A 115,343-nucleotide genomic window follows, 5' to 3' on the forward strand; every position below is an offset into this window, starting at 1 on the left:
GCGTCGCATCGATACCGAGGCGACTGCCCTTCAGCGTCAGGGTGAACTAGGACTCTGGCCGCCGCTGTTCGGCCAAGAAGCAGCACAGGTCGGTTCTGCCCGCACTTTGCGGCCCGACGATTTTGTTTTTTCTAGCTACCGCGAAAATGCTGTCGCTTACTGCCGAGGCGTGAAACTGCCCGACCTTGTGCGGGTGTGGCGCGGTACTGCCGCATCGGGGTGGGATCCGTTCTCCGTGGGCATGGCAACTCCCGCCGTGATTATTGGCGCGCAGACGCTGCATGCCACCGGCTACGCCGTCGGATGCAAAAAAGATGGTGTCGACAGTGTTGCGGTGGCCTACTTCGGTGATGGTGCCACCAGCGAGGGTGACGTCAGCGAAGCGATGGTCTTCGCGGCCTCGTTTAAGGCTCCCGTGATTTTCTTCTGCCAAAACAACCAATGGGCAATCTCTGAGCCTGTCGGGCTTCAGGCACAGCGGCCGATTGCCGATCGGGCGCCCGGATTCGGAATCCCGAGCATCCGCGTTGATGGAAACGATGTGCTCGCCGTCATGGCTGCAACGCGCAGTGCTCTCGACCGTGCACGCAACGGCGGAGGCCCCACCTTTATCGAAGCCGTGACGTATCGCCGTGGCCCGCACACCACCTCTGACGACCCGAGCCGCTATGTGGACCCTGTGGTTGCTAAAGAGTGGGAAGCACGCGATCCGATCGCGCGCGTCGAAGCGTTTTTGCGCAGCGAAGGGGTGCTGACCGACGAACTGGCGGCATCCATTCAGAGCCGAGCAGATCTGGTGGCGGCAGAGTTCCGTGCAGGATGCCTCGGGCTCGAGAACCCCGAACCGCTCAGCGTTTTCGACAACGTGTATGCCACCGAACACTCGGGACTTGCGCGTCAAAAGAGCCAATACAAGGCGTACCTAGAGGGGTTTGAAAAATGACTGAACTGACTCTGGCAAAAGCACTCGGCTCAGGATTGCGACGAGCACTCAGCGACGACGACAAGGTTGTGCTCCTCGGTGAAGATATCGGAGCCTTGGGTGGCGTTTTTCGTGTCACCGATGGTTTGCAGCGCGATTTCGGCACAGAACGAGTGATGGACACACCGCTTGCTGAAGCAGGAATTATCGGCATGGCAGTCGGGCTCGCGTTCCGTGGTTACCGTCCGGTCTGTGAAATTCAGTTCGACGGCTTCATCTACCCGGGTTTCGATCAGATCGTTGCTCAGGTTGCGAAGCTGCACTATCGCACCGCCGGAAATGTGCGGATGCCGCTGACGATTCGTGTTCCCTATGGCGGAGGTATCGGAGCGGTCGAGCACCACTCTGAGTCTCCCGAAGCGTATTTCGCGCACACCGCTGGACTGCGGGTGGTCACCTGTTCAACGCCGCAGGACGCGCACAGCATGCTGCGTGAGGCGATCGCTTGCGATGACCCGGTTCTGTTTTTTGAGCCCAAACGTCGCTACTGGACTAAGGGCGACGTCGACGAAGACGCTGTCGGTCTACCGATGGGCAAAGCACGCGTCGTTGTTGAGGGCACTGATGTGACTCTCGTGACGTATGGCCCGCTTGTGGCAACCGCATTGGATGCCGCCGTGGCCGCTGCTGACGACGGGATTTCTCTCGAGGTGGTTGATTTGCGTTCGCTCGCCCCGGTTGACTTCGACACGGTTTCGGCAAGCGTGCAGAAGACGGGGCGACTCGTGATCACCCACGAGGCGTCAGAATCGGGCGGTTTGGGGGCTGAAATCGCGGCGACACTGACCGACCGCTGTTTCTACTATCTCGAGGCTGCTCCTGTGCGCATTACGGGCTTCGATGTGCCCTATCCACCGGCGAAATTGGAGGATCATTTCTTGCCTGATCTTGACCGGATTCTTGATGGTGTTGATCGCGCTCTTGGTCGCGCCAATTCGCTCACAGGGTGGAGTGCGTAATGGCTGTTAAGGAATTTGCGCTGCCCGATTTGGGGGAGGGCCTCACCGAGTCTGAGATTGTGGAGTGGCATGTTGCTGTTGGCGACATGGTTACTCTGAACCAGCCGATTGCTGAGGTGGAGACGGCGAAAGCGATTGTTTCGCTGCCGTCGCCAGTCGCGGGAAAGATCTCTGCGCTTCATGCAGAGCCCGGGGCAACTGTCACTGTTGGCACACGGATTGTGACGTTCGAACTCGATGGTGAAGCGGGCGAAACTGACACGCAGGATGATCCAGAGGCGTCTCAGAAGCCAGCGCAGTCCCAGAAGCCAGCGCAGCCGGATATGTCAGCGCCGACGGAGAAGTCAGGCGAAGCCGGCTCATCCGATGCCCCCGAACGCAACTCGGTGCTGGTCGGCTATGGCCCTGCCGTGGAGAGCGGCAAGCGTCCAACTCGAAAGGCTCGCGCGGCTCAGGCGGCTCAGCAGACAGGCCAGTCCGCAGACGCTCCGGCGGCCGATGCACTTGCCCAGACCGTCGAAGCACCCGCGAAGACTGTAAACGCACCAGCCACACCGGCTGAAGCACGCACGAAGACCACGCCGCCGGTGCGTAAGCTTGCGCACGACCTCGGGGTCGACCTCACGCGAGTGCAGGGAACCGGACCTGACGGGCTCATTACTCGTGATGACGTCTCGCAGGCCGCCGATGCGGGAGATCAGAGTTCCGACTCGGCCACGGTGTCACCGTCACGAGAATCAGGGCCGCGAGCTGGCGGGTCGAATGGTCGGCCACGCGAGCAACGCACTCCGATCAAGTCGGTGCGTAAGGCTACTGCTGCAGCGATGGTGTCGAGTGCGTTCACTGCACCTCATGTCACCGAGTTTTTGACGATTGACGTGACCAGAACCATCGAACTCGTTGCGCGACTGAAAGCTAGCGGCACCTCAGCATCCGTGCTTGCAGTGATCGCCAAAGCGCTCTGTATCGGGGTGGCACGCAACCCTTCAGTCAATTCGCGCTGGGATGCCGAAGCTAACGAAATAGTCGAGTTCGGCTACATCAACCTCGGTATTGCCGTCGCGACACCGCGCGGGTTGATGGTGCCGAACCTCAAAGATGCCGACTCGCTCACTCTGGCCGAATTGACGGATGCGATCGGCACCATTGCGCGTGATGCTCGCGCGAGCAAAGCCACTCCGGCATCGCTCAACGGCGGAACGATTTCGATCACCAACGTTGGCGTGTTCGGCATCGATGCGGGTACGCCCATCCTGAATCCGGGAGAAGCCGCCATCTTGGCTATGGGCGCTGTGCGGAAGATGCCGTGGGAGCACCATGGTGAAATTGCGCTGCGCGACGTCATGACGCTCAGCCTGTCGTTCGACCATCGGCTCGTTGATGGTGAGCAGGGGGCTCGCTTCCTGACCGATGTTGGCGCAATTCTCAGCGACCCCGGCGCCGTATTAGGCATGGTGTGACACGAGGGGTGCCCGCGACAGGTAAGAATGGTCTTATGACCGAGAATCTCGACCCTGCTGCGGCCACCACCACCTCGCGAGTATCGCGGCGTTTGCTGTGGGGAGTTTTTGCGCTCGCAGCGTTAGTGATCGCCTCCGACCAACTGAGCAAGTGGTGGGCAGAAACGAACCTTGGTGATGGCACTGTCATTCCCGTTATCGATAACGTTATTTCGTTCCAACTCGTCTACAATCCCGGCGCAGCATTCTCTATCGGTGAAGAATTCACGTGGGTGCTCACGATCATCGCGGCAATCGCGGTTGTCGCGATTATCAGATACGCGTGGCGAGTCGAATCACGCGCTTGGGCCTTTGCGCTCGGGCTCCTGCTCGGTGGCGCAATCACCCACTTGGGCGACCGACTGTTCCGTGAGCCAGGATTCGCTCGCGGTCACGTCGTTGACTTCATCAACTACGGCGGATACTTCATCGGCAACATTGCCGACATTGCGCTCGTCGGTGGTGCCGTCATGATCGTCATCATCTCTCTCATGGGCATAGCCAGCAGGCCCGAACCCGCAGCGGCCAATGCTGCAGATGCTGCGGCTGCGGCTGCGGCTGAATAGAATTCACTAGCGGTCTCAGCGGTCTCAGCGGTCTCAGCGGTCAAGGAAGGTCAGGAATGGCTCATTTCGATGCAATCGTCGTTGGCGCGGGAGTGGCAGGTCTGTCCGCCGCTCGTCTGCTGGCGAATGCTGGCCGTCGTGTTGTGGTGCTTGAGGCTCGTGACCGCGTTGGTGGCAGAGTCTGGACGGATCGCACTGACGGGTTCGTCACCGACCTCGGTGCGTCCTGGATTCACGGCATTACTGACAACCCCGTTGCAGCAGCGGCTGAAGCTTTCAGTATGCCGACTGTGGAGTTTACTGTCGGTGGGTACCAACCAGATGGCCGCCCCATCGCCTACTACGGACCAAGCGGTAAGCGACTCTCGGATGATGAGGCTCGGGCTTTTGCCGATGACGTCCATTCGGTCGACGCCGCGCTCGCGGAGGTCGTCGCCGAGTCGGATGCGGATGACTCATACCGGGACGTGACCGAGGCAGCTCTTGCCCTTCAAGGATGGGATCATGATCGGGCTGAACGCGTTCGCGAGTTCCTCCAGCACCGCAGCGAAGAGCAGTACGGGGCGTGGATCGAGGATCTTGCCGCGCACGGTCTCGATGATGACGTTGTCGACGGCGACGAAGTAGTTTTCCCCGAAGGGTACGATCGCCTATCCACGCACCTCGCTCACGGCCTCGACATCCGCCTTGAGCAGACCGTCACCCGCGTGCGCTGGTCGTCGGAGGGCGTCACCGTTACGACAGACCGCGGCACGCTGACGGCAGACCACGCCGTCGTGACGGTGCCGATCGGGGTGCTCAAGTCGAAGGACTTCACCATCGAACCGCCGCTTCCGGAACCGAACGCTGGCGCGCTTGGCCGGCTCGAGATGAACGCCTTCGAGAAAGTCGTTCTGAGGTTCCCGACGAAGTTCTGGGACGACGGGGTCTATGCGATCCGGCAGCAGGGGCCCGAGGGCCGCTGGTGGCACTCGTGGTACGACCTCACGGCGCTTCATGGCACGCCCACGCTGCTGACCTTCGCCGCGGGCGCAGCGGCCAGAGAGATCCGTCACTGGGAAGACGAACAGATTGTCGACTCGGTTCTCGCGCAACTGCGGCGACTGTACGATGACCGAGTCGAGGAGCCGACCCGTGTTGACATCACCGCCTGGCAAGACGATCCGTTCGCCCGAGGGTCGTACGCATACATGAGACAAGGCTCCACGACCGCGGATCACGACGACCTCGCGACGCCCGTTGGTGGGGTTCTCCATATCGCGGGCGAGGCCACGTGGACGGATGACCCCGCCACGGTCTCCGCTGCCCTGTGCTCCGGTCACCGCGCGGCATCGAACATATTGCACCGTGCGATCCCGATTGTTGAGGTGTGGGCGGAAGCCCCAGTGAGATCCGCAGATCGAGGCTAAGCGTTCAGCGCCGCTAGCGCCATTCGCTCAAGTACCGCTCTAGTCGCTCCGGCACGGCCGCTGTGGGGAGTTGAGTTGATGAGCCCAAAAGTGGCATGGGCGCGCGTGCGCAGTTCGCTCGTCGCAGCATCCGGGTGACGGCGCGCGAGCGTGGCAACCCACAGCTCTACATAGCTGCGCTGGAGGGCACGCACGGTGTGCCGGTCATCATCGGTAAGGCTGTCGAGGTCGCGATCTTGCACCCGGATGACGTTGGCATTCTTGAGCGCAAATTCGACATGAAATTTTATGAGACTTTCGAGCGCGGCCTGTGCCGAGGGTGCCGACTCGATCACGGTCTGTGCTCCCGTGCAGAGGTCGGCGCTGGCATCCACGAGCATCGCGGCAAGCACGGCTTGTTTGCCGTCGAAGTGGCGGTAGACGGCCGGACCGCTGATTCCTGCTGCCGCGCCGAGGTCTTCGAGCGAGACCCGAGTGAATCCGCGTTCGGCGAAGAGGCTCGCGGCGGCGTCGAGGAGGGCGTCGCGCCGGTCAGCTTTCGCCTGACTCCGTGGGGTTGGTGTCGCGGTCATGCTCAGAGTCTAGACAGTTCAGTTAATGCTCGCTAACCTATTTGAGTTAGTATTGACTAACCCAAGTGGCCACAAGCTACGCAGAACGAAGGTGTTCGATGGAGAAAATTTCCACAGCAGCCCAACCGTCTCATCCGACGTTTGTGGCCAACGACGGGTCAATGCGCTCACTCGTGGAGCAATTGCGCGAGCGACTCGCGACGACCGCTCTCGGCGGTTCGGAGAAATCTCGCGAACGTCACGTCTCGCGTGGCAAGCTGTTGCCGCGCGATCGAGTTGATGAGTTGCTCGACGAGGGCAGTCCTTTTATCGAAATCGCCCCTCTCGCGGCTAACGGTATTTACAACGACGATGCCCCGGGCGCTGGCGTTATCGCCGGCATCGGGCTCATCCATTCACGCCCCGTTCTCGTGATCTCCAACGATGCGACCGTCAAAGGCGGCACGTACTTTCCGCTCACCGTTAAGAAGCACTTGCGGGCCCAAGAAATTGCACTCGAGAACAAGCTTCCCTGCGTGTACCTGGTCGACTCGGGTGGCGCCTTCCTGCCGATGCAAGACGAAGTCTTTCCTGACCGCGATCACTTCGGTCGCATCTTCTACAATCAGGCTCGACTGTCGGCAGCGGGCATCCCGCAGATCGCCTCCGTCATGGGCTCCTGCACTGCCGGCGGAGCCTATGTGCCGGCAATGAGCGACGAGACGATCATCGTGCGCAATCAGGGCACCATCTTCTTGGGTGGTCCTCCGCTCGTGAAGGCCGCCATTGGCGAGATTGTGACGGCTGAAGAGCTGGGCGGGGGAGACGTTCACGCCCGAACCTCAGGGGTCACAGATCATCTCGCCGACGACGATCGCCATGCGCTGCAGATTGTGCGCGACATCATCGCGACAATTCCGAAGCCCGCCGCACCGGCCTGGGATGTTGTTGAATCACGCCCGCCATCCGTCAACCCTGACGAACTCTACGGTGTCGTGCCGACCGACGTGCAAAGCCCCTACGAGGTGCGTGAAGTAATTGCCCGTCTGGTAGATGGCAGTGAGTTTCATGAGTTCAAAAAGGAGTACGGCACGACCCTCATCACGGGCTTCGCGACACTGCACGGGCATCCGGTCGGCATCATTGCCAATGCTGGTGTTCTGTTCAGCGAATCGGCGCTCAAGGGCGCGCACTTCATCGAGCTGTGCGACCAGCGAGGCATCCCGCTGCTGTTTCTGCAGAACATTTCGGGATTCATGGTCGGCAAGGAATATGAGGCCGGCGGCATTGCCAAGAACGGCGCCAAGATGGTCACCGCCGTCGCTACGACGCGTGTTCCTAAGTTCACGGTCGTCATCGGTGGATCATTCGGTGCTGGTAACTACTCGATGTGTGGACGCTCCTACTCGCCGCGTTTCTTGTGGATGTGGCCCAACGCCCGCATCTCGGTCATGGGCGGCCCCCAAGCTGCCGCGGTGCTCTCCACGGTTCGCCGCGACCAACTCGGCGAAGACGAGTTCACCGACGACGACAAGGTTGCATTCGAGAAGCCGATCCGCGAGCAGTACGAACGCCAGGGCAGCCCCTACTATTCGACCGCCCGACTGTGGGATGACGGAATTATCGACCCCAAAGACACTAGAGACGTGCTCGGCATGGCTCTCGATATCGCTGCGGCCACCCCGCTGCCTGAGCCGGGCTTCGGCCTCTTCCGGATGTGATGGCTATGTTCTCTGCTGTTCTGGTCGCCAATCGCGGCGAAATTTCCTGTCGCATCACCCGCACCCTGCACTCGATGGGCATCCGCTCCATCGCCGTTTACACCGAGCATGACCGTGACGCGAAACACGTGCGGGTCGCGGATGCTGCCGTGCTGATCGAGAGCTATCTGTCGGTCGATGAGATTGTTGCTGCCGCGCATGCTGTTCCGGGCATGAAGGCTGAGGCGATTCATCCGGGCTATGGCTTCTTGTCGGAAAACGCGCACTTGGCCGAAGCTTGTGCCGCAGCCGGGGTGACCTTCATCGGGCCGGGTGTCGACGCGCTCACCATCATGGGCGACAAGATCGCCTCGAAGAAGCATGTGACCGAGCGTGGTGTCGCGGTAATTCCCGGTGTCGCTGAGCCGGGCATGACCAACGATGATCTTGTGGCTGCGGCCGATGAGGTGGGGTTCCCGCTGCTGATTAAGCCATCTGCGGGTGGTGGCGGCAAGGGCATGACGATTGTGCGCGAGCCCGCCGCAGTAGCCGACGCTCTCGCCTCTGCTCGCCGCGTGGCCAGTGCTGCGTTCGGCGACGACACCCTGTTTCTCGAACGTCTCGTGGAGAAGCCGCGCCACATCGAGGTGCAGGTTCTGGCCGACAGCCACGGCACGACCATCCATCTGGGGGAGCGCGAGTGCTCGTTGCAGCGTCGCCACCAGAAGATCATCGAAGAAGCGCCGTCACCGCTACTTGACGAAGCAACCCGGCAGCGTATTGGTGAGGCGGCGTGTGAGGTTGCGCGCAGCGTCAACTACGTCGGAGCCGGAACAGTTGAGTTCCTTGTCTCCGATAATGCACCAGACGAGTTCTTCTTCATGGAGATGAACACCCGACTGCAAGTGGAGCATCCCGTCACGGAGATGGTCACGGGAATCGACCTGGTGGAGTGGCAAGTGCGCATTGCGGCGGGCGAGAAGCTCACGGTGGAGAAGCCGCAGCTCACCGGTCACTCGGTCGAGGCCCGCATCTACTCAGAAGATCCCGCCAACGACTTCCTACCCTCGGCCGGTCGAATCATCGCACTGTACGAAGCCGACGGCGTTCATTCAAGCAGCGTGCATTCAGACGGAGTGCGTGCAGGCAGCGTGCGCGTCGATAGCTCGCTCGTCGAGGGCGGCACCGTTTCCGCCAACTACGACCCGATGCTCGCGAAGGTCATCTCTTTCGGAGCAACACGTGACGAAGCACTCACGGCCCTCGACCGAGCGCTAGCCGACACCGTGATTCTGGGCGTCACCACGAACATCGAGTTCTTGCGGGCACTTCTGGCGCGCGATGATGTTCGCGCGGGTGCGCTCGATACGTCCCTCATCGAACGGGCGCTGGCCGAGATCGAGTTTGCTACCCCGAGCCCTGCCGTGCTTGCTGCGGCGGCCCTGAGCATCCATTCAGATCATTGGATGTCGGGCTCACCCTGGCAGCAACCCAGCGGTTGGAGAGTCGGAAAGCATCGCCCCGCCCGCTACCATCTCGAGTGTGCAGGCACAGTGCACGAGGTTCTGGTTGCCGGACCACCCAGCGCTGCGGAAGTCACGATCGCGGGCGAGAGCACGTCGGCACGACTAACCTCCATGGGTATTGAGTGGGGCACTGTGAGCGTTGCTGTGACGATCGCGCGCGATGAGTCGGCCGCGGCCGATAGCGCAGTGGTCTGGGTCGCCCAGCAGGGCACCTCATTCTCGCCCAGGGAGCAGAGCCGTGCTGAGTCGCTTGCCACTCACCGCGCGACTCTCGCCCGGGTCGCGGGCGTCGTTGATCCTGAACTTCGTTCGCCCATGCCCGGAACTGTTGTTGCGGTTGCTGTTGCAAACGGCGACACGGTGACTGCCGGTCAAACGGTGCTCACGATTGAAGCCATGAAGATGGAACACCCCGTCGTGGCGACCCTCGATGGGGTTGTCGACATTAGTTTGACGCCTGGCGATCTGGTCACACGCGATCAGATTGTTGCCCGAATCGAATCGCCACAAGCGAGCACTGAAGGAGAAACCCCATGAGCCATGTAGTCACCCACCTCGGTCTCACCGATGACGAGAAGAAGCTGCAAGCTGACGTTCGCCATTTTGCCGACACCGTGGTCGCCCCGGCGGCGTACGAATACGACACGAAGCGTGAACTGCCGTACGAGATCATCGCCCAAATGGGGGAGATGGGGCTCTTTGGTTTGCCGTTCCCGAAAGAGTTCGGTGGGCAAGGAAAAGATTATGTTTCGCTGTGCTTGGCCGTTGAAGAGTTGGCTCGGGTAGATCAGTCAATCGCCGTCACGCTTGAAGCGGGTCTCGGCCTCGGTGCAATGCCGATTTTCAAGCAGGGCACTGACGCGCAAAAGCAGGAGTGGTTGCCGATGCTCGCGCGCGGTGAAGCCCTCGCAGGGTTCGGCCTAACCGAGGCGGAAGCCGGCTCTGATGCTGCAGGCACCAAGACCACGGCGGAGCTTGTCGATGGCGAATGGGTCATCAACGGAACGAAGCAATTCATCACCAACTCGGGAAGCAAAATCACCAAGCTTGTTACCGTTACGGCAGTGACGGGTCGCCGCGAAAACGGTAAGCCTGAGCTGAGCGCCATTCTTGTTCCCAACGACACGCCAGGGTTCACCGTGCACCCGCCGTACGACAAGGTCGGCTGGCACACCTCCGACACGCATCCGCTCTCGTTCGACAATGTGCGCGTTCCCGAAGCGAACCTTTTGGGTGAGCGAGGTCGTGGCTTTGCAAACTTCATCGAAACCCTGGATGAGGGTCGTGTTGCTTTTGCCGCGCTCTGCACGGGTGCAGCTCAGGGCTGCCTCGAAGAGTCGATCCGCTACGCCAACGAGCGCCACGTTTTTGGTCGTTCGATCGGATCGAACCAGCACATCGCGTTCAAGATTGCTCGCATGCAGGCACGAGTTCATTCGGCACGCTTGGCAACCTACGACGCAGCCCGCAAACTGGTTGCCGGAATACCTTTCAAGACGGAGGCGAGCTTGGCAAAACTGATCAGCAGCGAGGCTGCCATGGATAACGCTCGGGATGCCACCCAAATTTTCGGCGGTTATGGTTTCCTCAATGAAAACCCGGTTGCTCGTCATTACCGCGACTCCAAGGTGCTTGAGCTCGGCGAGGGCACAACCGAGGTGCAGCTGATGGTTATCGCCCGCGAGTTGGGATTCGCCACACTATGACCGGCAAACGTATTCAGCAGCGCGGCCTCTGGTTCGACGAATTTGAGGAGGGTGCCGTGTACCTGCACGCGCCCGGTCGCACCGTGACTGAGGCCGACAACGTATTCTTCACCACGCTCACGATGAACACGCAATCCTTACACTTGGATGCTGCCTGGTCGGCGGAGCAACCTTTTGGGCAGCGGTTGGTGAACTCGATGTTCACGCTCTCGACGATGGTTGGGGCATCCGTGGCTCAACTCACGCAGGGCACGATTGTGGCGAACCTGGGCTTCACCGAGGTGAACTTTCCGCATCCGCTGTACCACGGAGACACGATGTACTCCGAGAGTGAAGTGCTGGAGAAGCGGCTCTCGAAGTCGCGTCCCGGCCAGGGAATCATCTCCCTGCGGCACACCGCCAAGAACCAAGAGGGCGTTGTTGTTGCTGTAGCGACCCGTTCGGTGATGGTCTGGACTGAGGAGAACGCACCGTGAGCTTCACGTTAGGCCCGTCGATTCTGTTTGTTCCGGCTGACCGCCCGGATCGCTATGCAAAAGCTTTGGAGCGCGCGGATGCCATCATCATCGACCTTGAGGATGCTGTCGCCAGTGTCGACAAGGCCGAGGCCCGCAAGGCACTCATCGCGAATCCGATGGATCCCGCACGCACGATCGTGCGGATTAACCCCGCCGGAACCCAGGACCACGACAGCGATCTCGAAGCTCTCGAGCAGACGGAGTACCGCACCGTGATGTTGGCGAAGGCGGAGTCGGTAGCCGATTTCGATGCGCTCACCGAGCTCGATGTGATCGCGCTGTGTGAGACTGCCCGGGGAGTGCTCGCGGCAACGAGCATCGCTGCGCTCGATTGCGTGGTTGCACTCATGTGGGGTGCGGAGGATCTCGTTGCTTCGCTCGGCGGCACTTCGTCGCGCGAAGACGATGGGCCGTATCGGGGCGTGGCCCTCCATGCGCGCTCGTCGGTGTTGCTCGCGGCTGGAGCCTATTCGAAGGCCGTGATCGATGCCGTGCACCTCGACATCGCTGACACCGACGGTCTCGGTGCTGAGGCTCGGGATGCTGCAGCGCTCGGGTTCACGGCTACAGCCTGCATTCATCCCTCTCAGGTCGCGGTTGTGCGCGAAAGCTATGCGCCCACGGTCGAACAGATCGCGTCAGCGCGGGCACTTCTCGCCGCAGCGGAATCGCAGCCCGGCGTCTTCAGCTTCGAGGGCCGGATGGTGGATGGGCCGATACTGCGGCATGCAGAGTGCGTGGTGGCGCGGGCGGGGTTGCGCGAGGGTTGACCGCAGTCACAAACTGCCGTCAAAAAAATCTCGAAACTTGAGCGTCAAAATTTGGTGCTGACGATTTGCGCCTGCCGCTACGACTCCGAAAAAAAGTGTGTCATACTCACTAAAATTCGTCGAAGGTCGGGGCATGCAGATAAGTCGCGTAACAGTTAAGAACTACCGGAGCTTGAAAGATGTCACCTTGGACGTCGATGACTATTCGGTTTTAGTTGGTGCAAATGGGGCAGGGAAGTCATCTATTCTCTACGCGCTGGACTGGTTCTTTAACGGGAAACCACTCGTTGCCTCTGATGTGTGTGGTTACAAAGAGGAGCTGACTCCACCCGAGGAATGCGTTGTTGAAGTCTCAGTGACCTTTTCAAGCCTGACCGCGAACGACAGATTGCGTCTCGCGCAGTACGGCCGCGGCGACACCGCGACATTTCGGCGAACATGGGCGCTGAACCAGAAAGACAAGGTGATCGGCAACGCGCTTCAAGGTCCGGGCTTTGCGCAGCTTCGTGGCTATACCAAAGTCGGGGATTTCCGGCGTGCCTACGCAACCCTCCGTGAATCTCTCACTGACCTACCTGATTTAGGTACTTCGCCTTCCAAAGACGCTGTACACGAAGCCTTGGCGGTCTGGGAAAGCGATAGTTCCCGTACTTCGCAACTCGTTGAAATACGCAACGATGACGCGAGTCACATGTTCGGTATAAATGGCCCGAACGTTATCCGAGAGTGCGTTCGATTCGTCCTCGTGCCGGCCGCAACCGATATCTCTAGTCAGGTAGGGGAGTCGGGCAAGGGATCGGCGCTAAATGAACTTATCGGCGCTGTCATGTCAGACGCAGGAGCGCGGGCCCAGACGGAATGGCTGATCGAGAATGAAGCAGCGATCAGCGAGCTCAACTCCCGCGTCAAACGAAGCGTAGAGACATCGACTGGAGTTCAAACGACGCGTATTAATGCGCGGTTGACCTCGCTCGTGCCAAACGCGAGCATCGCACTTACGACCAGAGTTCCGGACTGGACGCCGAAGACCGACGCGAGCGTGACTACAGCTGTGACGATCGATGGAGTCACTAATGATGTGAGCAAGCAAGGGCACGGAATCCAACGCGCGGTCATGATTTCGATGTTTCAAGCTCTTGTCCCAGATGCTGAATTGGCGCGAGGAAGCCACACCCGCGAAGCTGATGAAGACGAAGCTCATGCGAATGAACGACTCGAACTAGAACTTGCGAAACTTCCGAGCCTCATAATCGGTGTCGAAGAGCCGGAAATTTACCAGCATCCGATCAGAGCACGAGCCTTTGCTCGAACTCTAACGGCCTTGAGCGCCCAGCCGGGAGCCCAAGTCATTCTGGCTACCCACAGCCCATATTTCGTTCGGCCTGAGCAATTTTCTTCTTTGCGTCGTTTCACCCTAATCAACGGCCAAACAACAGTCTCGGCGACGAGTGCCAACGAAGTCAGCAGCGCGACCGGAATTCCGGCTGACAAGATCGCAAAGATCGTCGATAAGAGAGTCCCAACCGAATTCTCCGAAGGATTTTTCGCGGACGCGGTTGCGTTGGTGGAAGGAGACACCGATCGAGCTGTCGTGGAAGCGCTCGCATCCAAGCTCAACCTTGCCCTAGATGCACGAGGCATTTCGGTTGTCGAGGTGTCGAGCAAGGAAAGTCTTCGAATCCCTTATGAAATTCTACGCGCGCTTCAAATACCCGTGTTCGTCTATGCTGACGGGGACTTCTTAGGGGCGAAACGTAAGCACCCCTCGGATACAGCGAAGGAGTCGCTCGTTCACGGTAGCCATCGCGCATCAACTGAAATGATTTCGACCTGGCTTCCCGCCTCTACCGCTGTGCAAGGAGTTCTCCCAGTCACGTTCGGTGGTTTAACAGTCGTCGCGAGCCACTACGTACTTTGGCACGATGATCTTGAAGAGGAACTCGCGAATTGGCCAAGCTTTGTCTCGGCTCTCCTCGCAAACGGTGACGGGGATGTTCGTTCGCGAACGAAAAAGGATCTCTTCGCTTACAGGAGTGCGATTATCGATGCAGACAGCGGGGACTTGCCAGCGAACCTCAAGTCGGCGATAGAAGTGCTAGCGAGTTTCTCCTAGTCAACGCTTGACTCGCTGCCGCGCCTGACTGGGGTACCGCAGCGGACTCGTGTGGCTTTGGTGCTGAGATAGATGCGTTCCAAGATCCAACTTATTGAGAACACCCTGCAGACGCTCTGTCACTTCGCGTTGTGAAGGAATCGGTCGCCCTCGCCCAAGTTGCTGGCCCTGTTGCGGGGCTTCACGTGCCAGGTACCACCCAGACTTTCGCTCGTGCCATTCTGACTACCGATACGATTGCGGGCTGTTCCGGGCACTTCGGCAGCAGAGCCTCATCCGTCGCAACACCCAAATAGAACTCGCGCACCAACTTCTCGAACGTGTCGCGACCGCCGATGAGCTCCCACATCGAATCGGCCGGAGCATCGGGGGTCACCGCCGGCTTCGCGATGATGCGAACCTCGGGGCGCTTCACAAATGGCCGCTCAGCCCTTCCGACAGCAGCACCGCCGCTCTACCTCAGCACCACTCCGGGCGGCTCACCGCGTCAGATCATCGACCCCAGGTCTGACCCTGTCGACGGGTAAGCGGCGGTTGTTGACTTGATTTGTCTTGTGGTGAGACCGTTCTTCATGGCGAGAGCGATCGTGTTCGCGAGTTCGGCATAGTCGTGACCGAGGAGGTGGGCACCGATGATGCGGCCGGTGCTCTTGTCGACCAAAATCTTTGTCGCTCCGGTCGTTTCACCAATTCGGTAGTTGGAGAACCATCCGCTCGTGTCGGTGAATCGCACGTCAACGTCGAGTCCGCTTTCCTTGGCCTCCTGCTCCTGCATGCCGACTCTGACGAGCTCGGGAATGGTGAACACCGCAGTGGGGATGGCGCTGTAATCCGGTGTTGCCGAATTCGGCTTCAACATGTTGGATGCCGCGATCTTCGCCTCGAACACCGCTACCGGTGTCAGCGGCATCCCTGGGGTGTCTGCAGCATCGCCAGCCGCATAAACGTCAGGGTTGGTGGTGCTCTGAAGGTGTTCCGAAACTTGGACGCCGCGGGGGCCGAAGGTGACGTCACCGGCTTCGAGGTTCAGGCGATCGAGGTCTGCTGTGCGTCCTGCACCGTGGACAACAAGATCAACCTCCATCGTGGCTTCCTTGCCGCCTTGTTGCGTAGTGACGCGAAATCCTTCGGCGAGCTTCACGACGCTCGCGATTGTCGTTTCGCGGTGCACCGCGACGCCAGCGGTTTCACCGCGCTTCAGCAAGAGTTCGACTAGGTCGGGGTCAAAGCCCTTCAGCGGAATACGGCCGCGGTCGATCACTACCGGGGAACTGCCCGCGCGGGCAGCGATGTGCGCAAACTCGAACGACACGAAGCCACCGCCGATGAACGCAATCCGTCGTGGAAGCTCAGGGAGGTTAAGGAAGTCGGTGCTGTCAATGAGATATTCGTGCCCGGGAAAGTCCAGTTCGCGCGGCACCGCACCGGTAGCGATCAGAATCTTGTTCGCCTGGAAGTTTTTGCCGTCGATTTCGAGGTGGGTGTTGTCAGTAAATGTCGCAATCCCATGGAGGGTGTCAACGCCGCTCGATTGAAGCCCCTTCTCCATATTGTGCGGGACCGGATCGGTGAAGCCGTGCTTGTGTTCCATGAGGTCAGCCCAGTTAATGCTGAGTTGATCCGCGTTGATTCCTTTGTCAGCAAAAAGGCGGGCAGAGTCAACGATCTCCGCAGCGCGCCGAAGGATCTTTTTGGGGTCGCATCCTCGAAGTGCGCAGGTACCGCCATACGGGAGCGCATCCACGATGGCGACGCGCCACCCGCGCGACGCAGTCTTTTTCGCTGCGGCAATGCCCGCCATACCGGCACCGATTACGAGCAGATCATATTGGTCAGTCATTGAGAATCCTTTGGTTAGGGAGAGAACGCTCGCGTAGCGAGTGTCGGCAACATGAGACTCGGCGCCTCAAAGGGCCTGCCCGTGGGCTGTTAGCTGTGCAGCTTCTCTCGCAGCTGTTCAACAGTCGGCGAGCCCGCGAAGCCGTCCGGGGTGAGATATCTGCGGCACGCAAGCCCTACAGGTTCGTCCGCCTGAGCAAAGAGATCCACGCCGTCAACGAGGATGCTTGGTGACCCCCGAAACCCCACGCGCTCAGCTTCTTCGATCGTGTCGACCAAGTGTCGCGACACTGTGATCTCCGGGAACTCTTTTACGAGCTCGTTGATGTGCTGATCGGCAACCTTCCAGTTGGGACAGCCGTCGAAGTATTGCAGTGTGATCTCCATGCATTCACCGTAAACCTTGAAGTGCACTTGAAGGTCAAGCACTAGTCTTGGCAGATGCTTATTGGAGAAGTCGCAGGTCGCCTTGGCGTTCCGCGACACACGATTCGTTTTTACGAGAAGCAGGGACTCCTACCCCAGCCTCAGCGGCAGAAAAACGGGTATCGAGATTACGAGTCCAGCGTCGTCGATAGAGTCACTTTCATCCAAAACAGCCAAGCCGCGGGACTCAGTCTTTCGGAGATCATGGGCGTTCTCTCGCTCCGTGATGCCGGCCAGGCTCCGTGCACACACGTATCGAACTTGCTCGAACACAAACTGAAAGTTATTCACGAGCGCTTGAAAGACCTAACGGCTCTCGAAGCAGAACTTAAGGGACTCATCCAAGACGCTCAAGGTCTGGACCCGGCCCACTGTAACGAGGCAGAAATCTGCACCATCATGACGGGTACCCAGCCACCAACCATTACAGGCGCATCGGGCGTCGAGACGCTACCCTTTCCGCGCTAAGTTCGACGCCGCAGTCGCACCGCGGGCGCAACATGCGGAGTGAACTATGGTGAGCAGTCAGGCGCGTCTACTCCTCAAACGTGTTGACCATGGCGTGCGCGGCACGGTCGAGGTACGCCCAAATTTCGGCGTCGTAAAGCGGCGGCAATTCGAGAGTATCGAGGGCGTTGCGCATGTGGTGTAACCAGCGGTCACGAGCATCCGGGTTCACCTTGAAGGGCATGTGGCGCTGCCGAAGGCGAGGGTGTCCGCGCTCCTGGCTATAGGTGTTTGGCCCGCCCCAATACTGCTCCAGAAAGCCCGTCAGCCGCTGGATAGCGCCCTCAAGGTCAGGCTGCTCCGGATACATCGGCAACAGCACCTCATCGGTTGCCACGCCCACGTAGAACTGGCGCACGAGTTTCTCGAACGTGTTACGACCGCCGATGAGTTCCCACATGGAGTCCTCAGGAGCATCGGGTGTCAGCGCGGGCTTCGCGATCAGACGAATCTTGGGAAGCTTCGTCGGAACAGCCGCACTCGCAGCGTCACTCGCAGTCGCATCAGCCGGCGCTACAGGTGCAGGCTCGGTCACTTTCTCAGACTCAGTCATTCGTTCGGCTTCTCCTCAGGAAGGGTCACAGCAACAGGCCGCGTCTTCGGCGGACGTGCACCGCGCACACTCGCCGCGCCCTCAAACCCACTCAACACGATCGAATTCAATGCGGGAAGCTTGACACCCATCTCATCCAAAGACTTCTTCAGACGACTCCGCAGCTCACGGGCAACATCATCCTTCGTCGCGGATGCCGTCTTCACCACAAGCCTAACCACAACAGCTTCAGCCGAAATGGATTCGATACCCCAAATCTCGGGCTTCTCCAAAATACGGGTAGCCCACTTATGGGTTTGAGAAAGCTCGATAGCGGTCTGCAAGATCCGCTCCTGCACGGCATCCACATCCGCGTCATACGGGACTGCGAGATCAATAATCACGCGCGCCCAGCCCTGCGACATGTTACCGACACGAGTGATTTCACCGTTGCGCACAAACCAGAGCGTTCCATTGACATCCCGAACCTGAGTGGTGCGGATGTCGACAGATTCGACAACACCGACAGCAGGCCCGAGATCAACGATGTCGCCAACGCCCAGCTGATCTTCCGCGACCATGAAGAGACCGTTGAGCACGTCTTTCACGACGTTCTGGGCGCCGAAACCAAGACCGGCACCGGTCGCGGCGGTGATGAGGGCAAAGGCGCCCGTGGCATTCGGCCCGGCAAAGAGACTAAAGAGCAGTAGCAGGACAATGATCACGATGACGACCGTGACGAGGCTGGAAAGTACCCCGCCGAGCGTGCGCGTGCGCTGGACTACCCGAACGGCAGCCAAGGGCGATGTCAGAAGAACTTGAGTGTCGTGAATATTTTCTTTGTGCTTCACCCCGTTGACGATGCGGTCGACGACACGCCTAATGACGAACAGGAGAACGAAGCGCAGCACCCACGCACCAACGACAATCGCAAGGCCCTTGAGCAGGGGCGAGCTCGCGTAAAAGGCGCTGATGGCAGCCCAGAGGCCACCCCACGTGAAATCTTCCATGCAGGGAGCCTAGCGAGCGACTGCTGAACAGTCGCCGCTAGGCTCCGTCATGCCCGCCGTGTGGCGGCTAAATGCTACGAGTTGTCGCGAGCCTGCACGATTAGAGCACGCTCAACACCCGCAAGGTTCTCTACGATGATGCGGCGCAGGGCCGGCACATCAGGGTTTGCCTCGAGCCACGCGTTGGTGGCATCCACGAGTTCCTGCGAGGCCAGAGGCGCCGGGTAGAGGCCGCGGAGAACCGTCTCAGCAATCGAGTAGCTACGGTTCTTCCACACATCGTTGACCGCCGCAAAATACGGCGCCACAAAGGCTTCGAGAACAGCAGGATCATTCACGTGGGTGTAGCCCATGGTTACGTTGCGCACGATAGCGTTCGGCGACTCATCGCTGTCTACGAGCGACGCAAAAGCGGCACGCTTCCCGGCTTCGGTCGGCAACGTAGCCCGCACGCGTGCTGCAGCTTGCTGGCCGTTGGCAGTCTTGTCGTTCGCCAGGGCAGCATCGATCTCAGCCTCGTCGGCAGCGCCATTGAGCACGAGACCTTCAAGCAATTCCCAGCTCAAATCGGTGTCGATCTCAAGACCGTCGAGAGTGGTAGAGCCGCCGAGCAGTGCACGAAGTACGGTGACGTGTTCCTCGGTCGACGCAACGCTCGCAAAGTACTTCACGAACTGGAATTGAGCATCCGAACCCGCCTCAGCACTCTGAGCGAGAGCCCACAGCGCATTGCCGAGCTTCTCAACGGTGGCCGCACGACGCTCAGGAGCAACATATTGACGTGCGACGAGAACCAGCTGCGCCAGAGTCGTGCGAATCGTGGTCGATTCGCTCTCCGAGGCAATGTTGCCGAGAACCAGCGCAACATAGTCACTGGCCGCAGTTTCGGCGTCACGGGCGGCATCCCAAGCAGCACCCCACACAATGGCGCGAGCCAGCGGGTCGCTGATGTCGGAGAGGTGCTTCATCGCAACTTCGAGCGAAGCATCATCGAGACGGATCTTCGCGTACGCGAGGTCGTCATCGTTGATCAGCACAAGACCGGGGCGCTTCGTTCCCACCAACTCGGGAACCTCGGTGCGCTCACCCTCCACATCAATCTCGATGCGGTGGTGACGGACAAGCTTTTCGCCCTCGAGCGAGTAGTAGCCGATCGCCAAACGGTGCGGGCGAATCGTGGGGTAGTCGGCAGAAGCAGTCTGAACGATCGCGAAGCTCTCGACAGTGCCATCCTCGCCCGTGACGATTTCGGGGCGCAGCGTGTTAACACCAGCGGTTTCAAGCCAGAGCTTGCTCCACTCCATGAGCTCACGGCCACTGGTCTTCTCCAACTCAACCAGCAAATCCTTCAGCTCAGTGTTGCCATAGGCGTGCTTCTTGAAGTAAGCCGCGACACCAGCCATGAATGCCTCAAGACCAACCCACGCCACGAGCTGCTTGAGAATTGAGCCGCCCTTCGCGTAGGTGATGCCATCGAAGTTGACGAGCACATCATCCAAGTCGTTGATGGAGGCATACACGGGGTGGGTGGAGGGAAGCTGGTCCTGCTTGTACGCCCAGCTCTTCTCCATCGCCTGGAACGTCGTCCACGCGCCAGTCCACTCGGTAGCTTCTGCGGTCGCGATTGTTGATGCCCACTCAGCGAAAGATTCGTTGAGCCAGAGATCATTCCACCACTTCATGGTGACAAGATCGCCGAACCACATGTGGGAAAGTTCGTGCAGGATCGTCACAACGCGACGTTCCTTGATGGCGTCGGTTACCTTCGAGCGGAACACATAGGTTTCGGTGAACGTGACAGCGCCCGCGTTCTCCATAGCACCCGCATTGAACTCGGGTACGAACATCTGGTCGTACTTTTCGAAGGGGTACGGGTACTGAAAGTGCTTCTCGAAGAACTCGAAGCCCTGCTTGGTCTTCTCAAAGATGTAGTCCGCGTCGAGAAATTCGCTCAGTGACGCACGAGTGAAGATACCGAGCGGGATGACGCGGCCATCGCTTGAGGTGAGCTCATCACGAACCTCGGCATACGGGCCCGCCACAATCGCGGTGATGTAGCTCGACATGATCTGCGTCGCCGGGAAGTTCCAAGTAGCGTTCTCGCCATCCACCACCGGCTCGGGTGTGGGGGAGTTGCTGATGACAGCCCAGCGCGCCGGTGCCGTCACCGTGAACGCGAACGTTGCTTTCAGGTCAGGCTGCTCAAAGACAGCAAACACCCGGCGGGAATCCGGCACCTCGAACTGCGAGTAGAGGTACACCTCATCATCAACGGGGTCAACGAAGCGGTGCAGACCCTCACCAGTGTTGGTGTATTCGGCATCCGCCACAACCTCAAGCACATTGCTCTCAGCAAGATTGTCGAGTTCGATGCGCACACCATCGTTCACGGCGGAGACATCGAGCGCGGTGCCATTGAGCGTCACCGAATGCACGGTGCGAGTGATCGCATCAATGAAAGTGGATGCGCCAGAAGTGGCGCTAAAACGAACAGTCGTGCTGCTCTTAAAGGTTTCGGCTCCCGTAGTGAGGTCGAGGGCAATCTCGTAGCTGTCAACGCTGACAATCGCCTTACGCTCTTGGGCTTCAACTCGGGTGAGGTTCTCTCCGGGCACGTACAACTCCTTCGTTTGGGGGCGGTTTGTGACCGCACCTACCTACCTTATGCCGCGCCCCTCAAATGTAAGCACTAGCGCTCACAGGCGACCGTAGACTGGACGAATGCGCATCCATATCGCCACCGATCATGCCGGCCTTGAGTTCAGTGCCACCCTTCAGCAGCACCTCGCCGATGCGGGTCACGAAGTCATTGACCATGGCCCGGCAGAATACGATGCGCTCGACGATTACCCTGGCTTCTGCATTGCCGCAGCGCGTGCCGTCGCGGCTGACCAGGCGGCCGGTGTCGAAGCACTGGGCGTCGTTTTCGGAGGTTCGGGCAACGGTGAGCAGATTGCCGCAAATAAGGTGACGGGCATCCGTGCAGCCCTCGTCTGGAACGACTCGACCGCAACACTGGCACGACAGCACAACGATGCCAACGTCATCTCGATTGGCGCACGCCAGCACACCGTAGACGAAGCAACCCGCTTCATTGACCTGTTCATCGCTGAACCGTTCTCGGGCGAGGAGCGTCACGTCCGGCGCATCGCGCAGCTCGCCGAGTACGAAACGACCGGTGCCATTGCGGCGCACCCCTTCGAGCCGTAATGCCTGAAGGGCACTCCGTACATCGCATCGCACGACAATTCGCGCTGCATTTCGTCGGCAAGCACGTGGCGGTGTCGTCCCCTCAAGGTCGGTTCGCTGCCGGAGCTGAACGCATTGATGGACTGCGGATGCTCAGCGCCAAAGCCGTGGGCAAACAAATGTTCCTCGAATTTGAGCACGACCGCTGGCTGCGCGTGCACCTTGGGCTTTACGGAGCCTGGGATTTCGCCGGTAACTTCACCGCCGATGCAACCACGGCATCCGCTTCGGGGCGGATGGGGCAAACAAACCAGCACGGCACCGTGGTGGGGGAGCACGAAGACTCCCTCGCGAGCATCGGAGCCCCGCGTCGCACACGGCTGAGGATGGCGGAGCAGGAGAAAGCCAGCGAAGAGATCACTGACTTTCCGCCAGAACCCATAGGGGCCGTGCGCGTGCGCCTGCTCACCACCGACACGTGTGCCGACCTGCGTGGGCCCACTGCGTGCGAAGTGCTCACGCCCGACGAGGTGCAGGTCGCGCTCAACAAGCTCGGCCCCGACCCGCTCGTCGATGATCCAGTCGAAGCTGAGGAGCGATTCGTCGCAACGGTGGGCAAAAAGCAGACCGCGATAGGGCTGCTGCTGATGGATCAGTCGGTCGTCAGCGGCATCGGCAACGTCTACCGTGCCGAGATTTTGTTCCGCGCTCGCCTCGACCCCCACACGCCGGGCAAACTCATCCCCGCGGAGCTGGTGCACGAACTCTGGCGCGACTGGGCAACGCTGCTCGAGATCGGAGTGACCACCGGCCAAATGATGACCATAGAGGGCCTCACCGCCGATGAATACACTGCCGCCCTCGCGAACCGCGCCGATCGTCACTGGGTTTATCACCGCGAAGGCTTGCCGTGCCGGGTTTGTGGTACCAACATCGTGATGGAGCTCGCGTCCGCACGCAAACTGTACTGGTGCCCCAACTGCCAAGCGCCCCTAGGAGGCTGAGATGCGACACACCCCCACGTATGTTGTAACCGACCCACACGAAATTCGTCGACTCATTCGCGAGCACCCGTGGGCCACCATCGTGTCGCCAACCTCTCGCGGCATGGTGGCCTCGCACTACCCGATGATGCTCGAAGAACGGGACGACCAGATTAGTTTGGTCAGCCACTTCGGGCGGCCCGACGATGAACTGCACGAGCTGGGGCAACACGAAGTGCTCGTCATCATTCAGGGCCCTCACGGATACATTTCCTCAAGCTGGTACCCGGAGGGCGACAATATTCCCACCTGGAACCATGCGACCGCTCACCTCTATGGCACCCCCGAAATTCTCAGTGAGGAAGAGAACTTCCGCGTGCTGAGTGAACTCGTTGACCATTTCGAACACCACGTGGAGCATCCCGTGAGCCTCAGTGACGACGAGGCTGGCGCTCGCCACACTGCCAAAGGGACAGTGGGGCTGCGCATCGTCATTGATCGGTTCGATGCCCGGGTGAAAATGAGCCAAAACAAGAAGACAGATGTTCGAGACCGCATTGTGGATGAGTTGAGCTCGAATGGCACGTACGCTAGCCCAGAACTGGCCGCAGAAATGACAAGGGCTACACCGAGTGAAACTGAGTAACGCCCGCATCGTCGGTGACGATGCATCTCGTCGTGTTGACGTGTTCGTCGACGGCGGAAAAATAACCGCGATCGAACCGCACGACGCTGAGCTCACGCACGGCGCTGACGATGTGGTTGACCTCGACAGTCGCTGGATCATGCCTGGGCTTTGGGATCAACACGTGCACTCCAGCATGTGGGCGCAGCAGTCCCAGCGGCTCGATCTCAGCCACACCACGTCAGCCACAGAGGTCGCGGTCACTATCGCCACCTCCGTCCTCGCACACACCGATGGGCTGATTGTCGGTCAAGGATTTCGTGATGCACTGTGGCCCGACCAGCCAACTCGGGCCCTGCTCGATTCCGCAGTCTACGACATTGCTGTCGTCCTCATCAGTGGTGACCTGCACTCCTCCTGGCTCAATAGCCTCGCTCTAGAACGATTCGGTTTCTACGAGCATCCGACAGGGTTTCTGCGCGAAGAAGAGGCATTCGCGGTCGGAAGCGCGCTCAGCCGAGTCGATCCCGAGATTCTCGACGTCTGGATTCGTGACAGTGCACAAGAAGCAGCATCACGAGGAGTTGTCGGCATTGTCGATCTTGAGATGACGTGGGAGTTCGAGAACTGGCGCCGCCGTATGGCGGCGGGTTTCGACCTGTTACGGGTGCGCGTTGGTGTCTACCCCCGATTCTTAGAGCGTGCGATTGCGGAAGGGCTCGCAACAGGCCAGCAGTTGGCCCCGCTGCTCGAGGTGGGCCCGTTCAAGGTCATCACCGACGGCTCGCTCAACACGCGAACCGCCTACTGCATGGAGCCGTACCCTGGCGATGGCGGCAACCGGGGAATGCTGAACATCCCCCCTGATGAGCTCATCGACTGGATACGCACCGCGAGCGATGCCGGGTTCTCACCAGCAGTTCACGCAATTGGTGATGACGCCAACCGGCTCGCACTCGACGCTTTTGAAGCAGTCGGATGCCGGGGCCGAATCGAGCACGCCCAGTTGGTTGCCGAAGAAGACTTTCCCCGATTCGCGGCTCTCGGCGTTGCCGCCAGCGTTCAACCCGAACACGCCATGGACGATCGAGACGTAGCGGATGTCTACTGGGCAGGCCGCACCGACCGCACCATCGCGTTGCGTCGGTTGCTCGACGCTGGCGCTGAACTGCTCATGGGGTCAGATTCACCAGTAGCGCCGCTCGACCCGTGGGCAACGATTGCCGCAGCGGTGAGCCGCAGTCGCGACGGGCGCGAGCCGTGGCATCCGGAGCAGTGCATCACCGTCGAAGAAGCCTTGCGCGCTTCGACACAGTCAACGATCGCTGTTGGCGAAGTTGCTGACATTGTGGTGACACGAAAAAACCCGCTCGACTGCAGTAGTGAAGAACTGCGGTCGATGCGGGTTGATGCGACGATTCTTGATGGTCGCTTTACTCACAACGAACTGTAAGCGCAGCGACCACCAGAAAGGTTACTTAGTGGCGAGGTGGGCGAAGAGGAACCAACGGTCCTTCTCAAGCCCGCGAGCGATTTCGATTGCGACATCTTCGCTGACCTTGTCGAGCTCACCGAGCTCGTCAACGGCGGTACGTACGGTCACGAGGGTGGCATCGATAGCGGCGATCACTTCGGCGATGACGTCGTCTGACTGCTGGAATCCTGCAGTCATGCTGGGGGTAGTTGCCTTAGCTCCGACCGTCTGAGTGCGGGCATCGATCGGGAGCCCGAGGGCAACAACGCGCTCTGCGGCGGTATCTGCCCACTCACGGGCATGATCGACGATTACGTCGAGTAGCTCGTGGACGGCCTGAAAGTTTGCACCGCGTACGTGCCAGTGGGCCTGCTTGCCGTCAATCGACAGGGCAGTGAGGTCGGTGACTACGGGGCCAAGAAACTGGGCAACACCCGAGGTGACGTCAGGGTCTGCTGAGGTCTGTGGAACTGCTTTAATCTCGGTCATTTGTGCTCCTTCGTTGTTCTTCACACACAACGTTACGGCGGTGCAAAAATTTCACAAGGAAGCTGAGGCAACGCTAACCAGCACCGTCGGCAGCGCTACAGCGGTCAAGCGGGGGCTAACCCCACTGTCGTTCTGTGAGCATCCACACTGTCCCTGAGCCTCCGAAACCGCGATTCTGAATGCGGCGAACAAATGCCATGACAATAGGCAAGACTAAAGCGAGAGAGCTATGACTACACAGACCGCAGTTTCACACCGCAATCCCTACTGGGCGCTGTGGCGCAGCACACCCAAAGAGGTGCTTTACCTGATGCTGGGCTTTCCCATTGCGGTCACCGGCTTCAGCATGGTCGTTCCGCTCATTGCAGCCGGGTTCGGAACCCTCATTACTTTCCTGATCGGACTCTTCGTTCTCATCCTCGCGCTCTATGTTGCGCGCGGATTCGGGCTCGTTCACGTGAACCTCCTGGAGTGGACCGGACGCAAGAAACTGGAACGCCCTGACTGGCGAGATGATCAAGCTGCGACAGGTTTCGGCGGCTGGCTTTCTGCCGTACTCGGAAACGGGCACTACTGGCTATATCTTCTCCACACGGCGCTCCTTGGTTTCGTTCTCAGCGTCATCACGTGGGCAATCGCCTTCTCATGGCTCGTCGTTGGGCTCACCGGTGTCTCCGCCTGGTTCATTCGTGGAGAGGTTGGCCCGAACAACTCAGACTGGTCACTTGCAGCATGGTTCTTTGGGCTTTTCGGCATCAACACCACCACTTGGAATCGTGAACTCGCAGACAATCTGGTTGCTTTCGTCATCGGTCTCATCTTCATCGCAACGCTGCCATTCGTTACTCGCGGCCTCGTTATGACGCAGTGGTGGCTAGCGAAAGGCACGCTCTCGGCATTCCGCTCTGACGGGCTCCGCCGTGAGGTCGAATCGCTTGAGGCATCACGAGGAGCAGCGCTATCGGCAGAAGGTCACTCTCTTCGTAGACTTGAGCGCGACATCCACGACGGTCCGCAGCAGCGACTCGTGCGACTTCAGATGGATCTGGCCGCGGCCGAGCGTCAACTTGACACCAACCCCGAGCTCGCACGGCAGATGATTACGGAAGCACAAACTCAGTCAGCCGAGGCCCTCGAAGAGTTGAGGGCACTATCCCGTGGTTTCGCGCCGCCACTGCTCTTAGACCGAGGACTTCTCGCAGCGCTCGAGTCGGTTTCTTCGCGGGCAATAGTGCCAACGACGGTGCAGTCGAGTGTTCCTGACGGTGTAGTGATACCGAGCGAGATTGAGCGCGCCGCCTACTTCGTTGTGTCTGAGCTGGTGACGAATGTCGCTAAGCATTCTCAGGCAACGGCGGCGGAGATCCACCTGACCGTGGAAGACGACGCCGACAAGGCATCCCTTGAGGTTCAGGTGACCGACAACGGTCGCGGCGGTGCTGAGGTTGCCGCCGAGCATGGACTGGCCGGTATCGAAGAACGTGTGCGTGGTGTCGCTGGTCGGCTGGCCATCGATAGTCCTGCTGGTGGGCCCACTTCGGTGACGGCGTTCCTGCCATTGCCCAAGACCGGTGCAGATCGAGCCGCCGTTGCCCTCTAGTCTTGAGCGCATGAGCCCTTTGCGTGTTGCTGTTGCCGACGATTCGGTCTTGCTGCGCGAGGGGCTCGTGCGTGTGCTGGTGGAAGCCGGTTTCGACGTCGTTGGTGCGTTTGGTGACGCTGAAGAGTTGCTCGCCAACCTCGATGAGTGTGCGCCTGATCTGGTAGTGCTCGACGTTCGGATGCCGCCAACCTTCCGCGATGAAGGGGTGCGTGCCGCGATCCGGCTTCGCGAATTGCGACCACACGTCGGTATCCTCCTGTTGTCGCAGTATGTCGAGGTCGTCTATGCCCAAGAGTTGCTCTCTTCGGGACGCGGTGGTGTTGGCTACCTACTGAAGGATCGAGTGGCCTCGCTCGACGAGTTGCGTGACGCAGTGGAGCGGATATCAGCTGGCAGCACTGTTCTTGATCCTGAGGTCGTTGCGCAATTAGTGGGACGGCGACAGGATCCGTTGATGACGTTGACGCCGCGAGAGCATGAGGTGATGACTCTGGTGGCCGAGGGCCGCACGAATGCGGCGATCGCGAAGCAATTGGTGATTGGGGTCGGCGCGGTAGAAAAGAATGTGACCGCGATTTTTCAGAAGCTCAACCTCGAAGATTCGGGCAGCGATCACCGCCGTGTTCTGGCGGTGCTGACCTGGCTGCAACGTTAGTTCTCACCATGGTCTCTGCGGGCATGGCCAACGTCTGGGCGCCGCCCGACCTTGCTGGGTGGGCGTGCTGACTAGCGCAATGAGCTAAATCGAGCGTTGAGGGTTGTGAGATCACGGATGCGCCGCTCAAGCGTGATGCCAAGGAACAACACAATCGCGCCGCCGATAACTGCCCATACCCACCAGTCGGTGAGTTGATAGAACCGCACTAACGCAGGAGCAAAGGTATGTGCTGCGTGAATCAACACAACGATTGTTCCAATGAGCAGCGGTGCCTGCAGCTTCACCCAGGTGCCGACTACGATCGCGAGTACGCAGGCGATTCCGAGGGCGACGACGCGCCAAGATGTGTCCGCGCTTTCGGTGTTGATGAACGTGGCGATGAGGCTAGGAACGAGTGTCACGATGAGCCCAGCGCTGAGCGATCTGAAACTCCGAACATCTGGGTTGTGGAGCATGCGCAATCCACCGTTAGCGAGCAAAGCGATGCCGAGAATCACCGTGACCCATTCAAGGGGCCTGATGAGGTCGCCAAAGTATGCGATCACTCCCACAACAATTGCGAGCCCGAAAGCGAGATAGCTTAAGCGGGCAGTAGGCGGGCGACTTGCTGTGCGTGTGCTGAGAAGCAAAAGTGCCCCGCCTAGGGCGACGAGCACGACGATGCGGATGTTATCGAGCGGTCGGTCGCGATCGCCAGCGTCGAGAAGAACGAACGTTTCGATCGCATAGAGCAACACGATGGCGGTGCCGAGTAGCACTTCGCTTGTTGCCGCCCAGCGAGCGTAGGCGGCATCGCGGGAGAATCCTGTTGAGGCGAGTCCGAAGCTTGCGAGCGCCATTGCTGCGACGGCGCCGAGCAGCCATGAGTCGAGCTCGGGCAGTGCACTGCGGTTTTCGATAACCATGACAATCGTGCGTGACGCGGTGGCGACGACGAGGCCGATACCGGATGCAACGATTGCGATTCCCCAGAAGTCACCGAGTCGTGCACGCGGCTCAACGAAGGATGCAATGAGCAAGAGTGCACCGCAGAGCCCTGAGATTACTAGCGTGCGCAGTCCTGTTCCGCTCGCGGCGTTGAGTGAGAGTGGCAGGATCGCGATGAGCAGTCCGATGAGGGCAATCGCGGGTGCGGACTTGACTCGTGATTCCCGTAACTCAGCTCGTGCGATGAAGATCGAAATTGTGAGCACGATGGCAGCGAGCGGGAGAACGTAGGCTTCGAGAGCATCCACTCGGTATTGGTCGAGACGCAACCATAGCGCCCACGTGGCGAAACCGACGGCAGCCCAGATTATGTGGCGCCGGGGCGACGGGGATCCGAATACTCCGTCACGCGCTATTGATGCGAGCAATAGTGTGATCGCGACGAGAAGCGCAATGAGCCAATGATGTTCATGTGGCTCGAAAATGATGCTTGCCGCGGTGAGGCCGGCGACGGCGAGTGCGCTGAGTTCACTGATGCGGCGAACCTCAGTGTGTTCTCCTCGTACCCGGAGCGCCATGCTCAGCGCGCCCACCACAACGGATGCCGTTGCGGGGGCGAGTTGGATGGCGATGTCGCCGAGTCCAATAGCTCGGCTTGCGCTGTCGAGACCCCACACCGATGCGGGTGCGAGTAGTGCGGCCGCAACGAAGCGTTCGGCGGTGTGCTGCTGCAGGCCACGGCCCACCATGGTGATGCCGAGCATTGTCACAAAGAGCACGGCAGCGATCACACTGACGAGGTGCAGATTGAGCGCGAGTGGTGCGGTAACCAAGGGAGCACCGTTCGCTGACGCATCCCAGAGGATGGTGCCGGCGAGAACTGTACTGCTGGTGCCAATCCACCAGAGCGTGAGCCGCTCGGCAGACTGAAGGGCGGGGTTGCGCTTCCATAGTGAGAGCGTGAGCAGCGCCACGGCAGCGATGACAATAGCAAGCCACGATTCGAGCGGGTTGGGCCCGTCGTTGGTGAGAGCGAACTGCAGCTGTTCACCTATGGCACCTGCCGCGACCAGCAACACAACTGCGGCAGTGCCGAGCAGTGTCGCTCGCACGGCGATCACATCGACGAGGTAGCGTGCCGCAATAAGGAGCCCAACGGTCGTGACGCTGGTGAATGCCCAGGTCTCGTGACTTGACCAGCTAGAGCTGTACGCGAGAATTAGCGGCAGAAGCCCGCCGGCCGCGACGGTCAGGTGGGTTCGGCGTGCGCCGCGACGCTTCCGATCAATCGCGATGATCACGAGTGCCGCAGTCGTCAGCGCAAGCCACGTCAGCACTGCGCTGAGGAGTGTGCCGGTCAGCGGAGCACTCAGCGAGAGTGCAAGACCGGCGCCGGCAAGCACGAGATGAATGCGGGCACGAAGTTGACCGGTAGCGCTCCACGCCACAGCCATAGCGATCGGCACTATCAGGATCGCAATTTGCGGCCAGCCGTTCGCAATGATGTCGAAGGTCGCGTTCCCGAGCGTCGTGCGACGCAGTTCCTGCAGGCCGGCATACTGCAGAGCCACCACCGCGGACTGGCTCAGCGGAACAATTGTGGCAATTGCTACCACAGCCCATACTCCCAGCGAACCCCACAGCGTGGCAGATCGAGCGGCGTGGCCGAGTCGTCGACCACTCAGTTCAGTGAACAGCGCAGCGACCGTCAGTGACGCGACAATGGCGACAACGATGGAGGGGTTGGTAGTTGAGCCAGCACTGCTTCTAGTGCCCTCGACGATCAGGGTCCACAGCGCTGTGCCGAGAAGCACACCACCAGCGGTCGCGAATGCGTTGCGTACGGCTGCGGGCAGCCGAGTGCGGTGTGCAGCAGCGCTGTGGATCGCGGCGATGACGGCGAGGGCGAGCATCCACGCCCCAACGTTGCCATTGATGGAGAACAGACTCTCAACAGTGCCGCCCACGAGCCCGACTGCGAAGGCGAGCATCGCATACGCCAGAGTCACCGTGCGTTCTACGATCGCGCTATAGGCGCCGTGCGCAGCGACGACATGGATGAGCGAGGCAGCAGCAAGGGCCGCCATCGTGGCAACGGTGGCGGCAGTGAATTCTCGATCGGCCATCACCCCGGCGGCGAGCAGTGCGACTGCTGGCGGAAAGACGATGAACCCGACAACATTCACCAGAACGAGGTTGCTCAATCGATGCCAGTATATGAATCCCAGCGATGCGATCGCTAGGGCAGCGCCCCAATACATGCGCCCTTCAGCGTCCCCGACTACGAACAGGTCGTTGGCACGCAGCGCGTAAATATCGAGCACGACAAAGACGACGGCGAGAGCTGAGAGCGCTTCGGCGGTAGCGGAGAGCCCGCGTCGTTTGACCGTCGAGGCACCCACAATGCTGGCGATCGTGATACTCGCGATGATCGCAGAACGCCAGATGAGCCCGAAGGTGAGGAACGCGTAAATGAGAAAGAAGATTGCGCCGACGGAGAGGAGAGAGACGCCGACGATGAGCAGCAATACTTGGATGCCAGAGTGCGACCGGGAGGGCGGCGCATCGGAAACCTGCTGGCCGGAATCAGGAATATCGTCACCGCGACCCCCCACGGGGCTCGAGGTGGATGCGCGGGCATGGGCATGGGCATGAGCATGGGCATGAGCGTTGACCTCTGCTGCAGCTCGGGCGCGCTCGACGGTGGTCTCGAACCGGATCTTTCCGATCAACTCGAGCCGAGCATCCAGAGCATCAGCTACCGAAAGCGAAGCCTGCCGCAGCAGATGCGCGTCAGGGTGGTTGAGATCGAGGTTGCAGTTCGAACAGACCGAGGAACCGGAAAGTTGCACAAAACACGCCGGACACCGTGAGATGTCGGTGAGGTCCTTAGGGCCACGCGGAAAAAGTACGTGACCTACATGTTCAATGAAGGAACGTCGTGCATCGACCATTTACCCTGGACTCCTTTCGGGAGGAGTGCCCAGAGTACCGCTGACTTTTGCTTAGGAAGCGATAAGTCGAGAAAGTGTGGATTGTTGCTGGCTGACTCCCCTAGCCGTCTGAATCTCGGGCCGAGGCTTTTCAAGACGGTTAGTCCATGCTTGACCATCCCACCAGCGCAGCATATGACTGCCGGCGGGGTCTGGGTACCAACCAAAGGGAGGAAGTTGAGTAGCTGTAGTAGACATCGGGGGAGTCCAAGGTGCCCTGCCGCGGTGGGCGATACGGGTGCGACGTGTGATCCAGCCGCGGAGGATCTGTTCGGGGAAACGGCTATCCCCAGTATAGGGGGCACGATTCTCGCACTACAAGAGTCAATTGGCACCTCGCGCGTCTTCGAGAGCTGTGCTGAGCGTGAGTAAGATAGACGTGTGAACATCTTTGGTTTCGTAATCTCTTTGGCGCTCTTTGTCGGCGGAATTTACATGATGGGCGAAGCATTTTATGTTGAGGGCCTTGAGTCGGTTGTCTTTCTTGGCGGAATTCTCGTCACGAGCCTCGGTGTATTTATCCCTGTCCACATCATGAAGCGAATCGACAGCTAGATTCTGATGGCGAGCCTTCTCAGTCGGCTCGCGCCCATTGCGCTGACCCTTCGCGGATCAAAGCGTATGTTTAGCGATCCGCGCAAAACGCTTGACCGGGTAGAGCACCTTCGGCTGCATCCCGCGAAATTTGAGCCGCCGGCATCCATTTCTCGATATGTCGACGTAAGTTCACGTGACGTCGACGGGTGGCTGGTTTTCGACGTCAGCGCGCGAACAGGCGGCAACAATGCCCGTGCAGTGTTTCTTCACGGCGGTTGCTACGTTTTCGAAATTGATCCCCTGCACTGGCGTTTTGTCGCTCAGCTCGTCCGCGAAACGGGAGTCACAATCAGCGTGCCCATCATGCCGCTTGCGCCCCTGGGGCAAGCATCCGTGGTGGTCGATAAAGTCGCGCATCTCGTACAGTCACTGATCGCTGAAGTCGGCGCGAAAAACGTAAGCATCATTGGCGACTCCTCAGGCGGAGGCATGGCGCTCGCGGTGGCCATGGAGCTTCGCGATCGAAAGCACGAGCCCGTGCGTGCGATCGTGTTGTCGGCACCCTGGCTCGACATCAGCGGCACAGATCCGAAGCTCGCCGAGATTGCGCCCTCCGATCCTTGGTTAGCTGTGCCGGGCACTAAAGCTGCCGGGGCGCTCTATCGCGCTGAACTTTCCGAATCGGATTGGCGAGTGAGCCCTATCCATGGGGACCTCACTGGTCTGGGACCAATAACCGTATTCACCGGAACGCGGGACATTGTGCACGCGGATGCGCTGAGGCTGCAGGCGAAAGCGGTTGAGCAGGGGATTCACCTCGACTTCCACGTGGGAGAAGGCATGATTCACAACTATCCGATACTGCCCATTCCCGAAGGAGCAGCGGCACGCGCTGTTATAGCGGAAGCCATATCCTGACAGCGCCATAGGGCTTGAGAATTAGGTGAAGCTGAGTGGAGGGGATACGGAGAATCGAACTCCGGTCATCAGTTTGGAAGACTGAGGCTTTACCATTAAGCTACATCCCCACTCGACACCCGATCGTGCTGTGCGCCGAGAATTACTGTACCTGAAACCTTGCAAAGAACGAAGTCGAGGACGACAGCACATGCTTTCTTGCCAGAATCGCTCTCGAGACGTAACGGATTGCTGGGTATAAGCGTCCCAGAAGATCCGATCTGACCATCTCGTCAACATTCTGTTCGCGCTCAGGCTAGACTTGCCGAGGCCAATTTTGTACCGGCGCGGATTTTTCGCGTCGCGGTCAGATCTATGTACGGCGCCCGGGGCGTAGCTCAGCTTGGTAGAGCGCTCGGTTTGGGACCGAGAGGTCGCAGGTTCGAATCCTGTCGCCCCGACGAAATACACCATCGAATTACAGGAGTCCACAACGTGAAGACAACCGTTGAGAAGTTGAGCCCGACCCGCGTCAAGCTCAACATTTCGGTCACCCCAGACGAGCTCAAGCCGAGCATCGACCACGCGTATAGCCACATCGCTTCGCAGATCAATATTCCCGGCTTCCGCAAGGGCAAGGTTCCACCGCAGCTGGTGGACCAGCGCGTGGGCCGTGAAGAGATCCTCAACCACGCAGTGAGCGACAGCCTCGACGGCTTCTACCGTCAGGCAGTTACTGAAGAAGAGATCCGTGTTCTTGGTCGCCCCGAGGCAGACATTGTCACGTGGCCCGAGGTCAAGGACTTCAGCGGAGACCTCGTTCTCGCTATCGAGGTAGACGTTCGCCCCGAGTTCGACCTTCCCGCCTACGACAAGCTCACCCTCACGGTTGACGCTGTCGAAGCATCCGCGGATGACGTGAAAGACGAACTCGACACCCTGCGTGCCCGTTTCGGCACACTCGTTACCGTCGAACGCCCCGCTAAGAAGGGCGACTTCGCTCAGCTCGACCTCATTGCCAAGATTGGCGAAACCGAAGTTGATTCGGCATCGAGCATTTCGTACGAGCTCGGCTCAGGTGAACTGATCGAAGGCATCGACGAGGCACTCGACTCGCTCAGCGCCGGAGAATCGACCACCTTTGAGTCAGTACTGCTCGGTGGCGACCATGAGGGCGAGACCGCTGTCATCAGCCTGTCGCTGCTCACAGTGAAGGAGCGCGAGCTTCCTGAAGCAGACGACGACTTCGCGCAGATGGCAAGCGAGTTCGACACCATCAAGGAACTCAAGGCCGACCTCAAGGAGCAGGTCAAGCGCTCGAAGGCCTTCGGCCAGGGTGCTCAGGCTCGCGACCAGATCGTTGACGAACTGCTGAAGACTCTTGAGATCCCCGTGCCCGAGAAGCTCGTTGAAGACGAAGTTCACCGTCACCTCGAGAACGAGAATCGCCTCGAAGACGACGAGCACCGCGCCGAAGTAGTCGAAGCCAGCGAGAAGACGTTCCGTTCGCAGATCCTCCTCGACTCGATCGTTGAGAAAGAGGAAATCAAGGTCAGCCAAGAAGAGCTCACCTCCTACCTAGTGCAGGGCGCGCAGCAGTACGGTATGGAGCCAGGCGAATTCATTCAAGTTCTCGACAAGAACGGCCAGATCCCCGCAATGGTTGCCGAAGTTGCTCGTAGCAAGGCCCTCGCGGTCGTGCTCAGCAAGGCAAAGGTCGTTGACTCCAAGGGCAAGTCGGTAGACGTTTCGGCATTCACCGCCGTAGCCAACGCCGACGTTGTCGAGGATGACGCTGCAGTCGAAGACCCAGCCGAAGAATCCTAAAACACAGCTTCACACTCGTGGCCGGCTAGTTTCGACTAGCTGGCCACGAGTCCATTAACGAGTCGTAGCGAGACTGGTTCGCCACTGCCTAGTTGGCGCGCTTGAGAGAGCGCTGACGGACAGACAGCGGTGCCCCTGTGCGATCAGGCGGTAACGGTATCGAGAAAGAGCTTCGCGTAGCGGGCGCCGTCGACGCCGAGAGCGATGTCGATCCGGCGGAACAGCGGGTCTCCAGCACCGTGTTGTTCATGGCCAGCAGTGCGGTGGTCGACAACTGTTTGTCCGCGGGTTAGTGGATCGCTCAGGCTGACACGAACCGGCAGATTTACCGTGCGCAGACCGTCCGGATCGATCGCGGCGCACACGGCACCCGCGTCGCCGATGTCTCCATGGCTATCACCAGCGACTCGAACTTCCCCACCCTTGACGCTGACGATGTGCTGCAGCAGGCGTCCAACCAATTGGGCTCCGGGCTCGGATGCCGCAACGAGTCGAGAAATATCGTCGGGCGGAATTGTGACCGAGTAGAAGACATCCAGTCCGTACATCGTGATTGGCACACCGGCGCTCAGCACAATCTCGGCCGCCTCCGGATCGTGCCACGTGTTGAATTCGGCAACGGCAGTGGCATTGCCGACCGATGCCGAGCCACCCATGAATACGATTCGCTCGACATTGACCAAGACTTCGGGATACATGCGCACCAGAATGGCGATATTGGTCATCGGCGCCAGTGGAACAAGAATCACCGGGGTAGGGCTAGCGAGGATCTCGCGCCGCAGCAGCTCGACGGCGTGCACGGGTACCACGGCGCGCATCGATTCTGGTAGGCCTAGGTCACCGAGGCCGTCTGTGCCGTGCACATGGGCGGCGTGGTTTGCCTCCGCGAGCAGAGGTCGGTGTGCCCCTGCGGCAACCGGAATATCCCCGGCACCCGCGACATCCAACACCGTGAGCGTATTTCGCACGACCTGTTCGAGGCTGGCATTGCCCGCAACACAAGTAACTGCCCGAAGATTTACATTCGGATGGCGCACCGCGAGCATCAAAGCAAGGGCATCATCAATGCCGGTATCAACATCCAGAATCATTTGCTGCATCCCGCAATGCTATTCGGCCTCGGGCGAAAAACCTTGGCTGTCAAGGGTGGAATCAATGAGAAACGTATCAGTGAGAAATGAGCGCGCTAGTCAGCCACGAGTTCCGCCGCATAGCTGCGAATTGATCGCGAGTAGATCGGCAAATAGTCAGCTAGCGCCATGAGTGCCACCGAGACTGCCTGAGTGGAGTCTCCGCGGCTTGCTAGCGCGAGGGCCAGAAAGGCCGCGGATGGCCCCGTCCACTCGTCGTCGGGATGCTCGTGCAATTGCCGCTCAAGCATCGCGATCGATTCATCGATACGGCCGAGGTTGCGCAGCGTACTGGCCAACTGGATGACCGCTTGTGGACGGCGGGTGGCATCCAACCCACTTTCTAACGCTCGACGGTAAAGCGGTTCGGCCTCTGCTTCACGCCCGGCATAATCACGAGCTCCCGCCGCTTCGAAGAGTGCTTCGGCATCGTCGGCGTCGCGCTCCGCGACAAGTTCATCGATCGCGTTAACGACATCGCCGTCAGCCAGTGAGTCTGCGTGCGACCAGATAGCGGCGACTCGATCGCGCCAGTTGTCATTCATTTTGTGAGCCTACAAGCAGCAATAGACGACGCGGTACTTTGCCTAGGGCGAACAAGCCAGATTCGGGCCGTGTACTCGGATAGATTCGTTCTTAAGCGATTACTGAAACGGAGCGCAACAATGGCCCAACCGGCATTGGTCTCAAGTGTTTTTGACCAACTCCTCAAAGATCGCATCATCTGGCTCGGCTCAGAGGTGCGGGACTCGAACGCGAATGAGATCTGCGCAAAGATCTTGCTGCTCGCGGCTGAGGACCCCAAGCGCGACATCTACCTGTACGTCAATTCACCCGGTGGATCGATCACTGCGGGTATGGCGATCTACGACACGATGAAATTCGTGCCCAATGACATCGTCACCGTAGGCATTGGCCTTGCCGCTTCGATGGGGCAGTTCCTGCTCTCGTCGGGAACAAAGGGCAAGCGCTACATCACCCCCAACGCTCGTGTGCTCTTGCACCAGCCATCAGGCGGATTCGGTGGAACGTCAGCCGACATCCAGACTCAAGCTGGCGTCATCCTCGATATGAAGAAGCGCATGGCAGAGCTCACTGCCGAGCAAACCGGCAAGAGCGTTGAGCAGGTTCTCATTGACAACGACCGGGACAACTGGTTCACGGCACGTGAAGCGCTCGAATATGGCTTTGTTGACCACCTGCGCGAATTTGCTTCCGATGTCGTCGGTGGCGGCGGAACCGAAGAAGGCGCTTCCGACGACGACGCCAACAGCAAGAAGGACTGACAATGACGAATTTCAACCTCGGAGCACAAGCGCCCGCCGGCATTGGTCGTCCGGATGCTGATGCTCGCTACATTCTGCCCACATTCGAAGAGCGCACGGCGTACGGCTACAAGCGCCAAGATCCTTACGCGAAGCTTTTCGAAGATCGCATTATCTTCTTGGGTGTTCAGATCGACGACGCCTCCGCAGATGACGTCATGGCTCAGCTTCTCGTGCTCGAGAGCCAAGACCCTGACCGCGATATCGTGATGTACATCAACTCACCCGGTGGCTCGTTCACTGCGATGACGGCGATCTACGACACGATGCAGTACATCCGCCCGCACATCCAGACTGTGGTTCTCGGTCAGGCAGCTTCTGCCGCGGCCGTAATCACCGCGGGAGGCACCAAGGGCAAGCGACTGGCACTGCCGAACGCTCGCATCATGATCCACCAGCCCGCTGGCGGATCAGAAGGTGCAAGTCAGGCTTCGGACATCGAGATCCAGGCTCGTGAGATCCTCCGGATGCGTACGTGGCTAGAAGAGACTCTGTCTCATCACTCGAACCGCACTGCCGAGCAGGTCAATAAGGATATCGAGCGCGACAAGATACTGAGCGCCGCTGAGGCTGTTGAATATGGTCTCATTGACCAGGTGCTGACAAGTCGCAAGACGCTTCCCGCGATTACGAGCTAGCCAGTGCACAACTAGTTTCACCTGGACGCATCAAGCGTCTGGACGCAATTGAGGCGGCCATCCGAAAGTGGATGACCGCCTCAATTGTCGTTACGGGCGCGATTCGCGGGCGCGGTGAGATCTGTGCTTGCTAGCTTTCACTCTTCTTTCGTTTCACCGAGATGAGGAAGATCGCGACTCCGGCAACAATCACAAGGACGATTGCAGATGCGACGAGCACAACCGTCGACGCATCAACCGCGGGGAACTCATTGGTGTTCCCAGCCTCGGACGGCGCGCTTTCGTCGGTAGGCGCAGTCTCGTCGAGCGTGCCTCCGCCGCACGCCGGAGGAGCGTTGAGCCCTTCAGAGATTGTCTGATTGGCCTCAGGTTGCCAGTCGAAGTTGATCTCCCCAGACATAGTGTGTCCGTCTGAGGAGACGAGCTGCCACAGCATTAGGTAGCTGCCGGGCTCGCCGAGTTCGGCGGCAGTTGAGAGCGAATCGTCGCGGATGGTGAAACAGCCGTCGCCAAAGTAATCTCCGGCCTCGTTTGTGACCTGAATGGCGAAACCACCACCGTCTCCCGCAAGGTCAAGCAGGGTGTCGTTCGTGCTCACTGAAAACTCGCTCGGTAGTTCAGTCAGCGTTTCGCCCTCTGTGGGCGAACTCGCCACGAGATAGTTATGCGCGTACGCGGGCGCGGCCACGAGCAGCACGAGTGCTGTGATCGCGGCCGCGCTGAACGCAGCGCCAATGTGGGTAAGTCGACGCATGGGTGAACCTTACTTATTGATTGGGCGACGGAAGGCGAATGCCAGTACGACCGCTCCGAGTCCGGCGATGAGCCCGGCGATACCGAGACCGCGCGCCACAGGATCGCTGCTGTCGCTGGCTTCAGCGTGGTCGCTTTCCGAGGTTTCATCGTCGGCGTGCGCGTCGTCGGTCACCGCTGCATCGTGGTGAACAACTGGTGCGTCGTTAACGAAGAGCACCGGGGCTGGCTTCTCTGCGCCTTCGTCGACTCCGTTCCAGCTGACGACGCTTCCGTCGGTGTAGGTCTGGTCCGCAGCCAGAATCACGCTTCCGGCGTCGGGCACCGGGCCGAGCGAGATGGGGAGCAATAGCAGTGCCCCAGCTCCCAATTCTGACCCAGCCTGGGCAGTCCAGATGATCGAGGTTACGGCTTCGGTGATTTCGCTTTCGCCGACCATGACCGGCTCCGGCAGCTCGCTGCGAACCAGTTCAGTATCCCAGCCGGGCACGGGCACAAAGCGCACGCTCGTGAATGGTGTGTCGGTTGGGAGCTTCAGCTCCACGCGGTTGGTCTTTTCCGTCTCTGACTCATTCGGTACCTTAACGGTGATGAGGGCATACGCGCCGGCTTCAGCCTGCTCTGGGGCGATGGAGACATGAGCCATGGCTGCCAGCGGTGCAGCAAAAGCGAGGGTTGCGCCTGCCGCGAGGGCGAGGGCAGATTTAGTGAAGGTGTTCATGGTGTTCTCTCTAACGGGTCGCGGAATTGCGACAAAAGTAGGGGGATACTGTGCGCGCTAAGCCGCGAAAGTCGCGACGGGTGGGCCGCGATAACGCATCGCTGAGAGAAATCGTGTGGCAAAAGTTGGAACGTCAAGCGCGTGCATCGGAAGCTGATGCTGGCCGCCGCGCACCCTGACGGGAGTCACCGAAGTGAGCAGTCGCGCTAGGAATAGGTGCGCAGTGGCGAGTAAGCCCCAGAACGCAAGCTCTGCGTAGCGGACCATCACAATCGTGACGACGGCGGCAATGAGGTGGGTTAACGACATTGCCGAGTTCGCGGTCTGCGCCGCTGAACTGAAGCCCAGAGTCATGGCTGACATGTCGTGCCGCGCAATACCCTCGGGGGCGAGCATCGCGCTGAATAGCGTGTGGTACATCCCTTGGCTGGCAAGAATCGCGATCGTTAAGCGCACCAACGACACGGTGCGACTGGCCAGCAGTGTGCACACGGAGATCGAAATGACGAGGGAGACCGTTATTCCGAACAACGACGGGGCAACCCCGCCAGCGAGTTGGTGAGAGAGTGCCGCTGCGAAGGTCGCGAAGATCGCCGCCGCACTGCCACGAAGCACACGCATCGTACGTGTATGCACGCTGCTCCTTCTCTCAACTGAGTCGAACTCTTTAACCCTAGTTCGTATCCGGAGGCAGAATCGCTTGGTCAGACACCCGTTGGCTGGTGCCTAGCAGCGACGCGACGAAACGCCGCCCGTAATGGTGACGATGACTAACCGAATATCGGGTTAGGCTCGTTGTCAAGGCATTTACTCAAGGAGAGGAACCGGCATGGCCCGAATTGGGGAAAGCGCGGACCTGCTCAAGTGTTCCTTCTGCGGCAAAAGCCAAAAGCAGGTACAGCAACTAATTGCCGGTCCGGGCGTGTATATCTGCGACGAGTGCGTAGATCTATGCAACGAGATCATTGAAGAACGTCTGGCAGAAGCCGGCGAAGAGGCGTCGAGCGAATTTGATCTGCCCAAGCCCCGCGAAATCTATGCGTTCCTTGGCGAATATGTTATTGGCCAAGAGGCAGCCAAGCGTGCACTCTCTGTCGCCGTCTACAACCACTACAAGCGCGTTCGTGCCCGCAATACCATCACATCGGCAGATGCTCTCATCGACGACGTAGAGATCGCCAAGTCCAATATCTTGCTCATCGGACCCACCGGTTGTGGCAAGACCTATCTCGCGCAAACCCTTGCGAAACGACTTAACGTTCCTTTCGCTGTTGCAGACGCAACCGCTCTCACTGAGGCCGGATACGTCGGCGAAGATGTCGAGAACATCCTACTGAAGCTGATTCAGGCGGCTGATTACGACGTCAAGCGCGCCGAGACCGGCATCATTTACATCGACGAGATAGACAAAATCGCACGCAAGGCGGAGAACCCTTCGATCACTCGTGACGTGTCCGGCGAAGGCGTTCAGCAGGCTCTCCTCAAGATTTTGGAAGGCACAGTCGCGTCTGTTCCGCCTCAGGGTGGTCGCAAGCATCCGCACCAAGAGTTCATCCAAGTCGATACGACCAACGTGCTCTTCATCGTTGCGGGAGCTTTCGCGGGGCTTGAGGAGATCATCTCAAACCGTGCAGGTAAGAAGGGCATCGGCTTTGGGGCTCCGCTGCACAGCAAGGGTGACGACGTTAACCTCTTCGGTGAAGTGCTGCCAGAAGACCTTCACAAGTTTGGGCTCATTCCCGAGTTCATCGGCCGATTGCCTGTAGTGACCACAGTGACGCAGCTCGATCAGGTCGCGCTTATGGACATCCTGACAACTCCCAAGAACGCGTTAGTACGTCAGTATCAGCGGATGTTTGAGATCGATGGCGTTGAGCTCGAATTCGAACACGACGCACTTGAGTCAATTGCTGATCTCGCCGTACTGCGTCAGACCGGCGCCCGAGGCCTGCGTGCGATCCTCGAAGAAGTTCTCGGGCCGATCATGTTCGATGTTCCGTCAGACGAGACCGTCGGCCGCGTGATAGTGACGAGGGCTGCCGTGCTCGAAAATGCCGCTCCGACTATTATTCCGCGCGAGCTGATTCGCGAAGAAAAGTCTGCCTAACCTTCTGCTAACTAATCAGCACTGCCTAGCAGCCGCGGTATGTCAGCCCGCTGGCGACGATCGTTGAGTTGCTTCTGCTGTGCAAGCGATGTTCCTGAGGGCGATCTTGCTGGGCAAATTGAGCCCCAACCTGATTCGGGTAAGGCTGGGAGTGGATCGCCCTCAGGGCATCGTGCTAGGTGACGCATAAATTTCGGGGGAACGTCAGTGTGTCCGGTCCTATTCTGCCCGTAGTTGCAGTGTTTGCGAAAGCGTTTCACCAATTTTTATGGAGCGAGCACAATAATCCGTCGGAACTTGCAAATATCCCGCGCGTAAGTGACAACCGCAGCCCCCATATCGCTGGGCGGACTGCATAGCGCGGCAGCCGTCGTTGGATAGCAACCGCGCTCACACAGGGCTAGTTCAAGCCGCGACGGTTGAGCAGCGGCTGCAATTCGGCGTCTTGGCCGCGGAAGTCGCGGAACGCTTCCAACGGGTTCTTTGAGCCACCAACGCCGAGGAGTAGCGTGCGGAAACGATCACCGTTTTCGCGAGTGAGCCCGCCGTTATTCGTGAACCACTCGACCGTGTCGGCATCCAAAACTTCGCTCCAAATGTAGGAGTAATAGCCGGCGTCATACGCCGAGTTCGCGAAGATATGCTGAAAGTAGGTGCTCGAGTAGCGAGGGGGAACCGCCGGATTATTGAGCCCAACGTCCGCCAGGGCTTGCGCCTCGAAGGCTGCCACATCCGTGACGTCATCGTCGGCACTGATGCGGTGCCACGCCTGATCAATGAGGGCCGCAGCCAAGTACTCACTTGTGAGGAAGCCCTCGTTGAATGCTGCGCTCGCGTGAATCCGTTCGACGATCTCACGCGGCATAGGTTCGCCGGTCTCATAGTGCTTGGCGTAGTTGTCGAGAACCTCGGGCCAGAGCATCCACATCTCGTTCACTTGGCTAGGAAACTCGACAAAGTCGCGGTAGGTGTTGGTCCCCGAGAACTTCGGATAGGTAACGCGCGCAAACAGCCCGTGCAGTGCATGCCCGAATTCGTGGAACAGTGTGTTCACTTCGTCGTACGTCAGAAGAGTAGTTTCGCCGGCGCCGGGCTTCGGCACGTTGAGGTTGTTCGTCACGATCACCGGATGCCCCAGCAGCTCTGACTGCGAAATGAGTGAGTTCATCCACGCCCCGCCACGCTTAGAATCGCGAGTGTACAGGTCGAGTGTGTACAGACCGACAGGGCTACCATCGTCATTCGTTACCTCGAACACTCGAACGTCAGGGTGGTAGGTGGGGAGGTCATAACGCTCGCTGAACGTCACACCATAGAGCTTGGTTGCAGCAAAGAAGACGCCATCACGCAGCACCCGTTCAGCCTCAAAGTAGGGACGCATCTGGGTGGTGTCGACGCTGTACTGTTCGGCGCGAACCTTCTCGGAGTAGTACGCCCAGTCGGCTGCGGTGACTTCCGTTCCGGCTAGCTTTTCAAGCGCTGAATGCTCCGCGCGGGCATTGCGTGCTGCAGCAGGGGCAAGCGTGCCGAGCATGTCTGCGACCCGTTGCGGATTCTGTGCCGTCTCGTCAGCGGTGACCCACGCTGCGTGACTCTCGAAGCCGAGCAGCGCTGCACGTTGGGAGCGCACCCGAGCAATTTCGAGCACCAGAGCGCGGTTATCACACTCCCCGCCCCGAATGCCGCGCGACCGTGATGCAGCCAAGACACGACCGCGAACATCCGCGTTACGCAAAACGGAGAGGTGTGGCTGGTTTGTGGGCAAGATCAGGGTGATCAGATATTTGCCGGTCAGTCCGCGTTCAGCCGCAGCGCTTGCCGCTGCCGAAATCTCCGACGCCTCCAAACCGTCGAGCTCATCGACGCTGTCGACAACAACGGCAAGATCATTCGTGTCAGCAAGAAGGTTCTTTTCGAACTTGGTAGTCAAGCTCGACAGCCGCGAATTGTAGTCGCGCAAGGTTGCTTTCTCGTCATCGCTGAGCCCCGCGCCTGAAAGAGTGAACTCGGTGAAGTAGCGCTCCACAAGGTAGCGCGCTTCGGCATCCAATTCGCTTGAGTCGAGGCCGTCGTGAAGCAGTTGGATGCGCCCATAAAGGTCACTGTTGAGGTTGATGGCGTCGCGGTGAGCCGCAAACTTTGGGGCGATTTCTTCTTCGAGGGTGTCGGTCGCTGCGTTACTGTCTGCAGACGTCTTGTTGAAGAACACAATAGCGGCGCGCTCTAGGATCTGACCGCTGCGTTCTAGCGGAATCATGGTGTTCTCAAAGGTTGGCGAATCACTCTGAGCGGTAATCGCTGCGATCTCCTCAAGCTGCTGCCTCATGCCTTCCTCGAATGCTGGAGCGTAGTGCTCGTCAGCGATATCGGCGAATGCCGGCATGCCAAATGGCAGGGTGCTGGGTTCAAAGAAAGGATTGGTCATGCATCCACCCTATTCTCGTCAGTATGACTCGCGAGCGTTATACCCACGGCCATCACGAAAGTGTCCTCAAATCGCACACGTGGCGAACGATCGCCAACTCTGCCGCGTACCTTGAGCCACACCTTCAGGCGGGCCTTTCGCTACTCGATATCGGTTGCGGCCCAGGCACCATCACGGCGGAGTTCGCCGAACGTCTCTCGCCCGGCAAGGTCGTCGGGCTGGATGCCGCCCCCGCAGCAATCGAAAAGGCGTCGGCCTTCGCCGCAGTCAACCTCAGTTTCATTGTCGGTGACGCCTATGCGCTGCCGTTCGGTGATAACAGTTTCGATCTCGTGCACGCGCACCAGACTCTGCAGCACCTCGCGGATCCGGTAGCGGCTCTCCGGGAAATGAAGCGCGTGGCCAAACCTGGCGGCCTCATTGCAGTTCGCGATGTCGACTATGCGGGGACTATTTGTTTTCCTGAGATCCCGGGGTTGCGGGTGTGGGCTGATGTGTACGACAGCGTGCACCGCAGCAACGGGGAAGAACCAAACGCGGGCCGCCGGCTGAAGGCGTGGGCAATGCCGCACGGTGAGATTCTCGCGAAAGCGTGATCTCACCGGCGGCCTACCGGTCTAGCTTGTGAGCAGTCTTATTGGGCTGCGGCTTCTTCTACGGATACGGTGCCGTCGGCACCTTGGCGCACGATGGTGCCGTCATCAAGTTCGGCGACGGGGCGCGATTCTAGCCACGTGAGCGTCCAACGCCACGCGGTTGTATCGAGGTGGGCGACATCCGCTTCAACGCCCGCGATCGCCTCGCGCATTGCCGCATCGAGGGGTTCGGGCGCGGTGTCACCGACCGACCAGCGTGTGCCGAGCTGCACTACACGTTCTTTTCGTAGAGGATCCACGATGTGCGGTCAGCGACCCGATCATAGAGACGCTTAGCGCTGTCGTTTTCCTTATTGGTGATCCAGCGGAGTTTTCCTCCGCCGTCTTCTGCCGCCCGGGCAGCAATGTCGTCGATGATCGTTCCGGCAACTCCGGCGCCGCGGTGCTCGGGGTCGACGTAGAGGTCATCCATGAACCAGCCCCACGAGGCGGTGAACGTGTCGGGTAAGCGGCGGTAGAGACCGAAAGCGGCAACCCTGCCGCGGTCGGGCGCACCTTCAGGGGCGACGGCAACAACTGCGGAGAGCTGTGCCGAGTCGTCCATGAGCCATTCCCAGACTCCCTGAACGATGGCATCGGTGAACTCGGTTTCGTAGAAGACGCCGTACTTCACGAAGTGATCTTTCCACTCCTCGAAATCGTCTTCTTGGATGTCGCGGACGGTGTATGCAGGCTTCTCTGAACTCGTCATTCGTTCCACAATACGCGGTTTTTGGCCGTTATGCCGAACCTTCAGGCGCCGCCTCAATGAGAACGATGTCGCGAACTTCGATCTCCTCGGCTTCGACAATCGTGAGCTCATGGATGCGACCCACAGCCTTCAGGTCGTCGATTGCGGCACCGATAAGGGCTGGCCCCGCGAGGGTTGCTGAGCTCACCTCGGTCTTCTGGGAAGCCTTAGCATCGGTCTTTGCTCGACGAATGCTGATGAGCGCCTGGCTGACCGCTGAGAACAGTCCGGTGGGGTCAGCGCTAACGCCGAGCTCATCGGCGCTCGGCCAGGTTGCGGTGTGGACTGAGGTGTCGTGAGTCCACCGCCACACCTCTTCTGTAGCGAAGGGGAGGAACGGAGCGAAGAGACGCAGGAATACGTCGATCGCAGTGTGCAGCGCAATGTTGGCGCTGGCCTGCGCTTCTGGGGTGCCGGCACCGTAGGCACGTTCCTTCACGAGTTCGAGGTAGTCGTCGCAGAAGGTCCAGAAGAATTTTTCGGTCACTTCGAGTGCTTTTGCGTGATCAAAGCCTTCGAGAGCACTGGTGGCTTGCGTGACCACCGATGCTAGTTCGGCAAGCATCTCGAGATCGAGCGCCTGCGTTACCGTCGCGCCGGACTCCGCAGAAACACCAGCAGGGGCAGGAAACGAGTACACGAACTTCGACGCATTTAACACTTTGATCGCGAGTCGGCGACCGATCTTGATCTGCTTGGGGTTCTGCGGGTCGAAGGCAGCGTCGGTACCCAGTCGACTGGATGCTGCCCAATAGCGCACAGCGTCCGAACCGTGGTCATCGAGCATTCCCTTGGGGGTTACTACGTTGCCCTTAGACTTCGACATTTTCTTGCGGTCGGGGTCGACGATGAAACCGGAGATCCCAGCATTCCGCCACGGCACAGTGCCGTGTTCGAGTTCGGAGCGCAGCGCGGTCGAAAACAACCAGGTACGGATGATGTCTTGGCCCTGGCTGCGCAGCGAGTACGGGAACACGAGGTCGAAGAGCTCGGGATCGGTCTCCCAGCCGCCGGCAATCTGCGGGGTGAGAGATGACGTGGCCCACGTATCCATGATGTCGAGTTCGCCCTCGAAACCGCCCGGAGCACCACGCTGGTCTTCGCTGTAGCCCGGTGCCGTATCGGATGACGGGTCAATCGGTAGCGAAGCCTCGCTCGGAACGATCGGAGCACCCTTGACTCCGTCGGCATCCAGTTCGTACCACACGGGGATCGGCACACCGAAAAAGCGTTGGCGCGAAATGAGCCAGTCGCCGGTGAGGCCACCAACCCAGTTGTCGTAACGCACCCGCATGTGGTCTGGCGTGAAGTTGATTTGTTTGCCAGCCTCAATGAGGCGGCCACGCAGCTTTTCGTCGCGGGCACCGTTGCTGATGTACCACTGACGAGTCGAAATGATCTCGAGCGGCTTGTCGCCTTTCTCGAAGAACTTCACCTGGTGCTGAATCGGCTTGGGGTCGCCGATCATCTCGCCCGACTCCTTGAGCAAGTCGACCATTGCTGCTTTTGCGCTGAAAACTGTCTTGCCGGCGAGTTCGGCGTAGGCAGCGTGCGCAGCGTCGCTCACAATGACGTCGGGCGGGTCGGCAATGATGCGACCGTCAGCACCAATGATGGTGCGGTTGGGCAGATCGAGTTCGCGCCACCAGACCACGTCGGTGACGTCACCGAATGTACAAATCATAGCGATTCCCGAACCCTTGTCTTGCTGAGCAAGATGGTGGGCAAGGATGGGAACCTCAACACCGAAGATCGGTGTCGTCACCATGGTCCCGAAGAGGTGCTTGTAGCGCTCGTCGTCGGGGTGGGCTACGAGAGCAACACAGGCTGGCAACAGCTCGGGGCGCGTCGTTTCGATGTGGATGTCGTCGCCGTCGACCTTATGGAAGGCGAGACGGTGGTACGCGGCAGGTTGCTCTTTGTCTTCAAGTTCAGCTTGGGCAACGGCGGTGCGGAACGTGATATCCCAGAGAGTCGGAGCGTAGGCCTGATAGGCCTCGCCGCGGTCGAGATTGCGCAGGAACGCACGCTGAGCGGCGCGCTGAGCATCGTCGCCGATGGTGCGATAGGTGAGGTTCCAGTCAACGCTGAGGCCAAGCTGGCGCCAAAGATCTTCAAACTGCTTCTCATCTTCGGCAGTGAGCTCTTCGCATAGTTCCACAAAGTTGCGGCGCGAAATGGGCAGCTGGGCTGCGGCCTTCGTCGACTTGCCTTCACCGCCGTGCTGCGGAGGCTCAAAGCTCTCGTCATACGGGAGCGTGGGATCGCAACGCACTCCGTAATAGTTCTGAACCCGACGTTCGGTGGGGAGACCATTGTCATCCCACCCCATCGGGTAGAAGATGTCTTTTCCGCGCATGCGCTGGAAGCGGGTCACTAAGTCCATGTGCGTGTAGCTGAACACATGACCGATGTGCAGACTGCCGGATGCCGTCGGTGGGGGAGTGTCGACCGAGAATACGCCGCCAGAGCCATCCGCCAGCGCCTTGCGGCGATCGAACCGGTAAGTGCCTTCGTTCTCCCACACAGGAGCCCACTTATCTTCGAGGCCTTCTAGGGCGGGCTTGTCGGGAACGCTCGACGACATAAATACTCCGGTTCGATATATGCGGCACCGAGTCAAAAAGAGGTGCCTGAGTGTGAGATGTAGAAGAATTCTACTCGGCGTTGAGTGCGACGTCGATTGCGCTCTGAACGTAGGGTTCAAGCCGCCCGCGTTGAGGCCCCGCTTGCGCCCACTCTTGCGCCGCGGCGATGACACACGCGATGAGGCTATAGGCCTGAGCCCGAGCAGCATCCGAGTGGACACCGTTGCGTCGCAAATACTCGCCGAGAAGTCGGGCCTGGCTGGTGAAGCGACTCATTGCGGATGCCTGCAACTCAGTGATGCTGCCGATCATGTCGTACTGCGTCAAGACAAAAGGTACGTGTTCTGAGTCCAGCGGGGCAATCGCCGCCAGAACTGCGTTTCGGATGCCGAAAACAGCGGTGGGGGCCGTCGAAGCAACCGAAGATCCGGCGGCAAGGGCAACTTTCAGACGCTCAGTCATCGCATCGAGCTCGACCCAGAACACGTCACCTTTGGCATCAAAATAGTTAAAGAAGGTATTGCGGCTAACACCCGCTCTCGTGGCGATCTGGTCAACCGTCGTGCCGATGTAACCGTTCTCGACGAAGAGTTCGAATGCAGCTTCTTGGAGAAGTTCACGCGAAGCAGCGGGGGGTCGCCCCAGGCCGGGATGTCGAGTGGTCGTCACTGCATCATCCTCTCACTTACCCGGTTGCGTTCGTGATGGTGCCGCGCTTAGTGACCCCGAGCGGTGCACCCGAGGGAGGGCTGCGATAAGCGACCGAGTGTAGGGGGCTTGTGGTGAGGTAAAAATTTCATCAGTTGGGCCAGTCTCCACAATGCGCCCGTCGTTGATCACGGCCACAGTGTCGCTCATGTGGCGGATCACTCCCAAATCGTGGGAGATGAATAGGTAACTGAGCCCGAGGTGTCTTTGTAGGTCATCGAGTAGATCTAACACTCGCGCCTGCGTAGACACATCCAATGCAGACACCGGTTCGTCGCAGAGGAGCGTGAGTGGCTCGGGAGCCAAAGCGCGGGCAATGGCGACGCGCTGTCGCTGGCCACCCGAAAGGTGGAGAGGTCGACGGTTCTTGAGGTTTCGTGGCAGGTCAACGGCATCCAAGAGTTCGTCCACGGACGACAGCTGACTCGTTTCGCTGGCAGTAGAGGCGGTGGCACTAAGAGCATCGATCAGGATTCGTTCAACACTCAAGCGAGGATCGAATGAGCTCAAGGGGTCCTGGTAGATCGCCCCGAGGGTATGTCGCAGAGGGCGGCGCTCGCGGGCATTGAGTGAACCCCATTCGGTGCCGTTGAGCAGAATCTCGCCGCTATCGGCAGTTTCGAGTCCGAGCGCGATGCGAGCAATCGTGGTCTTGCCGGAACCCGATTGCCCGACAAGTCCCAAGGTGGTTCCGGTTTCGAGAGTGAGCGACACACCACTTAGCGCTTGGATCGGTGCGCCAGTGCGAGTCGGAAATTGACGGGACACAGCTCTCAGTTGAAGCGCAGGCGTCATTTGATGCGCAGGCGTCAACCGACGAGCTGACGTCGTAGCATCCGCAGGGGATTCCATCGCGCCATCATCAACAGGCGCGTGAGGCCGCAGCGCGAGATGCCGAATGGCGTTGCTGAGCAATGGCACCCCGCGAGGAACATCCACGGGGATCGATGCCAGCAGCTGTTGAGTTTCGACCGCAGATGGAGCGTTGAGCACGGTCGCAGTGTCGCCGCTTTCGACGATGCGCCCCCGACTCATTACTGCGACTCGATCGGCGACGCGCGAGACAACGGCGAGGTCGTGGGTGATGAGGATGAGGGCGGTGCCGCTATTGGTGAGGGACCGCAACAGAGTCAACACTTTTGCTTGCACTGTCACATCGAGCGCGGTTGTCGGCTCGTCGGCAATAATCAGCGGGGGCCCTGCTGCAAGCGCTGTCGCAATGAGGGCTCGTTGCCGGAGCCCTCCCGAGAGTTCGCCAGAGCGCTGCTGCGCACGCAGCGCGGGGTCGGGAACGCCGACCGCATCGAGCAACTCGAGCACGCGGCGGTGTCGCTGGGCGTGGGTCAGTGTCGTGTGCAGTCGCAACACATCGTCAATCTCTCGGCCGACCGGGCGAAGCGGGTCGAGCGAAACCAGGGCATCCTGAAGCACGAGACCAATGGATGCGCCTCTAATGGCGCGCCAACGCCGTGATCTGGCGGCAGGCAGAGGTTCGTCTTGCAGCGTCACAGTGTCGAAACTCACGTGCGCATTCTGTGGTTCGAGGCCGAGCAGTGATCGGGCGGTAAGGCTCTTGCCTGACCCTGATTCCCCCACAATGGCGAGACATTCGCCAGCGCGCACATCAAAGCTGATGCTGTCAACAGCGGGTGCGGCCGTGCGGTCGAAATGCACGCTCAGGTTCTTCACTCTCAGTAACGGCTGCGCGGTCATCCGAGTGCCCCCTGACGGGTTCGCTCATTGAGCGCACGGCCAAGCACGGTGAACGACGCTGCGGTTGCGACGATGGCGAGCCCCGGGAACACCGTCAGCCACCACGCCACATCGATGTAGGTGCGACCGCTCGACAGCATTGCGCCCCATTCGGCTGCTGGCGGTGCGACGCCGAGCCCCAAGAATCCGAGCGATGAAGCCCACACAATCGCTTGACCGACTCCGAGCGTTCCCAACACGAAAATGGGGGCCAGCGCACCAGGGAGAATGTGTTGCACAACGATTCTGAGTCGTGAATGCCCGAGCACGGTTGCTGCTTCAACGTAGCCCGAGTTGCGCACACTGCGCAGTTGACTCCGGATGATGCGGGCATACCCCGGCGCAGTGGAGAGCCCCACCGCCACTGTCGACGTGACCACTCCGGGCCCCGCAATGGCGATGAAAACGAGCGCGAGCAGTAGGCCGGGCAACGCGAACATCACTTCGACGACTCTCGTGCTCACAAAGTCACCAACGCGGCCCCCGAGCCCGCCGAGCATGCCCAATACGAGAGCGAGACTGAGCCCAACAACCGTGGCAGCAATGCCAATGAGTAGTGAGTTAGCTGCCCCGAACACGACGCGCGTGTACACATCGCGCCCTGATTCGTCGGTGCCGAAGAGGTGCGCTAGTGACGGGGACTGAAAAGCGTCAACCGGAGCTACGGCATCCGGATCAGCCGAAGTCAACAATTGGGGCGAAATCGCGGCGATCAGAATCACCAGCAACGCCGCAATCGCCACAGCGGCCCCGGCGTTGCGGCCCAGTTGCTGCCACCGGTTTGCTGTCGGCCCAGCCGGGTTGCTCCGACTCAGTCGGCCAGCAAGGATCTCAGTCACTGTTTGGCCACCCTGGGGTCGACGATTCGATCGATGGCGTCGGTCGCGACCGTGACGATGATGAAGGTGAGCGCCGACAGCAGGGCTACCGCAGTAACGACAGGGATGTCACGGATGGAGACAGCGCTCAACAGTGTGCGCCCTAACCCTGGTCGCGCAAAAATGGTCTCCACGACCACGGCGCCGCTCAGCAGCGACCCGAATGCCCAACCTGAGAGAGAAATTCCGGGGAGCGCGGCGTGACGCAGCACATGACGGAATCGCACGCCCCACTCACTTTCCCCTCGGGCGCGAGCGGAAACCACGAAGGGTTGCTCGTAGGCGTTTGCGAGCGATTCCCTCATGAGTTGGCCCAAGAATCCGGTCAGGGGGAGAGCGAGTGTGAGCACAGGCAAGATGAGCCCGAGTGGCCCGGGAACGCTGATCGGGGGGAGCCAGTGGAGGGTGTTGCTCAGAACAATGATTAGCAGCGAGGCAAGCCAGAAATGCGGCACGGCCGCAGCGAGCAGTTCGAGCCCGGACCCCACAGCGCGCGCCGGCCCACCGCGACCGCTCGTGACCAGCGTCAGCGCGACGGCCAGTATCCACGCAACAACGAGTGAGGCAATTGTGAGCACGAGCGTCGACCACAGTTGCGTGAGCACATACGGCGCCACCGCAATTTTGAGCGCGTATGACGTGCCGAAGTCAGCCATCGCGAGCTTCGCCATCGCTAAAAAATACTGGACAATTAACGGCTGATCGAGACCGTAATCAGCGCGAATTTGAGCGACCGCTTCAGCGGATGCCTGTGACCCTGGGCCACCCAAGATTGCGTCTACGGGATCGCCGGGAATCAGCCGGAGTGCGAAGAAGATGACGGTAGCCACCATCCACAAAACAAATAGACCACCGCCGAAACGGCGCACGACCCACGCCAGCGAACGCAATCGCGCTGCCGGCCGAGTGGAGAGCCGCTCGGCGGTAATGTCTGACCGATCCGTCACGACAGGAGTTCCTAGTCGTTAAGCCACGCGTCGTAGAAGGTGGGAGCCGAAACGGTGGGGAGGGCGCGGAACCCCTCGACGCTCGTGCTGTAGAGGTAGTGGTTCTGCTGGTCATAGAGGGGAAGCACGTAGTAGCCATCAATAATGATCGACTGTGCTTCTTCGTACAGTGCGGCTCGCTCGGCGGCATCCGAGGTCTGGCTCGCCGTCGTCAGGATCTCATCAAGCGCAGGATCGCTGATCTGGGCCAGGTTTGCGTAGTAGCCGCTCGGAGCCGGGATGATCGAGTCGGAGTGGTAGAGGATCCGCAGCACGTCTGGGCCGACCTTAGTGTAGGGAGCGCTCACAAGGTTGTACTCGTTCGTAAAGAGGGCGCCGTACCACGATGAAAGGTCTGTCGGGTTCAGATTTATTTCGAAGCCCACGTCTTTGGCTGACGCCTGAATCTGTTCGAATAGCGACTGCTCGGCCGGAATCGACTGGTTGGTGCTAATCGGGAAGTCAAGAGTCAAACGCACACCGTCTTTCGTGCGATAGCCGTCGCTGTCGATCGTGTCCCAGCCGGCGTCGTCAAGCAGCGCGTTGGCCGCATCCGGGTCGACGGTGAAGGTATCGGGCAACGAGACGCCGTCGGGTTCAACGCTCGAGAGAACTGAATAGGAGCGCTCAGCTGTGCCAAAGAACAGGCTGTCGATACCGGGGGAGACATCGACTGCCCGGATGAAGGCCTCACGAACGCGTTCGTCATCAAACGGCGCCTTGCCCGAGTTCAGTTCGAGTCGATTCGATGCTCCGGGGCGGGGAGCATTGAGCTCGGCAGTAGCGGGATCGCTCTCGGCGGAGGAGATGTTGTTCGGCTGCGCGTTGTCGATGACATCTACGTCGCCAGACTGGAGGGCTGCGTAGCGAGTTGCGGCATCGGGGATGAACCGCCATTCGAGCGAGTCGAGAAGGGCGGGACCGCTGTGCTCGGCATCGTCAGGAGCGGAGTTGTAGTTTTCGTTGCGCTCCAGAGTGATCGACTGTTGTTTGACCCACTCGGTGATGATGAATGGTCCAGTACCCACGGGGCTCTCGCAGTTTGTTGCTTGGTCGCGCTCGAGTGCCGTGGGGGATTGGACGCCCACCCAGGGCTGGGAGAGCGACTCGAGGAGCGCGCTATCGGGTGCAGACAGCGTGAAGCGCACCTGGTTGGCGGCAATAGCTTCGATGCCGTCGATCTTGCCGACAGCGAGGTAGCCAGTGGATGACGCGGTGTTTGGGTCTTTCAAGTGTTCGATGTTGGCCTTCACTGCCTCGGCATCGAAGGGTGTGCCGTCGGTGAAGGTGACGTCGTCGCGCAGTGTGAAGTCCCAAGTGAGGCCATCATCGCTGGGGGTCCATTCGGTTGCCAACCACGGGATGATTTCTCCGTCGGCATTCTTTGACACCAGCGACTCAATGTACTGAGTGCTGATGAGCGCTTGGGGGTAGTTGCCTCCGACGTGCGGATCTAGGCATCCGGGTTCTGCGTCTCCAGTGGCGTACACGAGCGTTCCACCGGAGATGGGCTCAGCAGCAGGTTCTGGTGTCGCGGTGCATCCCGCGAGCAGTGCCGCGGTCGCAGCGATGGCGAGGGGGAGCAGAAGATGGCGGGGCGCGCTCAATGTGGTCCTTTTGTGTGGGAGGGAAGCTGCTCGGGTGCGAGCGGATTGAGCGTTGTTGAACTCAGTACATAAAGTCTAGCACCCGAAAAATCGGGCCGGTTCGCGTGAGCGAAGCCGACCCGATTGATGAAGCTAAGTAGTAGCTACTGGTTGCGTTTGCGTGCGATTGCCGCCGAAAGCTTCCACGTCGACGGGATGATGGCAGCGGCGATGGCGGCCTTGATCACTCCACCAATGATGAAGGGGTAAAGGCCCCACGCGAGAACCTGCTCAAGTGATCCGCCCGTTACGAGTGCCAACCAGGTGAGCCCGAAAACGAAGGTAAGACCGGTGCCCGCGAGGAATGACACTGCGGCGCCGAGAAACTTTTTGTCCCAATCGCGCTGTGCGAGCCATCCAGTGAGCCCTGCCGCGAAGATAAAGCCGACGATGTAGCCCCCGGTGGTGCCAGCGAGCACTCCAAGGCCCGAGGACGCCTCCGAGAACACGGGCAAGCCCACGATGCCGAGAATTGCATAGAGCAGCATCGCCAACATGCCTCGAGTTGCACCAAGGGTGCTTCCGACGAGCAATACGGCCAGCGTTTGGCCAGTGATTGGTACGGGGTAAAGGGGAACGACGAGCTGTGCCATGGCGGCAGTGAGCGCAGCACCCGCGCCAACCAGGACGAGGTCGGTCGTGAGGCTGCGAGAAAAGATGGTGTCGGCGAGTGTGGGTCGGCCGAGGGTCAAAGTGAGTGTCGACACGCGACGCCCCTTTCCTTGTCTGCGATCAGTGGAGAGCCCAAGCTGAGAAAGCCGGTGCGCCAATAACCCTAGTCATACTTGGGCCTCGGATGTCCTTAGTGGTTGCCAAAAACATCTCGCGTATTTGTGCGAGAAGAAACAATTCGACGCTTAGCCGGCACGGAATCGCCGGAGGTCTTGTGCTAGTTGAGCTATAACAACTACTATTGCACTCATGTTGATCCGTGTTGATACCGCGTCTGATGTGCCGCTCTTTGAGCAGCTCTCTGCGAGCATTCGACAGGGAGTGCTCGAAGGCCGACTCAGCACGAACGAGCGCCTACCCAGTGCTCGAGAGCTAGCGGAATCTCTAGGCATCAACATGCATACAGTGTTGCGCGCGTACCAAGAACTCCGCGATGAAGGCTTTATCGAACTTCGCAGGGGGCGCGGCGCCATTGTCTCCGACGTCAGTCACAGCTATGAAGCACTGACGACTGCGGTCACCGCTCTTGTGAGCGAAGCTCGCACCCACAACATTTCACTCAGTGCACTAACCGCCCTCATCCGAGAGGAATATCGATGACTACCCCCACCGACCTTCACACCGAGACTCGTTCCCGCAGTCGGCGTGCCATCGTTGTTATCGGCGTCGTCGTACCGGTTACGATCGCCATGGCCGGTGCTTTCGTCATGGCGCTGTGGATCCCCGAACTCCCGAACCCGGTTGCCTCTCATTGGACACCCAGTGGGCCGGATGGCTACACCACGGTGGGCGCAATGATCGCCCTGCCTCTTGTGGTGACGTTACTGTTCTCCGCATTCGCCGCGGTCGTGAGCTGGCGAGGCGGACCCGACGGAGGGCTATTGCGAGCGCAGAAAGTGCTTGTCGCGACATCCATTTTTCTCGCAACAGTGCTGACCCTAACGAGCGGGGGAAGTCTTGCGATCCAGCGCGGGTTGGAGAGCGCCGAACGTGCGGGAAACATCGGAGGTGTTCTCGCCATCGCGTTCATAGCAGCGAGCATTCTTGCATTGCTGTCGTGGTTTGTCTTGCCCCCGGGCGAGAAGGTTACGAGCACGCGCACGGTCGCTGAACCGATAGCGGCGTCAGCCACAGAGCGGCTCTACTTTGCCAGTAGCACCCGACTCGGATCACCAGTTGTCGCAATTCTTCTTCTCGTGTTCCTTGCTCTCGCCGTCACGCTGATCATTCAAGCTGTCAATAACCCCGACGAGTTGATAGTTCCTGCCGTGATTGGGCTTGTTGCTCTCGTGCTCGCCACGAGTACTCTGTCCTGGCGTGTGATTATCGACCGGCATGGTATCCGAGTTCGCTCCGCTTTTGGGTGGCCGCGAATTTCGATTGCACCGGATCAGATCGCGTCCGTGGCGGTAGTTCAGATCGACCCCATGGGAGAGTTCGGCGGGTATGGGTGGCGCTGGGATTCCCAGGGGCGCAGCGGCGTCGTGCTCTCGAAGGGTGACGCCATCGAGGTGACGCGGGTGAACGGAAAACGTTTTGTTGTCACCGTGCATGATGCTTCCCGAGGAGCCGCTGTGCTGGCGACAATTCAGAACGTAGAGCGCGACGAGCGCCGGCCGAAACGGGGCTGAACTGTGCGGCGAAGCATCAGCCAACTCACCTATGATTGATGCACACGCTATGAACCGGCCATCACCGGTGAGCATTCGGAAGAAATCGTCTCAACTGCAGCCCCGGTTGTGGAGCGGTCGGCAGTAGAACCGAACGGGAAAGCCCGTTACAGCGACATGAGTGGTGTGCCGCACGGTGCACAAGCGGGGTGGTACCGCGGCTGAAAGGTCGTCCTCGTGCAGATTATCCGCACCCACGTACCACTGGAGCCCCATGTCGTATCCTCGCCACCGCTCAGACGATTCCGTAGCACCGTCACCGAAGTTTCCGGCGATTGAAGAGCAGGTTCTGTCGTACTGGAAGACAGACGGCACTTTTCAGGCATCCATTGATCAGCGTGAAGGCGCTGACGAGCGGGTTTTCTACGATGGCCCACCCTTTGCTAATGGCCTCCCGCATTACGGTCATTTGCTGACCGGCTACGCCAAAGACCTCTTCCCTCGTTTTCAGACGATGCGCGGCAAGCAAGTGCACCGCCGCTTCGGCTGGGACACCCACGGACTGCCTGCCGAACTTGAAGCGATGCGCCAACTGGGAATCACCGAGAAGGCCCAGATCGAAGAAATGGGCATCGACAAGTTCAACGAAGCTGCCCGCGAATCGGTGCTCAAGTACACCGGTGAGTGGCAAGAGTATGTGACCCGCATGGCACGCTGGGTTGACTTTGAGAACGACTACAAGACCCTCGACGTGAACTTCATGGAGAGTGTCATCTGGGCGTTCAAACAGCTGCATGAGAAGAACCTCGCCTATGAAGGCTTCCGCGTTTTGCCATACTGCTGGAACGATGAGACCCCGCTCTCGAACCACGAACTGCGCATGGATGACGACGTCTACAAGATGCGTCAAGACCAGACCGTCACCGTGACATTCCCTCTCGACGGAGTGAAGGCCGAAGCGCTCGGACTCACCGGCGTGAAGGCTCTCGCTTGGACGACCACGCCGTGGACCCTGCCCACCAACCTTGCACTCGCTGTCGGACCCGACATCGACTACGCGCTGCTGCCCGCCGGCCCCTTGGGTGCAGGTGACGGCTCAGAGGAGGGCTCGGCGCAATACCTGCTCGCGGGCGACACCGTAGCGGCGTACGCAAAGGAACTTGGTTACGAGACCGCTGAGGAGGCGCTCGCCGCAGTCTCGCGCACACTCAAGGGCGCTGAACTCGACGGTGTGCGGTACGACCGTCTCTGGGATTTCTACGAAGATGCCGAGACCTATGGAACCGAAAATGCGTGGCAGTTCTTGGTGGCCGACTACGTTGCCACCGGTGAAGGTACCGGCATCGTGCACCAGGCGCCGGCCTACGGTGAAGACGACCAGATCGTGTGTGCCGCTGCCGGCATCCCCGTCGTAATCTCTGTCGACGATGGCGGCAAGTTCTTGCCATCGGTACCGCCCGTTGCCGGAATGCAGGTATTCGAGGCCAACAAGCCGCTCACGAAACTGCTGCGTGAAGAGGGTCGCCTGCTCAAGGTTGCCAGCTATGAGCACTCCTACCCACACTGCTGGCGTTGCCGCAATCCGCTCATCTATAAGGCGGTATCGAGCTGGTTCGTCAAAGTTCCTGAGTTTCGCGATCGCATGGGTGAACTGAACCAGGAAATTAATTGGGTTCCTGAGAATGTCAAAGAAGGCCAGTTCGGCAAGTGGGTCAGCAACGCGCGCGACTGGTCGATCAGCCGAAACCGCTACTGGGGCTCGCCCATCCCCATCTGGAAGAGCGACAACCCCGATTTCCCCCGCGTGGATGTTTATGGCTCGCTTGCTGAGATCCAAGCCGATTTCGGTCGCTTGCCCCTCAACCACGATGGTGAGCCCGACCTGCACCGCCCGTTCATCGACGAACTGACTCGACCCAACCCGGACGACCCGAGTGGTCAGTCGACGATGCGTCGCATTGAAGATGTGCTCGATGTCTGGTTCGATTCAGGCTCGATGCCATTCGCTCAGGTGCACTACCCTTTCGAAAATCAGGAATGGTTCGACAGCCACAGCCCTGCTGACTTCATTGTGGAATACATCGGTCAGACTCGCGGATGGTTCTATACTCTCCACACGCTGTCGACCGCACTGTTCGATCGACCAGCGTTCTCGAATGTCATCAGTCACGGCATCGTGCTGGGTAATGACGGCCAAAAGATGTCCAAGAGTCTGCGTAATTACCCGGATGTCTCTGAAGTGTTCGACCGTGATGGTGCCGACGCGATGCGCTGGTTCCTCATGTCGAGCTCGGTAATTCGTGGCGGAAACCTTATGGTCACTGAGGAAGGCATCCGCGACGGCGTGCGCCAGATGCTGCTTCCGCTGTGGAGCACGTATTACTTCTTCACTCTCTATGCGAACGCTGCTGATAATTACGAAGCCACGTGGCGCACCGATTCGACGAACGTTCTTGACCGCTACCTGTTGGCGAAAACCCGCGAACTCATCGAAGGCGTAACCTCCGAGCTCGAAGCCCTTGACAGCCCGATGGCGGCCGCGAAATTGCGGGACTTCGCCGACGTTCTCACCAACTGGTACGTGCGTCGCAGTCGCGACCGCTTCTGGGACGGCGGCGACACCGACGCGTTCGATACGCTCTACACCGTGCTCGAAACCGTCGCGAGGGTAGCAGCGCCGCTGCTGCCGCTCGTCTCGGAAGAGATGTGGCGCGGCCTCACCAACGGCCGCAGCGTGCACCTCACCGACTGGCCCGACACATCCGCATTCCCGAGCGACCACGAGCTGGTTGCCTCAATGGACCGCGTCCGCGAGATCGCGTCGAACAGCCTTGCGCTGCGTAAGGCCCGCAGCTTGCGCGTTCGACTACCACTGGCATCATTGACAGTCGTCAGCGAAGCATCAGAAGCGCTCGCACTGTTTAGCGACATCCTCCGCGACGAACTGAACGTCAAGGCTGTGCGGTTCGAAGCACTCGAAGAAGGATCGTTGGCGAGCTTCGGCATCACCAAGAAGCTCACCGTGAACGCACGAGCGCTCGGGCCGCGCGTCGGCAAACAGGTGCAGCACGTCATCACGGAAGCCAAGGCAGGCAACTGGCAGACAACCGCTGACGGAGTTTCGGTCGATGGTATGGCTTTGCAGCCAGCCGAGTACGAGCTCCAGATGGAAGCTGCCGATGAGGCAAGCGCGATCGCATTCCTCGCCGATGGTGGCTTTGTGATTATCGACACGCAACTTACCCCCGAGCTTTCTGCTGAGGGACTGGCGCGTGATGTGATCCGCATGATTCAGGATGCGCGCAAGTCCGCCGGGTTCGACGTGAGCGACCGGATCGCTCTTGCCATCAGTGCTCTCGACTCCGCTGACCACGACGCCATTGGCTTCCACAGCGCCATGATTGCCTCAGAAACGCTTGCAGTGCAATCCACCGTTGAGAGCTTCGTGAATGAGCTTCCAGAGGGCACACTTGAGACGTACCGCACCGAATTGCCGGCAGGAAAGTATGCCAATGCGGGCGGCCTGGTGATTGACATCACCAAGATGGGAACAATCAATGTCTGAACGCGACGATGAATTTGACGACAGCGTAGAGCCCGATGAATCTTTCGATGATTCGCTGAGCGACGAAGAGCGTGCTGAGCTCGAAGCTGCGCATCCGCTCGCCGACCTCAGCCCCTTCGCCGACGGCTTTGAGGGCACCAACATTGACGACGATTCCGACTTTGAGTTGGAAGATTCCGAGTATGCGCAAGATGCCGCCCTCGTCTATGACGAGTTGCTTGCTCGTATCGGGGAACAGACACCACAACCACGCCTCGAGGCGACTCGGCGTGCCGTGGAACTCATCGGTGACCCGCAGCGCACCTATCCCGTTATCCACATCACGGGCACGAACGGCAAGACCTCAACAAGCCGCATTGTTGAGAGCATTTTGCGTGCCTACGGGTTGCGCACGGGGCTCATGACGAGCCCACATCTGGTCCGCGTAAATGAGCGGATCGTGGTTGATGGCCGGGCGATTTCGAACCGTGCTCTCGCCGCGAACTGGGCTGACATCCGCCCCTTCATCTTGATGGTTGATGCTGAGCTGCTGGCAAAGGGCGAAGAGCCTTTGACCTACTTTGAAGCCTTGACGGTTCTCGCATTCGCCAGTTTTGCCGATGCACCTATTGACGTTGCGATTCTTGAAGTTGGGATGGGCGGCGAGTGGGATTCCACCAATGTGGCTGACGGCCAAGTGGCCGTGTTTAGTCCGATTGCGCTGGATCACACTCAACGCTTGGGCTCGACGATCTCAGAAATTGCTCGCACTAAGGCGGGAATCGTCAAGCCAGCCGCCGCGATCGTTTCGGCAGTGCAGACTTCTGATGCTCAGATCGAGCTTGAGCGCGCAGCAGATCTCACGGAGTCGAAGCTTGGCTTCGAGGGTGACGCGTTTGAGTTGCTCAGCAGCGCAGTTGCGATCGGCGGTCAGCTGATCTCTGTCCGTGGGCTTGCGGGAACCTACTCCGACCTTTTCTTGCCACTGTTTGGCGAATTTCAGGGGCATAACGCCGCACTTGCTATTGCCGCGGTTGAGTCATTCCTCGGCGCTGGCAGCCAGGCTCTCGTCACCGATGTGCTGGCAGAGGGCCTGGCAACCGTGTCATCTCCGGGGCGGTTACAGGTTATCGGCGCCGAACCGACCGTGATTGTGGATGCCGCACACAATCCCCACGGGGCGACGGCACTGGCGGCGGCACTCAAGGAGTACTTCACCTTCGACGAGATTGCGTTTGTTGTCGGTGTGCTTGACGACAAGGATGCCTCGGGAATCATTGAAGCACTTGCTCCTATAGCGAATCGTTTCTATGTCACTGCATCGCACTCCGACCGCGCCGTGGCACCAGAAGAGCTCGTCGAAACGGTTCGAGAATTCTCTCAAGAGACCACTGACTTCGATTCCTTCACGGAGGCGATGGAACTTGCCCGCGGGTGGGCCGCCGAAAACGAGCGTCGTGCGGTCGTCGTCACGGGTTCGATCTCGCTGGTTGGCGAGGCACTCGCGCTGGCAGCAGTGGAGGGCTGGAAGCCGTGAGTAGAACGCCGCGCCCGCGAAGAACCCGCTCCGTCACAGAGCTGCTTCTGAGCATCGTCTTGGTGCTCGATGCGACACTCATCTTCTTTGTCGCGTTGACGGCATTCGGACTCAGGGCACTGGCTCCCGCGCCCGCTTTTATCGGGGGAGCGGTGCTCATCATCGTCTTTGTTGCTTTGGCACGGATGCTCCACCGACCGTGGGCAGTGTGGGTGGGCTGGGCGCTTCAGATGGCCCTCATCGCGCTGGGATTCGTCCTCACCCCCATGTTTGTGGTTGGTGCTGGATTCGCCGCAATCTGGACCTACTGCTTCGTGAAAGGCCGCCAAATCGACGCAGCCAAGGCACAAGCTTTTGGCTCATCACCCATGACCACCCCCGATGAGGAGACACAATGAACATCGAAGAGACACTCGTACTGATCAAGCCGGATGGTGTTGCTCGCAACCTGACCGGAGAAATCCTTCGCCGGATCGAGGCGAAGGGCTACCAGCTCGTGGACGTGCGCCTCGTGCAGGCCGACGTAGATCTGCTCGCGGAGCACTACGCAGAACACGAAGGCAAACCGTTCTACGAGCCACTGCTCGACTTCATGCAGTCGGGCCCAACCGTTGCTTTGCGTATCGCAGGCAACCGTGCGATCGAGGGTTTCCGATCGCTCGCTGGCACGACCGATCCGACGACCGCAGCACCGGGAACTATCCGTGGCGACCTCGGCCGCGACTGGGGGCTGGCTGTTCAGCAGAACCTCGTGCACGGCAGCGACTCACCGGAGTCTGCAGCACGCGAATTGGCGCTCTGGTTCGCCTAAACCCTAAGAATCACTCAGTGCGACAGGTTCCTGCTGCGCACAGTGAACGGCGAGGGCGCGGCTTCGGTCGGGCTCTCGCCGTCGATATGTTCCCTCTGCGGCATGAATCGCTTGGCGCGGAATATGGCTAGTGGTGCGGAGCAGGCCTCTTGTGCGAAAGATGTTCTAGAGGTAGCTGAGCACGTCGAGTCGGTACTGCGCGACTGCCGCGATGATGATGTAGCCCGCAAGCGCAATAACGGGAACCCAGCTGTACGACGCGGCGGCTGCTTTGCGCAGCGCGCGCGGTGCAGGAATTGCGCCAACCTTAAGATTTCGCAGGGTGACGGCCCAGAACATCGGGATGGTCACCGACCAGACGACCATGCACCATGGGCATAGCGTGCTGAGGTTGAAAATGCTTTGGTAGGCGAGCCACAGACAGAACGCGAATGCACCAGCGATACCGAGGTTGAAAGAAACCCAGAACCAACTGTTGAAACGGGCGCCGGCCAGAATCGCAGCGCCAACGACGAGTGGCGCCGTGAATCCGATGAGTCCAAGGACGGGGTTGGGGAACCCGAATACTGCTCCCTGCGCAGAGCCTAAGTTTTTGGCGCACTGAACGACGATGCTGAAATCACAACTCAGTGCAGCTTCTGGGTTCTCCAGTGAGACGATCTTCTCGACCATAAGTTGAAACGAGGCCCAAAGCCCCATGAGTCCAGCGACGATCAAAAAAATGGCGAGGGCAATGGGCCTGTTTCGAACCCCGGAAGCAGTCATGCTGGGATTATCGCATGCGCGTCAGGCTCACTTTCTGGGAATGCATGCGATAATGAACCGTAGTTACTCCGAGCCGCGCTCGGAATAACACCAAGAAGGCTTACCGGGCATAGCGACCGGACCAGTTACGCAACGCTTGTTGCGCGAGTCGGATAGCCAGTTCCGAAGTGTCGTGACAGGGCACAACTGCAACGCGAGCCACGGGCCCGTTGCAGGACCTGAAGAATTAGTAGCGGTTCTCCAACCATAGGTTTGGTGGGGGAATAGCGCACGAGAGAGTACCCGGTAGGTGGCGCGGTCGCCTATTAGGGCAAGGAGTACACCAGCAATGGTGAATGAAAGCGATAATTCGAAAGAAGTTCCGAAGAAGAAGCGCCTGTTTGGCCGCATTCTTCCTGCTTCCAAGGCAGCAGCAGAGAAGCCTGTGGCGCAGACGCCGCCGGCAGAAACTCCTGCAGCAGAAACTCCTGCGGCAGCATCAGAGCGGCCCGCAGCATCCACGTCCCCTCGCACTGCGCAGACCGCAAAACGACCTGCTGCGAAGACTGCGAACCAGCACGTTGGTCTCGACGTGCCTGCGTCGGTCACCGAGACCCCGGCGGATGCCGGTTCCGATGCAGGTGAGAGGGATAGCGCACCGGGGCAGAAGTCCGCTCCTGCACGCTCACGTTCGCGCAAGAGTGCGGCGTCGTCAGCAGAGTCAACTGCCGACGTCGTTGCGAGCGAAAAGGCACCCGCGGCCAAAAAGGGGAAAGCGGCAACCCCTCCGTCGACGACATCCCTGCTGTTCCAGGCTCCTGATCTGCCGGAGCTTCCTGCCCGCGCCCCACGGTCACGCAACGACAATAAGTCGAATGCAGACACCCGCGGCGATGAGGATGGAGCCCAAGACGAAGCAGGCAATGTTCGCCGCCGGTCGCGACGCCGTTCAGGTGAAGACGCTCGCCCCGGCGATGAGTCACCCAACACAGTCGTGCGGGTGCGTCAGCCGCGCAAGCAGCCGGAACCCAGCAACGAGCCGACCAAGGTCAAAGGTTCTACGCGTCTTGAGGCTAAGAAGCAGCGCCGCCGCGATGGCCGCGACGCTGGTCGTCGCCGTCCCGTTGTGACCGAGAGCGAGTTTCTCGCCCGTCGCGAAAGTGTCGACCGCGTCATGGTGGTCCGCTCAAAGTTTGATCGCATCCAGATTGCTGTTCTTGAAGACGGCGTTTTGGTCGAGCACTACGTCGCTAAGGCCCAGGATGCGAGCCTCATTGGTAACGTGTACCTCGGTCGCGTGCAGAACGTTTTGCCCAGCATGGAGGCAGCGTTCGTCGACATCGGGCGCGGTCGCAACGCCGTGCTCTATTCTGGCGAAGTCGACTGGGATGCCGCAGCCGAGAATTCTGCAGATGGCAAGCAGCAGGCGCGTCGCATTGAGCTCGCGCTCAAGCCAGGCGACCGCGTGCTCGTTCAGGTCACTAAAGATCCTGTCGGACACAAGGGTGCCCGACTCACGAGTCAGGTTTCACTTCCCGGTCGCTACCTTGTGTACGTGCCGAACGGCTCGATGAGTGGCATTAGCCGCAAACTTCCTGACACCGAGCGTTCACGATTGAAGAAGATTCTCAAGGGGGTGCTTCCCGAGAACGTTGGCGTCATCGTGCGCACTGCGGCTGAGGGCGCAACCGAAGAGCAGCTCACGCTCGACGTGAGCCGTCTGACCAACCAGTGGGCAGACATCAGCTCGCAGGTGGACAAGGCCCAGGCGCCTGCGCTGCTGCACTCTGAGCCTGATCTCTTGATCAAGATTATCCGTGACGTCTTCAACGAAGACTTCCACAAGCTTGTTATTGAGGGTGACGACGCTCGCAAGACGATCGAGAACTACGTACAATCCGTTGCTCCCGACCTGCTCGATCGACTGCAGGCTCACGAGAGCACTGTTGACTCGTTCGAGGAATACCGTGTTTCGGAGCAGATCGAGAAGGCTCTTGATCGCAAGGTCTGGCTGCCCTCTGGTGGCTCGCTCGTCATCGACCGTACCGAAGCTATGACCGTGGTTGACGTAAACACGGGCAAGTTTGTTGGCTCGGGCGGAAATCTCGAAGAAACTGTCACTAAGAACAACGTTGAGGCTGCTGAGGAGATTGTTCGTCAGTTGCGCCTGCGCGACATCGGCGGAATCATCGTTGTCGACTTCATCGACATGGTGCTCGAATCGAACCGTGACCTAGTGTTGCGTCGCCTCGTCGAATGCTTGAGCCGCGACCGCACGAAACACCAGGTAGCCGAAGTCACCTCGCTCGGTCTTGTGCAGATGACTCGCAAGAAGTTGGGGCTCGGCTTGCTCGAGACTTTCAGCGAAAACTGTGAGGTCTGCGCCGGCCGTGGAGTAGTTGTTCACCACGATCCTGTCACCAAGCACCGTCAGCAGCCGACGCAGAGCGAGCAGTCTGGCAGTGGTCGCCGGGGCCGCAATCGCGGCGGAAGCGGCAATAACAGCGGTGGAAACTCTGGCGGAAATAATTCAGGCTCTGGCGGCAACGCTGGTTCACAGAATCAACAGTCCAATGGTGCTGCGAAATCGACTAGCAGTGGTTCGAGTAACGGCAGCAGCAATGGTGGCAGTAACGGAACCCATGCGATCACCGAAGATGTGCGCAACGCTCTTGCCCGTGTAGCTGCGAGCACTGTTGTGGCGAATGCGGAGCACGGTGCCGAAACGCCAGCAGCTGCCTCAGGATCCGCCGTGACGGGTCCTAAGTCGGGAGCGTCGAGTAGCCCCGGTTCTTCGAACAACTCGGGTTCGTCCGAAAACTCCGGTACTTCGAACGACTCTGGTTCGTCACATAAGCCGGATGCCGCGAAGACTAAGAAGAAGACGCACAACTCGACGACTCAGACTAGCGATGTTGTCGAGGCCGCTGCAGAAGCAGCAGTCGCGATTCTCGATCTGCCGGCAACGAAGACGGCGCACGCTGCACCGAAACTCAGCACTCACGACGCCGAGCAGATTTTGGGGTCAGTTCTTGAGGCTCTTCCCGAGCCGAAGCAGCCGGGTCAAGGAAGGTCGCGTGGCTCGCGTCGTGCCAGCAGCCAGGGCAAGACCGTGACCGCCGCACCAAACGATGACGAGTAGATTTCGAGCGTTCACGGCTTCTTTTAGGGTCACGACTTTGTAGGGTTAGCTTGTGAGTTTGACTGTGCCAGCGAGCGTCGATGATCATCATCGACATGATCATCGACCCCGTCGTTCCCGGCGCCGCTTTCTGTGGCTGGCGATTGGTACGTTCGGAGTCGTTGGAGTGCTCGCTCTGCGGGCCTTCACTGGTGAACTAGGCGCAGTAGGTGTTCCTGGGCTCGCGCAAGATCTGCTGACGCTGGCGACGAGCGTTATCATCGAGTCTTTGCCGTTTGTTGTGCTCGGAATCGTTCTCTCTATTGTCGTGCAGACGTGGTTACCCGACGATCTGCTGATGCGCTATTTGCCTCAGCAGCCAGTTTTTCGACGAGCCGCGATTTCACTGTTCGGAATTGCGCTACCAGTGTGTGAGTGCGGCAATGTGCCTCGCGCGCGCGGGCTTGTACTCAAAGGCTTCTCGGTGCCCGAGGCGATGACGTTCTTGTTGGCAGCGCCCATCATCAACCCGATCACGATTCTCACGACGCATCAGGCATTCGGATTCGATGACGGCATCCTCGTCGGCCGTATTCTTGGTGGTCTTGCGATCGCGAATATTGTGGGGTGGCTCTTTAGCCTTCACCCGCAGCCGCATGCACTGCTCACGGAGAGGTTCGCCTCGCAGTGTTCCGCAGGGCCGGATCATCACCGTCAGTCGCGTTCGGAGAAAAGCCTCGATATTTTCATGCGGGAGTCGAGTGTGCTGATGCCCGCAGTGTTTATCGGCTCGCTCATCGCCGGCGCGATCCAAGTGGCGGTTCCGCGCGATGTTCTCGTCTCGCTCGGGAGCAACCCGCTGTGGTCGATTTTGGCGATGCTGCTGCTCGCGTTTGTCATCTCTGTCTGTTCCAGCGTTGACGCGTTCTTCATCTTGCCGTTCGCCAGCACGTTCATGCCCGGTTCCATCGTCACCTTCCTAGTGTTCGGGCCGATCATTGATATCAAGATGCTCGCGATCATGCGCACTACGTTTACGGCGAGGGTTTTGGTGCAACTCTCACTAGTTGTTGCACTCATGAGTGCTGTAATTGGGTTGGTGATCAACTATGTGGCCTAACCTTCAGCGCTGGTGGGGCGTCATTCTCATCGTGATTGCCGTGTGCGCGACCGTGTGGCTCGCTGCAACCCAGCAGCTGGTGCTCTACATTCATCCACGCTATGTCGTTTTCACGGTCGTTATGGCCGTGATCGCCCTGGTGCTGGGGGTGGTGAGTATTGCTATTCGTCCTGGAAACTCAGAGGAGGCTGCAGCCCCGAACGTGTGGTCGAAGCTGGTCGGCGTCATCGCGTTAGTCCTCTCGGGAGTCGTCGCGATCTCCCTGGTCGTCGTGCCTCCAACAACACTGTCGAGTGCCACGGCCAGTCAGCGCGACATCGTTGGGTCAACCGTGGGCAGCGACAGCCAGAATGCGGATGACGTTGCCAGTGCTGATCAGTCACTTATCGCAGCCTTTACCGTTGTCGACTGGGCGTCCCTGTTGCGCCAAACTAGCGATCCGAGTTTCTACGCAGATAAGACCGCAAACGTCGTGGGTTTCATCACGGCTAGTGAGGATGATCCCGAGAACATCTTCTATCTTTCGCGCTTTACAGTGACGTGCTGTGCGGTTGATGCCCAGCCGACCGGAGTCGCCGTCTATGCGCCCAACTGGGGCGATGAGTTTGAGGTCGATGCGTGGGTCGAGATCACCGGAAAGTTTGAGATCAATCCGAGTTCGCGAAGCGACGTGTCGCTCGTACTCGTTCCCCAAAAATTGAGTTCAGTGGAGCGGCCGCGTGAGCCATACCTCTATTAGCCTCAGCCGCCGAGGCCACCGATCTAGCACCCGTTCATTTCGAGTCGCATTCGCGTGGACGGTTGGCGTTCTCCTCGCGCTGTGTGCGATATTCCTGACGTTGGGTTATATGCAGGGGCCGAAGCTATCGAGTGCTCAGCTCGACACGGATGCCGTTGTCGCCTCATCCGACCAAACTTTGCGGCTTTTCCTCAATCAAGCAGTCTCCACCGTGGTGTCTGGCGCAGTGACTATTGAGCCGGCAGCCGCAGTGAGAATCACGAGCGAAGCCGATTTGGTTTCTGTGCAATTTGACGAGCCGCTCGATTACAACACGGAGTACACGGTTACTGTCAACGACGTGGCGAGTTCCTCGGGAGGTTCGGCCTCGACGATTTCGTATTCTTTCACCACGGGCACAGCTGAACTCTATTATCTCGACCGGGGAACGCCCACTGACGAGATTGTGCGCACTGGATTGAGTGGCATTGAACGTTCCGTGCTGTTCGCGGGTGAGGGCATTCAAGAGTTTGTGCCGGTCGGTGATCTGCTGGCGTTCACGACGGCCGCTGCCGACCGTACGGGCACGTTGCAGTTGGTGAATCCCCAGACGGGAATCACCGAACGAGTTCTGTTGCCTGAGGTGGGGGAAGTGGCGGATATTGACGGGTCACGCTCGGGATCAACTCTCGGTTTCACGATCTCGAGTGACGACCCTGGCCCGATTGAGACGACTTCTCACACGCTGTACACGATCGATCTTGACCGAGGACGCGACGTCGTCGCTGTGACGGGTCTCGATGGCGAGCCGATGCGCGTGTCGGGCTGGCAGTTCATTCCGGGAACCTCGAACATTGTCGCGCTCACTACAGCGACCACCCTCGTGAGGGTAGATTCGGCGACGGGGGAGGTGGTGCCTCTCGGTCAGTATTTCGAGTTTGATCGAGTCTCAGCCGATGGAACTCACGTGGCTGTGAGCGATCCACGAGGCAGCGCCTCGGTTGCTCTGAGTGACGGTTCGGAGACGAGGCTCTATCCGTCACCCATTGACGGGCAGCAGCCCTTCTTGGGACATACCGATGCTCGTGCTTCAGGTGATTTGGTTTCCAAGATGGTTGTCGTCGAGGAAGGTGGAGGCGCATTTAGAAGTTTTCTCGCCTATGACGATGGTGAGGTTTCGCGCATCCTGTACACAACGGTCGGAGACAAGGGCGCAATCCTCGACTTTCGAGTTTCGCCGAACGGACAGTTCGTTGCCGTTGAGGTTCAGCCGAACGTCTCGGTGCTCGATTCCGATGAGTATGTGATGGTTTCTCGTCCCCGCAGTGTGACGACGTACGTGGTTGATATCGCTAGCGGCGCAGTGACGAGAAGTGTTGAGGGTTTCGGCACCGTATGGCGGTAGGTTCGGCTTATGAGCGCCATTTCTGATCTTGACACGCTGGTGTCCACGATGGACCCGCAATTGAAGCGTGGTGTTTTTGTCTTTGCCACGGTCGCGTCGTTGAATGAGGTCGAGACCGACTCTGTCGTTGCGATGGTTGTTGAGACCGAGGGCATCTCTGTGGTCATGAGCGAAGCGGATGCTGCCCTCACGGCCCTGCAATCGTTGCAGCCAGCCAGCCAGTCAGCCAGTCACTAGAGCACTCGAGCGACCGAGGTGAGCGTGCTACTAAGTCCTGTCACGTTGCGACACGCGGAGGCCGCTGGCTTCAAGTCGCCGCACAAACTCCCGGATTCCTACCGGCTCTGCGCCGAGGGCGACCAGTTGTTTCCACATTCGTGCCGGAACGTCATAGTGGTCGAGGTCGAAGCCGCGTCGGGGGATACCCGCGAGCTCAGCAAACTCGTGCAATTCGTCGAGTGACTTGTCGCTCACGATGTGCGCCCACACGGTGTCATGGGCTGGCCAGATCGCTTGGTCGATCAACACAGTCATGGTGAGAGCCTAATTGAGGGGAGATTGTGACGTTGAGCTTTTGACCGGGTGAGCTCTCGCGGCGTACTATAGTTCTCGCTGCACTTGAACTGTGGTTGTGATCGTTGAGATTGCGATCAATGTCCGGTGTACACGTTCTCATTTTCGCCGAGTCGTCACTATTGATTGATTCAGTCGAAAACGGCAGAAGCGTGTCGTTTGACCGGGAGTGCCCACGTCGAGTATCGTTGATCCTTGGTGTGTGCTGGGCCTTGCCCGCAGAATTCGCCACAAGCTTCAGTAGTTCTAGCTATTAATCGTTAAGTAAGGGTCAAAAGTGGTTTACGCAGTTGTGCGCGCCGGTGGGCGGCAGGAGAAGGTAGAGGTCGGCACAATTGTCGTTCTCGACCGCATCGCAGCCGACAAGAACGGCAATGTTGAGCTCGCTCCAGTTCTGTTCGTTGATGGCGACAAGATCACTCACGACGCCAAGGCGCTTGAGAAGATCAAGGTCGTCGCCGAGGTTCTGAACGATGAGCGCGGTCCCAAGATCGTCATCCAGAAGTTCAAGAACAAGACCGGTTACAAGGTTCGCCAGGGTCACCGTCAAGAGCTGACCCGCATCAAGATCACCAGCATCAAGTAGCTGACGAGCGTAAAGGACTTCCAGGAAAATGGCACATAAAAAGGGCGCAAGCTCCACCCGTAACGGTCGTGACTCCAACGCTCAGCGCCTCGGCGTAAAGCGTTTCGGCGGCCAAGTTGTTCTCGCCGGCGAGATCATTGTTCGTCAGCGCGGCACTCACTTCCACCCCGGCGTCAATGTTGGCCGTGGCGGAGACGACACACTGTTCGCTCTCGCAGCGGGCTCGGTGCAGTTTGGTGCTAAGGGCGGCCGCAAAGTCGTCAACATCGTCAACGTTTAGTTTCTCCGTTGCCTGTTCGCAGGTGAACGTTACAGCGAAGAGCGAGCTTCGGCTCGCTCTCGCCATTTAACACAGCAACAGGCTGTTCAACACAGTAAAGACTTGAACCGTGACTCACGAGAACAGGAGGAACCATCATGGCATCGTTCGTCGACCAGGTGACCCTTCATCTCTTAGCAGGACACGGCGGCAACGGTTGTGTTTCCGTCAAGCGTGAAAAGTTCAAGCCCCTTGCCGGCCCTGACGGCGGAAATGGTGGCGACGGTGGCAACATCGTACTTTTCAGCGACCCACAGGTCACCACGCTACTGAATTTCCACCGTTCACCGCATCGTAAGTCTCAGCATGGTCAGCCTGGTCAGGGTGACCATAAGGCAGGCACGGCGGGTGCCGAGATGGTTCTTTCTGTTCCTGTCGGCACGCTCGTCCGCGATCAGTACGGCGAAGTTCTCATCGATATGGATGCTCCGGGAATGCGATTGGTCGTTGGCCCCGGTGGCCAGGGCGGCCTCGGCAACGCGGCTCTCTCATCCACTAAGCGCAAGGCTCCCGGCTTTGCTTTGCTCGGAACGCCCGGCTTTGAGGGCGACATCTTCCTTGAACTCAAGACGGTTGCCGATGTCGCGCTGGTGGGGTACCCGTCAGCAGGCAAGTCAAGCCTGATCGCAGCGATGAGCGCGGCAAAGCCAAAGATCGCTGACTACCCCTTCACTACGTTGCATCCGAATCTGGGTGTCGTTGAATCCGGCGATGTTCGCTACACGATCGCTGATGTTCCTGGTCTGATCGAGGGGGCGAGTGAGGGCAAGGGCCTCGGCCTAGAGTTCCTGCGTCACGTTGAGCGCTGCACTGCACTGCTCCACGTACTTGACTGCGCAACACTGGAGCCCGGTCGCGACCCCATTAGTGATCTTGATGTGATCCTCGGTGAGCTGGCTTCTTATCCAGTACCTGAGGGCCAGAAACCTTTGCTGGAACGTGAGCAGCTCATCGCACTCAACAAGGTCGACGTTGCTGATGGCAGCGACCTCGCGCACCTGGTCAAGAGCGAGTTAGAAGAGCGCGGATACCGCGTATTCGAAGTGTCTGCCGTCTCACATGCGGGTCTCCGCGAACTTTCCTTCGCACTAGCCGCCCTAGTCGTGGCCGACCGCGAAGCGCGCAACTCTGAGCCGGTCAAGGAACGAATCGTTCTGCGACCGCGTGCTGTCAACGCCAAGGACTTCGCTGTCAAAGTTGAGGGTGGCACCTACGGCAACGTCTACCGCGTAGTGGGCGATAAGCCTGAACGTTGGGTTGCACAAACAGACTTCACCAACGAAGAAGCTGTTGGTTACCTAGCCGATCGTCTTGCCCGACTCGGTGTCGAAGACGACCTGTTCAAGTCTGGCGCCGTTCCCGGATCCACCGTAATCATCGGTGCAGGCGGAGGCGTTGTTTTCGACTGGGAGCCCACACTGTCGTCAGCGGCCGAACTGGTTGTGGCTCCCCGAGGAACCGACCCTCGCCTTGACGACAACCCGCGTGAAACCAACCGGAGCCGTCGACGCAACTACCTCGAGCGTATGGATGCCAAGGCAGCAGCACGTGCCGAGCTCCAGTCGGAACGCGAAGCCGGCGTCTGGGTTGACGATGAAGGATTCGCTGTTGAGAAAGACGATGAGTCGGAGAATCGTGACTAGCAAGCCCGCCGCGCGCGCCGACATCCCTCGCGCGCGCCGGATCGTTGTCAAAGTCGGCTCGTCATCGGTCAGCGGCGTCAACGTTGGCCAGATCGGCGCTCTCGTCGATGCGCTAGCCAGTGCGCACGCAGCCGGATCAGAAGTCATCCTTGTCTCGTCGGGCGCGATCGCAACGGGCATCCCTTTTTTGAAACTTGATGGGCGGCCAACCGATCTCGCAACCCAGCAGGCTGCCGCCGCTGTCGGCCAGAATGTGCTCATCTATCGTTATCAGGAAAGTTTCGACCGCTACGGAGTTGTTGCGGCGCAAATCTTGCTGACCGCAGGCGACATGGAGAACCCGACGCACCACAGCAATGCTCAGCGAGCAATGGAACGGCTGCTGGGCTTGAAAATTTTACCCATCGTGAACGAGAACGACACAGTTGCGACTCACGAGATCCGGTTCGGGGATAACGACCGGCTAGCGGCGCTCGTCTCGGTGCTGGTACGTGCCGACATGCTCGTTTTGCTCTCGGACATTGATGCGCTGTATACGAAACCGCCCTCCGATCCGGGTGCCGAGCGCATCGACTTCGTTGCTTTCGACAACGACCTTAGCCATGTGACCTTTGGAGATATTGGTGCGGCAGGCGTGGGCACGGGTGGTGCGGGAACCAAAGTTGCTGCCGCCAAGCATGCGGCGGCGGCGGGTATCCCCGTGCTCTTGGCTGAAACCGGCAGTGTAGCGGCGGCCCTGGCGGGACACTCGCTTGGCACCTGGTTCGAGGCGGATGCCGCAGCAATTTAGAGGTCGATAGCGCGCGATGACCGCCGCTACACTCTGAATATGGTTGATTCAGCTGAAGTTGAGCACACGATTGCCGAGAAGCTTGAGGCGGCGCGAGCCGCATCTCGAACTCTGAGCACGCTCACTACGGTCCACAAGAATGCGGCACTCAGCGCTATCGCATGGGATGTCGCGGCGAACGCCGAAAAGATCATCGCCGCCAATGCGCTCGATCTGGAACGTGGCGCGAGTAGTGGCATGGCTGAGGGTCTCCAAGATCGTCTGCGATTGACGCAGGCTCGAATCGATCAGCTTTCTGCAGCGGTGCTCGAGATTATCGAACTCGCCGACCCCGTCGGCACGGTTGTTCGCGGCTCTGTGCTTCCGAACGGCCTTTCGGTGTCACAAGTGCGAGTGCCATTCGGTGTAATTGGCGCCATCTATGAAGCGCGGCCAAACGTGACAATTGATATTGCTGCACTCGCGCTCAAAAGTGGCAACGCGGTTGTACTTCGTGGCGGTTCGGCTGCCGAAAACTCAAACCGTGTGCTTGTGGACATTATTCAGGCCGCACTTCAGAGCGTCGGTGTCGCGCCAACGGCAGTTCAAACGGTTGACGAATTCGGTCGCGATGGGGCGAAGGCACTGATGCAAGCCCGTGGCTTCGTTGACGTGCTGATTCCTCGGGGGAGTGCTCAGCTCATCCAGACCGTCGTTCAGGAATCGACGGTTCCGGTGATCGAAACTGGTGCAGGAATCGTTCACGTCTTCCTCGATGAGTCCGCGGACGAAACGACCGCGATCGAGATCGTGCACAACGCGAAAGTGCAGCGGCCCAGCGTCTGTAATGCGCTTGAGACACTTCTCGTGCACGAAGCTGCGGCTGAACGACTCATTCCCGCTGTTCTTACACGGCTTGCCGACGCTGGGGTGACGATCCACGCCGACGAGCGCACGCGGCAGTTGTTTCCTCAGGCTGTGGCTGCGGGCGATGATGCGTGGTCTGTAGAGCACTTGAGTTTGGACATCGCGGTGCGGGTCGTCGCGGACCTCGATGCGGCGATTGACCACATCACGACATATTCAACGAAACACACCGAATCAATCATCACCAACGACCTTGCAAATGCGGACCGTTTTCTCGCCGAGGTTGATTCCGCAGTGGTAATGGTGAACGCCTCGACGAGGTTCACGGATGGTGCGGAGTTCGGGTTTGGGGCCGAAGTTGGCATCTCCACTCAAAAACTTCACGCTCGGGGCCCTATGGGTTTGTCGGAACTCACCAGCACCAAGTGGGTTGTGCGCGGTAGCGGTCAGGTGCGCAGCTAGACTGTTCTAGGTTTTGTGAATGGAGATTTGATGTCTATTTTTCTGAATGTACTTGCGTCGGGTGAAGAGTTGGCACCGCTGATTCTGCCGGTGCTCGCTTTTCCGCTCATTGCGGCAGTCGTCTTCACGACTCTCGGTTTCGTCACGTGGAGCTTCCGCGACGTCGCCAACCGCCACGCTGTTCAGCCCGCAAAGGCTGGCGACGCTCACGGCGCAGGCCACTAGGACCTATTCGTGTCGGTTGAGACGGCGCGGCGACGTGCGCGCATCGGCGTCATGGGTGGCACTTTCGATCCCATCCACAACGGCCACCTTGTAGCGGCAAGCGAGGCTCAGCAGCAGTTTGACCTCGATGAGGTCGTATTTGTTCCCACGGGCAAGCCGTGGATGAAGTCAACGGTCACCGCCGGAGAACACCGGTACCTGATGACGGTAATTGCCACTGCAGCCAACCCTGGCTTCAACGTCAGCCGCGTTGACTTGGAACGTGAGGGGCCTACCTACACGATCGACACGCTGCGTGACATGCGCAAGGCCTACCCGGATGCCGACCTTTTCTTCATTACGGGTGCCGATGCCATGGCTCAGATCATGGAATGGAAAGACGTTTCTGAGGTATGGACGCTTGCACATTTCATAGCAGTTTCACGGCCAGGACACGCCTTAACTATTAGCGGATTGCCTGAGCAGGGCGTAAGCTCGTTAGAAGTGCCGGCGCTTGCGATCTCATCCACTGATTGCCGAACCAGGGTCAGTCAGGGCTTCCCGGTCTGGTATTTGGTTCCGGATGGTGTCGTTCAATATATTGCCAAGCACCATTTGTATCGGAGTATGCCATGACCACTTTTCACGATCCGCCGCCGCAATCGCGCCGCGCGGCACGTCAGAGTGAGCGCGAACGAGCCTCTGACCAGCAGCCAACGGTAGAGGGTTTTACGACTTTCCCTTCGAAAGAAGCTGCAGAAAATCGTGTCGACGAATCCCGCGCAAACACCGACGATGTCGGCTCGCCTGCCACTGTGCCACCAGATGCCGCGGTGCCACCAGATGCCGCGGTGCCACCAGCTTCCGCTGCGCAGACAACGCCGCCGGCTGCTGCCCCCGGTGCACCGCCTGCTCCTGCAGCATCGCGCCCCTCGACCGATGCCGCCTACCGTGCTGCGCCGCCGCCCTCACCTCACAGCCAGTATTCGACGTTCGCGCCGCCACCACCACCCGCGACCGTCGCCCCGCAGGCTCCTCCTGCTGCTGATGAGCCCAGCGAGCGCCCCTCACCACCTCCTGCCGTACCGGCAGTGAGTGAAACGAATGCACCCGAACGCACACTGACGCGTCGTGAACTTCGAGAACTCCGCTCACGCCAAGAAGCCGAACTTGCGGATGCCGCACCCGCGTCCATGCAGCCTACCGCCCAGCCGGTGACGGTGGAGCAGATGGTTCCTGTCTACATCGAACCGCCGGCACTTGTGGATCCACTATCGGTGGCCCCGCACGCTGCGTCGGCTAGCGAACCACCGGAAAACGCGCTCAGTGTGTTTGAGTCGTTGCTTGCCAACGCCGATGGTTCTGCGAACAATGAAGCGACCGCTGACGCACCACCTTCGCCCCTGGTCGACCGACTGCGTGATGCTGGCCCTGCAAAGTCTGTTTCCGAACTCAACTTCGGTGACGCAGGCACTCCGGTAGCCGCTGAGCAGACGTTAGGTGTCGTGGATGTTGAGCCCGCTGCGACAGGTGAGGCTCCAACAACGAACCTCAGCAATGCCCGTGCAGAGTTCGACGAGCAGGCGCGCAAGCGACTCGATGGTGAACTTCCCGCCATCATCGAGCTGCAAATTGGTGTAGCCGACGCTGAAACCGCGTCGGCAGCGCCTCTAGCAGTGCCGAACCCAGCGCCGACCATTGACTCATTGGGAGTGAAGCTCGCGCCAACAGGTCATTGGTCTCGACAGGCTGCAGAGGAAGACGAGCCCAGTGACGCCCTCATCACCAGAACCATTGGCAGCGGAACAAGCACCACCAGCGCACTAGTCTTACCGGCTATTCCGTTTGCTACCGACATCCGGGGTCCATTGAACTCACGCGGTGAGGCGATGCTCACTGGCTCGATCGATTTGCCGAGCATGCTCTCCGCGAGCGGCGTTTCTGATCGCTTCGACCACGCAGACATCGATTCTCTACTCGACCTCAACGACAGCGACATGGTGTCGACGGACTCGGCTCCTGTTCGTGCGGTTAAAGCAGTGAGCACGTTCTCGAACCAGTCAGTAACTCAGACTCAGAAACCGAAAGGCACCCGTGCGCTCACGGTGCTGCTGATTTCTGCTTCGTCGATGGCCGTTGTGGTTGCTGGCCTTCTCGTGGCGGCCTTCGCGTTCAACATGTTGTAGATTTAACTCTTTGCCCTATTTCCTATTAAGGACCCTGTGACTGCTTCTCCTCGTGCTAACGAGCTACTTTCCATCGTCGCGAACGCCGCCGACGCCAAGCAGGCGACGGATATGGTCGCACTGGATGTCACTGGTCCCACGCCCTACGCCGATATTTTCTTCTTGGCCACCGGTCGCAACGAGCGCAATGTGCAATCAATTGCGTCGGAAATCGAAGAGAAGATGATCGAAGCCGGCGCTAAGCCCATGCGTCGCGAGGGCCGGGCTGAGGGTCGCTGGATCCTCCTCGATTTCGGTCACGTTGTGGCGCACATCTTCCATGAAGAAGATCGTCTTTATTATTCGCTCGACCGCTTGTGGAGCGATTGCCCCGTCATTCCCCTCAAGATCGCGACAAAATCCGAGCCCGAAGCAGACTCTGTTTAGTTAGTGTCGTTTGATTCCTTCACACTTCGTAACCCAATTTGTTGGGGCCGGAGTGTGCTGGTTCTCTTGATCTAGCCGGGCAGTTAGACCCCGCGGCGGTTCACCATGAATCGCCTTCATTCTTTGGGGTTTCATGATTACGCTTTCTTCCGTCACCAAGACGTTTGGTGCCGCCGCAAACGTGGTTCGTGCGCTCGACGATGTGAGTATCGTTGTACAACGCGGCGAGATATTCGGTGTGATTGGCCAGAGCGGGGCGGGCAAAAGCACACTCATCCGCACCGTCAATCTTCTTGAACGACCCGACTCGGGCACCGTTACGGTCGCCGGCCGTGAATTGACCGCGTTGAGCGACCGCGACCTACTTCAGGCGCGGCGTGAGATCGGAATGGTTTTCCAGCAGTTCAATCTGCTCGATAGCCGAACGGTGCGTGGCAACGTTGAGCTCGCCCTTGAAGTTGTTGGGGTAAACCGTAGCGAACGCACCGGCCGTACCAACGAGATTCTTGAGCTCGTGGGCCTTGAGCACAAGGCGAAGCAGTACCCGGCACAACTTTCGGGTGGACAGAAGCAGCGTGTGGGAATCGCTCGAGCGCTGGCCTCCCGCCCTCGGGTTTTGCTCAGCGACGAAGCAACCAGCGCGCTCGACCCTGAAACTACCGATTCGATCCTGCAGTTGCTTCGCAGCCTCAACCGTGAACTTGGTCTCACCATTTTGCTGATCACTCATGAGATGGATGTCGTCAAAAGCATCTGTGATTCCGCAGCGCTCATGAGCGGTGGCCGCATTCTCGAGCAAGGCCGTTTGGTTGATTCGCTTGCCCAGCCGGGCTCGCAGCTTGCGCGTGGCCTATTTCCGCTTGGTGAGCTGCCCGAGGGCAGTTCCACCGTCATCGATGTGACGTTCGCCGGTTTATCGTCGGGACGACCCGTCGTGGCTCAACTTGCCCGCACTCATCAACTCGATGTTGGTCTGATTGGTGCTGCGATGGAGACAATCGGCGGCGCCCAGTCGGGGCGTACCCGCCTCGAACTTCCGGGACCGATTGAGGCACACACTGCGGCGATCGATGATCTGCGCGCACAGGGGCTTGTTGTTGAGATTGTGAGGAGCGGACGGTGATCGATTCTCAGGCTCCCGGCTTCTGGCCGCAGCTATTCGAAACGCTCCTGAAGGCAACGGGGGAGACCCTGTACCAGGTGGGTGTCACGATGCTCATCACGATCATTGTTGGGCTCGCAGCAGGCACTCTTCTGGTGATAACTGACCGCGGGGGCATCCTGGAGCGACCGTTCGGCAGCCTTGTGGTTGGGCGCATCATCAACGCCGTTCTTCAAACGGTGGTGAACTTGGGGCGTTCGATCCCGTTCATCATCCTGATGATCGCCCTCATCCCTTTCACGAGGCTGTTGCTGGGTTCGGCATTCGGTGTAACGGCCGCGATTGTGCCGCTCACCGTGGCGGCGATTCCGTTTTACGCGCGAATCGTTGAGATTTCGTTGCGCGAGGTCAACGAGGGACTCGTCGAGGCAGGTCACTCCCTGGGTGCGACTCGATGGCAGTTGGTTTCGAAAGTGATTGTTCCTGAGGCGGTCCCTGGCCTCATCCGTGGCTTTACAACGACAGTGGTGTCGATTGTGAACTACTCGGCAATTGTGGGCGCGATTGGTGGTGGAGGTCTTGGCGATGTTGCTATTCGCTATGGTCACCAGCGCTACAGCGTCATCCACATTGTTGCGGTAATCATCGTGTTGGTGGCGATTGTGCAGATCATTCAGGTGGTCGGCGCTCGCCTGGCGAGCCGAATGTCTCACCGCTGACCCTGTCGGCGGCTTACCCCTGAGTAGTTTTCCCATTTTCACGTACCACCGTTCGTTTTCTCTCGATTAAGGAATGTCATGTCACGCTCCAAATTCTTCTCACTCTCCACTGTGGCCGCCGCTGGCGTGCTCGCTCTGACCCTGGCTGGATGCTCGGCTCCCGCTGAGGAAGCGGCGCCTACTGATGGCACGCTCGGCTCGCTCACGGTTGGCGCTACCGCCACCCCTGCAGGCGAGATCGTTCAGTTTGTGATCGACAGCGGGCAGGCCGAAGCGGCTGGTCTCGAGCTTGAGATCGTCGAATTCACTGACTACACCACGCCGAACCCGGCGCTGAGCGAGGGCAGCCTCGACGTCAACCTGTTCCAACACGAACCGTTCTTGGATCTCTTCAACGAGAACACGGGCGACAACCTGTCTGTTGTTGGCCAGGTCTACCTCCCGCCTCTGGCCCTCTACTCGAAGACTGTCGATGAGCTCGCTGACCTGAAGGATGGTGCCAAGATCGCGTTGCCGAATGATGCCAGCAACGAGGGTCGTGCGCTTCTCCTGCTTGCGGATGCTGGACTCATCGAGACCACGGATGCGCCGTCGACTGTTGCGGACATCACCGCCAACCCGAACGACTTCACCTTCATTGAGATCGATGCGGCAAGCCTGCCTTCGGCCCTTGATGATCAGGATGCCGCCATCGTCAACTTCAACTACGCGGGTGCGGCGGGCCTGACCGGTGACCTGCAGTTGGTTACGGAGCCGACCACGAGCTCGTACTACAACATCCTTGCCACCCGCGATGAGCTCACGAGCGACCCGCGCGTGCTCACGCTGTATGAACTGTTGACCTCTGACGAGACGAAGGCGTACATCAGCGACTTCTACGCCGGACTCGTTATCCCCGTTGCCTAAGGGAAATCCTCGCTAACTAGGCTACGTTTCTGCTTGCGCGTGGGGCGGTCAGCATCCAATCGGATGCCGGTCGCCCCTTGCTGCTTAGCCACGTTCTTGCTGTGATTCTGAGGAACTTTGGGCTCGGAACGCTCAGATGGTTCTGGATGCCCCGCGCATGTACTATTCTTGAGAAGTTGCATTTTCGGTAACGAAGATAAGACAAATGGGTCCATGGCGCAGCCCGGTAGCGCACCTGCATGGCATGCAGGGGGTCAGGGGTTCGAATCCCCTTGGATCCACCAAAACCCCTGATGAGAGGAATCTTTCGTCGGGGGTTTTTGTGTGTCTAAGGCCCAGCGGGCCAGAAGTGGGCCATCTAAGGTCAGCAGCACTTGCGGGGGTTGAGGGCGTTTTCGCGCCACAACTTTCTGGCCTCTGCGTTCGTGAGCGTCGCTACGGCGCCGCGAGCGGTGTCGACTGTGGCGGGTTCCCGGCGTCCTTGCGCACGCGAGCCTTGAACCATTTGGCGTCAGGAATGCGCGCCAAGATGGGTCCGGAGACGATTGTCATGAGCACGTAGGCGGCTGCGAGCGGAGCAATCATTGGCTCGATGCCGGCACCGACGGCGAGACCGGCGATCACGATCGAAAACTCTCCTCGAGGAGTCAACGTGAGACCTGTGCGCCAACGGCCGGCCGCCGCGATTCCCGCTCGTTTAGCAGCGAGGTAGCCCGACAGCGTTTTGGTAGCGATCGTGACGATCGCGAGAGCAAATGCGGGAAGCAGTACTGGCACAATGTCTGCCGGAGATGTCGAAATTCCGAAGAAGACGAAGAATACTGCAGCGAAAAGGTCGCGCAGAGGAGTGATGAGCTGCGCCGACTGGTGTGCAACAGGTCCAGAGATTGCAATCCCGACCAAGAAGGCACCGACTGCGGCAGAAACGCTCACCTGCTCCGCAAGACCCGCTACCAGCATCGTGAGTCCGACCACGCCGAGGAGCAACGCTTCAGCGTTCTTGTCGGGAAGAAGCCGTGACAAGAATCGGCCGTGACGCAGCGCAACGTAGAGAATGATGAGAACAACCGCCACGGCGATTGCCACGGTAAATGCGCCCTGCAACAGGCCAGCACCGATCACGAGCGCAGATAGCACCGGAAGGTAAAACGCCATAGCGAGGTCCTCCATCACGATGATGGAGAGGATGGTCGGTGTTTCCCGGTTACCGAGTCGGCCAAGGTCACGAACAACTTTTGCAATCACTCCCGACGATGACACCCACGTGACACCGGCCAACGCGACCACAGCGGTGGGTTCCCAACCTAAAAGGATTGCGAACAGAGCACCGGGCAGGGCATTGAACACAGCATCAAGAATTCCCGAAACCTTGGATGTCTTGAGGTTCGAGACGAGCTCGTCGGCGGAATACTCCAAACCGAGCATCGCTAGCAGCAGAATTACACCGATCTGCGAACCGACTGCGAAGAACTCTTCTGAGGCCTGAAAGGGGAGAAGACCGCCCTCGCCAACGGCAAGGCCGGCAAGCAGATACAGCGGGATGGCAGAGAAACCAAAGCGTGCGGCAACTCGACCCAGCACGCTGAGAACCAGCAAGAGAGCGCCAACTTCAATGAGCAGCTGCGTCGTCTCATGCATACGCGAGCCTTAGCTGGGGCCGTTGTTGATGAGCTTGCCAAGAGCGTCGAGACCCTTGCGGGTGCCTACAGCAACAATCACGTCGCCTGATTCAAACTGAACCTCGGGACCAGGAGACGGAAGAACGTCATTGCCGCGCGCGATTGCAACGATTGACGCGCTCGTTAATGTGCGCGCCTTCATGTCGCCCATCGGATGCCCGACAAAACCGGAACCGCCCGGAAGAGAAATTTCCTCGGTGAAGAGCCCCTCAGCCTTCTCGCCAAGAACCGACAAACGGCTCAACGTCAGCGAAGAGCCAAGAACCTCAGCAATAGCGGCAGCCTCGTCATCGGTGAGCGAGATCGAGGCAGCATTCGAGTCCGGGTCATCCGCATTGAAAAATGCAAGATCGCGTTCACCCGAGCGCAGCGAAACTACGCTGACACGGCAACCTGATTTGGTAATCACATCATTGCGGACACCAAAACCAGGAAGGTCAATTCGTTCGATTCTTACGCCCACGTCTCCAACTTACCCATTCGTTAGTGGCCAATAGTCCAGCGAGAAGCCTACGCCTTTAGGCTGCAACCCCATACTTTTTCATTGAGGTCTCCACAATGGTGAGACCCTCGAGCCCTGGCATGCGAGAAATGTGTTCATCGAGCTTCCGGATTTCGCGCAAACCCTCGTCGCCGGAAAAGAGGTGGCCCATCACATGCGTGACTTCTTCAGCAGGCATGATACTCGACCCCACTGGACCCCACGCGCCCTTCAACGCGAGGCGAGCGAGCACCTGAGCCTTCTTGCTCTTGGCCAAACGTTCACGAGCCTGGGTCGCATAGAACGCAACATGGCGCGCCTCTTGCTTGGCAATCCGTCGCAGCAACTCAGAGAGCACCGGATGCTGCTGAAGATCCGCGAGGCGATTGTAAGCGGCAACTGCCGACCACTCATTCGCGGCACCCCAAATCATGTGCACCGCGATGAAATCTTTGCCGATGACGTTGCCTAGCACCGACTGCTTGATGGGGTCGAGGCGATCCTTCCACCCCAGTTTGAGGCGGGTTGCCTTGAGCTGGTCGAAGTCGAGCGTCACCTTGTGGGCGCCGAGCACCTTGGAGAGTGCTTCGCCGTGCCAGAACTCTTCACGGTTCCACATCGTCATAAACGCGCTCACGTCGACCTCTTTATGCGAAGGCGTCACAAGCAAATCGCGAAGATAGCACACCGTGTGGTACTCAACATCAGCCATATAGCGAAGGCTGCGCAGGGTGGTGTCTGGCAGGGGGTTGCGCTCAAACTCGGTGAAATCGAGATCACCCCACTGCACCTTTTTCGAGGTGGAGGTGTAGCGATCAATATCAAATGCCATGAGGTGTGGGAACTAGCTCGAGGGAGTCGAGTTCTGTTCCTCTCCTTCCTGGTGCGCGAATGCCGCAGCGCGAGGTCTCGGAATAGGGGAGCTAGGGGAGCGGCGCTTCCAATCGAGCACACTCCACCGCTTCTCTTGAGCATGCTTGTATAGGTTCACATCGGGGTTGACTGCGCTGGGATTACCGACGAGCTGCAACCACATCAGGTCGGCATGGCTGTCACCATAGCCATACGACTGGGCCAGAGTGAAGCCGTGAAGATCCGCGTAATGACGCAGCCAGGCAGCCCGTGCCTCATCCACGAGGGGTGGATCAGCCAAGAAGCCCGTGAGCACGCCGTCGCGTTCATGCATACGCCCGGCAACAACCTCATCGAAGTAGGGCAAGAACGGTGTCACCATCAGGTCGATCGTTCCGGTCACCAGGATGGTGCGATGGCCAGCGTCACGGTGCTCCTGAACACGGAGCAGAGCATCCGGCATCACTCGACGCATCATGGCGCGACCAAAACTGCCGCGCACCATCCGCTCAATCTCAACAATCTTGAACCCCTCATAGCGACGCATGAAGGTGCGAATGAACTCACCACGGTCACGACGCTCGGCACGCCAGTACTTGCGCAGCGAGAAAGTGAAATTGGCTAGGTCGTGCACAACTTTGGAACGAGGAACTGTTCCGCCCCAGAGCAGCAGGTACTGCTTCACGAGATTCGAATCGACGACGGTGCCCTCAAGGTCGAACACTGCGACAACATCGGTGCGATGCGGCAGCTTTTTGGCGGTGCGAGTCTTCGCAGCAGGCCGATTCGCAAACGCCCGAGTGAGCGTCGTGATTGCGGGAAAGTGCACCTGCTGAAAATAGCTTTCCCAGTTGATCTCGGTGACATCGAAGCGCGCGCTGGGAGAAGTCTTCTGAGGCAGAGAGGCGAGGAGCTGACGAGTATTGGCATCATCGAAGATGATCTCGGTCTGCACGTAAGCGCGGTAAAGGTCAGTGAACGCGCGCAGTACCTCGAGCTGATGCTGGCCACTCTTAACCTCATCGAGCCAGCGGCGCGTGCGGGGAGTGGTCGGCAGCTTGGTGATTGTCCGCTCGGCACGGGCGGCTTGACGCTCGCGCTTGACGAGCGCTTTTTCGACACGTTGACCGCCCGGGAATCGCCACAAAGGAACGCTGATCTCGCCATCTTCCGCGGGAAGCGGATTAGCGGTGAAGTACGCGTTGACATTCTCATACATCCGGTGGAACGGCAGCGGATTGCTCGCGCCAGAACTCACGTGGTAGTACTGGGGTGCCGTCGGGTCGGCCTCCGTGGCCGCAGCGGCCAAAGCGGCATTAACGACAAAATCGACCGGGATCACATCGAGGATTGAGTCGGGAAGGCCGGGGAAGTCAGGCAGTTGCCCGCGGCCGTACGCAAGGATCAGAGGATCCGCGACCTTGAACCCATCGATCCAACCGGGAAACGGATGATGCAGCGCGCTCTCGATGATCGAGGGGCGAACCACCGAAAGTCGATGCCCCGACTGAGCCCAGAGTTCCTCGGCAACACGCTCAGCGAATGCCTTCGTGAGCGTGTAAACGTCGGTCCATCCGAGACTTTCGGCGCGCATCCGGCCGTAGTCAACAAGTCGATCGTGCACCCACTGAGCGCGAGCAGCCTCGGTGAATTGGGCTACGGCCTGGGGACCAGCCTTGCCGTGGCGAGCCTTCGCCGCGGTGAGTTGGGCACGAAGGGCCTCGGGCTGGCGGGATTCGAACTCAACGCGAGTGCGAGCCGTGCGAGCCGCCTCATACTCGGTGCGCCAGTCCACGTCGTGCAGGAGCGTAGCTTCGGGCACGATACCCTTGCGGATTCCGCCGACATAGGCGGTAGAAATGTGCACAACGTGCGGTCGAGACTTACTCTCCAACAGTGCTGTGTAGATGCCCGTCGCTCCGCCAACGTTGGTGTCGAATGCTTCATCGATAGGCGGATCAAACGAGACCGTAGATGCCCCATGAATGACGACATCAATGTCATCGGGCAGCGGCCCAACATCCGTAAGGCTGCCGTCAATCACGGTGACCCGGTGCGCGACCTCTTCGAGGGCTTTCTCCGTGCCGATGGATTCCATCCACTGTGCAAAGACTGGTTTGCGCATGAGGTTGGCAAGGCGCCCCTCGCCGCTGGTCGAGCCTTTCGCGCGCACCAAGATCGAAATTCGGGTTCCGGGATGGCTCGACAGCAAACGCTCGAGGATTGCCTGACCGACGAAGCCGGTGGCTCCGGTCAGAAAAACATGCTCGCTGGTGAGGGTGTTGACGGTCGTCATAAGGCGGCGGCCCGTTTCATCAGGTTGAGGTTGCTTTGGCCATCGAGGGAGTCGATGAGTGCATCGATGTCAACGATGGTGGATGGCTGGCTGCGGAACAGGTGCGAGAAGAAGAAGGTGGTATTTTCGCGGGGCTCGGCGCGTGCACCAATCGGCCACGGTGTTTTGGTGAGGCGCCGCCGCGTGACCTTCTGAGCACGAACCGATCCCGCGAGGCGGTGTCGGGCTTGAGCCTCGAAGAACTCCAACTGTCGAGCTTTGGTGGCGAGTAGGCGAGAGACGATGTCGACGAGCTGCGGGTGGGGCTCGAGCTCGATGAGACGACGGTAGGCCGCCTGCATGAGCCACTCGTCCACGGTGCCGAGCGTGGTGTGCACCGCGATCATCGGGAGCCCGACAATGTTTGCCACGATGGATTCGCGAATTGTTCGCTCCACCGGGGTGCGAAACGGTGTGCGGTCTACTTCGCCGCCGTCGTTTGCACGAATAACCTGATCGAGAGCATCCGCAATCCAATACTTCTCGAACGCCCACGTAATCAAGAATGCGGTAACGCGTGCGTCCTTATGCGTTGCTGTTACCAGCACGCTGCGCAAGTGCGTCATCGTGCCACGCTCGACGACCTGCAGATAACGCAAAACCCGCAGCGTCTCGGCACTCAGCGGTTGCAACTCGTATGCCCCAAGATTGAGAAACTCCCGGTAGCTGTCGTGCGCGTCATCCGCATAAGCCCGCACATCGAAAGCGGGCGCGGGGATAGACATGTCGTCGAGGGCAACCTCAAGACCTCTTGGCATCGTTCTCCTCCGCTCGAAGCAGTGTGGGGGCGGCGACTCTCAGCAATTCTAGTTGCGACTCAGAGGCGAGCACACAATCGTTTCTGAGTGCTTGCCGTAGTCTTGGCGTCATGGCAATAGCGCTCATTACTGGCGGAACATCAGGCATTGGAGCCGAGTTTGCGCGGCAACTGGCTGAAACCGGCACGGATCTCATCTTGGTCGCACGGAACGAGACCCGGCTCAACGAAACCGCAACCAGCCTACGTGGAGAATTCGGAATCGCTGTCGAAACCATCAGCGCAGACCTCGCGAATCGCGACGACGTCGGGCGGGTCGCCGAGCGCCTCACCGACCCTGACCGGCCCATCGATCTGTTTGTCAACAACGCCGGCTTCGGCGTCCATGCCAGACTTACAGGCGCCGACGTCGCAAGTATCCACGAACATGCCTTCGATGTTATGTGCCGCGCTGTTTTGATTCTCGGGGGTGCAGCGGGCCGTGTCATGCGCGAGCGTGGCAGCGGTCGCATCATCAACGTGTCGAGCATCGCCGGGCTAGTGACCATGGGCTCGTACTCAGCGATCAAAGCGTGGGTGGCCTCATACAGCCAGGGGCTTGCAGTAGAACTGCGCAATACGGGAGTTACTGTGACGGCGCTCATGCCGGGGTGGGTCGTCACTGAGTTCCACGAACGGGCGGGCATCCGCACAGGGTCTATTCCTTCGTTTATGTGGGTTGACGCGGCGACCCTCGTGAAGGGTGCGCTGCGTGACGCCGCACGCGGCAAAGTTATCTCCATACCTACTGTTCGGTACCGAGTCATCGGATGGTTTGCTCGACATTTGCCTCAGACCACAATTCGTTGGATTTCTGCCAAGATTTCTTCAAGCCGAAGTGACGAGGGCTCCGAACCTCATGGTGTGAGAGATACGACTACGACATGACCCGAGCTTTTGACCGATTCACCTCGCCAACAATGGCAGGTGCGAGATTCGTGGCGCAGCGCGGAATGCTCAAACCGTTGGTGTGGTCGCTTGTTAGCGTCGAAGTTAGAGGAATCGAGCACATCGAGCGCCATGACGGCCCCTTCATTGCGGTCGCAAATCACTCCAGCCATTTGGATGCTCCACTGATCATTGGGGCGTTACCAAGCAACCGAGCACGCTATCTCGCCGCGGGCGCTGCAGCCGACTACTTCTTCGAGGTGTGGTGGCGCAAAGGGCTCACCACACTCTTCTTCAACGCCTTTGCGATCGAACGCAATGCTGAAGGCAAGCGTGCGAGTGCGTCTCGCTCGCTACTCGAACGCGGTGTTCCTCTTCTCATTTTTCCCGAAGGTGGACGCACACGCGAGGGAGCGCTCACGCGATTCAAGCCGGGTGCCGCCGCGCTCTCCATTAGCACCTCAGTGCCGTGCCTTCCCATCGCCCTCGTCGGCGCTGCTACGGCGATGCCGCGCGGCGTGAACTGGCCAAAGCTAGGACGGCCGCCCGTCACTGTAGTCTTTGGCGAACTGCACCACCGCAAAGAATCTGAAACTTCAGAAGCTTTCTCGACGCGACTTGCCGACGCCGTGCGGCAACTGCACGAAACTGTTCAACCCGTGCCAAGCGCAACCCCGAAGGGAATCCAATGACCGCTGTCAAACACATGAAGTGGTGGGGTTGGGGCAACGAAGGGGTGGGATTCCACCACGAAGACAAGCCCGGTTTCGCTCCCTTCGTGCAGTATGCGGTTGGCCTCGATCTCGTCTCCGCGACCCGCGCGGGCGAACCCTCCTTCGATGACCTGAACGTTCCGAAGAGCAAAGCAACCGCAGCGTTCGTCAAGCAGTTTGCCGCGATAGTTGGCGAAGACAATGTCACTCGCGACGACATGGTTCGCGTCATCCACACCTACGGCAAAGGTCTTCGCGATCTCGTGCGTATTCGAAGCAACGCCATTAAGCGCAGCCCTGACGTTGTGGTTTACCCTGCCGATGAATCAGAAGTGCAAGCGATCGTAGATGCCGCCGTGGCAGCCAATGCTGTCATCATTCCTTTTGGCGGCGGCAGCAATATTGCGGGCAGTCTAGAGCCGATGCCTGCCGAGAAGCGCGTTGTCATCTCACTTGATCTAGGACGGCTTCGCGAAGTTGTCGCGATCGATAAAGATGCCGGCCTTGCCCGTATCCAGGCTGGCGCCCAGGGGCCTGACCTCGAAGAACAGCTCAACGCTCAAGGATGGACGATCGGGCACTTTCCCGACAGCTTCACTCACTCGACCGTCGGTGGCTGGGTAGCGACGCGCTCTTCGGGAATGCAGTCAGACAAATACGGTGACATTGCGGACATCACTCGAGGACTGCGTGTCGTTCGACCGGGCGGGCTGCTGGTCTTGCGGCCGTTGCCGAGTACCTCAAGCGGACCGAGCGTGCGCGAAATGATCCTCGGCAGTGAGGGCCGTCTGGGTGTCATCACTGAGGTCACCGTGCAGGTGCATCGCATCCCCGCCAAGCGTGACGTCTACGCCTACTTCTTCCCGAACTGGAAGTCGGGCATCGCCGCAATGCAGGCGATCGCAGAGTCGGATGCCACGCCATCCATCACGCGAATCTCTGATGCCAAAGAGACCGGATTCTCGCTCGCAACGAGCAAGAGCCGCACTGGCGTTAGCAAGTTCACCGCGGAAACGGCACTACCGAAAATCATGACAGCCAAGGGCTGGAACCTTGACGACATTTGTCTCTCGTTCATCGGGTTCGAGGGCAGTGTTGATCATGCGAAACTCCAAAAAAAACTGGTCGACAAGATCGTGAGCAAGCATGGCGGAATGGGTGTGGGCAAAGGCCCCGGCATTCTGTATGACCAGAAGAAGTTCGACACCCCCTACCTGCGAGACTTTTTGCTCGATATGGGTGCTGCCGGCGACGTGTCAGAGACCGCAACCCCATGGTCGTCAGTAGTGAAGCTTCATTCCGCGGCCCACAATGCTGCCCAGCGGGCCTACGATTCGCTCGGCACTAAGGGCTGGATCATGTCGCACATGTCTCACTCCTACCACTCCGGTGCGTGCCTCTACTTTACGTTTGCGTTCACTTTCGGTGACGATCCGCTGGGCGAATACGACACAGTCAAGCGCGCGATTCAGCAATCGTTCGTCGACAACGACGGCACCATCTCGCACCATCACGGTGTGGGCGTTGAGCACTCACCGTGGCTTGAACAAGACATTTCGACTGAGGGGCTCAAAATTGTGCGCGGGCTACTTGCCTCCGCCGACCCAGAGAGCAATTTCAACCCCGGCAAGATCACGCCGGGCGAGGGTGCTCCGTTAGCGGCTGTTTCGGCGAAGAAGGCCGCGCCCGCTGCGAAGAAAGCTGCCCCCACTGCCAAGAAGTCGACTCCCGCGAAGAAAGCCGCGCCCGCGAAAAAGCCCGCGCTAGCGAAAAAGCCGGCGCTAGCGAAGCCGACCGGTGCGAAAGCTATTCCGAAGAAATAGTGCGGGGGCGAGGTGCCGGCGGTGGTGGCACCTCTTTGGCTGCGATCACCCGTGCGAACTCAATAGTTTCGAGACCGCGTTTGGTGGCAACAACGCAGTGGGTGTCATCGGCGAGGTGAAAGTAGCCGAGCGCATCGGTGGCGCGACCGTCGTCAATGAGGTGGCGTACGACAACCCGGGTACCGCTGACGGTTGCCTTCAGAAATTCGGCCGGCGTCACCATGAGCTCTTGTCGTAGTCCTTCAGGAAGATGCCAAACAGATCTTCGCCATCCTCGCCGCGCACGATGGGATCGTAGACACGAGCCGCACCATCGACGAGGTCGAGCGGCGCGTGAAAGCCCTCTTCGGCCAGCCGCACCTTTGTGGGGTGTGGGCGCTCATCCGTGATCCAGCCGGTGTCGACACTGGTCATGAGGATGCCGTCGTTTTCGAACATTTCGCGGGCGCTCGTGCGGGTAAGCATGTTGACAGCAGCCTTCGCCATGTTGGTGTGTGGATGCCCGGGGCCCTTGTAACCGCGACCAAATACGCCCTCCATTGCCGAAACATTAACGATGTATTTGCGTCGTGACTGTGAGGCAGCCATTGCTGGACGCAGTTTCGAGATCAACACGAACGGTGCCGTGGTGTTGGCCAACTGAACTTCGAGCATTTCGAGAGGGTCAACCTGATCAACGTGTTGGGTCCACGAGTTGATCGAGTCGAGGTCAGGAACGAGCCCACCGGCATCAATTGCGGTGCCGGCGGCGAGGCGTTCAAGCGAGCTCGAGCCAGCGCTCATCGCTTGCTCGGTCAATTCTTCGGCACGCGTAGCGGCAGCAGCCAAGATGGGGTGCGCCGCGACGGACTGCGCGAGCGCCTGCGGGTGAGGATCGTTGGTGTGCCCGAACGTCACGAGTTCGGGCAGTGGGCCATCGGGTAGCGGCGCTAGCTCACCATCGACGAGCGGCTGGTAGGCGCCGGGGGAGCGACGCACCGTCTGTGTTGCGTTGTTGATGAGGATGTCGAGCGGGCCCTGAGCGGCAACGGAATCCGCCAGTCCAATAACCTGGGCGGGGTCGCGCAAGTCGATTCCCACCACCCGGAGTCTGTGCAGCCAGTCTGCGGAATCGGGAAGACTTGAGAAGCGGCGAACGGCATCCCGAGGGAACCGCGTAGTGATTGTTGTGTGCGCGCCATCCCGCAGCAAACGCAGCGCAATGTACATACCGATCTTTGCCCGACCGCCGGTAAGCAGGGCGCGCTTGCCCGTGAGATCAGTGCGCGCGTCACGCTTAGCGTGGTTGAAGGCTGCACAGTCGGGGCAGAGCTGGTGGTAGAACGAATCAACCCTCGTATAGGGCTGCTTGCAGATGTAACAGGGGCGCGCTTTGATGAGCTCGCCGGCGGTGGGAGCCATGGTGTTTGTCGAGATCGGGATGCCACGAGTCTCGTCATCAATGCGATCCGCGGCGCCGGTCGCGGTTGCGGCAATTACTTGTCGATCAGCATCCGCGATAGTGGCGCGCTTTTCGAGGCGGCGTTCTTTCTTGACCGCTTTGAACATTGCGGCAGTGGCCCGCCGAATGGTGATGAAGTCAGGGTGCTCCTCGTCAATTTCCGCCATTTGGGCCAAAACTTTGAGGGTCGTTTCACGTTCCGCGGGGTCGAGGCCACTGTGGCCGGGCTCGGGGGATTCGCTTGAATTGGGCACACCAGATTCTACCCGCGGGCACAAGGCACCGTGCTCCGGCCGTGTTCGGCTGCCAACGCATCCTTCGTGGCTCTAAGCTGGCGGAATGATCGTCAGTGTCGTGCTCGCGCTTGCTGGCTCCCTCTTTTATGGTGTCTCGGACTTTTTTGGCGGGTTAAGCACGCGGCGCTTACGCGTTGTTCCGGCGACGACGATCATCCACGTCTTCGCAACTCTCGCACTGCTAGCGGCATTGCCCTTTGTTGTTGTACAGTGGGAGGCCGGCGCCATCCTTTGGGGTGCAGTCGCGGGAGTGAGCGCGATCATTGGGCTCCTCACTTTTTATGCGGCGCTTGCCGACGGACCGATGAGCCTCGTTGCGCCCCTCATCGCCGTTGTCGGTGCTGTGGTGCCGGTCGCGTTTGCGGTGATCACCGGAGAGCAGTTGCCGCCACAGGCATGGGTGGCGATCGTTCTCGCTCTGGTGAGCGCGCTGCTGGTTTCGGTGACGAGATCGGATGCCGCGGTTAGAGTTCGTCCCCGCACGGTCGTGGTCGGCGTGATCTCGGGAATCAGCCTTGGTTCCGCTCTGATTGCTCTTGATCGAGCGCCAGAGTCGGCTGGACTCGCTACCGCGGTGATCGAAATCCTTGTCGGCCTTTGCGCGATGCTGATCTTGCTCGCGCTCACGAGACTCAGTGCTCCGCTTCGACGGTTTCTGGCGCAGTTCGACCATCAGCCCGAAGGCGGCCCGGTGGTGAGCGTCGGCCGTGCGCGGCTGCTTGCTGCGATTGGCGGCGTGCTCGTTGGTGCTTCGAACGCGTTCATTCTGTTTGCGCTCCAAGCGGGGAGCTTGGCTGTGGTCTCCGTTCTCGTGAGTCTTTACCCGCTTGCCACGATCGTGCTTGCCCGGTTCACACTGCATGAGCGCGTCAGCAAGGTTCAACTTCTGGGCATGGGGCTCGCGCTCGTCGCCTCGGTGATGTTGGCACTCAGCTAGTTCGGCGCGCCCGGGCCCGTCACCCAGCTACGGTTAACCAATGTCTTCACTCTTGGATGCGCTTGGGACACCCTATGACGCAGACGCAACCTATGACGCTTTCGTTGGGTGGGCATCCGATCGCGGGTTGAGTCTGTATCCGGCACAGGACGAAGCGGTAATCGAGCTGGTCTCGGGCGCGAACGTCATACTGTCGACCCCGACAGGAACGGGTAAGTCCCTCGTGGCAATTGCAGCCCACGCAATTGCGCTCGCTCAGGGGCAGCGCACGTTCTACACAGCGCCGATCAAAGCGCTCGTGAGCGAAAAATTCTTCGCCCTTGTTGAGATTTTCGGTGCCGAGAATGTGGGGATGGTCACCGGTGATTCTTCGGTCAACGCCGATGCCCCGATCATCTGTTGTACCGCAGAGATTCTGGCGAATCTGGCGCTGCGTGAGGGCGCGGATGCCAGAGTCGACCAGGTGGTTATGGACGAGTTCCACTTCTATGCTGACCCCGATCGCGGCTGGGCCTGGCAGGTGCCCCTGCTGATTCTTCCCAATGTGCAGTTCGTATTGATGTCGGCGACCCTCGGCGATATGCAGCCGTTGGCAGATGACTTGAGCCGCCGCACGGGCCGAGAGACCAGCCTCATCACCGGCGTCGAGCGCCCAGTGCCGCTGCACTACTCGTGGGCGATCACACCAATTCACGAGACCGTGGAAGACCTGTTGTCTACTGGGCAGGCTCCGATCTATATCGTGCACTTCTCGCAGGCTGCGGCGCTTGAGCGGGCTCAGGCGATGACCAGCATCAAGGTGGTCACGCGGGAGCAGCGTGACCTGATTGCCGAGGCGATTGGCGACTTTAGGTTCACCACGGTGTTCGGAAAGACACTTTCTCGACTCATCCGGTCGGGCATCGGTGTGCACCATGCGGGGATGCTGCCCAAGTACCGACGACTCGTTGAGCAGCTCGCTCAGCGCGGGCTGCTGCGGGTCATCTGCGGCACCGACACGCTCGGCGTGGGAATCAATGTGCCCATCCGCACGGTGTTGTTAACCCAACTAACCAAGTTCGATGGAACTCGAATGCGCCAATTGACGGCGCGAGAGTTCCACCAGATCGCTGGCCGTGCTGGCCGGGCCGGCTTCGACACGGCGGGTACCGTCGTCGCTCAAGCTCCCGAGCATGAGTCTGAAAACGCCAAGATGGTGGCCAAAGCAGGCGATGACCCCAAGAAGCTGCGCAAACTCGTACGCAAGAAGCCCCCCGAAGGCTTTGTGACATGGAGCGAATCGAGTTTCGAGCGGATGATCGCCGCCGAGCCAGAGCTGCTCACCAGCAATATGCGCATGAATCATGCCATGATCCTCAACGTGATCGCTCGCGGCGGAGACGTCTTCTCGAATGTGCGGCACCTGATCGACGACAATCATGAGCCACGACACAGTCAGCGCGAACTTGCCCGGCAGGCGCTCGCGATCTACCGCACACTTCGCACTGCAGAGATCGTGGAGGAACACCGAGTCTCCGATACCATCATCGTGGATGGCGAAGAAGTTGAGAGCTTCGACGAACGCATCGAGATCCGGCTCACCGTCGACCTGCAAGCCAACTTTGCGCTCAATCAGCCCCTATCGCCGTTCGCAGTCGCGTCATTTGACTTGCTCGACCGCGAGTCACCCGCCTACCCGCTCGACATGATTTCTGTGCTCGAAGCGACCCTCGACAACCCACGACCAATTCTTTCGCAGCAACAGTTCATGGCGCGCGGCGAAGCGGTCGCGGCAATGAAGTCGGAGGGAATTGAGTACGACCAGCGTATGGAATTGCTAGAGGAGGTCACGTGGCCAAAACCTCTTGATGAGTTGTTGACGGCGGCCTTTGAAATGTACAGCGCCAGCCAGCCGTGGATTGGTGACTTCGAGTTGAGTCCTAAAAGTGTGGTGCGCGACCTGTACGAACGGGCCATGACTTTTGCCGACTTTGTTGGCTTCTACGGGCTCGCGCGCAGCGAGGGCCTAGTGCTCCGGTACCTTTCCGACGCCTACCGGGCAACCCGTCAAACAATTCCGGATGACGCTAAGACTGACGAACTTCTCGACCTCATCGAATGGTTGGGCGAACTGGTTCGCCAGGTTGACTCGAGCCTCATCGACGAGTGGGAGGCCATGACGAACGGGGCCGACAGTGCTACCAGCGCTGAGCCGGTGTTGCCGCCCACCCCGGCATCCGTTGTCACTAATGCGCGAGCATTTCGCGTTCTCGTACGCAACGAGATGTTCCGCCGTGTGCAGTTAGCGGCTCGTGATGACGCGGTTGCTCTTGGTGAGTTGGATGCGGCAGCAGGCTTCGATGAGCAGGCCTGGGGTGAGTCCCTTGACCGCTACTTTGAGGAACACAACAGCATGTCGACGGCCGGGGATGCCCGTGGGCCCGCGATGATTGCGATTACAGAAATGCCGGGCACGTGGCAGGTACGGCAGATCGTTGCTGATCCGGCGGGTAACCACGATTGGTCGATTGCGGCAACGGTTGATCTCGCCGAATCGGCAGCTGAAGGCGTCGCCGTTGTGCGCGTTTCTGGTTTTGATCGGCTCGATTAACTGACATTTTGGGCATAAAACAGTTCGCTCTGGGTGTTGAATAGCTGTGTGACACGAGACCAACGACTCATTCTGACCATTGCTATCCTTGCCTCGTTTGTGGCGTTTCTTGATAGTTCGGTCATCAATGTTGCGTTGCCCGCGATCCGCGACGAGCTGGGTGGCGGTCTCAGCACGCAGCAGTGGGTCGTCGACGCCTATCTCATCACTTTAGGCTCGCTGATCTTGCTCGCCGGATCGCTCTCTGACGTTTTCGGCCGCATTGTTATTTTGCGCATTGGGCTCATCGCGTTTGGTGTCACGTCGGTGCTCATTGCGCTAGCTCCTACTGCGGAGCTCATGATTGTCTTGCGGGGATTTCAAGGTGTCGCCGGTGCGCTGCTGGTGCCCAGTTCCCTCGCACTCATCATGTCGACGTTTCGCGGTCCGGCACAGGCCCGTGCTATAGGCCAGTGGACAGCGTGGACAAGTGCAGCGTTCATTGTTGGTCCCGTGCTGGGCGGCATCTTTGTCGATGTGCTCAGCTGGCGGCTCGTTTTCGCTATCAACGTTGTGCCGATCGCGGCGACCCTGTGGATGCTGGTGGTGCTTGGCCAGAAAGACGAACGCAATCGGGAAACCCGCATCGACTACCTCGGGGCCGTATTGGGAATCGTCGGTCTCGGTGGACCCGTCTTTGCCCTCATCGAACAGGGAAATTATGGGTGGGGGAGCCCGGCTATTCTCGTGCCCCTCATTGTTGGGCTGATCAGTCTGGTCGCCTTTGTGCTGTGGCAGCGCCGCGCACCCCAACCGATGTTGCCGCTCGCACTGTTTCGGGAGCGCAATTTCAGTATGGGAAACATCGCGACGATTTTCATCTATGGGGCTCTGGCTTTGGGCGGATTCATCGTGGTCGTTTATCTCCAAGAGGTTGCGGGTTACGCGGCGACCTTCGCGGCGCTCGCGTTCTTGCCGTCGTCGATTGGCATCATCCTGCTCTCGTCGTATTTCGGTCGCCTGAGCGGTAAATATGGACCGCGAATTTTTATGACTGTTGGTCCGCTGTTAGGAGGGATCGGCTACGTAACATTCCTGTCGATGCAAGAGAGCGTCAACTACTTCACGCAAGTCTTACCGGGCGTTGTGCTCTTCTCGGTGGGCCTGTCGATGACAGTGGCCCCTTTGACCTCGGCAATTCTTGGAGCGATTTCGGCACGTCAAGCCGGAATCGGATCTGCCGTGAACAACGCCGTCTCCCGAATTGCGGGGCTCATCACGGTTGCGCTTGTGGGGGTGATCGTGGTCGGACCCTTGACGGTCGACAACTTTCACCGTGTCATCATCGTCACGGCAGCGCTATTCTTCGCGGGTGCCGTCGTGTCGTTTGTGGGCATCCGTAATCCTGTTCATGCTGAGGCCGAATCAACGGATGTCGCCACTCCTCGTGCCTAGCGCTTGAGTGAGGTTGCGCGCTCGAGTGAGGTTGAGCACTCGAGTGGGATTGCGCCGGGGGCGAGGGTTAGTGCGCGAGCCTCGCCCTCTAACTTAGACGGGGAGCCGAGAGCAGCAGTAGAGCCACATTGATCAACGCTGCCGCAATCGTGAGGCGAAACAGAATGCGCTTCATCGTGTTTCGTATGACCAGCACGACACTGGCGACGGCGAGTATGAGCGTGAGAGTCAAGCCGATAATCGAGACAACCGTTATGGCGCTTCCCGCGCCGAGAACAATGGTGAGGGATGCTGAAACTAGACTCGCAGCGATCACAAGCCCTGAGATGCGTGCGCCGAGTCGGTGGGGGAGCCCACGCACTCCAGTGACGCTGTCATCGTCGAGGTCAGGCAAGACGTTGCTGAAGTGGGCGGCGACTCCGAGCAGAGCACCGGCAGCGAGTGCCCAGCCATGAGCAAGCCGCGGAGGGTCGGCGGCGAGTGTCACGATTGCCGGGAGCGAGCCAAAACCGATGATGTACGGAATCACGGATGCTGTGGTCGACTTGAGCCCGACGTTGTATAGCCAGCCACTGGCAAGAAAAAGCACGTGAGCGAGTGCAGCGAGTCCGCCTATCGTCAGCGAGAGTGCAATGGATGCTGCTGCGAGAAGAATCGCAGCCCGAGCGACAGTTGCCGAGGTGATCTCTCCGCTTGCGATGGGCTTATCCTCGCGACCGTTGCGACTATCGCGTGCCGCATCTAGCCAGTCATTCGAGAGCCCGATGGAGAATTGATTGCAGAGAATCATTAGCGTCACGACAACGATCCTCCACGGATCGAGTCCAATGCCCAGGGCGAGGGCGAAGGCTATGAACGAGACCGCAACGGTGGGACCGGGGTGTGATGAGCGGAAAAGAGCGTGAAGCATTCGGTAAGAGTAGCGCTCTGCGGCAACGATATTGCGGACTCTCAGTCGCTGTGACCTATGTTGATCACGTGAGTGAAGTTTTTGATGCCTCGGTGCTTGCCGCCAGGCTGCCCGGCACCTGGAGTGTTGCGGCGACCAATTTTCCGATGTGGCTCGACGGGCGGCGCCACGATCCAGAATTTACCTACGAAGAAGTCGACGGCGGCGAACTAACCCTGGCTGACACGGTGAGGTACATGACCGCTGACGGCGAGCCGAAAACGATCGTGGGTACAGACCAGTTGCGGGGTGATGAGTTTCTCTGGCGTGGACAGGGGTGGCTCAAGCTTTTTACGAGTCGGTGGCATGTTGTCGGAGCAGACGACGCCTTCGACATTGTTGCGATACGTTTTTCGCGCTCGCGGTTGACCCCTGCCGGAATCGACGTCCTCGTGCGCAAAGATGCCGCGGTGGTTTCCGTGCGATCGACCGTCGCACACGGCACAGAAAAGTTCGGAATCAGCGCTGAAGAATTTGCGTCTCTCACTTGGCTTTCCTGAGTCATCAGCGCTAATCCGGGTACCATCGCAGAATGGCTAGAGTGCGGCGAACCCTAGCGGCCGCGGCGATAGTTGCTCTTTCGGCTGCGCTCGTCGGGTGCAGTGCGGTTTCACACACCCCCGTTGTTCCCGCGCCGACCGTCGCGCCTCGAGCCGAGCCCGGTGTTATGAATCCGGTCGACCAGTACGCACTTGATCGGCTTGCCACGATGTCCCTCGGGCAAAAAGTGATGAGCATGCTCATGGTTCACGTGCCGGGTATCCAACCCAGCGTCAGCATCCCCGCAATCTACGATGGCGTCGGCGGTTTTATCTTGATGGGCGACAATATTCCCGACTCGTTAGCGCAGCTGCGTGGAGAGACGTCAGCGCTCAGCGACGAGTCTGGTCTGCCCGTGCTTGTGGCTACCGATCAAGAGGGCGGTATCGTTCGGCGTGTGCCCACCGATACCGCGCCTTCGGCATACGAATTGCGCTCCCAAGTACCTCGGGCATCCTTCGATGCATTTGCCCAACGTGGTGCGCTGTTGCAGTCGGTGGGTGTTTCGGTGAATTTTGGAATTGTTGCTGACATTGCCAGTGATCGATCAAGCTTCATTTTCGAGCGTTCGTTCGGGTCGTCAGGTGCGGATGCGGCTGCCCGAGTTTCGGAGGCAGTCGCTGGGGAGTCGCAAGTGCTTTCCACTCTTAAGCACTTTCCGGGTCACGGTGCCGCTCCCGGAGATTCGCATTCAAGCATCCCGTCAACGTCAATTTCGCTCAGCGATTGGAGCACAACTCATGCATTGCCTTTTGAGGCGGGCATCGAAGCTGGTGCGCCGATTGTGATGTTTGGGCATCTCGCATTTACTGCTGTTGATCCCCAGCCGGCGACGTTTTCCCCGCGGTGGCACGAGATTCTCCGCGACGATCTCGGCTTTGACGGGATGGTGATCACGGATGACATGGGCATGTTGGAGCGTTCCGGCATTCCTGAGTACTCGAATCAGGTTGCAAACGCAGTCCGGGCGATCGAGGCGGGAAATACGATGTTGCTCTACGTCGGCGCAGTAGATGTTCCGGGGATAGTGTCTGCCGTAGACCAGGCAATCGACGATGGCGAGCTCGATGAATCCACGATCGACGAGGCTGCACTCAAAATATTGACGCTTCGTCGCACCCTGTCAGGGGAGACCGGGCGGTTCGTGCACTGCTCCGCCGACTGCGTGGCCATTTCTCGCTAGCGGGACGGTGAGACACCCTCGACGTCGGCTAACCATTGTCGGTATCGCCGACGATCTCCTCGTGCACGCGTCGTACGTCTTCGAGCAGTGAGCCGATCAGAATCCAATGTTCTGGATGGGCGGTGAGCACCGCGAGCGGTGCCGTTAGCGTGAGCAGTTCCCGTGTTGGCGGCGCAGCCTCACGCTCAGCTGGTGCTCGCCCTCGCAGTCGCAAGTCGTGTGCCGCGCGGTCGAGTTCGCGAGCAATCGACATGACTACAGGGTCTGATGCCAAATTGTTGTCGTACCGGTCATGAATAGCCCGTGCCATGCCGAGTGTGCGAGTAACCAGCACGGTCAACATAGCGAACAACTCTGACTCGCGCCGCAGCATCCGGTGATGCTTGCTTCGCCTCGGGTTGAGAGTCAGGCTATTGGTGCCTTCGCGAAGTGCGATGGATGCCGCATCGCGCAGATCGCGCAGCAGTCGCGCGTCTTCAAGAAGCGTGTGAAGCTGTGCCTCGGACTGTGGAGTGCGCAATGCCTCAGCCAACGAATCGAGTACCGCTGCTGTTTTCTTCGTCAATAGCGCGACAGCCACACGAGCGGGGCTGACGAAGACCGGGGCAACAATCGCAAGGTTGACGATCAACCCGATCACGGCACCGATAATCGTCTCAATGATCCGCTCACCAGCGTAGCCCGCATCTTGACCACCGAGAGCGAGAACGAGCATCGCGCTAATGGGTATTTGGTTGGCGGAGCCGGGCCCGAGTCGCAGCGCCCAGGCAACGAGTACCGAAATGATGATGACACTCAGGATCACCCAACTTTGGTCGCCGAAGAGCTGGCCGGCTCCAAGTGCAATCACTACACCGGCAACAACACCGATGCTGCGCTCAACGCCCTTCTCGATTGACTGGGTGACGCTTGGCTGAACCACCAACAGGGCCGCGATTGCGGCGAAAATCGGCAGCGGCTGCTGGAGAGCGAAGCCTGCAACTATCCAAGCAATTACTGCTGCTACCGAAGTCTTGAGCACCTGCAACAAAGGCGAACGACGCGCGAGTGTGAGCGTCGTCAGTACTTTCATTTACCGCTCTTTACTTTCGAGATCGCGTCGGCGGCGCGCACAAGTGCGAGATGGCTGAGTGCTTGCGGAGTGTTGCCAGCTTGGCGCTCGTTGACGGTGTCGTATTCTTCGCTGATGAGTCCGACATCGTTGGCAAACCCGACGAGCCGATCCATGAGAATGGTTGCATCCTTGATCCGATCAGAGCCAGCATATTGTTCGACAAGCCAGAAGGAGCACGCGAGGAAAGGGTTCTCGCCATCGGGGAGACCGTCTACTCCGGTTTCTGTGCGATAGCGCAGCAAAAGACCATCGACGAGGAGTTCCTCTTCGATGGCGGCTACCGTGCCGAGCATCCGCGGGTCGTTAGGGGCCAGATAACCAACTTGGGGGAGTTGTAGGAGCGAAGCATCTACGCCAGTGCCGCCGTAGTACTGAGTGTAAGTGCCGCGGTCTGCGTCCCAACCGTCACGTTCGATCTCTTCATGGATCTCCGAGCGAATCTTGATCCAGTTCTCGACGGGGCCCTCAAGGCCGAACTCTTCGACCGCGGTGATCGCACAATCCATGGCGGCCCACAGCATTACGCGTGAATGAGTGAAATGACGTTCCGGACCGCGAATCTCCCAGATGCCGTTGTCTGGGCGATTCCAGTTGTCTTCGACGAATGTCATCAGCGCGCGTTGGAGCGGCCAGGAAAAGTCGTTTTCGTGCACGCCAGAACGACGAGCGGCCTGGAGTGCGACCATGACCTCCCCGAAGACGTCCCCCTGGAATTGATTGAACGCACCATTGCCGATACGAACCGGTGTTGCTCCTTCGTAGCCGGGAAGCGAATCGAGATCGCGCTCCTCAAGCCAGCGTTCTCCCGAGAGTCCATACATGATCTGAACATCGGCAGGATCGCCAGCAATTGCCCGCAGCAGCCAGCGACGCCATGCTTCAGCTTCGGCGATATAGCCGTGATCGAGCAACACATGCAGCGTGAGCGCGGCGTCGCGAAGCCAGACATAGCGATAGTCCCAGTTTCGGCTGCCGCCGAACCATTCGGGCAGGCTCGTGGTAGCTGCGGCAACAATTCCGCCGGTGTCTTCGTGAGTAAGCGCGCGCAGTACCAAGAGTGATCTTTTGACGATCTCTGGATACTGTTCCGTCGGTTCACAATGGGCAGCCCAGTTGTGCCACCATTCGCTCGTGCGGGCGAGTACATCGTCGACGTTTACTGCAGCGGGTGGGTTGCGGTGTGCCTGGTACCACGTCATCGTTAGGTCGCGAGTTTCGCCTTCGCTGATCACGAAGTTTGCTGTGTGCTTGTGGTCGGCCGAATGCAGCTCGATACCTCGCGCGACGATTGCGTCTGGACCGGCTACCGCGATAACGGCGTGGCCACCCGCCTCAGGGGCTTGGTGTAGCCACGGTAGCGCGGTTGCGTAACCGAATCGGATCAGCAGTTCAGTGTGCATGGCAACTTTTCCGCGTATCCCGCGCACTCTGCGCACAACGTCAGCACGTCGGTTTCCGTAGGGCATGAAATCTATTACTTCGACTTCGCCCTCGTCAGTCACCCACGTGGTAACGAGAATAAAAGTGTTCTCGCGATATTTTCGAGTGACGGTGACTGTCGCAGAATCATAGAGACTCGCGATCGGCGCAACAAGCCAGCGGCCGTGATCTTCATTGCCGAGTAATGCACCGAACATCGATGCGGAGTCGAATCTGGGAAAGCAGAGCCAGTCAATGCTTCCATCGCGGCCAACAAGGGCAGCCGTCTGACAGTCGCCAATAAGGGCATAGTCTTCGATTGGTAACGCCATAGGACAATCATTGCAGCGTCAAGAGCTCGCTTACTGCACATCCGGTCATCGTGCGCGAAATTTAACAATCGAATTCCGCTCACAAACTAAATCGTGTGCTCAGTCGTTGATAAGTCCGAGCTCTCTGAGCTCGACAGCCAAGCGTGCCCCGTCAGGCGCGAAGCGCCACGGAGTCGGCGACTCACGTTCACGTTCCGCGGAGTTACTGCGGCCACCGGCGAGAACTGCCTCACCGGTCGACAGTTGCCGGATTGCGACTGCCGCGACATTGTTGGGGTGGCTTGCGACAAACTCCCCATAAATCTCTTCGTCATGCTGCCCGTCGTCACCGACCAGGAGCCACTTGATCGCGGGAAACTCAGCGGCCAGCCTGCGAAGACTGTCCCGCTTATGCTCGGCGCCACTGCGGAACCAGCGGTCGTGGGTCGGCCCCCAGTCAGTCAGAAGCATCGCACCGCGCGGGTACAGGTTCCGCCTGAGAAAGCGCGTCAGCGTCGGCGCGACATTCCACGCGCCCGTAGAGAGATAGATGACGGGAGCGAGTGGATTCGCTCGCGCGAGACGGTCATACAAGACAGCCATGCCTGCCACAGGGCGTCTAGCATGCTCGTCGAGCACGAAAGTGTTCCATGCCGCCAGCAGCGGGCGAGGTAGCGCGGTCACCATCACGGTGTCGTCCACGTCAGAAATGATTCCGAAGGTCGCTTTCGGGTCAACGACAAAAATGTGGGCAATGGTGGCATCGGAACCCGCAGATGCGAGAGTGGCCGTCTGCCAGCCAGGGAGAAGTGCGACAGCCACCTGCTCATCAATTACGCCACCACGCCCCGGAGTGAGCTGCACGGTTGTGCCCCCAATGGTGACCGTGACAACCTCATCGTTCGCCGGGATGCTGAAGAAACTGCGCCAACCTCGAACCTTTTCGGCACGCTTCTTCGACGCTTCAGTTCCGCGCGTGAGAACCACTCGGCAGAGCACTCGAGCCCATTCGGTGCCGCCATAGCTGCTATAGGGAATGATCGTTGTGGTGAGTCCGCGTTTGCGACCGCGGCGTTCCCTCCACCGGTGAAAGGCATCCTCAATCCGAGCCGCGCGGTGCAGAATCTCTCCTGCCGTCTGCGCGGGTGTGGGGGATTTGCCGAGTCGAGCCATTGCACCAGCCTAAGGTCACACCACCGTCACGGCAGCACCGGGTCAGACAGGTCTACTGCCGCAACTGAGGTTCAGCACGCAATTGTTCACCCAAAATTGCGGATGCCGCTACCGTCGCCTGTACCAAATTCTCATCCCCGAGAGTGCGGGGATCGATCCACTCATCGATGGCACCTTTGGCGACTATGACCGGCATCCGATCATGGATTTCTGCCAGGGTACCCGTTGCTGCTTGCGTCAGCATGGTGGTGGTGAGATGCCAACGCTTGGGATCACCTGGCTCGCTTGTGGGGTCTTGCCACCAGGAATACAGCCCGGCGAAGAACAGGAGTCCGTCGGGAGGGGTGATGTAGTACGGCACCGGTTTCGGGCCGGTCTTCTTAGTCTCGAAGTAACCGATCGAAGGAAGCACTGCACGTTGATGCGCAACGGCCGCGCGAAAGGTCGGCTTCTGCGTAACTGTCTCACTGCGCGCATTGAACGTGGCGTGTTTGCCTCGCAGTGCGGGCGAGAATGGCGGGGTCAGCCACCACTGTGCCAGTGCAGCGCGCGGAATGAGCGCCGAGTGGGGATTATCCCGATCTTCGCGAGTCTTGAGCAGTATCGGTACCTGATCGGTGGGCCGCGCTATCGGTGTCGCGAGCCAGTCTGCTTGCCATTCTTCGGGGGGCCTGCCGGTGGCAGTAACGAACTCGGTAATCATCTGATTGACCGTGTCATCCATGGCAAATCGACCGCACATATAGCAACTCTAGGACGTTAAGGGAGAAAAAATTGGCTTCCACCTCCCGTAGAACGGGCATTCTAAAGGTTAGGATTGATCAGACACCGAGAAGGGGGTCATTGTGTCCGCACAGACAACAACTTTTGACATCGCGACTGAACCAGCAGTCTCGCTTCGCAACGAGCCCGTGCAAGCACGAAGCACCGCTCGCCTCACAGCACTACTCGATGCAGCAGCATCGATCGTGGACGAAGTCGGCATTGAGCGGCTAACCACCGCCATGGTTGCCGAGCGCGCAGCAGCATCGATCGGCACCGTCTATCGCTATTTTCCCGACCGTATCGTGTTGCTTCAAGCGTTAGGCGCGCGCAACTTTGATCGCGTGATGACACGAATCAATGAGGCGATCAACGACCCGTCGCAGTCGGATTGGAGTGAAGCGCTGTCGCAAGCGTTCGCGTCCGTCATCGACACCTACCGCACTGAGCCTGGGTTCCGCGGGCTCCGTGTCGGAGATCAACTTGATCTTCGCCCGCTGCCCAATGGCCGTACTCACAAGTCACTTGTGGCTGAACGTATTGTCGAGGCGCTGTCGGCTCGCTTTGGTGTCGAGAATTCTGCAGCGTCACGATTTACGCTCGAAGCGGGTCTTGAGATGAGCGATGCGCTTGTTGCGCGTGCGTTCCTCATGAATCCACAGGGCGATGACGAATTCATCACCGTAAGTACCTCTGCTGTTCGCGGATTTATCGCGGAGAACATCGGCTGGTAGAAGTTTCGGCTTCCTGTAAATCTGACTAGTTATGCCCAATCGGGAATGACAGCGGCTTCGAATACTGTTTAGCTATTAGCGCTGGCAAGTGTCGATCCGCGCAGGGGCGCGAGGAATGAGCCGAAATCTTGATTGAATTTCAAGCGGTAACCAAACGATTTAGCGACGGTACCGTTGCTGTTGACAATTTCAACCTCGTGATTCCCTCACGCAAAATCACGGTGTTTGTCGGCTCATCGGGCAGTGGCAAAACTACGCTGCTCAGGATGATCAACCGCATGGTAGACCTCACTGAGGGCGACATCGAAATTGATGGTGACAGCATCATGCGCAAGGAGCCGGTGGCTCTCAGGCGCAGCATCGGCTATGTGATGCAAAACTCAGGGCTTCTGCCCCACTTTAAAGTCATTGACAACGTGACCACTGTTCCGACGCTTAATGGTGTGCCTAAGAAGCAGGCACGTGCTCAAGCGCTCGAACTACTCGACAAGGTTGGCTTGAGCCGCACGCTTGCCGATCGCTATCCGAGTCAACTCTCGGGCGGCCAGCAACAACGCGTGGGGGTGGCCCGCGGCTTGGCGGCTAATCCCAACATTCTGTTGATGGATGAGCCTTTTGGGGCCGTCGACCCCATCGTGAGAGCGGAACTGCAGCAGGAGACGATTCGACTTCAGCATGAACTCGACAAGACGATCGTTTTCGTCACTCACGACATCGACGAGGCGTTCCTGCTCGGCGATCAGGTGGTCATCCTTGAGAAGGGTGCCAAGATCGCGCAGGTCGGCAGTCCTAATGAGATCATGGCGAAGCCCGCCAGCGATTTTGTCGCGAATTTTATTGGCACCGATCGCGGTAAGCGTGCTCTCTCGCTGAAGAAGACCGAGTCGGGAACGATTCTGGTCGACAGCGAGGGCCGTGGAGCAGGAGTTCTCGTCGGTGGGTCGGAGCCGGCGTGACGTGGATCATCAATAATCTTGATTTGATCTGGGGCCTCACGCTTGAACACGTTCGACTGAGCATCCCCCCGATTGTTCTCGGTTTTCTTATTTCTATCCCGCTGGGCTGGGTTGCGTATCGCTTCAAGCTCACTCGGGGAATCTTATTAACTCTTGCCGGCTTGCTCTACACAATCCCGTCGTTGGCACTTTTTGTGATCCTGCCACCCCTTTTGGGCATCAGCTTCCTCAGTGAACTCAACATCACCATCGCGCTTACGCTGTATGCCGTCGCGATCATGGCGAGATCTGTGGCGGATGCACTCACCTCTGTTGATCCCGCGATCCGTCAATCGGCTACCGCCGTAGGGTTTGGCGGCTGGCGTCGATTCTGGACTGTCGACTTTCCGCTCGCCGGTCCCGTCGTTCTTGCAGGGCTTCGTGTGGCTGCGGTCTCGACAGTGAGTCTGGTTACCGTCGGAATCCTGATCGGCGTCGAGAGCTTGGGCTACCTGTTTACCAATGGCTTTCAGCGTCGGATACCAGAGGAAATTTTCGCTGGGGTAGTGATGACCGTTGTTGTCGCCCTGCTTATTGACCGAGGTCTCGTACTCGTCGGGCGGATGCTCATGCCCTGGACCACCGCCAAGAAAACGAAAGCTAGTCAGGTCGATGCTGCTGTGGAAGGCGCAACCGCATGAATTTCCTCAGTGAAGCACTGCAATGGTTGTTCTCCCCAGACCGGCTTGAAGGCAGTAATCCGATTCCGGTCCGTCTGGAAGAGCATCTGTTTTACACATTCATTTCCGTTGTGATAGCCGCGATCATTGCGATCCCGCTCGGATTCTTCATTGGCCACACCGGTAAGGGTCGCGATTTTGCCGTCGGCCTTTCTGGCGCAGCTCGAGCATTGCCATCCTTCGGCCTAATCCTGTTTTTGGTGCTTCTGATTGGTGTTGCCCAAGTACAACTTCAGTTGGCTGCGATTACCGCCTTTGTGTTGCTTGCGATCCCGTCAATTCTTGCGGGCGCCTACGCCGGAATCGAGGCCGTTGATCGTCGCGTTATTGACGCTGCGCGCGCTGTGGGGATGACTGAGTGGCAGATTTTGTGGAAAGTTGAAGTGCCGATCGGTTTGCCCCTGCTCATTGGCGGGCTCCGCGCCGCAACTCTTCAAGTGGTTGCCACAGCCACACTTGCGGCGTATGTCGGGCTCGGCGGGCTCGGGATTTACATCTTCCGCGGACTCCCACTTCAGCGTTATGACGAGATGCTCGGCAGCGCGCTACTGATTGCCGCTCTCGCTCTCGCGCTCGATGGAATATTCGCGCTCATCCAGCAATTCGCGATTCCCCGCGGAGTTTCGGCTGGGCGTGCTAAAGATATCCGCACGTCGTCACCCCGACGACGAGTGGTGGCAGCAAAAACTGCCCAAGAAAGAAGAGGATAGAAATGTTCACAGCAAAGAAAAAAGGCCGGCTCGCGCTTGGCGCCGCCGTGGTCGGGGCGGCATTGGCCCTGTCAGGGTGTGCATCCGGTGACCCACTCGCCACCGGATCAGGTGATGAGAACACCAACAACGAGACCATTGTTGTTGGTTCGCAGGCGTATTACTCCAACGAGATCATTGCCGAGATTTATGCGCAGGCTCTCGAAAATGCTGGTTTTGATGTAGAGCGTCAATTCCAGATCGGTCAGCGCGATGCCTACCTGCCCGCGCTTGAGAGCGGCGAAGTAGACGTGTTCCCGGAGTACACGGGAAACCTTCTCCAGTTCTACAGCCCTGACACCACCGCGACGGCATCAGAAGATGTTTACGCAGAGTTGGCGGATGCACTTCCGGAGGGCCTTACCGTGCTCGACCAGGCATCAGCAACCGATCAGGACTCCTACAACGTAACCGCAGACTTCGCGTCCGCGAACTCGCTCGTCACCCTCGCCGACCTCGCCGGCCTGAGCGACCTCAAGCTTGGCGGCAACGCTGAACTCGAAGAGCGTCCCTACGGGCCTGCCGGTCTTCAGGATGTTTACGGCGCAACGGTGAGCTTCACCGCCACCGGAGACACCACCGTCGATGCACTTGTCGCCGGCACCATCAACATCGCGAACGTTTACAGTGCTGACCCGCGCATCCAAACCGAGAACCTTGTATCCCTCACCGACCCTGAGGGTCTCTTCTTGGCATCAAACGTCGTACCACTCGTGAACGCAGACATTGCGGACTCGATCGCCGATGTTATCAACGCGGTCAGCGCCAAGCTCACCCCTGAGGGCCTCGTGGCACTCAACGTGCAGAGCACGGTCGACAAGATGTCATCAGACGACATCGCTAGCGCGTGGTTGAGCGAGAACGGCCTCAGCTAGCACCACACACTGGTCAGTCCAGTGAAGCGGGGCGGATGCACGTGCATCCGCCCCGCGTTCGTTAACACTGTTGCGCTGCGGCCGACAGGCCGAACGAAACTATTCGTGGTCAGTGTCGTTGTGCTCCATGTGGCGTCGCTGAGAACGTTGCAGTAGCTTCTTTGCGACAATCGCGAGCACTGTGAACCCGGCAACAATCCCGACAAAGATATAGCCTGCGTAGTGCAACCCATCAAGCAACTCGCGAAAACTTCCCGCAGCCAGAGCGCCAACCGACACGTAGGCAATCGACCAGATTGTCGTTGCGGGTACTGTCCAGGCCATAAAGGTGCGGTAGCGCATCGCGCTCATGCCGACCGTTACCGGGATCAGCGAGTGAAGAACGGGCAGGAATCGGGAAATGAATACCGCAACCCCGCCACGACGCGCGAGATAGCGTTCCGCCTGATCCCAATGTGCCCGACCGATCCGGTCGCCAAGTCGCGACTGGCGAATCTTGGGGCCGAAGAAGCGGCCAAGAGCGAAGCCGATGCTTTCGCCGATGAGGGCCCCAACAATCACTGCCGCAATAAGGAACATCGCCTCGACAAGACTGCCGACCGCAGTGCTTGCCACAATTACCACAGTATCTCCGGGCACGATCAGCCCGATCAAGATCGACGTTTCGAGCATGATCGCAAACCCCGCCAGGACCGTGCGCAGCACAGGATCCACCGACTGCACGGTGTCGAGAATGAAAGTCAATGCCTCATTGAGCCACTGGCCAAAGTCGACGCCACCAGCGATCGGCTCGGCGCTCAGTGCGAAGTCAACAGGGTCCACGTAGCGAGCCTAGCGAGCGGAACCGTGCTCAGACTGGCTAAATGGTGCGAGTGAGCGCCCCGAGTCGAGTACGCCACTGCTCAAGCCGTTGTGGCCTCTCGGCCAGCTCTGGTCCGTCAATCCACCGCGGGACAATACGAATACCGTGAAGCGCGTTCACCACCCACACCTCGGTTCCCTCCAGTTCGGCCGGGGTCACAGCCTCCTCATGGATGTCGAGTCCCAGCGCGCGAGCAAGCGTCAGTGCGGTTCGGGCGGTCACGCTGTCAATTCGTTCGAATTCCGCCGGTGGACCACACAAGATATCGCCGCGCCACCACAACACAGCGCTATAGGCACCTTCGACGACATACCCCTCCCTCGTGAGAAGGATCGCTTCATCGGCACCGTGTTCGTGCGCACCCCTGCTCAGCGTAGCCATCGCGTCAAGATCTGGACCTTTGATCGTGGGCATTGTGCGCGGATCGTCGCCGGTGAAGCTGATCAGCGTCGCCGAACGCTCTAGGTCGGGAGCGGGGCGAAGACGAAGAAAGAACTCGGCTCCGCGCAACTCTACGCGCGGAAACCACGCACCAGCGCGGGGGAGTTGCGCGATCGCAGCAGTAAAAAAATTGTCGGCAGGATCGTGCAGTGAAGCGGGTACGGCATCCATGAATCGTTGCCGGTGAAGGTTGAGGGCCAGCACTTTACCGGTGTCGACTAGCCACGAATCTGCCACCGTAATTGACGCTGTCGGGGCATCTTCGGGTGCTAACTCGATTAGTTGGTCGTTCTGCCACCGGTAAATCGCGTTCGCACTCATAGGCTTAGGTTATGCGCTCTCGCATTCTCTCGGCTGACTTGGGGGCCTCTGTTGACCCCGCCGCACTTTTTGCGGAACTAATGGCGGCGCACGGCCTGGGTGCACGTGGCTCGATTTCTCACGGCGCGGTGTGGCTCGATAGCGGATTTTCGGCGGCGTCGGGGCGCAGTTATTTGGCGGTGTCCTCATGTGCTGTTCTTAGCACCCAGCTCGATGAACCGGTCTTTGAGTGGATGCGCCGCGAGTTCGTTCCGACAGAGATCGACTTCTCTGGGGCCCCGGCCGGTTTTCGGCTCGGATGGGTTGGATGGCTCGGGTATGAGCTGCGGGGAGAGTCGATGGATGTTGCGATCCGCGCTCACGCTTCCACTCCTGATGCAGCATGGTTGTGGATCGACAGGGCGATCGTGGTCGATCATGAGTCGCAGAGCCTCAGTCTGATGGCGCTGGGCGAGGGGTGGACAGGGGAGCTTCAGGACTGGCGCGAAGAGATGGAGGCGCTTGTCGCACGTGCGGCATTGCGAGACGACAGCCAATCGACCAGAGTGATCCATGAAACTCCTGTTGCCACGTGGCGCGACAACGACGAGCAGTACCTCGAGATGATTGCGCAGTGTCAGAACTCAATCGTCGAGGGCGACGCCTACCAATTGTGTTTGACCACGAACGTGCATGTGGAACCCGCCGCCGATCCCGTGCACACCTATCTCGCACTCCGGGCGGCGAATCCCAGCCACCACGGTGGATTCATTCAGGTCGGTGACGTTGCGCTGCTGAGTTCGTCGCCCGAGCAGTTTTTGTCGATTGATCCGAGCGGGGTGATCGAGACAAAACCCATCAAGGGCACCCGTCGACGCGACGTCGATCCGGCGGAGGACGAGCGTCTTCAGCTAGAGCTCCTCGCTAGCGAGAAGGAACGCGCCGAGAACCTCATGATCGTCGATCTCATGCGCAACGATCTCGGTCGCGTCTGCGAGGTGGGATCCGTCGTCGTTTCGAAGCTCTTTGCCGTCGAGAGTTATGCGACGGTTCACCAGCTCGTGAGCACCGTGACCGGGCAGCTCAGGGCTGACGTGAGCACGGTTGACGCCATTGCCGCCTCCTTTCCCGCTGGCTCGATGACGGGAGCGCCGAAGCACTCCGCCACCCTCATTCTTGACGCCCTTGAGTGCGCTCCGAGAGGCATCTACTCCGGAGTGTTCGGGTATGTGGGGCTCGACGGCGCCGTTGACTTGGCCATGGTCATCCGTTCAATTGTGATGGATGATCGGGGCTCCACAATCGGAGCCGGCGGCGGCATCACGGCCCTCTCTGTGCCGGCCGAAGAACTCGCCGAGGTGAAGCTCAAGGCGGCCGCTCTCCTCGCCGTGTTGGGCGTTCGCGCCCGATGAGATGGTGTAGCCGCCACGGGTGCGCAAGCCTGTGTACTGTGAGATGGGTCAACTCATAGACAATTGATCTACCCGACATATTTTGGCCCCCTCGAGTGCGGCCCTGGGTTGGGTAATCTTGGACCTTCCCTGTAACGAATTGAGAGTGTTTACGTGACTGAGCAGCCCAACTTCGCTGGTGCACACGATGATCGCGATGCTGCCCCTGACTACGATGTCGCGGCCATCCATGCGAAGTGGCAGGCCAAGTGGGACGAGCTGAAACCATTCGCTACCAGTGACCCCAACGATAAACGGCCACGCAAGTACATTCTCGACATGTTCCCGTATCCCTCGGGCGATCTGCACATGGGGCACGCTGAGGCATACGCGTTCGGTGATATTGCTGCTCGGTACTGGCGTCAGCGCGGCTTCAACGTGCTGCACCCCATCGGATGGGATTCTTTCGGTCTCCCCGCAGAGAACGCGGCAATCGAGCGCGGCATTGACCCTCGCGGCTGGACCTACGACAACATCGCCCAGCAGAAGAAGAGCATGAAACTCTATGGCGTTTCGTTCGACTGGGATCGCGTTCTGCACACGAGCGACCCCGAGTACTACAAGTGGAACCAGTGGTTGTTTCTCAAGATGTACGAAAAGGGCCTCGCATACCGCAAAGATTCTTGGGTTAACTGGGACCCGGTAGACCAGACGGTACTGGCAAACGAGCAGGTTCTCCCCGATGGCACGTCCGAGCGCTCTGGTGCTGTGGTCGTTAAAAAGAAGCTCACCCAGTGGTACTTGAAGATCACTGACTACGCCGACCGACTGCTCGATGACCTGAATCAGCTCGAGGGTGCGTGGCCGTCCAAGGTGCTGTCAATGCAGCGCAACTGGATCGGTCGCTCAATCGGTGCGGATGTCGACTTCGAGATTGAAGGTCGCGAGGAGAAAGTCACGGTCTTCACGACCCGCCCTGACACTCTCTATGGTGTCACTTTCATGGTGGTTGCCCCTGATGGCGATCTTGCTGCTGAACTTGTTAACGATGCTAGCGATGACGTGAGGGCGTCATTCGCGAACTATCTTGAACAGACCCAGAAGCAAACCGAGATTGAGCGCAAGGATGCTGGGCGCGAGAAGACCGGTATCCCCCTCGACCGCTTCGCCATCAACCCGGTAACCGGTGAGCGCATCCCGATCTGGGCCGCAGACTACGTGCTTGCTGACTACGGCCACGGCGCGGTTATGGCTGTGCCTGCGCATGACCAGCGGGACCTCGAATTCGCTATTAAGTTCGACCTGCCGGTGCGCGTTGTTCTTGATACAAACGCACCCATCACGGGAACGATCCCTATTCTCGAACTCGACGAAAATGGAATGGCAATCCTTCCGGATGATCTGCCTCCGTTGAATCCGCGCGAAACCGGTAAGTCGTTGCAGGGTGATGGCCGGATGATCAACTCGGGGCCGCTCGATGGTCTCAGCAAGAGCAACGCGATCAAGAAGATCGTTGAGCAGCTTGAGTCAGCGGGAACAGGTCGCGCAGCGAAGACGTACCGTTTGCGCGATTGGCTGATCAGCCGGCAGCGTTTCTGGGGTACGCCTATCCCGATCATCCACGGCTCTGACGGCGAACTAATTCCTGTTCCCTTCGACCAGCTACCGGTTGAATTGCCGTCAACCGAAGGCCTCGATCTGAAGCCCAAGGGCAAGTCGCCGCTCGCCGCTGCCGAAGACTGGATCAGTGTCGCCGACCCCCGCGATGGCAGCCCAGCGCTGCGAGATGCTGACACTATGGACACCTTTGTCGACAGCTCGTGGTACTTCTTACGCTTCCTTTCGCCGAATGACCCAGACAAGGCCTTCGATCCGGCAGAGGCCGAAAAGTGGGCTCCTGTCGACCAGTATGTCGGCGGTGTTGAGCACGCAATTCTGCATCTGCTGTACTCGCGCTTCATCACCAAGGTGCTCTTCGACCTCGGCTATGTCAGCTTCACCGAGCCATTCAGCGCACTGCTCAATCAGGGCATGGTGCTCTCTGAGGGTAAGAAGATGTCGAAGCGCAGCCGCAAGGCAGTCACATTCTCCGGTGAAATTGCCGAGCACGGTGCCGACGCACTCCGGTTGACTCTCGCGTTCGCAGGCCCACCCGAGGAAAATATCAACTGGGAAGACGTCTCGCCTCCCGCATCCCATAAATTTTTGGCTCGCGCATTCCGGCTCGTCAGAGATGTGACAAGCGCACCCGAGATCGAGTGGAAGACCGGCGATATTGCCCTCCGCCGCGCCACTCATCGCTTCTTGGCTGACGGTCCAGGGCTTGCTGAGTCGTTGAAGTTCAACGTGCTTGTTGCGCGCATCATGGATCTCGTGAACGTCACCCGCAAGGTGATCGACACTGGTGCTGGTGGTGGGGATGCCGCGGTGCGGGAAGCCGCAGAAGTGATCACCATTGCACTGAGTCTGTTTGCCCCGCACACGGCGGAAGAGATGTGGGAGCGTCTTGGCTACGAGCCAACCGTTGCTCTCGCCGGCTGGCGCAAGGCTGACCCGTCGTTGCTCGTTGAAGAGTCGATTACGGCTGTTGTGCAGGTTGACGGCAAGGTTCGTGATCGTCTTGAGGTTTCGCCCAAGATTGATGCCGCCGATCTCGAAGCACTCGCACTAGCCTCGGCAGTTGTGGCGCGCACCGTTGGTGACCGCGAGATCGTGAAGGTCATCGTTCGCGCTCCTCGACTCGTCAACATCGCAACCAAGGCTAACTAACCGCACATATCGACACTGCGCGCGCTTGCGGATCAGGAGCGCGCGTAGTTTCTGTGCGTGGAAGAGTTTGAGCAGGCTAGGCGCGCGCGATTGCGGCTACGCGTCGGGGCAGTCGTCGTGTTGGTGTTGGTCGCGCTCGGCTGCGCCGTGCTCGCCACAGCTCTCTCTGCGCGACCAGAGTCGGCAGAGATCGCTCGGGGTGAGCCTGGGGAGCCCTCGGGCGAATTTGCGCTCAGTTCCGGGTCGGTTTTCGTGCATGTCACCGGGGCCGTCGCGAGACCCGGCCTCTTTGAACTCGCTGACGGTGCCCGCGTCATTGACGCGATTGCTGCCGCTGGAGGCTTCACCGAGACCGCCAACCGTGACGAGCTCAATCTCGCACGGCTGTTAACTGATGGCGAACAGTTCTCAGTGCCCACAGAAGGCGAGCAGGTGGCGGATGCTGCGGCATCCGATTCGCGGGTGAATCTGAACACGGCGGATGTGGCCGCGCTCGATACGCTGCCACGAGTCGGGCCGGCGATGGCGGCCCGAATCTTGGCGTGGCGCGATGCTAATGGTCGATTCACGAGCATTGATGATCTCCGCAACGTCTCAGGGATCGGGGATAAGACCTTTGAGGGGCTCCGCGAGCTGATCACCGTATGAACCTCGATCTGAGGTTGAGCATCCCCGTTGCCGCCGCGTGGTTGGTCGCGGTGCTGCTGATTGGTGTTCCGCAGTGGGCCGTCGCGAGTGCGGTGGTTTTGTGGCTTGCCGCGGGCGTCGCTACCGCCTCTGCCGTCGTCTCTCGGCGGCAGCTATTGGCCAGTGTTGCGCTTGCATGCGCGTTGGGAGCCCTCTGTTCGACCTCCGTTGCGGTGCACGCGGATGCGCGTCAGCCTGAATCGCTGAACGATCTTGCCGCTCACCACACTCTGGTGGAGGTATGGGGCACGACAACGTCGACGGTGCTAGCCGATGCGGAATACTTTCAGGCCCAGTTGTCTTCGGTAATTGTCGACGGGCAGGCGCTGCAGTTGAGTTCTCCTGCGCTGGTCTTTCGTGAGAGTAATCGCTTCGGTGCGAACGATGCAGCTGTGGCACCACCGACTCACGAATGGGGAATAGGCGTCGAGTTCTCGGTCGCAGCAACGCTCACTGCAACCGAGCCGGGCGATGGTCGAGCGGTGTTGGTTTTTGCGTCGGAGGGCCCTCAGTGGCGCGCCGACCCTCCGGCGTCTGTCGAGTGGGCGAACCAACTCCGGCGTACGTTTGCGACCGCAGCCCAGATCCTTCCGGGTGGTGGCGGAGAACTCATTGGCGGGCTCGCGATCGGCGACACCGCAGCTGTCAGTGAAGAGTTGGATGCGGCGATGAAAACAAGTTCGCTGAGTCACCTCACCGCGGTATCGGGAGCAAACTGCGCGATCGTCGTTGGTCTGATCATGGCACTCGGCGGCAGACTCGGCGCTCACCGTGTGTTGAGGATTGCGCTCTCAGTGCTAGTACTGCTGGCGTTCGTCGTTGTGGTCACCCCAGACCCTAGCGTTCTTCGAGCGGCGCTTATGGCGACGCTGGTACTCATAGCGTTGGGCAGTGGGCGACCAGTCAGGGGCATGGCTGTGCTCTCGCTCGCGGCGATTAGCCTTCTTGCTTTCGACCCGTGGTTGTCGCGCAATTTCGCCTTCGCGCTGTCAGTCTTCGCAACGGCGGGCCTGTTGCTGTTTGCCGAACCGTTGGCTCGACTCTTGGGCCGATGGTTGCCGCAGTGGCTCGCGCTCGTCATCGCAGTGCCTCTCGCAGCACAACTTGCGTGCCAACCGGTGCTCTTGTTGTTGCAGCCAACGCTGCCCTCCTATGGGGTTCTCGCGAATGTTCTTGCCGCCCCGGCGGCACCGGTAGCTACGGTGGTGGGTTTGGCGGCCTGTGTCGCGCTCTCGGTGTTTC

At 59.4% G+C, this 115,343-nt stretch carries 105 protein-coding genes and 3 tRNA genes (2 of these 108 running past the window's edge); 67 read left to right on the forward strand and 41 right to left on the reverse strand.

The features are described 5' to 3' along the window. The 5 genes in view from pdhA to AADH44_RS04800 are tightly spaced (at most 56 nt apart) and all read left to right on the forward strand, a layout consistent with a single transcriptional unit that may run on beyond the window. Positions 1 to 943, forward strand: the 3' portion of a protein-coding gene (gene pdhA, locus AADH44_RS04780; protein ID WP_341954354.1) for a pyruvate dehydrogenase (acetyl-transferring) E1 component subunit alpha. 176 nt of this gene lie to the left of the window's left edge; only the last 943 of its 1,119 coding nucleotides appear in the window; the start codon falls outside the window, past its left edge; the stop codon is at positions 941 to 943. After that, positions 940 to 1,941 carry an alpha-ketoacid dehydrogenase subunit beta gene (locus AADH44_RS04785; RefSeq protein ID WP_341954355.1) on the forward strand — a complete coding sequence of 334 codons (1,002 nt, stop codon included), beginning with the start codon at positions 940 to 942 and terminating at the stop codon, positions 1,939 to 1,941. Before pdhA ends, AADH44_RS04785 begins: the two co-directional genes overlap by 4 nt. Further along, positions 1,941 to 3,401, forward strand: coding sequence for a dihydrolipoamide acetyltransferase family protein (locus tag AADH44_RS04790; protein WP_341954356.1), 1,461 nt, complete (start codon positions 1,941 to 1,943; stop codon positions 3,399 to 3,401). Before AADH44_RS04785 ends, AADH44_RS04790 begins: the two co-directional genes overlap by 1 nt. Before the next feature lie 35 nt (positions 3,402 to 3,436). Further along, a complete protein-coding gene (locus AADH44_RS04795) occupies positions 3,437 to 4,006 on the forward strand; it encodes a signal peptidase II (protein WP_341954357.1) in 570 nt (189 codons plus the stop codon). A 56-nt stretch (positions 4,007 to 4,062) separates the two neighbouring features. Beyond that, positions 4,063 to 5,415, forward strand: a complete 1,353-nt coding sequence (locus AADH44_RS04800) for an NAD(P)/FAD-dependent oxidoreductase (protein ID WP_341954358.1) — start codon at positions 4,063 to 4,065, stop codon at positions 5,413 to 5,415. Here the strand turns inward: AADH44_RS04800 and AADH44_RS04805 are convergent. Continuing rightward, complete coding sequence (locus AADH44_RS04805) at positions 5,412 to 5,987, reverse strand: TetR/AcrR family transcriptional regulator (RefSeq protein WP_341954359.1); 576 nt, start codon at positions 5,985 to 5,987, stop codon at positions 5,412 to 5,414. The two genes, AADH44_RS04800 and AADH44_RS04805, sit on opposite strands and share 4 nt — an antisense overlap. 98 nt (positions 5,988 to 6,085) lie before the next feature. Here AADH44_RS04805 and AADH44_RS04810 point away from each other — a divergent pair, with 98 nt between their 5' ends. The 6 genes from AADH44_RS04810 to AADH44_RS04835 all read left to right on the forward strand — a co-directional run bounded on the left by AADH44_RS04810 (position 6,086) and on the right by AADH44_RS04835 (position 14,299). Beyond that, positions 6,086 to 7,687 (forward strand): carboxyl transferase domain-containing protein, encoded by a 1,602-nt coding sequence (locus AADH44_RS04810; RefSeq protein WP_341954360.1) that lies wholly within the window; start codon positions 6,086 to 6,088, stop codon positions 7,685 to 7,687. 5 nt (positions 7,688 to 7,692) lie between these two features. Next, positions 7,693 to 9,729, forward strand: a complete 2,037-nt coding sequence (locus tag AADH44_RS04815; protein ID WP_341954361.1) for a biotin carboxylase N-terminal domain-containing protein — start codon at positions 7,693 to 7,695, stop codon at positions 9,727 to 9,729. Continuing rightward, positions 9,726 to 10,898, forward strand: a complete 1,173-nt coding sequence (locus tag AADH44_RS04820) for an acyl-CoA dehydrogenase family protein (protein WP_341954362.1) — start codon at positions 9,726 to 9,728, stop codon at positions 10,896 to 10,898. Before AADH44_RS04815 ends, AADH44_RS04820 begins: the two co-directional genes overlap by 4 nt. After that, positions 10,895 to 11,374, forward strand: a complete 480-nt coding sequence (locus AADH44_RS04825; protein WP_341954364.1) for a MaoC family dehydratase — start codon at positions 10,895 to 10,897, stop codon at positions 11,372 to 11,374. The genes AADH44_RS04820 and AADH44_RS04825 overlap by 4 nt, the downstream gene beginning before the upstream one ends. Then, positions 11,371 to 12,186 (forward strand): CoA ester lyase, encoded by an 816-nt coding sequence (locus AADH44_RS04830; protein ID WP_341954366.1) that lies wholly within the window; start codon positions 11,371 to 11,373, stop codon positions 12,184 to 12,186. The genes AADH44_RS04825 and AADH44_RS04830 overlap by 4 nt, the downstream gene beginning before the upstream one ends. 133 nt (positions 12,187 to 12,319) lie before the next feature. Next, positions 12,320 to 14,299 carry an AAA family ATPase gene (locus tag AADH44_RS04835; protein WP_341954368.1) on the forward strand — a complete coding sequence of 660 codons (1,980 nt, stop codon included), beginning with the start codon at positions 12,320 to 12,322 and terminating at the stop codon, positions 14,297 to 14,299. Positions 14,300 to 14,480: 181 nt separating this feature from the next. Here AADH44_RS04835 and AADH44_RS04840 read toward each other — a convergent pair whose 3' ends face one another. The 3 genes from AADH44_RS04840 to AADH44_RS04850 form a co-directional block, all read right to left on the reverse strand. After that, positions 14,481 to 14,714 (reverse strand): hypothetical protein, encoded by a 234-nt coding sequence (locus tag AADH44_RS04840; protein ID WP_341954370.1) that lies wholly within the window; start codon positions 14,712 to 14,714, stop codon positions 14,481 to 14,483. 72 nt (positions 14,715 to 14,786) lie between these two features. Further along, positions 14,787 to 16,139, reverse strand: a complete 1,353-nt coding sequence (locus AADH44_RS04845) for an NAD(P)/FAD-dependent oxidoreductase (protein ID WP_341954372.1) — start codon at positions 16,137 to 16,139, stop codon at positions 14,787 to 14,789. Between the two features lie 89 nt (positions 16,140 to 16,228). After that, complete coding sequence (locus AADH44_RS04850; protein WP_341954373.1) at positions 16,229 to 16,525, reverse strand: thioredoxin family protein; 297 nt, start codon at positions 16,523 to 16,525, stop codon at positions 16,229 to 16,231. A gap of 54 nt (positions 16,526 to 16,579) precedes the next feature. Here AADH44_RS04850 and AADH44_RS04855 point away from each other — a divergent pair, with 54 nt between their 5' ends. Beyond that, complete coding sequence (locus AADH44_RS04855; RefSeq protein WP_341954375.1) at positions 16,580 to 17,032, forward strand: heavy metal-responsive transcriptional regulator; 453 nt, start codon at positions 16,580 to 16,582, stop codon at positions 17,030 to 17,032. A 67-nt stretch (positions 17,033 to 17,099) separates the two neighbouring features. On the opposite strand, the gene AADH44_RS04860 is transcribed toward AADH44_RS04855, so the two are convergent. The 3 genes from AADH44_RS04860 to pepN form a co-directional block, all read right to left on the reverse strand. Continuing rightward, positions 17,100 to 17,471, reverse strand: coding sequence for a globin (locus AADH44_RS04860; RefSeq protein ID WP_341954919.1), 372 nt, complete (start codon positions 17,469 to 17,471; stop codon positions 17,100 to 17,102). Between the two features lie 149 nt (positions 17,472 to 17,620). Next, the gene (locus AADH44_RS04865; protein ID WP_341954377.1) at positions 17,621 to 18,613 is read right to left on the reverse strand and encodes a mechanosensitive ion channel domain-containing protein; all 993 of its coding nucleotides are present in this window, start codon (positions 18,611 to 18,613) and stop codon (positions 17,621 to 17,623) included. Between the two features lie 74 nt (positions 18,614 to 18,687). Further along, complete coding sequence (pepN, locus tag AADH44_RS04870; RefSeq protein ID WP_341954378.1) at positions 18,688 to 21,228, reverse strand: aminopeptidase N; 2,541 nt, start codon at positions 21,226 to 21,228, stop codon at positions 18,688 to 18,690. A gap of 106 nt (positions 21,229 to 21,334) precedes the next feature. Here pepN and AADH44_RS04875 point away from each other — a divergent pair, with 106 nt between their 5' ends. The 4 genes from AADH44_RS04875 to AADH44_RS04890 are packed head-to-tail and all read left to right on the forward strand — an operon-like array spanning position 21,335 to position 24,863. Continuing rightward, the gene (locus AADH44_RS04875; RefSeq protein ID WP_341954380.1) at positions 21,335 to 21,823 is read left to right on the forward strand and encodes a ribose-5-phosphate isomerase; all 489 of its coding nucleotides are present in this window, start codon (positions 21,335 to 21,337) and stop codon (positions 21,821 to 21,823) included. Beyond that, positions 21,823 to 22,806: a DNA-formamidopyrimidine glycosylase family protein gene (locus AADH44_RS04880; RefSeq protein WP_341954382.1), complete on the forward strand. Its 984-nt coding sequence runs from the start codon at positions 21,823 to 21,825 to the stop codon at positions 22,804 to 22,806. The genes AADH44_RS04875 and AADH44_RS04880 overlap by 1 nt, the downstream gene beginning before the upstream one ends. A gap of 1 nt (position 22,807) precedes the next feature. Further along, positions 22,808 to 23,431: an FMN-binding negative transcriptional regulator gene (locus AADH44_RS04885; protein ID WP_341954384.1), complete on the forward strand. Its 624-nt coding sequence runs from the start codon at positions 22,808 to 22,810 to the stop codon at positions 23,429 to 23,431. Next, positions 23,418 to 24,863, forward strand: a complete 1,446-nt coding sequence (locus AADH44_RS04890) for an amidohydrolase (protein WP_341954386.1) — start codon at positions 23,418 to 23,420, stop codon at positions 24,861 to 24,863. Before AADH44_RS04885 ends, AADH44_RS04890 begins: the two co-directional genes overlap by 14 nt. A 21-nt stretch (positions 24,864 to 24,884) precedes the next feature. On the opposite strand, the gene AADH44_RS04895 is transcribed toward AADH44_RS04890, so the two are convergent. Next, positions 24,885 to 25,373 carry a DNA starvation/stationary phase protection protein gene (locus AADH44_RS04895; protein ID WP_341954388.1) on the reverse strand — a complete coding sequence of 163 codons (489 nt, stop codon included), beginning with the start codon at positions 25,371 to 25,373 and terminating at the stop codon, positions 24,885 to 24,887. A 229-nt stretch (positions 25,374 to 25,602) separates the two neighbouring features. Between AADH44_RS04895 and AADH44_RS04900 the strand changes: the two genes are divergently transcribed. Both AADH44_RS04900 and AADH44_RS04905 read left to right on the forward strand, forming a co-directional pair. Next, the gene (locus AADH44_RS04900; protein ID WP_341954390.1) at positions 25,603 to 26,973 is read left to right on the forward strand and encodes a sensor histidine kinase; all 1,371 of its coding nucleotides are present in this window, start codon (positions 25,603 to 25,605) and stop codon (positions 26,971 to 26,973) included. Positions 26,974 to 26,983: 10 nt separating this feature from the next. After that, positions 26,984 to 27,631 (forward strand): response regulator transcription factor, encoded by a 648-nt coding sequence (locus tag AADH44_RS04905; RefSeq protein ID WP_341954392.1) that lies wholly within the window; start codon positions 26,984 to 26,986, stop codon positions 27,629 to 27,631. Between the two features lie 71 nt (positions 27,632 to 27,702). Here AADH44_RS04905 and AADH44_RS04910 read toward each other — a convergent pair whose 3' ends face one another. Beyond that, a complete protein-coding gene (locus AADH44_RS04910) occupies positions 27,703 to 31,515 on the reverse strand; it encodes a hypothetical protein (protein ID WP_341954394.1) in 3,813 nt (1,270 codons plus the stop codon). Between the two features lie 420 nt (positions 31,516 to 31,935). On the opposite strand from AADH44_RS04910, the gene AADH44_RS04915 reads away from it, so the two are divergent. Further along, the gene (locus tag AADH44_RS04915) at positions 31,936 to 32,109 is read left to right on the forward strand and encodes a hypothetical protein (protein WP_341954396.1); all 174 of its coding nucleotides are present in this window, start codon (positions 31,936 to 31,938) and stop codon (positions 32,107 to 32,109) included. 6 nt (positions 32,110 to 32,115) lie between these two features. Beyond that, positions 32,116 to 33,009, forward strand: coding sequence for an alpha/beta hydrolase (locus AADH44_RS04920; RefSeq protein WP_341954398.1), 894 nt, complete (start codon positions 32,116 to 32,118; stop codon positions 33,007 to 33,009). Positions 33,010 to 33,045: 36 nt separating this feature from the next. Here the strand turns inward: AADH44_RS04920 and AADH44_RS04925 are convergent. Then, positions 33,046 to 33,119, reverse strand: a tRNA-Gly gene (locus AADH44_RS04925). Positions 33,120 to 33,375: 256 nt separating this feature from the next. Here AADH44_RS04925 and AADH44_RS04930 point away from each other — a divergent pair. Both AADH44_RS04930 and tig read left to right on the forward strand, forming a co-directional pair. Beyond that, positions 33,376 to 33,449, forward strand: a tRNA-Pro gene (locus AADH44_RS04930). 34 nt (positions 33,450 to 33,483) lie between these two features. Continuing rightward, the gene (gene tig, locus AADH44_RS04935) at positions 33,484 to 34,815 is read left to right on the forward strand and encodes a trigger factor (protein ID WP_341954399.1); all 1,332 of its coding nucleotides are present in this window, start codon (positions 33,484 to 33,486) and stop codon (positions 34,813 to 34,815) included. 143 nt (positions 34,816 to 34,958) lie between these two features. Here the strand turns inward: tig and AADH44_RS04940 are convergent, their stop codons facing one another. Both AADH44_RS04940 and AADH44_RS04945 read right to left on the reverse strand, forming a co-directional pair. Beyond that, a complete protein-coding gene (locus AADH44_RS04940; RefSeq protein WP_341954401.1) occupies positions 34,959 to 35,915 on the reverse strand; it encodes a nucleoside hydrolase in 957 nt (318 codons plus the stop codon). Between the two features lie 86 nt (positions 35,916 to 36,001). Further along, positions 36,002 to 36,490 carry a tetratricopeptide repeat protein gene (locus AADH44_RS04945; RefSeq protein WP_341954403.1) on the reverse strand — a complete coding sequence of 163 codons (489 nt, stop codon included), beginning with the start codon at positions 36,488 to 36,490 and terminating at the stop codon, positions 36,002 to 36,004. Positions 36,491 to 36,610: 120 nt separating this feature from the next. On the opposite strand from AADH44_RS04945, the gene AADH44_RS04950 reads away from it, so the two are divergent. Together AADH44_RS04950 and AADH44_RS04955 are read left to right on the forward strand one after the other, a co-directional pair. Beyond that, positions 36,611 to 37,231: an ATP-dependent Clp protease proteolytic subunit gene (locus AADH44_RS04950; protein ID WP_341954405.1), complete on the forward strand. Its 621-nt coding sequence runs from the start codon at positions 36,611 to 36,613 to the stop codon at positions 37,229 to 37,231. 2 nt (positions 37,232 to 37,233) lie between these two features. Next, positions 37,234 to 37,908, forward strand: coding sequence for an ATP-dependent Clp protease proteolytic subunit (locus AADH44_RS04955; RefSeq protein ID WP_341954406.1), 675 nt, complete (start codon positions 37,234 to 37,236; stop codon positions 37,906 to 37,908). 130 nt (positions 37,909 to 38,038) lie between these two features. Here AADH44_RS04955 and AADH44_RS04960 read toward each other — a convergent pair whose 3' ends face one another. Genes AADH44_RS04960 through AADH44_RS04970 form a run of 3 tightly spaced genes read right to left on the reverse strand, consistent with a single transcriptional unit; the run spans position 38,039 to position 40,018 of the window. Beyond that, the gene (locus AADH44_RS04960; protein ID WP_341954407.1) at positions 38,039 to 38,662 is read right to left on the reverse strand and encodes a copper resistance CopC family protein; all 624 of its coding nucleotides are present in this window, start codon (positions 38,660 to 38,662) and stop codon (positions 38,039 to 38,041) included. Positions 38,663 to 38,671: 9 nt separating this feature from the next. Further along, on the reverse strand, positions 38,672 to 39,382 hold the full coding sequence (locus tag AADH44_RS04965) for a YcnI family protein (protein ID WP_341954409.1): 711 nt from the start codon (positions 39,380 to 39,382) through the stop codon (positions 38,672 to 38,674). Positions 39,383 to 39,439: 57 nt separating this feature from the next. Continuing rightward, positions 39,440 to 40,018: a hypothetical protein gene (locus tag AADH44_RS04970; RefSeq protein WP_341954410.1), complete on the reverse strand. Its 579-nt coding sequence runs from the start codon at positions 40,016 to 40,018 to the stop codon at positions 39,440 to 39,442. A gap of 193 nt (positions 40,019 to 40,211) precedes the next feature. Between AADH44_RS04970 and clpX the strand changes: the two genes are divergently transcribed. Next, positions 40,212 to 41,489, forward strand: a complete 1,278-nt coding sequence (gene clpX, locus AADH44_RS04975; protein ID WP_341954411.1) for an ATP-dependent Clp protease ATP-binding subunit ClpX — start codon at positions 40,212 to 40,214, stop codon at positions 41,487 to 41,489. A gap of 400 nt (positions 41,490 to 41,889) precedes the next feature. On the opposite strand, the gene AADH44_RS04980 is transcribed toward clpX, so the two are convergent. Continuing rightward, positions 41,890 to 43,914, reverse strand: a complete 2,025-nt coding sequence (locus tag AADH44_RS04980) for a M3 family metallopeptidase (RefSeq protein WP_341954412.1) — start codon at positions 43,912 to 43,914, stop codon at positions 41,890 to 41,892. Between the two features lie 23 nt (positions 43,915 to 43,937). Here AADH44_RS04980 and AADH44_RS04985 point away from each other — a divergent pair, with 23 nt between their 5' ends. Next, positions 43,938 to 44,510, forward strand: coding sequence for a methyltransferase domain-containing protein (locus AADH44_RS04985; protein WP_341954414.1), 573 nt, complete (start codon positions 43,938 to 43,940; stop codon positions 44,508 to 44,510). A gap of 38 nt (positions 44,511 to 44,548) precedes the next feature. Here the strand turns inward: AADH44_RS04985 and AADH44_RS04990 are convergent, their stop codons facing one another. The 9 genes from AADH44_RS04990 to AADH44_RS05030 form a co-directional block, all read right to left on the reverse strand. Further along, a complete protein-coding gene (locus AADH44_RS04990) occupies positions 44,549 to 44,782 on the reverse strand; it encodes a hypothetical protein (RefSeq protein WP_341954415.1) in 234 nt (77 codons plus the stop codon). Then, positions 44,782 to 45,261 (reverse strand): N-acetyltransferase, encoded by a 480-nt coding sequence (locus AADH44_RS04995; protein ID WP_341954416.1) that lies wholly within the window; start codon positions 45,259 to 45,261, stop codon positions 44,782 to 44,784. Before AADH44_RS04995 ends, AADH44_RS04990 begins: the two co-directional genes overlap by 1 nt. A 28-nt stretch (positions 45,262 to 45,289) precedes the next feature. After that, complete coding sequence (gene valS, locus AADH44_RS05000) at positions 45,290 to 47,887, reverse strand: valine--tRNA ligase (RefSeq protein ID WP_341954418.1); 2,598 nt, start codon at positions 47,885 to 47,887, stop codon at positions 45,290 to 45,292. Positions 47,888 to 47,957: 70 nt separating this feature from the next. Then, entirely contained in the window at positions 47,958 to 48,557 is a 600-nt protein-coding gene (locus AADH44_RS05005) for a TetR/AcrR family transcriptional regulator (RefSeq protein WP_341954419.1), read from the reverse strand. A gap of 12 nt (positions 48,558 to 48,569) precedes the next feature. Next, positions 48,570 to 50,309, reverse strand: a complete 1,740-nt coding sequence (locus AADH44_RS05010) for an ABC transporter ATP-binding protein (protein ID WP_341954422.1) — start codon at positions 50,307 to 50,309, stop codon at positions 48,570 to 48,572. Further along, entirely contained in the window at positions 50,306 to 51,187 is an 882-nt protein-coding gene (locus AADH44_RS05015; RefSeq protein ID WP_341954423.1) for an ABC transporter permease, read from the reverse strand. The genes AADH44_RS05010 and AADH44_RS05015 overlap by 4 nt, the downstream gene beginning before the upstream one ends. Then, a complete protein-coding gene (locus AADH44_RS05020; protein WP_341954424.1) occupies positions 51,184 to 52,173 on the reverse strand; it encodes an ABC transporter permease in 990 nt (329 codons plus the stop codon). The genes AADH44_RS05015 and AADH44_RS05020 overlap by 4 nt, the downstream gene beginning before the upstream one ends. A gap of 11 nt (positions 52,174 to 52,184) precedes the next feature. Further along, positions 52,185 to 53,819, reverse strand: a complete 1,635-nt coding sequence (locus AADH44_RS05025) for an ABC transporter substrate-binding protein (RefSeq protein ID WP_341954426.1) — start codon at positions 53,817 to 53,819, stop codon at positions 52,185 to 52,187. A gap of 143 nt (positions 53,820 to 53,962) precedes the next feature. Next, positions 53,963 to 54,565: a biotin transporter BioY gene (locus AADH44_RS05030; RefSeq protein ID WP_341954428.1), complete on the reverse strand. Its 603-nt coding sequence runs from the start codon at positions 54,563 to 54,565 to the stop codon at positions 53,963 to 53,965. Between the two features lie 214 nt (positions 54,566 to 54,779). On the opposite strand from AADH44_RS05030, the gene AADH44_RS05035 reads away from it, so the two are divergent. From AADH44_RS05035 to ndk, 6 genes are all read left to right on the forward strand, one after another. Then, a complete protein-coding gene (locus tag AADH44_RS05035) occupies positions 54,780 to 55,130 on the forward strand; it encodes a GntR family transcriptional regulator (RefSeq protein WP_341954430.1) in 351 nt (116 codons plus the stop codon). Then, positions 55,127 to 56,161, forward strand: coding sequence for a hypothetical protein (locus tag AADH44_RS05040; RefSeq protein ID WP_341954431.1), 1,035 nt, complete (start codon positions 55,127 to 55,129; stop codon positions 56,159 to 56,161). Before AADH44_RS05035 ends, AADH44_RS05040 begins: the two co-directional genes overlap by 4 nt. Before the next feature lie 253 nt (positions 56,162 to 56,414). Further along, entirely contained in the window at positions 56,415 to 59,705 is a 3,291-nt protein-coding gene (gene ileS / locus AADH44_RS05045) for an isoleucine--tRNA ligase (protein WP_341954432.1), read from the forward strand. Continuing rightward, the gene (locus AADH44_RS05050; protein WP_341954434.1) at positions 59,698 to 61,221 is read left to right on the forward strand and encodes a folylpolyglutamate synthase/dihydrofolate synthase family protein; all 1,524 of its coding nucleotides are present in this window, start codon (positions 59,698 to 59,700) and stop codon (positions 61,219 to 61,221) included. The genes ileS and AADH44_RS05050 overlap by 8 nt, the downstream gene beginning before the upstream one ends. Beyond that, entirely contained in the window at positions 61,218 to 61,619 is a 402-nt protein-coding gene (locus AADH44_RS05055; RefSeq protein ID WP_341954436.1) for a DUF4233 domain-containing protein, read from the forward strand. Before AADH44_RS05050 ends, AADH44_RS05055 begins: the two co-directional genes overlap by 4 nt. After that, positions 61,616 to 62,032 carry a nucleoside-diphosphate kinase gene (gene ndk, locus AADH44_RS05060; protein ID WP_341954438.1) on the forward strand — a complete coding sequence of 139 codons (417 nt, stop codon included), beginning with the start codon at positions 61,616 to 61,618 and terminating at the stop codon, positions 62,030 to 62,032. The genes AADH44_RS05055 and ndk overlap by 4 nt, the downstream gene beginning before the upstream one ends. 165 nt (positions 62,033 to 62,197) lie before the next feature. Here the strand turns inward: ndk and AADH44_RS05065 are convergent, their stop codons facing one another. After that, on the reverse strand, positions 62,198 to 62,797 hold the full coding sequence (locus AADH44_RS05065; RefSeq protein ID WP_341954440.1) for a vitamin K epoxide reductase family protein: 600 nt from the start codon (positions 62,795 to 62,797) through the stop codon (positions 62,198 to 62,200). Positions 62,798 to 63,125: 328 nt separating this feature from the next. Here AADH44_RS05065 and AADH44_RS05070 point away from each other — a divergent pair, with 328 nt between their 5' ends. The 5 genes from AADH44_RS05070 (at position 63,126) to AADH44_RS05090 (ending at position 69,377) form a co-directional block, all read left to right on the forward strand. Next, positions 63,126 to 65,918 (forward strand): Rne/Rng family ribonuclease, encoded by a 2,793-nt coding sequence (locus AADH44_RS05070; RefSeq protein WP_341954441.1) that lies wholly within the window; start codon positions 63,126 to 63,128, stop codon positions 65,916 to 65,918. 52 nt (positions 65,919 to 65,970) lie between these two features. Then, the gene (locus AADH44_RS05075; protein ID WP_341954443.1) at positions 65,971 to 67,017 is read left to right on the forward strand and encodes a permease; all 1,047 of its coding nucleotides are present in this window, start codon (positions 65,971 to 65,973) and stop codon (positions 67,015 to 67,017) included. After that, positions 67,007 to 67,756 (forward strand): TIGR03943 family protein, encoded by a 750-nt coding sequence (locus AADH44_RS05080; protein WP_341954444.1) that lies wholly within the window; start codon positions 67,007 to 67,009, stop codon positions 67,754 to 67,756. Before AADH44_RS05075 ends, AADH44_RS05080 begins: the two co-directional genes overlap by 11 nt. 109 nt (positions 67,757 to 67,865) lie before the next feature. Then, the gene (locus AADH44_RS05085) at positions 67,866 to 69,140 is read left to right on the forward strand and encodes an Ig-like domain-containing protein (RefSeq protein WP_341954446.1); all 1,275 of its coding nucleotides are present in this window, start codon (positions 67,866 to 67,868) and stop codon (positions 69,138 to 69,140) included. 9 nt (positions 69,141 to 69,149) lie between these two features. Beyond that, positions 69,150 to 69,377, forward strand: coding sequence for an ACT domain-containing protein (locus AADH44_RS05090; RefSeq protein ID WP_341954448.1), 228 nt, complete (start codon positions 69,150 to 69,152; stop codon positions 69,375 to 69,377). A 30-nt stretch (positions 69,378 to 69,407) separates the two neighbouring features. Here AADH44_RS05090 and AADH44_RS05095 read toward each other — a convergent pair whose 3' ends face one another. Continuing rightward, complete coding sequence (locus AADH44_RS05095) at positions 69,408 to 69,674, reverse strand: DUF4031 domain-containing protein (RefSeq protein WP_341954449.1); 267 nt, start codon at positions 69,672 to 69,674, stop codon at positions 69,408 to 69,410. Positions 69,675 to 69,990: 316 nt separating this feature from the next. Between AADH44_RS05095 and rplU the strand changes: the two genes are divergently transcribed. The 13 genes from rplU to AADH44_RS05160 all read left to right on the forward strand — a co-directional run bounded on the left by rplU (position 69,991) and on the right by AADH44_RS05160 (position 80,186). Further along, entirely contained in the window at positions 69,991 to 70,299 is a 309-nt protein-coding gene (rplU, locus tag AADH44_RS05100; RefSeq protein WP_009772527.1) for a 50S ribosomal protein L21, read from the forward strand. A 28-nt stretch (positions 70,300 to 70,327) separates the two neighbouring features. Then, positions 70,328 to 70,579: a 50S ribosomal protein L27 gene (rpmA, locus tag AADH44_RS05105; protein ID WP_009772526.1), complete on the forward strand. Its 252-nt coding sequence runs from the start codon at positions 70,328 to 70,330 to the stop codon at positions 70,577 to 70,579. A 137-nt stretch (positions 70,580 to 70,716) separates the two neighbouring features. Then, positions 70,717 to 72,261 carry a GTPase ObgE gene (gene obgE, locus AADH44_RS05110; protein ID WP_341954454.1) on the forward strand — a complete coding sequence of 515 codons (1,545 nt, stop codon included), beginning with the start codon at positions 70,717 to 70,719 and terminating at the stop codon, positions 72,259 to 72,261. Next, a complete protein-coding gene (gene proB, locus AADH44_RS05115) occupies positions 72,254 to 73,051 on the forward strand; it encodes a glutamate 5-kinase (RefSeq protein WP_341954455.1) in 798 nt (265 codons plus the stop codon). Before obgE ends, proB begins: the two co-directional genes overlap by 8 nt. 39 nt (positions 73,052 to 73,090) lie before the next feature. Next, a complete protein-coding gene (locus AADH44_RS05120; protein ID WP_341954456.1) occupies positions 73,091 to 74,359 on the forward strand; it encodes a glutamate-5-semialdehyde dehydrogenase in 1,269 nt (422 codons plus the stop codon). Positions 74,360 to 74,389: 30 nt separating this feature from the next. Beyond that, a complete protein-coding gene (locus tag AADH44_RS05125; protein WP_341954458.1) occupies positions 74,390 to 74,584 on the forward strand; it encodes a hypothetical protein in 195 nt (64 codons plus the stop codon). Between the two features lie 9 nt (positions 74,585 to 74,593). Further along, the gene (nadD, locus tag AADH44_RS05130; protein ID WP_341954460.1) at positions 74,594 to 75,199 is read left to right on the forward strand and encodes a nicotinate-nucleotide adenylyltransferase; all 606 of its coding nucleotides are present in this window, start codon (positions 74,594 to 74,596) and stop codon (positions 75,197 to 75,199) included. Beyond that, positions 75,196 to 76,749 carry a hypothetical protein gene (locus AADH44_RS05135; RefSeq protein WP_341954462.1) on the forward strand — a complete coding sequence of 518 codons (1,554 nt, stop codon included), beginning with the start codon at positions 75,196 to 75,198 and terminating at the stop codon, positions 76,747 to 76,749. Before nadD ends, AADH44_RS05135 begins: the two co-directional genes overlap by 4 nt. A gap of 36 nt (positions 76,750 to 76,785) precedes the next feature. After that, complete coding sequence (gene rsfS / locus AADH44_RS05140; RefSeq protein ID WP_341954464.1) at positions 76,786 to 77,175, forward strand: ribosome silencing factor; 390 nt, start codon at positions 76,786 to 76,788, stop codon at positions 77,173 to 77,175. 133 nt (positions 77,176 to 77,308) lie between these two features. Further along, a complete protein-coding gene (locus tag AADH44_RS05145; protein ID WP_341954465.1) occupies positions 77,309 to 78,298 on the forward strand; it encodes an ATP-binding cassette domain-containing protein in 990 nt (329 codons plus the stop codon). Next, a complete protein-coding gene (locus tag AADH44_RS05150; protein WP_341954467.1) occupies positions 78,295 to 78,996 on the forward strand; it encodes a methionine ABC transporter permease in 702 nt (233 codons plus the stop codon). Before AADH44_RS05145 ends, AADH44_RS05150 begins: the two co-directional genes overlap by 4 nt. A 78-nt stretch (positions 78,997 to 79,074) precedes the next feature. Next, complete coding sequence (locus AADH44_RS05155; RefSeq protein WP_341954469.1) at positions 79,075 to 79,902, forward strand: MetQ/NlpA family ABC transporter substrate-binding protein; 828 nt, start codon at positions 79,075 to 79,077, stop codon at positions 79,900 to 79,902. Positions 79,903 to 80,109: 207 nt separating this feature from the next. Next, a tRNA-Ala gene (locus tag AADH44_RS05160) sits at positions 80,110 to 80,186 on the forward strand. Positions 80,187 to 80,337: 151 nt separating this feature from the next. Here AADH44_RS05160 and AADH44_RS05165 read toward each other — a convergent pair. From AADH44_RS05165 to AADH44_RS05185, 5 genes are read right to left on the reverse strand one after another with little or no spacing between them, the layout of a single operon-like run. Continuing rightward, complete coding sequence (locus AADH44_RS05165) at positions 80,338 to 81,540, reverse strand: cation:proton antiporter (RefSeq protein ID WP_341954471.1); 1,203 nt, start codon at positions 81,538 to 81,540, stop codon at positions 80,338 to 80,340. 9 nt (positions 81,541 to 81,549) lie between these two features. Next, entirely contained in the window at positions 81,550 to 82,044 is a 495-nt protein-coding gene (locus AADH44_RS05170) for a TrkA C-terminal domain-containing protein (protein ID WP_341954473.1), read from the reverse strand. A gap of 55 nt (positions 82,045 to 82,099) precedes the next feature. Next, the gene (locus AADH44_RS05175; protein ID WP_341954475.1) at positions 82,100 to 82,894 is read right to left on the reverse strand and encodes a ferritin-like domain-containing protein; all 795 of its coding nucleotides are present in this window, start codon (positions 82,892 to 82,894) and stop codon (positions 82,100 to 82,102) included. 12 nt (positions 82,895 to 82,906) lie between these two features. Continuing rightward, on the reverse strand, positions 82,907 to 85,210 hold the full coding sequence (locus tag AADH44_RS05180) for an SDR family oxidoreductase (RefSeq protein WP_341954476.1): 2,304 nt from the start codon (positions 85,208 to 85,210) through the stop codon (positions 82,907 to 82,909). Further along, positions 85,207 to 86,007 (reverse strand): hypothetical protein, encoded by an 801-nt coding sequence (locus AADH44_RS05185; protein ID WP_341954478.1) that lies wholly within the window; start codon positions 86,005 to 86,007, stop codon positions 85,207 to 85,209. The genes AADH44_RS05180 and AADH44_RS05185 overlap by 4 nt, the downstream gene beginning before the upstream one ends. A 110-nt stretch (positions 86,008 to 86,117) precedes the next feature. Here AADH44_RS05185 and AADH44_RS05190 point away from each other — a divergent pair, with 110 nt between their 5' ends. Genes AADH44_RS05190 through AADH44_RS05200 form a run of 3 tightly spaced genes read left to right on the forward strand, consistent with a single transcriptional unit; the run spans position 86,118 to position 89,469 of the window. After that, positions 86,118 to 86,933 carry an SDR family NAD(P)-dependent oxidoreductase gene (locus AADH44_RS05190; protein WP_341954479.1) on the forward strand — a complete coding sequence of 272 codons (816 nt, stop codon included), beginning with the start codon at positions 86,118 to 86,120 and terminating at the stop codon, positions 86,931 to 86,933. Then, positions 86,930 to 87,625, forward strand: a complete 696-nt coding sequence (locus AADH44_RS05195; protein ID WP_341954480.1) for a lysophospholipid acyltransferase family protein — start codon at positions 86,930 to 86,932, stop codon at positions 87,623 to 87,625. The genes AADH44_RS05190 and AADH44_RS05195 overlap by 4 nt, the downstream gene beginning before the upstream one ends. Continuing rightward, positions 87,622 to 89,469 (forward strand): FAD-binding oxidoreductase, encoded by a 1,848-nt coding sequence (locus AADH44_RS05200; protein WP_341954482.1) that lies wholly within the window; start codon positions 87,622 to 87,624, stop codon positions 89,467 to 89,469. Before AADH44_RS05195 ends, AADH44_RS05200 begins: the two co-directional genes overlap by 4 nt. On the opposite strand, the gene AADH44_RS05205 is transcribed toward AADH44_RS05200, so the two are convergent. Next, positions 89,453 to 89,692: a hypothetical protein gene (locus tag AADH44_RS05205; protein ID WP_341954484.1), complete on the reverse strand. Its 240-nt coding sequence runs from the start codon at positions 89,690 to 89,692 to the stop codon at positions 89,453 to 89,455. The two genes, AADH44_RS05200 and AADH44_RS05205, sit on opposite strands and share 17 nt — an antisense overlap. Next, positions 89,686 to 91,164 carry an SDR family NAD(P)-dependent oxidoreductase gene (locus AADH44_RS05210; protein ID WP_341954486.1) on the reverse strand — a complete coding sequence of 493 codons (1,479 nt, stop codon included), beginning with the start codon at positions 91,162 to 91,164 and terminating at the stop codon, positions 89,686 to 89,688. The genes AADH44_RS05205 and AADH44_RS05210 overlap by 7 nt, the downstream gene beginning before the upstream one ends. 85 nt (positions 91,165 to 91,249) lie before the next feature. On the opposite strand from AADH44_RS05210, the gene AADH44_RS05215 reads away from it, so the two are divergent. From AADH44_RS05215 to AADH44_RS05225, 3 genes are read left to right on the forward strand one after another with little or no spacing between them, the layout of a single operon-like run. Continuing rightward, positions 91,250 to 92,143 (forward strand): EamA family transporter, encoded by an 894-nt coding sequence (locus tag AADH44_RS05215; RefSeq protein WP_341954488.1) that lies wholly within the window; start codon positions 91,250 to 91,252, stop codon positions 92,141 to 92,143. Between the two features lie 40 nt (positions 92,144 to 92,183). Continuing rightward, a complete protein-coding gene (locus AADH44_RS05220; protein ID WP_341954489.1) occupies positions 92,184 to 94,733 on the forward strand; it encodes a DUF3516 domain-containing protein in 2,550 nt (849 codons plus the stop codon). A gap of 48 nt (positions 94,734 to 94,781) precedes the next feature. Then, positions 94,782 to 96,167, forward strand: coding sequence for an MFS transporter (locus tag AADH44_RS05225; RefSeq protein ID WP_341954490.1), 1,386 nt, complete (start codon positions 94,782 to 94,784; stop codon positions 96,165 to 96,167). An 88-nt stretch (positions 96,168 to 96,255) separates the two neighbouring features. Here AADH44_RS05225 and AADH44_RS05230 read toward each other — a convergent pair whose 3' ends face one another. Then, positions 96,256 to 97,077, reverse strand: coding sequence for a UbiA family prenyltransferase (locus tag AADH44_RS05230; protein ID WP_341954491.1), 822 nt, complete (start codon positions 97,075 to 97,077; stop codon positions 96,256 to 96,258). A 68-nt stretch (positions 97,078 to 97,145) separates the two neighbouring features. Here AADH44_RS05230 and AADH44_RS05235 point away from each other — a divergent pair, with 68 nt between their 5' ends. Further along, positions 97,146 to 97,616: a hypothetical protein gene (locus AADH44_RS05235; RefSeq protein WP_341954493.1), complete on the forward strand. Its 471-nt coding sequence runs from the start codon at positions 97,146 to 97,148 to the stop codon at positions 97,614 to 97,616. 32 nt (positions 97,617 to 97,648) lie between these two features. Further along, positions 97,649 to 98,839, forward strand: a complete 1,191-nt coding sequence (locus AADH44_RS05240) for a glycoside hydrolase family 3 N-terminal domain-containing protein (protein WP_341954495.1) — start codon at positions 97,649 to 97,651, stop codon at positions 98,837 to 98,839. Positions 98,840 to 98,867: 28 nt separating this feature from the next. Here the strand turns inward: AADH44_RS05240 and AADH44_RS05245 are convergent, their stop codons facing one another. The 4 genes from AADH44_RS05245 to AADH44_RS05260 form a co-directional block, all read right to left on the reverse strand. Further along, complete coding sequence (locus tag AADH44_RS05245; RefSeq protein ID WP_341954497.1) at positions 98,868 to 99,911, reverse strand: FUSC family protein; 1,044 nt, start codon at positions 99,909 to 99,911, stop codon at positions 98,868 to 98,870. Then, complete coding sequence (locus AADH44_RS05250; protein ID WP_341954498.1) at positions 99,908 to 101,704, reverse strand: glycoside hydrolase family 15 protein; 1,797 nt, start codon at positions 101,702 to 101,704, stop codon at positions 99,908 to 99,910. The genes AADH44_RS05245 and AADH44_RS05250 overlap by 4 nt, the downstream gene beginning before the upstream one ends. Positions 101,705 to 101,803: 99 nt before the next feature. Beyond that, on the reverse strand, positions 101,804 to 102,856 hold the full coding sequence (locus tag AADH44_RS05255; protein WP_341954499.1) for a phosphatase domain-containing protein: 1,053 nt from the start codon (positions 102,854 to 102,856) through the stop codon (positions 101,804 to 101,806). 52 nt (positions 102,857 to 102,908) lie between these two features. Beyond that, entirely contained in the window at positions 102,909 to 103,598 is a 690-nt protein-coding gene (locus AADH44_RS05260; RefSeq protein WP_341954501.1) for an SOS response-associated peptidase, read from the reverse strand. Between the two features lie 103 nt (positions 103,599 to 103,701). On the opposite strand from AADH44_RS05260, the gene AADH44_RS05265 reads away from it, so the two are divergent. The 5 genes from AADH44_RS05265 to AADH44_RS05285 all read left to right on the forward strand — a co-directional run bounded on the left by AADH44_RS05265 (position 103,702) and on the right by AADH44_RS05285 (position 107,651). Further along, positions 103,702 to 104,352: a TetR/AcrR family transcriptional regulator gene (locus AADH44_RS05265; protein WP_341954503.1), complete on the forward strand. Its 651-nt coding sequence runs from the start codon at positions 103,702 to 103,704 to the stop codon at positions 104,350 to 104,352. A gap of 128 nt (positions 104,353 to 104,480) precedes the next feature. Then, positions 104,481 to 105,308, forward strand: a complete 828-nt coding sequence (locus tag AADH44_RS05270; RefSeq protein WP_341954505.1) for an ATP-binding cassette domain-containing protein — start codon at positions 104,481 to 104,483, stop codon at positions 105,306 to 105,308. After that, positions 105,305 to 105,988, forward strand: coding sequence for an ABC transporter permease (locus AADH44_RS05275; protein ID WP_341954507.1), 684 nt, complete (start codon positions 105,305 to 105,307; stop codon positions 105,986 to 105,988). Before AADH44_RS05270 ends, AADH44_RS05275 begins: the two co-directional genes overlap by 4 nt. Continuing rightward, positions 105,985 to 106,737 carry an ABC transporter permease gene (locus AADH44_RS05280; protein ID WP_341954509.1) on the forward strand — a complete coding sequence of 251 codons (753 nt, stop codon included), beginning with the start codon at positions 105,985 to 105,987 and terminating at the stop codon, positions 106,735 to 106,737. Before AADH44_RS05275 ends, AADH44_RS05280 begins: the two co-directional genes overlap by 4 nt. Before the next feature lie 2 nt (positions 106,738 to 106,739). Further along, positions 106,740 to 107,651, forward strand: coding sequence for an ABC transporter substrate-binding protein (locus AADH44_RS05285; protein WP_341954510.1), 912 nt, complete (start codon positions 106,740 to 106,742; stop codon positions 107,649 to 107,651). A 99-nt stretch (positions 107,652 to 107,750) separates the two neighbouring features. Here AADH44_RS05285 and AADH44_RS05290 read toward each other — a convergent pair whose 3' ends face one another. Then, positions 107,751 to 108,437: a DedA family protein gene (locus AADH44_RS05290; protein ID WP_341954920.1), complete on the reverse strand. Its 687-nt coding sequence runs from the start codon at positions 108,435 to 108,437 to the stop codon at positions 107,751 to 107,753. Between the two features lie 73 nt (positions 108,438 to 108,510). Beyond that, positions 108,511 to 109,275: an aminotransferase class IV gene (locus AADH44_RS05295; RefSeq protein WP_341954512.1), complete on the reverse strand. Its 765-nt coding sequence runs from the start codon at positions 109,273 to 109,275 to the stop codon at positions 108,511 to 108,513. A gap of 11 nt (positions 109,276 to 109,286) precedes the next feature. Between AADH44_RS05295 and pabB the strand changes: the two genes are divergently transcribed. The 4 genes from pabB to AADH44_RS05315 all read left to right on the forward strand — a co-directional run. Continuing rightward, on the forward strand, positions 109,287 to 110,666 hold the full coding sequence (gene pabB, locus AADH44_RS05300) for an aminodeoxychorismate synthase component I (RefSeq protein WP_341954513.1): 1,380 nt from the start codon (positions 109,287 to 109,289) through the stop codon (positions 110,664 to 110,666). 153 nt (positions 110,667 to 110,819) lie between these two features. Continuing rightward, complete coding sequence (leuS, locus tag AADH44_RS05305; protein ID WP_341954514.1) at positions 110,820 to 113,414, forward strand: leucine--tRNA ligase; 2,595 nt, start codon at positions 110,820 to 110,822, stop codon at positions 113,412 to 113,414. A gap of 57 nt (positions 113,415 to 113,471) precedes the next feature. After that, positions 113,472 to 114,062 (forward strand): ComEA family DNA-binding protein, encoded by a 591-nt coding sequence (locus tag AADH44_RS05310; protein ID WP_341954515.1) that lies wholly within the window; start codon positions 113,472 to 113,474, stop codon positions 114,060 to 114,062. After that, a protein-coding gene (locus AADH44_RS05315; RefSeq protein ID WP_341954517.1) for a ComEC/Rec2 family competence protein crosses the window boundary here: on the forward strand, positions 114,059 to 115,343 show its 5' portion. It continues 1,061 nt past the right edge of the window; the window shows 1,285 of its 2,346 coding nt (coding positions 1-1,285); it begins with the start codon at positions 114,059 to 114,061; the stop codon falls past the right edge of the window. Before AADH44_RS05310 ends, AADH44_RS05315 begins: the two co-directional genes overlap by 4 nt.

It is taken from the genome of Salinibacterium sp. TMP30, from assembly GCF_038397785.1.
Classification (GTDB): domain Bacteria; phylum Actinomycetota; class Actinomycetes; order Actinomycetales; family Microbacteriaceae; genus Rhodoglobus.

Bases quoted from the DNA above. Each gene is read 5' to 3' on its own strand.
- AADH44_RS04835 (WP_341954368.1), top strand. From the start codon at position 12,320: ATGCAGATAAGTCGCGTAACAGTTAAGAACTACCGGAGCTTGAAAGAT.
- AADH44_RS04800 (WP_341954358.1), top strand. From the start codon at position 4,063: ATGGCTCATTTCGATGCAATCGTCGTTGGCGCGGGAGTGGCAGGTCTG.
- AADH44_RS04945 (WP_341954403.1), bottom strand. From the start codon at position 36,490: ATGAATGACAACTGGCGCGATCGAGTCGCCGCTATCTGGTCGCACGCA.
- AADH44_RS04920 (WP_341954398.1), top strand. From the start codon at position 32,116: ATGGCGAGCCTTCTCAGTCGGCTCGCGCCCATTGCGCTGACCCTTCGC.
- AADH44_RS04850 (WP_341954373.1), bottom strand. From the start codon at position 16,525: ATGGAGATCACACTGCAATACTTCGACGGCTGTCCCAACTGGAAGGTT.
- AADH44_RS04895 (WP_341954388.1), bottom strand. From the start codon at position 25,373: ATGACCGAGATTAAAGCAGTTCCACAGACCTCAGCAGACCCTGACGTC.
- AADH44_RS04805 (WP_341954359.1), bottom strand. From the start codon at position 5,987: ATGACCGCGACACCAACCCCACGGAGTCAGGCGAAAGCTGACCGGCGC.
- AADH44_RS04815 (WP_341954361.1), top strand. From the start codon at position 7,693: ATGTTCTCTGCTGTTCTGGTCGCCAATCGCGGCGAAATTTCCTGTCGC.
- AADH44_RS05230 (WP_341954491.1), bottom strand. From the start codon at position 97,077: ATGCTTCACGCTCTTTTCCGCTCATCACACCCCGGTCCCACCGTTGCG.
- AADH44_RS05215 (WP_341954488.1), top strand. From the start codon at position 91,250: ATGATCGTCAGTGTCGTGCTCGCGCTTGCTGGCTCCCTCTTTTATGGT.
- AADH44_RS05050 (WP_341954434.1), top strand. From the start codon at position 59,698: ATGTCTGAACGCGACGATGAATTTGACGACAGCGTAGAGCCCGATGAA.
- AADH44_RS05205 (WP_341954484.1), bottom strand. From the start codon at position 89,692: ATGGTGACGCCGGCCGAATTTCTGAAGGCAACCGTCAGCGGTACCCGG.
- AADH44_RS04810 (WP_341954360.1), top strand. From the start codon at position 6,086: ATGGAGAAAATTTCCACAGCAGCCCAACCGTCTCATCCGACGTTTGTG.
- pabB (WP_341954513.1), top strand. From the start codon at position 109,287: ATGCGCTCTCGCATTCTCTCGGCTGACTTGGGGGCCTCTGTTGACCCC.
- AADH44_RS05280 (WP_341954509.1), top strand. From the start codon at position 105,985: ATGAATTTCCTCAGTGAAGCACTGCAATGGTTGTTCTCCCCAGACCGG.
- AADH44_RS05135 (WP_341954462.1), top strand. From the start codon at position 75,196: ATGACCACTTTTCACGATCCGCCGCCGCAATCGCGCCGCGCGGCACGT.
- AADH44_RS04855 (WP_341954375.1), top strand. From the start codon at position 16,580: ATGCTTATTGGAGAAGTCGCAGGTCGCCTTGGCGTTCCGCGACACACG.
- AADH44_RS05175 (WP_341954475.1), bottom strand. From the start codon at position 82,894: ATGGCATTTGATATTGATCGCTACACCTCCACCTCGAAAAAGGTGCAG.
- AADH44_RS04790 (WP_341954356.1), top strand. From the start codon at position 1,941: ATGGCTGTTAAGGAATTTGCGCTGCCCGATTTGGGGGAGGGCCTCACC.
- AADH44_RS04995 (WP_341954416.1), bottom strand. From the start codon at position 45,261: ATGACGAGTTCAGAGAAGCCTGCATACACCGTCCGCGACATCCAAGAA.
- AADH44_RS05095 (WP_341954449.1), bottom strand. From the start codon at position 69,674: ATGACTGTGTTGATCGACCAAGCGATCTGGCCAGCCCATGACACCGTG.
- AADH44_RS04905 (WP_341954392.1), top strand. From the start codon at position 26,984: ATGAGCCCTTTGCGTGTTGCTGTTGCCGACGATTCGGTCTTGCTGCGC.
- AADH44_RS04950 (WP_341954405.1), top strand. From the start codon at position 36,611: ATGGCCCAACCGGCATTGGTCTCAAGTGTTTTTGACCAACTCCTCAAA.
- AADH44_RS04795 (WP_341954357.1), top strand. From the start codon at position 3,437: ATGACCGAGAATCTCGACCCTGCTGCGGCCACCACCACCTCGCGAGTA.
- AADH44_RS04845 (WP_341954372.1), bottom strand. From the start codon at position 16,139: ATGACTGACCAATATGATCTGCTCGTAATCGGTGCCGGTATGGCGGGC.
- AADH44_RS05200 (WP_341954482.1), top strand. From the start codon at position 87,622: ATGACCGCTGTCAAACACATGAAGTGGTGGGGTTGGGGCAACGAAGGG.
- obgE (WP_341954454.1), top strand. From the start codon at position 70,717: ATGGCATCGTTCGTCGACCAGGTGACCCTTCATCTCTTAGCAGGACAC.
- AADH44_RS04965 (WP_341954409.1), bottom strand. From the start codon at position 39,382: ATGAACACCTTCACTAAATCTGCCCTCGCCCTCGCGGCAGGCGCAACC.
- AADH44_RS05195 (WP_341954480.1), top strand. From the start codon at position 86,930: ATGACCCGAGCTTTTGACCGATTCACCTCGCCAACAATGGCAGGTGCG.
- AADH44_RS05070 (WP_341954441.1), top strand. From the start codon at position 63,126: ATGGTGAATGAAAGCGATAATTCGAAAGAAGTTCCGAAGAAGAAGCGC.
- AADH44_RS05260 (WP_341954501.1), bottom strand. From the start codon at position 103,598: ATGTGCGGTCGATTTGCCATGGATGACACGGTCAATCAGATGATTACC.
- AADH44_RS04980 (WP_341954412.1), bottom strand. From the start codon at position 43,914: ATGACCAATCCTTTCTTTGAACCCAGCACCCTGCCATTTGGCATGCCG.
- AADH44_RS04875 (WP_341954380.1), top strand. From the start codon at position 21,335: ATGCGCATCCATATCGCCACCGATCATGCCGGCCTTGAGTTCAGTGCC.
- ndk (WP_341954438.1), top strand. From the start codon at position 61,616: ATGAACATCGAAGAGACACTCGTACTGATCAAGCCGGATGGTGTTGCT.
- AADH44_RS05285 (WP_341954510.1), top strand. From the start codon at position 106,740: ATGTTCACAGCAAAGAAAAAAGGCCGGCTCGCGCTTGGCGCCGCCGTG.
- AADH44_RS04885 (WP_341954384.1), top strand. From the start codon at position 22,808: ATGCGACACACCCCCACGTATGTTGTAACCGACCCACACGAAATTCGT.
- AADH44_RS04985 (WP_341954414.1), top strand. From the start codon at position 43,938: ATGACTCGCGAGCGTTATACCCACGGCCATCACGAAAGTGTCCTCAAA.
- AADH44_RS04880 (WP_341954382.1), top strand. From the start codon at position 21,823: ATGCCTGAAGGGCACTCCGTACATCGCATCGCACGACAATTCGCGCTG.
- AADH44_RS05255 (WP_341954499.1), bottom strand. From the start codon at position 102,856: ATGGCTCGACTCGGCAAATCCCCCACACCCGCGCAGACGGCAGGAGAG.
- AADH44_RS04900 (WP_341954390.1), top strand. From the start codon at position 25,603: ATGACTACACAGACCGCAGTTTCACACCGCAATCCCTACTGGGCGCTG.
- rpmA (WP_009772526.1), top strand. From the start codon at position 70,328: ATGGCACATAAAAAGGGCGCAAGCTCCACCCGTAACGGTCGTGACTCC.
- AADH44_RS05240 (WP_341954495.1), top strand. From the start codon at position 97,649: ATGGCTAGAGTGCGGCGAACCCTAGCGGCCGCGGCGATAGTTGCTCTT.
- AADH44_RS05295 (WP_341954512.1), bottom strand. From the start codon at position 109,275: ATGAGTGCGAACGCGATTTACCGGTGGCAGAACGACCAACTAATCGAG.
- AADH44_RS05180 (WP_341954476.1), bottom strand. From the start codon at position 85,210: ATGACGACCGTCAACACCCTCACCAGCGAGCATGTTTTTCTGACCGGA.
- AADH44_RS05085 (WP_341954446.1), top strand. From the start codon at position 67,866: ATGCAGGGGCCGAAGCTATCGAGTGCTCAGCTCGACACGGATGCCGTT.
- AADH44_RS05220 (WP_341954489.1), top strand. From the start codon at position 92,184: ATGTCTTCACTCTTGGATGCGCTTGGGACACCCTATGACGCAGACGCA.
- AADH44_RS05090 (WP_341954448.1), top strand. From the start codon at position 69,150: ATGAGCGCCATTTCTGATCTTGACACGCTGGTGTCCACGATGGACCCG.
- AADH44_RS04820 (WP_341954362.1), top strand. From the start codon at position 9,726: ATGAGCCATGTAGTCACCCACCTCGGTCTCACCGATGACGAGAAGAAG.
- AADH44_RS05035 (WP_341954430.1), top strand. From the start codon at position 54,780: ATGTTGATCCGTGTTGATACCGCGTCTGATGTGCCGCTCTTTGAGCAG.
- AADH44_RS05040 (WP_341954431.1), top strand. From the start codon at position 55,127: ATGACTACCCCCACCGACCTTCACACCGAGACTCGTTCCCGCAGTCGG.
- AADH44_RS05065 (WP_341954440.1), bottom strand. From the start codon at position 62,797: ATGACTGCTTCCGGGGTTCGAAACAGGCCCATTGCCCTCGCCATTTTT.
- AADH44_RS04860 (WP_341954919.1), bottom strand. From the start codon at position 17,471: ATGTGGGAACTCATCGGCGGTCGTAACACGTTCGAGAAACTCGTGCGC.
- AADH44_RS05120 (WP_341954456.1), top strand. From the start codon at position 73,091: ATGGTTGATTCAGCTGAAGTTGAGCACACGATTGCCGAGAAGCTTGAG.
- AADH44_RS05010 (WP_341954422.1), bottom strand. From the start codon at position 50,309: ATGACCGCGCAGCCGTTACTGAGAGTGAAGAACCTGAGCGTGCATTTC.
- AADH44_RS04955 (WP_341954406.1), top strand. From the start codon at position 37,234: ATGACGAATTTCAACCTCGGAGCACAAGCGCCCGCCGGCATTGGTCGT.
- valS (WP_341954418.1), bottom strand. From the start codon at position 47,887: ATGTCGTCGAGCGTTCCCGACAAGCCCGCCCTAGAAGGCCTCGAAGAT.
- AADH44_RS04785 (WP_341954355.1), top strand. From the start codon at position 940: ATGACTGAACTGACTCTGGCAAAAGCACTCGGCTCAGGATTGCGACGA.
- AADH44_RS05250 (WP_341954498.1), bottom strand. From the start codon at position 101,704: ATGGCGTTACCAATCGAAGACTATGCCCTTATTGGCGACTGTCAGACG.
- AADH44_RS05185 (WP_341954478.1), bottom strand. From the start codon at position 86,007: ATGCCAAGAGGTCTTGAGGTTGCCCTCGACGACATGTCTATCCCCGCG.
- AADH44_RS05125 (WP_341954458.1), top strand. From the start codon at position 74,390: ATGTCTATTTTTCTGAATGTACTTGCGTCGGGTGAAGAGTTGGCACCG.
- AADH44_RS04940 (WP_341954401.1), bottom strand. From the start codon at position 35,915: ATGCAGCAAATGATTCTGGATGTTGATACCGGCATTGATGATGCCCTT.
- AADH44_RS05190 (WP_341954479.1), top strand. From the start codon at position 86,118: ATGGCAATAGCGCTCATTACTGGCGGAACATCAGGCATTGGAGCCGAG.
- AADH44_RS05145 (WP_341954465.1), top strand. From the start codon at position 77,309: ATGATTACGCTTTCTTCCGTCACCAAGACGTTTGGTGCCGCCGCAAAC.
- AADH44_RS04825 (WP_341954364.1), top strand. From the start codon at position 10,895: ATGACCGGCAAACGTATTCAGCAGCGCGGCCTCTGGTTCGACGAATTT.
- ileS (WP_341954432.1), top strand. From the start codon at position 56,415: ATGTCGTATCCTCGCCACCGCTCAGACGATTCCGTAGCACCGTCACCG.
- AADH44_RS05245 (WP_341954497.1), bottom strand. From the start codon at position 99,911: ATGAAAGTACTGACGACGCTCACACTCGCGCGTCGTTCGCCTTTGTTG.
- AADH44_RS05155 (WP_341954469.1), top strand. From the start codon at position 79,075: ATGTCACGCTCCAAATTCTTCTCACTCTCCACTGTGGCCGCCGCTGGC.
- AADH44_RS05080 (WP_341954444.1), top strand. From the start codon at position 67,007: ATGTGGCCTAACCTTCAGCGCTGGTGGGGCGTCATTCTCATCGTGATT.
- AADH44_RS04865 (WP_341954377.1), bottom strand. From the start codon at position 18,613: ATGGAAGATTTCACGTGGGGTGGCCTCTGGGCTGCCATCAGCGCCTTT.
- AADH44_RS04960 (WP_341954407.1), bottom strand. From the start codon at position 38,662: ATGCGTCGACTTACCCACATTGGCGCTGCGTTCAGCGCGGCCGCGATC.
- AADH44_RS05165 (WP_341954471.1), bottom strand. From the start codon at position 81,540: ATGCATGAGACGACGCAGCTGCTCATTGAAGTTGGCGCTCTCTTGCTG.
- AADH44_RS04910 (WP_341954394.1), bottom strand. From the start codon at position 31,515: ATGGTCGATGCACGACGTTCCTTCATTGAACATGTAGGTCACGTACTT.
- clpX (WP_341954411.1), top strand. From the start codon at position 40,212: ATGGCCCGAATTGGGGAAAGCGCGGACCTGCTCAAGTGTTCCTTCTGC.